We start from the raw sequence: 112,959 nt of genomic DNA, 5'->3' as shown, positions 1-112,959 counted from the left end.
AGTAGCTCCACGGGTGAGCCTTCTGAAGAAGGCTCACCTCTTCAGCCCATGACTTCGCTCAGCGGAATGAAGTTGAGCAAGTCACCCTCCGCCACCGTTGTGCCTTCCACAATCTCGATCAGCCCGTCGGCCCAGGCGGCGCTGCGCAGCACACCCGAACTCTGATTGCGGTAGGCAACCAGCCGGCCCTGTTCGAGGCGTCCGCGCAGGTACTCGCGCCGGTTGCCCGGTTTGGTCCAGGTGAATGCAGCCTGCACCTGAAACTGCAGCGGCTTGACGGCCTGCACGCCCAAGCGTCTGAGCAGGTAAGGACGGGCAAGCAGCGCGAAAGTCACCAGCGTCGAGGCGGGATTGCCCGGAAGGCCGATCACCGGCACCCCACGGAAGTGGCCGAAGGTCAGCGGCTTGCCGGGTTTGATGGCCAGTTTCCACAGGGCGATCTCGCCTTCTTCACGCAGCGCGTGGCCAAGGAAATCAGCTTCGCCGACGGACACGCCGCCCGTGGAGAGGATCAGGTCGACGTTGTTCAGGCTGCCCAGCGCCGCGCGGGTTTTCTCGAGGTTATCGGGAAGGATGCCCGCGTCGACCACCTCGCAGCCCAGCCGCGTCAGCCAGCTGCACAGCAGCACGCGATTGCTGTTGTAGATCTGCCCTGGTCCCAAAGGCTGCCCCGGCTCGATCAACTCATCGCCCGTGGACAGCACAGCGACCCGAGCGCGGCGTATGACCTGCACGTGGCCGAAACCCATGCTCGCGGCCAGGCCCAGTTCAATCGGGTTCATGACGGTGCCGGCATCCAGCACCATGTCGCCGACCGTGGTCTCCTGCCCTTTGGGGCGAATGTTCTGACCGGCGCTCAAGGGTTCGAGAAAGCGCACCGTCTCATCCGCCTGGACTTCGGCGTTCTCCTGCATCTCGACGCAATCAGCCCCTTCAGGAACCGGAGCGCCGGTGAAGATCCGCGCACAGGTCCCGGGTTGCAGTGGCTCGGGCGCGTGCCCGGCGAAGATCCGCTGGCTCACCGGCAACGGCTCGCCGGTCCAGTCCGCGACCCGCATGGCGTAACCGTCCATGGCGCTGTTGGGCCAGGGCGGCAAATCCAGCGTCGAGACCAGATCCTCGGCCAGCACGCGTCCCAGGGCATCGGCCAGTGCCACGCTTTCACGCTCGGTGATCGGCGCGGCGGCGGCGAGGTCCATCAATCGCTGCATGGCCTCTTCGACCGGCATCAGGCGACTCTTTTCAGGTGCGCTCATAAGGCTCACCCGCGGGTCGCGCAGGGTTCGGCCTTTTTCAGATGCGGCACGAAATTGCACGGGCGGAAGCTGTTGTTCAACTGGTCGGCGAGAATGCCGTCCCAGCCCGTGCGCACAGCATTGGTAGAGCCCGGCAGGCAGCAGACCAGCGTGCCGTTGGCCAGCCCGGCAAGGGCGCGGGACTGGATGGTCGAAGTGCCGATGTCGGGCAGGGAAATCTGGCGGAACAGCTCGCCGAAACCGTCCACTTGCTTGTCCAGCAGGCAGGCCACGGCTTCCGGGGTGCTGTCGCGGCCGGTGAACCCGGTGCCGCCGGTGATCAGCACGACTTGCACTTCATCATCGGCGATCCAGGTCGCCACCTGGGCGCGGATCTTGTACAGGTCATCCTTGAGCAGCACGCGCTCGATCAGGCCGTGACCAGCGGTGGTCAGGCGATCGACGAACATCTGGCCGGAGGTATCGGTTTCAAAAGTACGGGTGTCACTGACCGTCAGAACAGCAATGTTCAGGGGTACGAAAGGCGAGTCTGCCTTGGCTTTCATGGCGAGGTCCGGTTGTAGAGGAAACAGGGCGGTGTTATATCACAGCACCTGTTTTTTTCCGCGCCAACCGAGCTGAACATGACCCCTTCCGATGCCCTCCCGCCCTGCTCTATCCTGCTGCTCGCCGGCGGCCAGGGTCGCCGCATGGGCGGACGAGACAAAGGCCTGATCGCCTGGCGCGACAAGCCTTTTATCGAACATTTGCACGATCTGGTGCGCCCCCTCACGGACGATGTGATCGTGTCGTGCAACCGCAACCGCGAGCACTACGCGCGCTACGCCGACCAACTGGTGGAGGACGAGCAACAGGACTTTCCCGGCCCTTACGCGGGCATTCGCGCCGGCCTTGCCGTGGCAAAACATGACTACCTGTTGGTCATCCCCTGTGACATGCCGCTGCTGGATCGCGCGCTTCTCGAGGGCCTGCGCCAGACCGCAGCCGATAACCCCGGCGTGCCGGTGATGGTCCGCCAGGGCGAGCAGTGGGAGCCGCTGTTATGCTGCATCCCCTGCCAACACGCGAACGTGTTCGAGCAGCATTGGCGACAGGGCCAGCGCAGCCCACGCCGGACCCTGGCAGAGTTGCACGCCGTTGCCTTGCAGTGCGAAGCCGACGACCCGCGTCTGGCCAACCTCAACACGCCGGATCTATTGACCGAGATCACGCACTGAGCGCAGCGGGCAGGTTTCATGGAACTTTGCCGTTACACTCTGCGTCAGACACATCACTAAACAAAATACCCCGGAGACACAGCAATGAAACAACGGACTCTTCCTGCCGCCTTCCTGCTTGCACTGAGCCTCGCCTCCCTGGCCGGTTGCTCTTCGCCAACCGTGATCACGCTGAACGACGGCCGTGAAATCCAGGCAACCGACGAGCCGAAGTACGACGAAGATTCGGGCTTCTATGAGTTCAAGCAGCTGGACGGTAAAGAAACCCGCATCAACAAAGATCAGGTTCGTACCGTTAAAGAACTGTGATCCCGGCTTGATCGCGAGGGGTTAATAGCCCGCCGCTGAAAGCAAAAGACCCGCCAATCGAGCGGGTCTTTTTTTGTCTGGCGGATAGGGGTGGGACGGCGAAAAACCCGTGCCTCACCAGTCCAGGGTGATCCGGCTTTCGAACACCCGCTCCTGCCCGGTCACCGGGTCAACAAAGCGCAAGCCCTGGGCGAGGAGCTTCAGCGGGTGGGCGTAGTCGTCCACGGCATCCTTGAGCACGTCGGGATAGAACGGGTCGTTGCAGATGCCGGCACCCAGGGCCGCCATGTGCACGCGCAGTTGATGTTTTTTGCCGGTCACCGGATAAAGCGCGTACCGCCAGAGCCCGCCATTTTTCTCGCTGACTTCCACGCGCGTCTCGGTGTTGCTCGGCCCGTCGCCCTCTTGCATGCGAAAGAACGGTTCGCCATCGACCAGACGGCTTTTGTGCACGCGAGGAAATGCCATGTCCGGGAGCGCAGGGGCAATCGCCTCGTAGCGCTTTTCAATCTGCCGGGTTGGAAACAGCGCCTGATACGCCGAGCGCGTCTGCCTGTTGGCCGAGAACAGCACCAACCCCGCCGTGTGCCGGTCAATGCGATGCAAAGGCACCAGATCAGGATTGTCGAGGGTACGGATCAGTCGCCGCAGCAGGGTCTGCTCGACGTACTCGCCGGCGGGGGTGACGGGCAGGAAATGTGGCTTGTCGGCGACCACCAGATGCTCGTCGGCGTACAGAATCGACTCGTGCACCGGGATCGGCGTCTCGTTGGGCACCTCGCGAAAGTAATGGATGCGCAGGCCTTCGCGGTACGCAAGGTCCACGGCGATCGGCCGGCCGTCAGCGTCCAGCACCTTGCCCCGCGCGATCCGGTCGAGCCACTGCTCGCGGCTGATGGCACTGAAGCGCTCGCACAGGCAGTCGAGCACCGTCAACCAGGGTCCGGGCGGCAGATACAACGTGCTGGCTTGACGGTGGGCGGCGGTGAACACAGGTGCGGACATAAATGACTCAGGCTGAAATAACGAGGGCGACAGGGTCGGCATTATCAATGCCGGCGACGCTTTACGCGACAGGGCAAATGACGGTTTCGCGGGAGGGCTCTACTCCGAGCCCCACAGCGGCGCGCGACGTTATGTCGCACGGAAAACCGGCGCCAGTTGTCTGACAACCACAGTGCGGTGCTGGATGCGCAAATTGATTTGTCCTAAAATATTTCGAAATCGGCACGCAGGCGCGAATCCGAGCGGACACGAACACCCACGTGACTGAAATCGAAAACGCCTGCCAGACCTGAACCCATAAAAAGAAAGCCCGTCATCGACGGGCTTTTTTCGTTTTCAGCGTTTGTATCGCGCGTCGGGCGTCACTGCACGACGTGCTGCCACCACAGATTTCTTTTCGCAACTTTTGAGGTTACGCCCATGCTGGTTCAATTCTTCCAATGGATCAAACGTCTCTCCACCGGTACGTCATCGCAGAACGATGACAACTACTCCCAGTCCTTTTCCAACGAAGACCACGACGTGGGTCGCTGGACGTTCATGTCGGTGTTCATCGTGCTCACCCTGAGCCTGTACATCGTCGCCGGCCTTGGCTACTACGCCAAAGTCCACGTCTGGGACGGCATGACCGACGAGCAGAAAGCCGCTGTCGCTCAAGCCATGGTGGTCGACACGCAATACCTCTGATACGCGACATTTCTGAAGCCAGCGATAACGCGCGGTCCTGTGCCCTGATCGCGTGGGCGTCAGTCGCTCAGAAACAGCACGACCTGATCGGTGTCGAACGGCCAGTCCAGTTCGGCACCGGTGTCCGCCCGCCTCAGCACGGGAATTCGCAGGCTGTAGGTTTCGTGGTCCGCCTCGCTGTCGGCAATGTCGACCAGCTCCACCATCAAGCCGTGCTCAACCAGCGGCATCAGTTCCGCTTCGGCCACCTCGCACAGATGACACCCCAACGTTCCAAATAGCTGACATTCCGGTGGCATGGCTCGGCCCCTCTGTGGCTGCGATTGCAAGGGTTTGGATGAGTCAGTCTAGAACTCCCCGGAAACACCGTCGAGCCTGCCCATGCGCCCAGACCTCCCTCCACGCGCCTGCCCACACTGGCGCGCAACCCTCGGCGGGCGCACCGGAACGGCGCAGAAAACGCCTTGGCCGAAACGGCAGTGCTGTTCACGCGATTGGAATGAACCTTCAGGAATGCGCCATACTCGAAACCCCATATCGTCATCCCCTAAGGAGAAAACCATGGCTCGACCTACAGCAGAAAAAGCCCAGGACATATTGATGTCTGACTTCCAGACGCTGGTTGCCGATACGGAAAAACTGCTGGCGCACACGGCCTCCCTGGCCGGTGAACAGGCTGACGAACTGCGTGAGCAGATTCGCGAAAGCCTGCTCCGTGCACGCGAGACCCTCAAGCTGACCGAAGAAACCCTGCGCGCACGCGGCAAGGAAGCGGTCATCGTCACTGAGGACTATGTTCAGAACAATCCATGGCAATCGGTAGGCATCGCAGCTGGCGTCGGCTTTCTGCTGGGCCTGCTGGCCACCCGGCGCTAACGGCCATGACGCAGCCGACAGGTCCAACCGGGACCGATCAATCCTCTTCGCCACGACGGCTGGGTGCGGCCTTTCTAGGGCTGCTGCACACCCATGTCGAGCTCTTCGGCATCGAGCTTCAGGAACAGAAAGCCCGTACGGTCAGGCTGTTGCTGTTCGCAGGCCTGGCGCTGGTTTTCGCGTTGCTGCTGCTCATCGGCCTGTCCGCGCTGTTGCTGGTTCTCGTCTGGGACAGCTATCGCCTTTACGGGATCGTCGGCCTGTGCGGGCTGTACACCCTGGCGGCATTGTTCTGCGCCATGCGGCTTAAGGCGGCTGTGTTCGATGAGTCTTCACCCTTCCATTCGACCCTGGAAGAACTGGCCAACGACCGCGAGCGACTGATGCCATGAGTGCACCTCAATTGCCCCAGACCCATAACCGTCGCGAGCTGCGCAAGGCGCTGATCCGCCTGCGCATGGAAATGCACCGTCAGGAGATCCGTCAGGAATCCTCGCGATTGATGCACCCTTTGCAACGCATGCGCGGCATGGCCTCCGACCTCCCCGGCTCCCTCGGCATCAAGCATGGGCCGCTGTGGGGCGTCGGTGCCGTCACCCTGCTCGGGTTCCTCACCGGCAAGGGCACGCGCAGCAAAAAGACCGGCAGTGTCACCCGCCTGATCAAGTTCAGCGCAACCGTGTTGCCATTGATTAAGATGGCACTGCAGAACTCGTCCCGCCGTCGCTAAAAGCCTTCTGGCTGCATTCTTGCTAAGCAACCCCGCCTTGCCCGATACGCGTATCGGGTGAGGTGACGGTGCTTGTCAGACGAGAACACTCAGCCAATCCGTCGCCAACACCACTCCAATCAACCGCCGCTAAGGAGGCCCCGTGTTCGATGGGCAACCGCTCGCCTGTTTCCAGCCGTTCATCGACACCGCGACCGGGCGCATCGCCGGCGTAGAAGCCCTGGGCCGTCTGCGCCAGGCAGACGGCAGCCTGCAATCGGTCGGCGCGCTGTTCACGGACCCACGGCGCCCGGCGGTGCAATTGCGTCGGCTGGACCGTCAGGTTCGCGACAATGCCTTGAGCCGCTTTCACGATGCGCCGAGCGACTGGTTCCTGAGCCTGAACATCTCCCCGCGCTGGATCAGCCGCCTGCGCGCCGACGAATCGCCGCCCAGCCTGAAGCAGCTGCAGACCTACGGCATTCCCGCGGAACGGATCGTTTTCGAAATCACCGAATTGAGCGGCGATGGCCAGCGCCTGAACGAGGTGGTCGCCCGCTACCGCGACGCCGGCGCGCGCATTGCCATCGATGATTTCGGCGCCGGCTATTCGCAGCTGGACCGGGTACTGGCGTTGCAGCCCGACATCCTCAAGCTCGACATGCGCCTGTTTCAGGCCGCAGCGCGGGGCGGCCCGAGCAGCGATGTGGTCAAGGCCCTCGCGCAGATGGCGGAGAAAACCGGGTGCTGGATCATCGCCGAAGGGGTCGAGACCGAAGCCGAGCTGGACTTCGCCCTCGAATGCGGCTCGCGCTACGTCCAGGGCTATCTGTTCGCCCCGGCGCAGCTGGATTTCTTTAATGCCAATGCATTTGTCGACCGCTTCGCCGCCCTGCGTGATCGTTACGTGATGAAGAAAGTCGGTGAGCGCGAACGGCTGATGACCCTGCGCCGCCAACTCACGCAGTTGATGTCCCGCCTGCAGAGCTGGGCCGAGGGCAACGCGCCGCTGAGTGATTTGCCCCAGGTCACTGACTTTCCGTGGCTGCTGCGCTTTTACCAGTGCGACCGCCATGGCACGCAGCTCACGCCGAATCTGGAATGGCGCAACGGCGCGTGGGCCGCGGACGCCCGGTATCTGGGCCATAACTGGTCGTGGCGTCCCTATTTCTATCACCTGCTGGCCGAGGGCTGGCACGAGCGGCGCCTGACACTGTCGAGTACCTACCGGGACGCCACCAGCAATCAGTATTGCCTGACGGCCGGACAATTCTTCGACAACGGCGAGCGGCTGTTGCTGATCGATGTCGACGCAGCAGGGTTTTGATGACGCTTTTTGACCCCGCATCGGCGATCTTGTGCTTGCAGCGTGCGGGGCGAACCGGGAAGCTAGCGCGGTAATCACCCGACGGAGTACCGGCCTTGGATTGGCAAACCCTGCTCACCCGCGAGCGCCTTGGCAAAACCCTGCACAGCCCTGAGGAACTGGGCCGCAGTCCGTTCCACAAGGATCACGACCGCATCATTTTCTCCGGCGCCTTTCGCCGTCTTGGCCGCAAGACCCAGGTTCACCCGGTCACCAGCAACGACCACATTCACACGCGCCTGACCCATTCGCTGGAGGTCAGCTGCGTCGGCCGCTCGCTGGGCATGCGCGTCGGCGAAACCCTGCGCAGCGCCCTGCCCGACTGGTGTGACCCCAGCGATCTGGGCATGGTCGTGCAATCGGCCTGTCTGGCCCACGACATCGGTAACCCGCCGTTCGGCCACTCCGGTGAAGACGCCATTCGCAACTGGTTCAAACAGGCCGCCGGCCGCGGCTGGCTCGACGCGATGAGCGAAGTCGAGCGCAATGACTTTCTCAATTTCGAAGGCAATGCCCAAGGCTTCCGCGTGTTGACTCAGCTGGAGTACCACCAGTTCGAGGGCGGCACGCGGCTGACCTACGCGACCCTCGGCACCTACCTGAAATACCCGTGGACGGCGCGTCACGCCGACTCGCTGGGCTACAAGAAACACAAATTCGGCTGCTACCAGAGCGAGCTGCCGATCCTCGAGCAAATCGCCGGCAAGCTCGGTCTGCCGCAGATCGAGGATCAACGCTGGGCCCGGCATCCGCTGGTGTACCTGATGGAGGCCGCCGACGACATCTGCTACGCGCTGATCGATCTCGAAGACGGCCTGGAAATGGAGTTGCTCACCTACGACGAAGTGGAGTCGCTGTTGCTGGGCCTGGTGGGCGATGACCTGCCGGAAACCTACCGCCAGTTGGGCCCCAATGACTCCCGTCGTCGCAAGCTGGCGATTCTGCGCGGCAAGGCCATCGAGCACCTGACCAACGCCGCCGCCCGCGCGTTCGTCGAACAGCAGGACGCACTGCTGGCCGGCACGCTGCAGGGTGATCTGGTCGAACACATGCACGGGCCGGCCAAGCGCTGCGTGCTCAACGCCAAGGACATGGCGCGCAAGAAGATCTTCCAGGACAAGCGCAAGACGCTGCACGAAATCGGCGCCTACACCACGCTGGAAATCTTGCTGAACGCCTTCTGCGGCGCGGCGCTGGAACAGTTCGGCGGGCATGAGCCGTCGTTCAAGGGCCGGCGCATTCTCGATCTGCTGGGCAATAACGCGCCCGACCCGAGCTGGCCGTTGCACACGTCCTTTCTCAGGGTCATCGACTTCATTGCCGGCATGACCGACAGCTACGCCAGCGAAATGGCCCGTGAGATGACCGGCCACTCCAATCCCGCCTAGGGCTGCCCGCCAGCCGTGGCGCCCTTCCTAGGACGCTTGCCAAAGCCCGAATACGTACCGGTATTCGGGCTTTTCTCGTTGAGGCTTCAGGCAACCCAACAGCAACTTCGGACATTTCCTACGCAACCGTCGGAATGCCCTTATCGCTGGTCATACATCGCTGCCGAATAATCCGCGCCATTCCGAGCCTTGGGACAACCCGACCCATTACCTCCCGGAGACACCGCCCGCCCTGCGAGCGCGCCGCCGGCCCGCCTTCAAACGGCGGCGCTCATTTCCCCTACGTCTGGAACCGCCGATGTTCACGAAAGATTTCCGAATCCTGTTGGTTGAGGATCATCCGTTTCAGTTGATTGCCTTGCAGATTCTGCTGAACAACCACGGCCTGTACCGTGTCACGCCAGCGCTCAATGCCAGCGAAGCACTCGGCGCCATGGAGCGCAGCGCCGAGCCCTATGACCTGCTGCTCTGTGACCAGCGTCTGCCAGGCATGTGTGGCCTGGAGCTGATTCAGACGGCGAACCAGCGCGGGTTGGTCCAGCGCGCCGTGCTGCTCAGCGGCCTGGACGCGGATCCGCTGGCGAACCTTGAGTCCGAGGCCAGGGCGCTGGGCCTGCCACTGCTGGGGTGCCTGAGTAAGCCGCTTAACACCCTCGAGCTGATCAGCCTGCTGTCCGCACCCGCTTAAGGTTGCCTGCATGGCAGCCTTTTTTGGATATATCGGGCAAGAATACAGACCGCTGCCCAGCGCCTATTGCCAAAGCGCCGTTGATATCGTTGAACCGACATCTTTAAGCAGGTAGGCAAAGTTTCGGGATTATGTAGGGTTATTCCGATTCGCAATAAACGCGCGCACTTAAATGCATATCGATTGATGGTAAATGCTGTTACGTATTAAACATTCATGACCGCTGCGTGTATCCACGTACGCACATACGCTTATTTCTGTAGGAACATTCCTATATAGCGCTTCGGGCATGATCTCTTCGTGTGCGCCTCTGAACATCTGGGATAAGGTGCGCGCTTTCTTGCCACCCGTTATGGATTGATCATGAACTCCGTTGGTTTTGTGGACTGCAAGATTGACATCAAAATATTTTCCCCAATCTTATCAAGTAGTTAGTAAAAACCATTGGTTTATTTGACACCAGCGATTTGACACCGCTAAAGCTGCAGCTAGCATCCAAATACTGTTCAGGAGGATTACGACGTGTATACATTCGAAATTACCTCGACCCAGATACTGTTTCGTGCGACGTGGCTCAACAAGAAAGGCTTCAGGGAAACCTCCTGCCCTAGGCCTCCGTTCATGACGCTCGAACGGTTGATGCTGATTTGTGAACATACGATGGAGATGTGCCAGAGAGGTACACGTTTTACCGCCACTCATTTTTTTACGATTTTCAAGCATGTCGTGCGCTTTGCTACGCAAAACAAGTCTGACTTTCCGGCGCCAGGCCATTCAGATTGGAAGATATTTATTCACGAACATTTTATTTTTCATCTGTCCCACCCAGAAAAGCTCAGCGGAACTGGTGATAAAGAGAGGGTTAGCATGCAAGCTCAGTGGAGGCATGCGCATGACTTTTACGAACGGCTGAAGCAGAAGCAGATCGTTCCTTACAACATAGATATCCCTCGCATTCGCAAACTCAATCATCTAGACGAACTTGGCAGCGAAGACATCCTCGATTCAGTTCAGGAGACTTTTTCGACAATGGGAAGCGCCAACGAATTCTGGCCAAAGACTTTCCTAATTGACAAAGACCTAAACACACCCGCTGATGAATTCTTGTCCAATCTACAGAGCCAGCTAGTGCGGAGATCGGAGGGGATTATTTCCGCATGCCAAGGTTATTGGGACAAGGTTGTAGACTGCCAAGCAATCGGAGCGGGTCTAATCGAGTCTATATCAAAGGACAAGCTGTTAGATGTCTTGGGCTCGGGAGTCTTCCAGGAAAGCGGCGTACACCTTGCACACCCGGACAGTCCTGAGGGGCTAGCTTGGTTCCTAGCAGTCACTGATTACTGTTTCCAGGAATCGCACGAGCTTGAGTTCATCTCTTATGAACTGATGACTGAAATTCCATTCTTCAGACAGATTTGTAACAACCCGAATCTTCTGGCCCGAATGACTGATCGAATCAAAGCCGTTGCGGGTGAGAATGGCGCTCCATTGACCCGGGTAAACGAAACGCTGAATCGATTATTAGGCCATATCTCCGCTAGAGACTGCGCAGCTGCAGCGGCGATAATCATAGCGGACAATCCAAAATTTACACCCACTGCTCTGAGGGAAGCCGACTACTTGTCCGCTGACGACAAACCGTTCCATCACTTCAATAGCGAATTAGGGTGCATGATGTGGAGCGTTAGCAAACCACGGGCTCGTGGCCGGAAGGTTTCTGCGTTATCGCCGCGCAGCGCAAAAGTCTATGCCCAAGTGGTTCGAGCCACGCTGAAATCCCGATGGAAACTCATGTCAAAGGGCGATCCAAACTACAGAAAGCTCTTTCTTACTTCGACCTTTAAGTGGGTCGGCATGAGCACCGCCATCGGCTCAGCTTTTGCTGGGGAGTTGGGCATCAGTTTGTTCGACGCCCTCGAAGCCGAATTGGTAGCTGCCGGGGTCTCTAAAAAAAGCTTCGGGTTGAAGCGTATCCGGGGCGCCCAAGGAATGATCGCCTTTCTTAAAGAAGGCACATACCAATCAGTTGCAAACACGCTAGGCAATTCCATTGCCGTCGTGAAGTCACACTACGTGCCGTCATGGCTTAAACGCAGGTGGAATGTACGGATACTGAGGATCTTTCAAACCAAACTCGTTGTTCTGGCCACCCAAACCAAGCCCTGGGCGGTCGCAGCTTCTGATTTCCTCAACAAGGAAGATCTGTTTAAGTTTGTGATCAACGCTGCTCACGCCGCTGAGGGTAGAGATCCCATCTCGATCAGCCTGCGGCGTTATGCTACCCAGCTCACAGAGGATGCTGCTGAGTTCGTCATCGAACCACTTCTGCTTCACAAAATGATGCTGAAGCTAGATGCTAATGTTTTTGCAGCTATCTTTATGTTCGCAGAAATGCATTCGTCACCGTTATCAACTGAAGAGTGGTGCGACGACCTCATATCTGGTCTTTCGGCTGACTCCATAGTCACTCTATCCCGTCTTTTGCATGCAGCTTATGAAGCTAGTATTGAAGAGACGAAGCTTAGTCCTGCTTTACAAAGTATCACCGGTTTTTCCTTGCCTAAATTTCAAGTTACCTACTTGGAAGCGCTGCAGATCAAAGCAAAATTGTCTAGTAAAATATCTTCAGCCGAAGTGCTAGCAGCGTAGGAAGCTATCATGGCTATCAATCATTCAAAACAGGACGCTTCGCGGGCTCTTTACGCGTCCCTGATTGATCAAGCCCGTCAAAGTTTGACTGGCTCGCTAGATTTCAAGTCCAGCTGGCTGATCGATGGAGGAATTGGGTCGCACCAATGGAAGGTGCTATGCGATGATAAAAAAGTGGAAACTATCAACTTTGCACAACCGTTGGCAAATTTGACATCGCTTACAGACCCTGAAAACATATTTTTGCTTGAGTGCATACAGAAACAGTCTTTTAATCTGCGGCAGGGGTATTTGAACAAGCGCCTCAACTATGCCGTTTGGCTGAAGCATGTACATGCTTATTTCAACATCGCGAGCTGGTTGGTTCTGAACAATGACCAGTACAGACCTCAGACAATGGGGTTCAAGCTACTTGATGAAAATGCATGCAGAGTGCTTTGCGATGATTATAGCAATGGCGGCTGGGCATCAGTTCTGCAGTTTAAGGATCGATTATGCGATCACTGTTGCGCGTTAATTGGCGAGCCTTATGAAGGCGGCATGCTATCCGGCCGTCAAATCGGCAAGATTATTGTATACCTCAAGATGCACCGGCTATATATCAGCAACGACAGCAGTGAGCCCAATTCAGAAGGTCTGGTCTCCAGAGTCTACCTTGCCAACGCTTTAGGGACTCACCCGTCTGCATTTCTACATATGTCCATAAGGTCGTTCCTGCGACAGTTCGAGATATCGCTACAGGGGCCGATTTTGACCGAGGCGAAGACTCGCAAGGCCAAGTACAACTCACACAGAACGCCTACAGCATACGAACCTGACCATGAGAAGGTCGCTCAGAAAAGCTTGAAGCAATTTCTCATATGCCTCAAGTCGCTTTCAGCAGGCCACGATTTGCTGCCAGACAGCATGCCTAGCTTCGTACTGAACGTGAATGGGCAGCTGAACAAATCAGACTCCAAAGCGAACGGGCACACCCGCAAAATCCCCTACTCCATAGGCATGCATGCGCTCGATAAAAGCATAGAGTGGGTTATGGTCTATGGTAGTGCGATTGTTGATGCTACGGTAGAACTGGTCAGCGGGTTCAACAACGAGGAATTTATCCAGCGTGTGACTGAGCGCTACATGACTGAGGAAAAGCAGCGACTTTTCGAAAATGTTATACCCGAATACAATACCGCAGGTTTCGAAGACCTAACTTCGGCGGCACTCACAGAAGCGTTAGGGATCAAGAAACTTATAGGGAGGTCGTATAAAGATAGCTCTTTTGGAAATATGAGTTTCATGGTCGCATTGGAGTGCCTTATTGCTTCATGCGCCCTAGTGATTGGGTTTACGAAGCCTATACGTATAGAGGAGCTATCTCAAATCACACGAGATTCTCTGAGCTACCAGACAGATGGTGGCGGCGCGTTCCTCACTCATCCGGTTTTGAAAACGCACCTGCCGATTCCTCCCAATATCCGCCTCCCAATTCCCTACGTTGCTTCGAGAGCGATTCAACTGCTTGGCTCACTGGGCAGCCGGCTGAAGCTCATCTACGGCGACACGACTCCCCACTCGAACGATTTATTCTACTTTCCATCAGCGAAGGGCTTCAGGCGTCCGACGGGTAAGACCACGTCTGTTCGTATTGATGCTGCTATTCGACTATTCTGTGACATCATCGAAATACCTGTCGATAATCAAGGCCGCCGCTGGTATATCAAAGTGCATGAGATGCGAAAATTCTTCATTTTATCTATGCACAGTCACGAGCACATATCCTCAGACGATGCCTTGAGAATGCAAGCGGGGCATTCAAAAAAGGAATACTTGTTCGATTACCTTAGTGGTGACGTCCCTGAAGAAGAGGTCATGAAATACGGTATTGAATGCATTGAGGATAAGCTGATTAAATTTGAACTCGGGTTCGTTTCTGGACGCGAGGCCAAAGGCGTGGCGGCTCTTTATAAGCACACACTAACCTCATTACGCATCTCCTCACTGAAGTCAAAAAACAGTTACGAATTCCATCAATTTCTACGAACACTCCTTGTCAACAAGCAGTTGCTAATTTCAGTCTACACTATAAGACTGACTACATACTCGAACGAGATTATCGATACTGAATTTGCTTTGAAGTACGGAGAAGCACAGGATGAGAACTTCAACAATTGATAACATAAACAACCGGTTCGTGTGGCTTAAAGGCGTACTAGCTGGGGAAATCGCTATTTCAGAAAGCGACCAAAAAAAACTATCCGACATGAGAACATTCTGCGAGCTAGAAATCTCTGGAATGTTTGGGCGAGTCAGCTATAACACTCTGAAGACCAGCTGCTTACGCAATGCGATACCTGGCGTCTCATTTGATGAAAGCACTCAATGGGATCAAATTATATACCTACGCAAAATGATTCATGAGACCTATTCAAAGGCTAAACCCGCAGCTAAGAATGTTTTAAAACCAAGCGAGAAACTTCAGATCAATGCGGCGCTCAATCAAGCACAACTTACTTCAATTGCATATTTAGAGATGTTCAGATTCCTTAAAGGTATGCTTGAAGCCGAGACTGTCCTACCCGATGCAGTAAAGCAGCAAATCAGTAACTACCTGTACGAGTCCAGCCAGAAATTTGAGGACATTACTTCGTTCGACCCCGCGCCCCATAAGAAATGGAGCATAATTCAGGGAGGTAAAACAGATGACTAATTTTCAACTTTACAATTCTGGCATGACGTTTGAGATGCCTTGGAGCGTGCGCCGACCGAAATATAATGCTCCGGCAAAGTTATCCAAACGAACGCTCGCGAATCAGGTCTACATGTACTGGCCAAACGGGGTTCCTTGTACGCCAATAAACTTATGGCTGCAACTTATAACTTTTAAATCAACTGGAGAATCCGCAACAACCTTCGCCATACACATGACGCATTTGATACGCTACTGCTTCCAGCACTCCACGCAGTTGCTTGAGATAGATGACAAGTTTCTATGTGATTTTGCAAAAGATCTTGGGCAAGTGAAGAAACTGAAAAATGCGGCGCTTTCGGACAAACGAAATCCAAACCACATTGGGTATACCATTAGACGGGCGCTAGATTTTCTCATCTGGTATCAGATGAACCTTCGCCTAGCCTCTCAGCCAAAGTTGATAGGTGTCTTGGGCACCGGAGCCCAAGTCACGATCGAGTGGAGGACGGGAAGCCGAGGCCAGCCTGTCCTCCATCATCCCGCCATACCCACCAAACGCCCGCCTGTGGGCGACAAAAAACCGATGCCTGATGACTTTATCGGGAAGCTCCTCGACACGATCGACTCGTTGAGATATCACTCGACCACTGCCCCATCGTCTCAAGCCAACAAGGTAAAACAAGACGCTATTGCGAGATCTTTATATCTTTACAGCCGAAGGCTGATAACTGTGAAACTGACTAAGTTGACTGGGCTACGACCAGATGAGCTCAATACCATCCCACTGGATTTGAACCTAAATCCTATCGAAAAACGTCGTTTGTTTATCCCTACGTTGAAAACTCGGGAATCTTCTCCACCGATCCGAGAGTTCCCATTGAGCCTAGAAGACGCAATTGATGTGTCTACGTACCTTCAGGATAGAGAAGCATTCCTGCAGCATTTCAACCGGGAAGCGACGTCTAGCGGGGCATTTCTTCTTGGACAAAATGGGGAGTCCATTGAAACACGATCGTTAGCCCGCGACTTTCGCAGGGTTTGTGAGCATGCAGGCCTTCGGAACGTACAGGTCTGCCTATCGATGTTCAGACATAGGTTCATCACGACCCAGATAGCGTATGAGATAAGGCTAGAGCTAGGTAGGGCAGTGGCGCAAAAAGACTTGTGGCAAGAGGCTGTGCAGAGAAGAATTTTAGCCAAGGTCGCCAAGCTCACTGGGCACCGTGATCCCATGTCACTGAAACATTACTTCGATGAGGCATACGCTCAGGCCGTCTCAAGGTCACAGGACAGGACGCCCACTCAAAAATCTGAGCTTATCGCGAAGATGGAGGGATCAATAGAGCGTGTCTCCAGACATCCTGAGATCAATGATAATCCTGAGCTACTGCGGGAAGTCGCCATGATGGAGAAGTATCTTAGAGATCTCAAAGCCTCCGGAAGTGCTGGCGAGGACTAATTCTACTGCTGAGCCTGGTCATCCCGTAGTACAGGTCGGAGCTCGACGCCCGTTATGGCCTAGCTGTTTTGCTCAACCGTATGGAAAATCTCGATCCTAGGCTAGACGCGGAGGATCACAAACGCCGCAACTACTCTCTCCCACCACTCCTTCTTGCGCGTGCCCCTACGGGGATAGGCTGTCGTGAACCAAGCCTTGGCGAAACCTACGTCTTGGCCTCCGGGCTTCCATCCTGCACGTCCGCGCGCTCCGCTTGCCGATGGCTATCTCGACACACGAGCCTGTGTGCGCTTGGGGTAAAACCCTAAGAAATTCAGGGGTTTCGGAGTCCGCGATCAAGCCCCAGCTGTCTACACGGGGCCAGATTTACCTCTGCACGGGCTTTCTTCAAGTGCGTTTCACTCAAAAGAGTATGCTCATAAGATACTGTTTTTCCGTCGGAAACTTGCTCGCCAGCACCTTTGTCAGCTTGCCCCCCCTGCCCTCCTCGTCTTTATTTCCCCCTATACCTAGAGAGAAATCCAGATGACCAAATCATCATCACCTTCCCGCCAAGATTCCCAATGTACTGACCTCGCTCGCTTCAAGATGGTTAGGTGGCTCCCTTGCGACAAGCCGCCTGCAGCAGGGGCAAGCAAATGCATGGCAGTTATCTCTGACGACGATCTTGACCCGCGCTTGGACGACCTGCTTAAGCATGCTCTTGCGCTGGGTGCCCTCTCCTCCGTGAAGCTGATTGCCGTCGAGGATACACAGCTCTATGTGCTTCTTGAGAGCTCGGTATCAAGCAGCAGTTTTCCCGCTGTCGAGTCCCTCTGGCAACAGGTCACGAACAAGCATGACGATCAGATTTGGTCTTTGGCGTTTTCAAATGTCAGTGAAGTTCTGAGCGGCCATTCCGATTACGCCAACTGGGCGTACGCAAAGCAGATTATTGCAGGGTTGATCGATGCCGAACTCGCGATGTCCCAAGCACCCAGCCCTTGGGACGTGTCGACGCCTGCACCCGCCATTGGCGAAACCTTTCCGTACTTGCCTAAGCGAGTGCGCGACACTTTCTTACTCAGCGCAGTCAGCGACGTTCACTACATGGATAGTCGCGCCCGGAGAGCCTTCAACGACGAGAATGACATCGATGGCGAAGAGTCATTTGTTGTACCGGAAGCTAAATCAACGGAAGCCCTGCGCGAGCGCTGCATCCACGAGCTGTTGAACGCCGGCGTTAGGCCCCTAGAGCTTCGGCAGATGAAGGTTGGCCTTGGGTCTGAAATTAATGTCCCGATCTTCAAAGCACGCATTGGCGAAGGCCGTGACTCAAATCGAATCCTGAGCTTGAGTAGGGACGCCGAACAGACCCTGTCCAAGTATATTTCAGCCGCTCGACTTTCCGAGGGTCATTACCTGTTTCCATCTACAGGTAGCCCAAGCGATGAAATGAGCAATCGTGGATTCCGAAAGGTACTGGGCTCATGGCGTGTGGTTTCTGTTCGGAACGCCGATGACCAGTTGGCCAAGATCACGAAGTCTCAACGCTCACTTCTGGCTGACGCAGGCACAATCGAATGGCTGATAGGACATGTATATCAAGGCTTGCTGCAGCATTATCTTAAAGACGCGAAACCCGCACCATGATCTATTCCCGCCTGCTTTATACCGAGCATGAGCAACCTCACAACGACGATGGTGAGGGTGCGTATACGATTTTTCTACACAGCAATTGTTCGGCGCTGACTGCGTTCCACTTGGGGACATGAGTGTTCAGAAATTTGCTGTGCTTTGGGAAGGGCAACCCGATACGAGGGTGATCGACTTGATCGAGCAGTCGATTGTGTTGACCATCCTCTCTCCAGTGAAGCTATTAAATGCCTCCAAAGGTACGCTCGTCGTTGTGCACGACAGCAAATTGGTCGGAGAGAATAACAGACTGTTCTGTCTTGCCTGGGAGAAGCTTGCGGCTGGCGTGATGTATGACGAATGGACTGTCCTGTTTGTCAAAGACACCGGTGCAGCGCCCGGGCTTGCGGGGGGCAGGATCTTCGGACAATTCGCTCGCGGCATTTTGGACAGCAACGAGACCGGGATCGTTGAGTTTACGCCTGACATGTTTCTGTTCAAGGATGATTGGGCACCTGAAAACATCAATGGGCCACCGCCCAGTGAGGAACCCGAAGCGGAGCTGCAGCGAATAGAACATGCGCCGGGGCTCTTTGACGAGGACGCGGATTCGTGGCGAGAGTCCACCACCGGTTCGAAGCCTGTTCTATAGACGCTGGTGCTGCCCCAAGAGGTGGATGATGCAGCTTTTGCGTGCCCTACCGGGACGGCTGTCGTAAATCAGGCCCGGCGATGCTCGCCGTTGTCCTGACCCTGCCGGGCTTCCATCCTCACGTCTGCGCGCTCCGCTTGCTTCCAATGGGTGTCATCAAACATGCTCGCTTTAATGAGGGGTCACCTCAGCCGTAGAAATATCCCCGACCCAGCGGAAGTCCGTAGCGGGTGTATAGGCGCCGACGGTTCGTTCGGTGTCAGCTAGACCTGCAGTCGAGTGACCATCACTACAGACCTGGGCTGCTTCAAGGAGAAAGCGATATGGGCTCTAAACGCAAACCGTTTATTACATCCAAAGCTATCAGCGAGGCTGTGATCAGGTCTGGAGAAAGAAACAATTGGTCAGTCTCTGAAGTTACAGAAGTATGGAAATTGGCCGCTTACTATCTCACCGAGGAGCTGATTGACACGGCATTCCATAAAGTTATCCACGAAGAAAGCTCTGCAGCGCTCTTTCGCAGATGCCATTACAAGGTGAAGGGATCCGAAATACTCCACCTTGATCAACCCGCAAGCGCCAGCAACCCAGTGTGCATTCTCGGCAAAAAAGTTCGGACGCTTATCAAAGAAGGATGGCCTTTGGAGCCTTCAACAGCAAATGGCCCTCAATGGCACGACTTCACCGATGCAATACTGATGATGTTAATGAAAAGAAAAGTGCTTTCGAATCATTTGAAAGGCAAAAAAATCGAGCAGGATTTGGGTTTATGATTGAAGGCGATTGCCTCATGGCGCATTTCATACGCTATGATCCAGTTTGGGCTACCTGGGCAAGCCCTGCGGTCAGCTCGCATAGCCAGAGGCAGCCAGGCCAGAAGACCCTCCTCCGCCCATCTGTCCGGAATGCCTGTCGTGAAGCTGACCTCGACAATAGGCCCGATGGTAAAACAGCTGGGGGAGCAGGCCTACTCTATCGAGCTATGAGCAACCTCCCCTCGTGGATGCCCGCTCAACTCGACTCATCCAGCTAGTCATTCAGCCCACTTGGTTGCAGTGCCGATTGAGGCATGACGCCCTCGCCTGCAAAGAAGTTCGCATCACGCTCAAGGTTTTCCAAAACTAACCGTTTGTCATAGGTATGTAACCCTTCGAGCGAATCGCTTTGATCCCACCAACCGATGACTACGCACAGCGATTGAGTGCCGCCATTTTGTTTCCCGAGACGATCCTGGGCAACCGCCAGCGCTGTGCCTGGCAACGTCTGATCAGCGTCATCAAGTCTTCAAAAACCCTTTCTGCATTTGATAATGCAGCAGCCTATGTAGAGGGCTACGCACCTGCGCTGGTCGACAGCGACCAGATCGACATTTCCATCGAACGAGATGTGTCGATCATCGAGACTGTCGACGCCTGGCGATGCGCCCGTAGTAACCCCAGCACCTCCACCTATTTGTAGCCACCAGTGAGTACCATGACTGCTATTTTTCAACGCTATGCCGACGACGAAACATCAGACCCGCGCATCCAAATGCCGCAGCGGTTTCTTTCCACGACCGTCAGCCATTACCCCATCGATGTGTTGGCGCGCCACCTGGAAAAATACTTGGTGGATCCGTCCTCCACTCATGACCGTTACCTATGGGCTGCACGATTTGTCATGGGCATGCCCGTACCGACCTGGTCTCGCGGGCTGGAGTGGAACGTAGGCCAGCAGGCTCGTTTCATTACTGCTGTTTGGTCAGGGGCTGATCTTGGGAGCTACCTTACGAACGACTGGTGCGAGCCGGCTGACACTGGCAAGGCATTGGCGGAGAACAGCGAGATTCTGGTCGATGGCCAGCAACGGCTTCATAGCCTTGAGGAGTATTTCCTTGATCGTCTTGCGGTGCCAGATGCACAGGGTCAGCCGAGGGTCTGGTCTGAACTTGATAATGGCGAGCGGAAGCGTTTTTTGTCGACGATCTTTAGCCACGCGAAAGTGTCTTCTGGCGACGAAGTAGCATTGCGAAAAACGTATGATCTTTGCGCACAGGGCGTTGTGCCCCGGTCATTTGATCAACGAGCTGTCCGGTAACATTTGCGTTGCCAGTAGTCGGGCGGCCTCTTCGGGGGCGGCTGTCGTGAACCGAGCCCCGCCATGACGGGTCTCGGCCCTGCGGGCTGACATCCTTCCGCTCTCCGACCATCATGGTCTGCGCGCTCCGCTTGCATGATGATCAAAGTCACCACCTAGCTTGGACATTCCCTGCGGCTACCACATACTAGCTTCCATCCATCGTGGAGCGAGGCTAGGCGAAATGGCATGGTCATTTTGGAAGGACAAACGCCCTGCCTGGATACAGGCGGAGGAACGAGATTTCATCAAAGCAGCCAACAGCCTGAAGACACTGCAGGTGACACCACGAGGCGGCATGAGGATTGACCCCGAAGAACTCAGAGATCAGATCCTCGCCGCACGAGAACTGTACAAAGATTTGGTTGAGAAATAGTGATGCTGGATGTCCTGCCTAGGCTGTAGCTAAGCCCGGCCCGTGCCGCGAGATACGTGCTGACCTAACGAGGAAGGTTAGACAGGAACTGAAAAGGTGACTTCTACGATACCGGGCACCTGCGCTACCACTGAACTTCCGCTAGGCCCATGCAGGCGAATACTTAGGTTTCCATGCACCGTATCCTGCGTCGAGCAAGCGTACTCGGGGGTGCTGCTTTGAAGGCTGCTGGATTACCTCAAGGAGCTTCTCTTGCAACCAGAGTGCATCCTGCGCAGAAAACGAGTAGCCCATCTCTTCAAGTTCTAATTCGAAGCCACCCTCCTCTATGGTTCGTACTGCGACAAAGGTACCTGCGCCTTGTGTCCCCTCAAGAAGCTCAGTGCTAGCATTCTCAACAGGAAAAACACCTGTAGCACTGAACTGCCATGCGCCATGCGATAATCGATACTTTCTTTTGAGCATGCCCTCGTAACGTAGTGCTGCCGTCGCGCTTTCTACGTCCGTTTGCTCCGTCATGGCCAGAGCTTCGGAAAGGCAAAAGGCAATATCCGCCGCTACTTCCGAGCCGACATCGATTCCTTCGAATTCAAACTCAATACTCGCGCCCCCTCCCTCGATAGCTGCAACACGGCATTCATAGCGATCATCGAACTCCCGACCCCGCCAGCAGAGAAATTCCCGCTTGAAAGAGAGAGTGCTAGTCAAATCAGGTGCCTCAAGCATATGCATTTACCGCCTCGGCTAAATACAAACATAAACGGTTTGTCATTCAAAAAACTTTAGCGGACATGAAAATGAATTATGAAAAAGGTGCCGCGATAACAGCAGCGTTTGTAGAGTTGTCTGGGCGCGCCCTCCGGGACGGCTGTCGTGAACCGTGCCGCTCAACGCGGCTCGGCCCGGTGGGCTTCCATCCTCGCGCCTCGGCCTTCCGGCCTGCGCGCTCCGCTTGCCAGTTGCATCTGACTCGGGTGTTGGAAGGTTTCGACTTACAGGTATCAGTGTGGCCGCCAGCCGAATCCGCCTTCACCACGGAGCTGCTCTTCGACGAACTCGATCGACGTATCCAGCTCATACTGTATCTCTTCGAAGACTGAATCGAGTCCAGGATGACTGCCTGATGCTCGTAGCTCAGCCACTAAAAGAATGAGCTCTCGCCCCTTGGCTATAGGCATCTGAATGTTGCAGTAAACAGTGTCCTTGGTGTCACGAGTCATAAAGCCTCCAGTTTGCAATGGATGGTAGCTTACCTGGATGGTAAATCGTATTTGTGGTGATGGGAGCGCCCGAAGGGACGGCTGTCATGCACCAAGCCGCCTAGCGGCGGCTGGGCCCTTCGGGTTTCCATCCTCGCCTCTACGGCTACGCCTGCGCGCTCCGCTTGCCTGTTGGATCACACACATCGCCTGTACCATCAAGTTGAGTAAAAGTCGCCCGACGCAGTAGGCGCACAAACTGATCCGCATCTTGACCTGGTAGGTTTCCATACGCCCGGCTAAGACCTTGCTAGCCTATCCAATGCTCATAGAGAGGGAATTCATGACCTGTATTCTGGTTGCTCATCTAGGTGATGAGGTCATCATCGCGGTTGACAAACGCGTAACCCAAATCGCTGAGAACGGCGTAAGAGTCCCTTGCGGTGACAATGAAGAAAAGCTCGTCAGGACAGAGGCTGGCGTCATCACGGGCGCCGGCTCGCTGGCGATGCTGGATCCCGTCAAATCCCTCGTCAGGGATCGTGGTTTCAACAGCCCTGATGTCGTACTGAAATGGATCTTGAACACCCGCAAATCATTTTCAGAGGCGCATGCCAACAGCCCTCGCCTGGCAGCAGATCTGGCCGAGACATCATGGATGTTCACATACCCGACTGTGGTGAATGATCAGCCCGTTACACGGTTCGTCTACTTCCACCAGCATCACAGCACCGAATCGTTATGCGTCCTGACCGAGGGTAGAGCGATGTGCTTCCCGGGTGGCTTCTCCATGGAGCAAGCTCAGGCATTACAGGCCAAGCTGCAGGCTGTGGTTACTAAAGCCCTCGAGTCCCCGCCAGCCAACCAAGTCAGACAGACGGTGGTGTCTGGGATGCTCACGTTGATGAGTGAGACTGCAGAGATCAGCGAGACTGTTTCGAGCACCTGTGATATTGCGGTTATAAACGGTAGGCAGGTAGATATAGCTCTGTCCGTCACGGAAAGTAATGGTGTTCGGGAGTTTATTCCGATGGCCCACGTAGCAGCTTCGTGAGCTGTGCCAGGCTGCAGGCAAAAGCTGGGCGGCCTACGGGCCTCCTGAGCTAAGCAGCCAAGGTATCGGGCTGTATTACACCGTCGCCACCATTCCTGGCTGTGCGCTCCACTTGGCAGACATCCCAGACCATGTAAATGCATTCTGATCGCCCCTGCTCTCGAAGAATTCGGTAGCTGGGACGATGTTTACTTACTTCCGGAAATCGCGAAAGTAGGGTTGGCGCTCGTCAATCTTTTCTGACGCTTTCGGGAAGCTCTTCGCACCACCCTTCGACTCGTCTAGGAACCAGTAGCAGTGGAGCTTCGCCCTGGTGATAGCCACATACGCAAGCCTCATCACCTCTTCTCCTTGTGCCAGGTCATATGCCCTCGCCTCACCATTCATCTCGAGCTTGGCTAAGGCATACGCTTGATTGCGCCAATCGGACGAGGTCAACTGCTCACAGTCGCCTAACATGAACACGGCGTCGGCCTCCAATCCCTTGGAGCCATGATAGGTCATGAGGCGAATTTGGTCGGGGTGCTTGTCATCACTTGCTCGCTGCTTGAGATGGCTTATCAGCTGACCCGCTTCTTTCAGCGTCCTTCTGGATCGAGACAGCACCATAATCTCGTGGCCGCGCTCGTAATGTTGCTCGACCAGATTAACAAGCTGCTCGTCATCTCTGTCCCATAGCTGGACTGGGTCATTTGAATCCTTCACATCGGGATGCGCCGCTTCGCCATGCTTACCAGGGATACCTCGAGTGTGCTTCACGATGCTTTCAGCAGCGTCAATGACCATCTGCTGAGATCTGTAATTCTGCTGTAACTTAAGATCTAGAGTTTTAGGAGATGGAAAGTATTGCTTGAAGTGCTGGAAGAACTTGGGTGAGCTTCCTCTCCATCCGTAGATGCTCTGCCAATCATCCCCAACCGCCATGAGAGAAGGACAGATCAGGCCACTGGGGGAATGGAAATTTAGCTCACGCTTGCGAAGCTCTCCCAGGACACCGCGCAGCCAGCTAATGGTATTCGCGCCACAATCTTGGAATTCATCCACGAGGGTAACCATCTGAGCGCCCAACACAGAACTGGGGATTTTTTTGAAATTATCCTCCGCATGCTCGTTAAACATCGAAAACATTTTGTTAAAAGTGAAAACTGGCGGGTTCTGATTGGACAAGAAGTCTTCAAATGCCGGCCAGAAAATACCGAGCGCTTCAAAAAACTTTGCCTCAATGGCGTTTTTCTTGAAGTCCATACCCTTGGTGGCGACGGGAACAGCCAACCCGAGATTCTCTAAGAAAGAAGCACAGCTGTGAAACGCCTCCATGATCGGGGCTGGCTTGATATCCCCTCCGACCTGATAGCTAAACTTCGGGACACCTGAGACCTTACCTCGCAATGTCTCAAGAGAATGCAACGCATCGGCATAACTGGTGAAGTAGAGGACTCGCTTCGAGAAGAACAGCTGGAAGAAGATTCTCCGCATGTGCAATGCCAGAAAAAGCTTGACCTGTTTTTTTCCATCTTTAATTTTGATTGTATCTGGCTCATTTGCGTCAAGCCCGAGCACCACGTAGGCATTCAAGTCTTTAGCATAGCCATGGGCATGGAACGTCTTCCCGAAGAGGGTTACCGGCTCAAGCTCCGCGTTGATCCCTGGCAGAGGCCAATGACCAGCCTTCCGCCATAGCGCCTCTACCGCCTGGCAAACATCCTCATCCCGATCCGAGCAAGCTTTGATGGCAGAAATGCGTTTAGCGTTCTCTGGATCATCAGGATTTAGGCGATCCCCTACTCCGATACCGTGCTCGAACAATGCCAAGATGAGCTCTCGGAAGCGCTTGTCAGTTTCGAAGAGATTTTGATAGCACCGATCCATCAAATTCAGCTGCCGCACGTTGAGCCGGAGGTCTAAAACATTTTCTGGTTCTTCGTCCTCGCCGATTGGATCCTTGCTAAGGAATTCAAAAGCCTTAGCGCCCTGGAGCTGCGGCGACCACCTGAAAAAATCTAGGATACGAGAGTGGAATGTCCGTACGAAAGATTTCCCCTTCTCTTCGTCCATAGGAATTCCCCACTTGGTGAACACCTTGACCACCTTGGAGATAAAGTCGAAGCGAGAGTCACGCGTAAACGTTACGACGGTGATTTTTGATTCAGGTACTTTCAGATAGTACCGCAGCACGAGAAGGCGCAGAACCATCGTGGTGGACTTGCCACTACCGGCGCCAGCAACGACGCAGGTGGACGGGCTTTTCGAGAGAATCATTTCCCACTGAGGATCAGTGGGCTGTTGGTGTGCTGGCAGCTTCTCTCTGATGTCGTCGCGGATACGTTTCTCAAGCTCGTCCGAAATGGGGAATTCGAAGCGCTCAAACAGGTTGATGTCTACGCCCGGCGCAACATCCGTAGGCTTAACACCTGGGTTCAGCTCCAGTACGAGCTTCCCGACTTCATAACCCTCTTCGTACCCGAGACTGTGCCCCTCCTGACGACCTTCTTCATTACCTAGTTTCTTGCCATCCTTGTGGCCAGATTCATAGCCAGATGCATGACCCACCGTCCACGACGTAGTGTCATGAGCGTTAATTTTCTCTAGCAACCATTGCGCAAAAGCGTGCACCTTTTTTTGCCAAGTCCCACCTTGGGGGATCAGTTGTTCATTCGATGAGGCGCTTTCCATCTCGCCCTGAGAAGGTGCTTCGTTTCCTGACTCGTTTAGAGATCCCACTTGGTACCAACCTTTTACGATTTCCTATCAAACAAGCGGAAAGCCGCCTGCTGCACTGCGCACAGCATCCCCACCGGAGGCACACAAATCCCCAGTAGGTTGATCACTAAGTGGCCTATAGGCCGGTAGGCGCTGCGCCACGATATGGAAGAAGGTAGCACGATGCCATACCTGATCAGCAAGCTGAGATAGGTGAGAAACTCCCCCAAGGCTCAGGGATATGTATCCACAAAGCCACCTCGATATCGCAGTAATGACGTTTCACCAGCACAAAATCATGATCATCATCGGGCTCAAGTAGCTCGTGGGTGGTATTCCAGTCGCTACTCCCACTACGCCACAAATGGACACATCCGCTCCCTTGAGCTCTGGGACTTGGCACATCGGCTTCAGATTGACAGAACTCGCCAAATCCAAAATAGTGGCACGATGACAGCTCATGCTCGCACCCGCTTACCGGACGTTATGAGCACAGTGCGCCTCCCATCTGCCTACAAGGATGTGAATATGCAGACCGAACCAAAGCCTCTTTCCTCTGGATCTCGCTGGCTTCGTTGGGATCCCCACGTACACGCACCAGGCACGTTATTTAACGATCAGTTTAAAGGTGATTGGGAGGGCTATCTCAGAGCTTTGGAAGAAGCATCCCCCGTCATCAGCGCGATTGCGGTGACGGATTACTACCTGCTTGATACCTACAGACAGCTGGTTGAGCACAGGCAGGCGGGCAGGCTTGCGAGCTGCGAGCTTCTTTTTCCCAATGTAGAAATTCGCTTCGATGTAGGAACTGCAAAATCCTGGATCAACGCCCACCTATTGGTGTGTCCTGATGAAGAAAATCACCTAGAAGAGCTTGAGCGCTTTCTTGCCTCGCTTACTTTCAAGGCTTTCGACGACGAGTTCAGGTGCACCCCAAGCGATTTGAGAAGGCTTGGAAGGCGAGCGAACCCTGACATCCAAGATGACCAAGCGGCCTTGCGCCATGGTGCCGAGCGCTTCAAGGTTTCGTTTCAGGAGCTGAAGGACAAGCACAAAAACAGCCAGTGGGCCCAAGCCAACCTCATCATTGCAGTGGCGGCAAAAGAGAATGACGGTACGTCCGCACTGAAAGAAGGTGCAGATGAAGTGTTGCGGCAGGAAATTGAGCGGTTCGCGCATGTCATTTTTGCCTCCAACCCAAACCAAAGGGATTTCTGGCTAGGTAGAAAAGCTTTATCAGCGGAGAGTTTGGTTGAGCGGTACAACGGCCTGAAGCCGTGCTTGCATGGCAGCGATGCGCATCAAACTGCCAAGACTGGGGCGCCTGATGGGAAGAGATTCAGCTGGCTCAAGGGAAGCCCTACCTTCGATACGCTTCGTCAGGCTTGTATCGATCCGGCAGGCCGGGCTTTCATCGGTGAGGAACCACCACCTTACGGAAATGCTTCCGAGGTCATCTCCCAAATCGATATAACCAATGCACCATGGCTCAAGACACCATCCCTGGCTCTGAACCCAGGCCTGATTGCCGTGGTAGGCGCAAGAGGCTCAGGAAAGACCGCGCTTGCTGACATCTTGGCGGCAGGCTGTGACGCACGAGGCAACGCAATTACAGGGCACTCGTTCTTGGTGAGAGCCCAAGACTACCTACAAAATGCCGAAGTGAATATCACCTGGTGCAACGGTGACACGCAAGCCAGCCCGCTCAACCAGACGACTGACGATGAGTTCGTGTACCCAAGAGCTCGGTATCTGTCGCAGCAGTTCGTGGAGGAGCTTTGCTCGGCCGATGGCATGACGGACGGCCTCCTGGCAGAGGTCGAGCGGGTAATTTACGAGTCGCACTCCCCCACCGAGCGTGATGGAGCCATCAGCTTCAATGACCTGCGGGACATCCGTTCTGAGCGATATCGAGAGGCTAGGCGGCGGGAGGAGGAATCACTCGGCAGTCTGTCAGAGAGAATCAACACCGAACTCGAAAAACGCAGCCTCGTGCCCCAGTTGACTACGCAGGTGCAGGAAAAAGATTCGCTGGTCAAACGGCTAACCGACGACAGAAGCAAGCTTGTCGCGAAGGGCTCAGAGGTCAGGCTGTCCAGACTGCAGTTACTGACCGCCGCCTCAGAAAAGGTTGCCGGCTATGTGAGGTATTACAAAGCCCAAGAGCAGCAGATTCTCCTGATGCAGGATGAGGTCAACAATGTTCGCCAGGTCGTCGCGCCCAGCGATCTAAAAGACATCCAAGCACGCCATACCAAAAGTGGTCTGGGGAATGATGAGTGGAGTGCTTTTTTTAGGGACTACGAAGGCGACGTCGGAGCCATCCTATCGAAGATGCTGCTCAAGGCTCAAAAGAACAGAGACGCATGGATAGGAACCACACCGGCTCCGAACGAAGACGCTCAACAGGCGTTTATTGCTGAAGGCGCCAAGCTAGAAGAATGCAATCTCTCGTTGCTGCAGGCAGAAATTGATCGACTCCAGCAGTTGGTCAGCGTCGACCAAGACACCGCCAAGCGATTCAAAGAGCTATCAACAAAAATAACCACGGAAACCGAGCTATTGCGGGCCAGCAGGGAAAAGTTAACCGACCATGTGGGGGCCTCCCAACGTCTCGAAGTCTTGGTGAGTGAACGGTGCGATTCATACAAGCGCGTTTTCTCTGCCCTCATTGCTGAGGAGCAAGTTCTCCAAGAGCTTTACTCGCCCATCAAACAGCGCCTGGAAAGTGCCCAAGGGACTCTGAACAAGCTTTCTTTCTCGGTAGCCCGAACTGTCGACATTGAGGCATGGTCAGCCGAGGGTGAGTCCTTGCTCAACCTATCTAAAAAGGGCCCTTTCAGAGGCCGAGGTACCTTGCGCGAAAAAGTGCTCGAGTCGCTGAATACTCCCTGGCTCTGCGGGGATGACGAGACCGTGCTAGCTGCGCTGAGAGAGTTTATTAAGAACTACCATGAACAGCTCGTTGAGCATGCACCAGTCGCCACATCGGATCTGGCAGAGTATCGGCGGTGGACGAAACGCTTAGCCCAATGGCTCTATGGTACTGACCACATTTCTGTACGTTATGCCATAAATTACGACGGCGTCGAAATCCAAAAGCTCTCTCCTGGCACCAGAGGAATTGTGCTGTTGCTGCTTTACCTTTCGCTTGATGCGAAAGACAGCCGGCCACTGATCATTGATCAGCCAGAAGAAAATCTAGACCCCAAATCGATCTACAACGATCTCGTTCCATTGTTCATGGCCGCCAAGTCGTCTCGACAAGTCATTATGGTGACCCACAATGCCAACCTCGTCGTGAACACGGATGCCGACCAAATCATCATCGCCGAATGTGGCCCTCATGGTAACGGGCAGTTGCCTCCTATCACCTACTTGTCAGGAGGACTGGAGGACAGGTTGATCCGGGAGCGGGTATGCGAGATTCTCGAAGGTGGTGAGACCGCGTTTAAGGAGCGTGCTCGCCGACTGCGAGTCCGGCTTTCACGGTAATTTCCAAGATCGCTGCTCGGTATGGTGTTTTGTCATCGAGCGGCGGATTGGAAACATTATCAATGGTGAGCGGCCATCTTTTGGAGCTCATAAACAGGGATTTCGGTAAGGAGAAAGGGATGTCAATGCGGGATAACGCTGTAGCTTCCATCCGGCTTGGAGTGGAGGATTTCAGGGCTGCAGAACACGATGAGGCTCGAGCTCTCTCCTCTATTCGAAATCTGACATCGGGGCTTTTGTTGCTTTTCAAGGTCAAGTTACAAGCTATGAGCACACCTGGTTCAGGTGAGGCGTTGCTCAAAGAAAAAGTGACGCCCATCATGGGGCTAGATGGTCAGCCCATTTGGATGGGCAGTGGAAAAAAGACGGCCGATGTACAGACGATAATTTCTCGACTCAATGGGTTGGGAATCGCTGGAGTCGAGTGGAAGCTGCTTGAAGCACTCACCAGCACAAGAAATGATATCGAACACTATTACAGCACCCGTCCGACATCTGTGCTGCTGGAGACCGTGGCCAACTGCTTTCACCTGATACAACAGTTTGTTCCGACCCACCTAGGGATTAGTCCAGTAAGTCTGCTTGGGAAAGACATCTGGACGTTTCTAACTGAGCAGAAAGCTTTCTACGAGCGAGAGCGAAAAGCGTGTATGGAATCACTCAGTATCGTCTCTTGGCCCTCGCAAATTCTTGCAACGGCTACAGAGCATCTGAGTTGTCCTAAATGCAGGGCGAAGCTCATGAAAGCCTCAGGCGACGTCGATACACATTCTCTAACAACGTTTCACTGTACCCGATGCGATGCCACATCGCAGTTTGGTGATGTGGTCGACTCCATGCTCACAGGAAAATATTTCACAGATCTTTATATTGCGGCCACTCAAGGTGGGGAAGGCCCTCTAGACGTCTGCGATAACTGTGAACGTGATTCCTACGTTATCGAGGAAAACCAGTGCGCCATCTGCGGAGATGGCCCAAAAGCCCCCGCATGCAGGCAATGCGGGACAATACTTGATGACGATGCGGACATTGAAGAAATTCATTCGGATGCACTGTGCGACCATTGTCGCTACATACTCGAAATGGATTAGTGAAACGGCCTGAAGGTCAGTTGACACAACCAGATCACAGATGCACTGACTAGGCGATTCGCTGACAAGGCCGACCTACTTGATTGATGCGCCTCATTAGCCAATCAAATGCGGTTGAGATAATCCTTCGAAGCAGATGAAACTATTAGCTGACAGGGTGGCAAAGCGCTATCAAAATCGATACCATCCGTAGGATGCTATTTTGCTTAACAACTTAATGAGTTAGAAAGGACTCTTGCAATGCGGATTCGTGAAATACATACCTCCGTTGGATTCACAAATGGGCTCGGAAAACATGATTTCAACACTAACAGAATAGACGTTATTACAGGCGCAAATGGATCCGGGAAGACCATCCTTCTGAACTCGATTCTGGAATTTTTCACAGAGAAACGAAAACATTCAGTATCCACACCCTCTGTGATTTATACTATTGACAATGTTAATTACGGTGATCCCGCCAAAGCAAAACCTCTAAAACTTGTCGCTCAAACATTCAGCCCATTCAGTAGATTCCCGCCTCCCAAACCAACTCAAAAATCGTTACTTGAACATTACACTACTGAATCACGATCTATAATAGATGAATATATTTGTGCAGGAATTCATCGCAGCACTAGGTCAATTGGCCCCAACCTCTCCAAATCAGTTTTAGAAAATTCGATATTTAGGCTGAGTGAGTCATCTGAATATACTGGAGCCTTGGCCCACGCCTTATCAATTTTAAAGTTCAGCAGCAAACTCACCTTTATATATTCATCAAGAAAAATATTGACAGGTATTTTTTCTGCAAGAGACCGGAAAACGGCCATTCTAAACCTGATCACAGAAGCGATCAACGCTGTCCCCATTGGTGCAAAGCCGCGCTCACCACTGGCAGTTGAAGCATCACTATCCGACCACTCAGCCTTAGCCAGTCTAATTGAAAGTGCAATGGAGCAACTTGAACGAACAACATTAGACTACCGACATTTCGAACTCAGCTTTGACTTCAACAATCGGCACCTTCTTGACTTTGCGACACTTCAGTCCCTGGCTTTTTTAAGAAAACTCGGGTTTTTGAAAATCGTCAATTGCTTCGTCGGATCAGAACAACATCCGGGCTCGGATATTGCCTACTCAAGTTCTGGTCAGCAGCAAATACTTTGCTCACTACTCAGTTTAGTCTCCTCGCTATCCGATGGCGCGGTGGTATTGATTGACGAACCTGAGCTGAGTCTTCATCCCACTTGGCAGCAACTCTATTTCGACATCCTACTGGCTTCGATCGCCCCGTTCAAAAACTGCCACGTAATCATAGCAACGCATTCGCCACTCATTGTACAACGTGCTCAGAACGCTGGTGCAGGCGTGATACGCATGGGGACGAACGTCCGGGAGGTAGATTTAAAAGATGAAAGAGCTTCTGTGGAGGATGCGTTGCTAGACATTTTCGAAACTCCAATCACTGATAGTGTAGAGATGGCCAGTAAAATATTTGATGCTGTAACCGAAGCGGAAGGCGGCTCTAAAGCGGAGCGAGCGTTGGCCTTAGAAAAGCTCAAAAGGCTTCAGCACATTTATTCGGGCGGGCCTACGCGAAGCGATAAAGACCTGGCCATGATCAATGATGCTTACAGAATGCTTTCTGAAGATTAATTCGGGGTGAGTGATGAATAGAGCTAGGCCACCTATTTTCAAAACTCCAAAATCGTTCACAGATGATGAGCATCAACTGCTCAAGACGAAAGGAGCAGCTGACAAGAACTTTTGGGAAACGAAAGTACCTGCCGATAAAGCTGTGATTACTAGGTTCAAGAACGAGATAAAAGACCACTACTGGCACGGTCAACTTAGGCGTTGCTGTTACTGCAGTTCGGAGCTCCAAAGCCACAAGGCGACTTATGATGCCGAACACATTATAGATAAGTCTGGACATCCTCAATTCATGTTTGAATATACAAATCTGGCTGTTGCATGCAAGGTATGCAATCGAGGGAAGTGGGATGCTGAGATCACTGTGGGCCCGCCGACCACACCTGGCCCACCATCACTATCAAACGACTATACAATCGTGCACCCGCACTTGGATGAGTGGCATGATCACTTAGAGTTCGATCGATGGAACCGAATACACGCCAAAGCAAACAGTTCAAAAGGAACGCGCACTATTGATCTTTGCAAAATTCACAACTTGAACGCTGCTCGCTTGGCTGATCGCTTCGCCACCGACCGTAAAGAGGCAGAGACTTACCTTCGTCAAATTTACGCAGAGAAAAGCATCCAAAAAAAGGAAGCCGCACTAGCCTTGCTGCGTAAGCTCGCTGACCAATACAACTTGCCACAAGCCAAGGCGGTTGTAGGGGCTGTCGAAGAGGAAGTTCTAAGGATTCGTCAAGAAAGTGAACAGTCCGAACTTGAGCTGCACCTACTGCGCCAAGCTGAGTAGCAAGATTTCAATTGGGGCACAGAGGTGCGCATGGCGAACGGATAATTTTAGCCCCTTAAGAAAAGAAGGGCCTACTGGCCCTTCTTTACACTCGGCACACTTTAATTCGAGAGCCAGCTCTCAACTTGATCAGAGCCGTATTCAGCTTTCCATTCCTTCAAAACCTTGTGGTTACCGCCTTTGGTTTCAACGACCTCACCGGAGTGCGGGTTTTTGTACACCTTAACGGAGCGAGCCTTCCGGGTACCTTTGGTCTCTGCGGCTGCAGGGGTGCGGCGGGTTGCGGCCTGAGGATCAAGGATAGCGACAATATTGCGGAGGCTGTAACCATACTCGCCTAATAGAGTGCGGAGCTTCTGCTCGAACTCTATCTCGCGTTTGAGGCCATCATCATTTTTCAGGGATTCAAGCTCTGCCAGTTGAGCGGCAAGCTGTTGTTCAAGAGCACGGAATTCAGCAAGGCGGGACATGAAGCACCTCAGATATTAGTGATGGCAGTATAGTCAACGCGGTCTACTGTAGACAATCGATGGTTCGAGCGATGCTTAGCGCTGGAGCGTTTACCTCACAGCCCTGTGAGCATCCAGGTGCCGCATTTCAACCTGCCATTGGCTCAGGAATTTTTCCCAATCACGGGCGTAGGGGCCATCGAGCAGACGCGTCGATCCGATGCTCGCTTGCAGGAAGCGCTCACGCCAGGGCTGGGGAATACCTGCCTCGCGCACAATGCTGATCCCGGAGCTATGGCGCTCAATCTGAACGGCCTTGCGGACAGCATCCAAGTCGAGGCTTGGATGACTATGGTTGAGGTCGACGCGCTCCTGGCCTTCTATGTCGTCGAGAACATCCACAATCGCGGCAGCCTTGGGATCACCCGGTATCAGGTGCGACAGTGTCCAGATCGCTTTGCGCCTGACAGACTCGCGCGAACGAAGATCATCGACCATGTCCAATCTCTCGATTTGAACCAGTTGCCAGCCGACGATAAAGGTCGGCCAGGAGGCGAGCATCTAACAGCGCGTGGTGTGGAAGTTCTGGCAGCACCACGTTGCCGATATCGTCCCCTTCTAGATGCCTGAACAGCAGGATTAGGTTGGTTGCGCGATTGGCAACGTGAGCTGGCCAACGGTTGTTGACGTAGGCCAGCTCGCAGAAAAAATTCCAATCCCATTCTGGAGCATCGGAGCAAACCTCGAGGGGGCCTTCCAGACCACTCAGGAACGCGAGCAGTGAGGATTGGGCTTCGACCAAGGTTTGCCCGTGCGCAACCAGGTTGAGCTGAGGCAGGACGTTCTGAATCACGAAGTCGCTGCAGTCTCCCACTAGGTAGGTGTCTGTGAGTTCAACGTAATATTCGTGCCCGGCTTCGGACACGAGTGCCAGCGAAATCAACTTCGTGTCTCGGTTAAGCCGAGTGAACTCACAGTCTAAAAATAGCTTCATCCTCTCCTCCCTGTGTGTACCTGGTTCATGCATGCCGCTTTATCTTTGACGAAATGATCGACGCCGGCTGGTTTCTTTTATGACTTCAACCGATTGCCCTGACCAGTCTATGCCAGCACTCACGACAAGGGAGGTTTGTCAGGTACTGCGCGAAGTCGCGTTTGGACGGCGCATGATGGTTAGGGCATGCGCTCAGACTTGGAGCGAGGTCTACGCCGGGTTGTTTGTGGTCGACGTTGAGGGATGGAGCATCACGATCTTCAACGACTGTGGTGAACTCGACTATTGCGAAGACTGCCGGTGTCCGGATGGTAGACGCTGGTCATTTGATTCTGGTGACCGTTTCGGGACTGACCCAATCGCCATGCTGTCGACATGGGAGCACCAAACAATAGAAAGGATGCTGAACCAGCTTTAATTCGAAAGTTAGGTGCGCGCCCTGCCGGGGGCCGGCTGTCGTGAACCAAGCCGCTAACCGCCGCGTCTTGGCCCTCCGGGCTTCCATCCGCGCGCCTGCGCGCTACGCTTGCGATCAAAATCGGCAAGTGGACGACCGTGAGGACATCGATGACAGCCCGCCCCCAATCCATCACTTATGGAGTTTGCTGAAACGACTGGATAGCGTTGCAGGATCCATCGTCATCCAGGACTGAGGATCAGATGTGGCACTTAGCATCCGCCAAGCGGCGTGCAGGAAAAACGCCGCAGCCAAGCAGGCTTCTACGAAAGCCCAAGTCGTGATTTGTGTAAGTCCGCTACCCGGCTCTGCCAAGTTCAAGAACATTAGCAGGTAAAGTGAAATCGGCCATCCGACGACGAATACAACTGCGAAAGCGATGAATGCATAGACAAGAAGTAAAAATGGTACCTGCAAGCGATACTTGGTAGCGAAATTTTTAATACCGCTACCGTTCTCAAAGCCGTATAAAACGCCAAAATTCTTTTCTTTACTTTTAGAGTTTTTGACGATGGTGTACAGCGTGACGTTGTCACCCTCATTCAATTCCTCGAAGAACTCTGTCTCCATCTGGATGTTGGGTATTTTTTGACCATCAAGGCTCACAGTCGCCTTAAGCCCTTTGCTCATGCGATCAGTCACTTTGACGTAATCAAGCTTCCCAGAGACCTTAGCGCAGTCGAATTTAATCACTACATATCCTATGAATTTAGCCATTCGTAAAAAAGTGAAGCAGCCGCACCAGGTTGATCAGCCAAACTGTAAGTATCGTTCCAGACGTCCCGCGCACCGGCACATGCCCCACAGAGGGGACTATAGACCATCGAGTGGGGCATGGCAATCTGACTTCATGCTCCATTTCTTGGAGCTGTCTTATGCTGCCCCGCTCCGCACTCGCGGCTGTGATCCGCGCTCTCAGAACGCTGAAGGGTGTAAGCCAGGCGGAATTGCCCGCTGATCGAAAGCACCTCTACAAGCTCGAAGCTGGCTTTTCAAATATCAGTCTAGAGATGCTCGTCCAGTTGGCTAAAACGCTAAAGGTGGAACCGTCCACACTCATGGTTCTGCTGCAGTCTGCTGACCAAGAGGCGTCTACGGACTCCATCCTGGAAAGGATCAAATCTGATTTGAACGAGTTTGGTCGTCTGGGCGGGCCTGCAGAATTGGGTAGACAGCTTGAACTGGGAGGACAGCAAGCTAAGAACGCTGCTAGGGACGACCGGACTGCAGCCATTCAGGAATGTAAAGCCAGAGGTCTCACGCAGCGCCAAACTGCTACCGAGCTCTCCCTCTCAAAATCCACGGTCGCTAGGGCTTGGTGACGAGAGGCAATGGCACACTCTTGCCATGGAAAACATTCGTACTCCTCTGCCCCCTCTTGCGCCTGAGATTTGACTAAGCGCTTTCCTCCACAGCCTGGAAGACCTCAATGAGCTTCTGATTGTAGTCATCAAGACAGCTCTGAAGCCCATCACGGTCGATTAGTCGCACGCCCGCAGTGCTGGCCAACTCCTTCGCTGATTTCGTGTAGTAGGAGTTCGTGACGACCATCGCCTCGACACATCCGAACGGGCTGCCGCGATCATGACCCTGATCCAGTCGGCGCGCATGAACGGGCATGATCCGTATGCATATCTCAAGGATGTGCTGATGCAATTGCCTACACAGCGGGCCAGTGAGATCGGTCAACTGCTGCCGCATCAGTGGGTCGCGGCCTGACTTCGCCAGAAGAATGTATTTACATCACCAGCCACTGAATGGTCATTCGCATTCGGCTTGCCCATCTCGTCCAATAGGAATTGCCCAGCGCTCAGGACGTACTTGACCGGCAGAGGTCAACCGATTGCAGCCGTTGAACACTGCAATAATCCCGGCGCAGCCTAGTGCGTTTAGCATGCCTCTCTATGCTGAACACTTCGCTGCGCCGATTATCAGCGTCCCCCTGAGTCTGGGTCTGCGAGACATTACGTCGTTGCTACCGGCTCCCCTACAAATGGATAGTCGGTATAGCCAGCCGCGTCGCCGCCGTAAAACGTATCTCGGTCATAGGTGTTCAGAGAGAGGTCATCATGCAGGCGCCTCGCCGGTGGTTGTGGGAAAGATCTTCATTGTCGAAGACGGCGATCTGATGAGATTCTCAAGCTTACGGAGTTCGTCGTGGGTCATTCGCCCTCCGCCAAATTTTCATAACGCGGGAAATGTTTGTGGCGTGCCGCCTTCGGCAGATAGGCTGTCGTGAATCGAGCCACGGCAAGCCGTGTCTCGACCCGTTGGGCTGACATCCCGCACGCCTGCGCGCTCCGCTTGCTTGGCGCTTGCATACTAATTGTAAAGGAGTATCTACCCCATGCTTCACTCCATAACTGCCGCTCGCCATCAGGCTAAGTTTTCTCGTAATGCCTGTGCTTGGCTGATGGTCGATGGCGTCGGAGTAGAGCAATGGGTCGCGCACCATCTGAACTACGAGCTGGGAGCGATGCTAGGTCTCTCCCTAATTTGGTTACTCGATGAAGAGGAAGAGGCTCTGGCCAAACGCCGGTTCGCTCTTGGTGAGGATGACACATCAACACTGGTGCCACTTCTGGTCTGCGGGGATGACATGGATTTCGATTGCACCGTCCTCATGGTCGAGCAGGTCGTGGCAAATGGAGTCGTCACCTGGGCACGGTTTGGTCTGAGTGTTTCAGGCGGGCTTGAGGTCGGCGTACAGACGCGGTGGATGGCAGGCTGTAAGCCGGTATCATTTGCTGTTTTAGATTTTCAGCGAGCGCTCCATGACTTCGAAGCGATACTTGCAGGTCAGACGCCTGGCACTTGAGAGCACTTTTTACTCGCGCGGATCGCTAGACGACCGATCATGATTGATTAAGCCTATAGCTTGAAACCGCAAGGAGCATGAGGAGTCAGCGATGTATCAAGCTGTCGTATTGAACCACACCGTCATTGATGTCAGAGACATCGTTGATGAGCTTAACGATCACCACGTGGTGGTCTTAAATTCTGTCATGGATGATACGGCTAGCCAGCTCAGAAAACAGGCTGAGGCCGAGATGAAAAACTGGCGTGGCGAAGGCCCGTCCATCTACTTTTATCAGCCTCGCATCATGATTGACGGCGATCCCTGGTGGCTCTCAACATTCATGCATTCCACAAAACATCAGCTCAATTTCTTCGAAACCACAAGGCTCGTTCAACGGGCTATCGAGATCTGGATATCACGTGGTTCAGCTGAGCGCTTCCTGTATACCAACAGAGTCACTCGACGACCGGTGGGATATCAGGCTAATGAAGCGCGTTAGGCTTTTTCGTCACGGGGAAAGCGCCGCAAATGCGGGCGAAGCCAGTACTGATCACGCAACCATTCCTATCACGCCGACAGGGATCGAGCAGGCGAGCCTCGTAGCACGTTCCTACGCCCATACGGTTGATCTGATTATTGCATCGCCATTCTCCCGGGCTCAGCTGACTGCGATGGCCACCGCGACAACCTTTCCTGCCACGCCGATTGAAACCTGGCCCGTTCAGGAGTTCACCTACCTTGAACCTGCTAGATGCGCAAACACGACTGTCGACCAACGCCGGGCTTGGGTCGACGCTTATTGGTCGAGATCAGATCCGACGTACGTGGATGGTGCCGACGCCGAGTCGTTCCGGGACTTCATTCATCGAGCTAAGTCATTCCTGGATCAACTTGCAGAGCATCCTGCTCAGGATGTAGCTGTGTGTTCTCATGGGCAGATTATCAACGCCGTCGCATGGCTGATCGAGCGTGAACCGCAGATCATAGATGGCAAGGCCATGGCGGACTGGCGCAGGTATGAGATCGAGAACCAGGTACCTAACTGCTGTGGATACATCATATCGACGCATCCAGATGAGACGGCTTGGGGCCTGACCTCTTGAAGTCGAGAAGCAACGCATGCTTACGCGACCAGGCAGAGCCCATTAAGGCACTGGGGCTAAAGCGGCAACCACATGCTGTCTGTGCCGGATGGAGCGCCGAAACCCCGAATTGGCAGTAACCCTTTATAGCCGCCTGAGCATGATTCGACTTACGAAATCGCCATACCTTGAAAGCAACAATACCGTATAGGAGCATCCGAAAATCATCTAAAACCTCTTTACACGAAACTTTTCAGGCATATAATCTCGATAACCGAAACTCGAGAAACTCTACATGACCCCAAATCCAGATACCGTTGCCGCGTTGTTACTCGCGAACGTCCCGCGTGACCTTGTGATGGGTGTCGAAGACGCCTTCGCCGCCGGAGCGCTACAAGCCTTCGGGTTGACAGAGGAGGTCAGTAAAAAGCAACGGAAAACTGCGCTGGGGTACATGCGACACATCCAGATGAACGAGCGCTTCAGTGATTTGCTGGAAGCATCTAATGCTGAGCTGATTTCCTCCCAAGGCAATCGCGTGATCGTAGGCGTGGCTGGAATATTCAAATTTGCACGCTTGAATATGAGTACGACGAACTGGAATCGCCCTACTCGCAGCACCATCCGACGTGAGCTGGCTGAATCGAATGAAGCCATGAGCCAACTGGTGCAGCCATCACTTTTTGGGCCACGGGATGTGACCTCGGGCGCGTTCTTCTTCATCGCACGCTTCAGTGGTTCACTCCATCACCATCCCGAGAAGCCACTGCAGGTCTACATCGCAGTGCCCAATCCAAAAATGGACGGGTGGCTGTTCCGGGAACCTTTGAGCCAGTTCCTGGATCGCTATGATGCTGCTCCGAAACAGGTCGACAACGCGACAGTAAAACTCAAAACGGGCTTCATCGAACTCGGAGGACAGGAAGAAACATGAGCCGGGGCATTACTGATTTCCAACCAGGTCGATTGATTCAAGCGTTGGCTGCCCGCGCACTTTCCCAAGTACAGCTCGCTGCAATGGTCGGCGTATCACCGGCCACGATCAGCAAGTGGAAGTCTGGGCAGCAGGCACCGGAAGCCGAGGCGCTAGCCAGCCTCTCCAAGGTCATCAATGTCAGCCCTGAATGGTTCACCCGTCCGCTTCCTAAGAAAGGGTCGCTGCCTCTTTTTCGAAGCAATGCGTCTGCGCACGTGTCTGCAAGGGCGATGCTGGAAGCCCGGCTAGAATGGACGCAGGACATTGTCTTGGCGATGAACGAATTCGTGGACTTTCCGGATGTAAATCTTCCGCTCAGGTCATTCACTGATCCTCATCAAATCGCCAATTCCGACATCGAAGAAGCAGCCAGCGAGTGCAGAGAACTCTGGAGTCTCGGTCGTCGAGCAATTCCTGACTTGGCATTGGCCGTCGAAGGTGCCGGCATCATCGTGGTACGTGAAGAAACTGGTATCGCACCGATCGAGGGCCTTTCAGCGTGGAGTCATGAGCTTCAACGGCCACTGATCCTTTTATCAGCAGACAAGGCTAACGGCTTTCGTAGCCGATTCGACCTTGCTCATGAGCTCGGCCACCTTATTCTTCATAAAGGTATAGATCGCTCCACCGATCCTGAGCGCTATAAGTTGATGGAATCACAAGCTCACCGGTTTGCTGGAGCATTCCTGCTGCCGGCAGAAACGTTTGCAGCTGATGTGAGGACTCCGGTCACGCTTGACAGTTTATTGCTGCTTAAACAACGCTGGGGCGTATCCGTCGCGGCTATGATCATGCGCCTCGAAGCTCTCAAGATCATAGATGCGGACGCAAAGCTTGTTCTGTTCAAGCGCCGCTCAGCCCGATGGGGTGCGAAGTCTGAGCCCGGCGATGATGCCCGCGCCCCTGAGCAACCTCGTTTACTCAAGCGCACCATTGAATTGCTGTCTTCTTCTGGGGTAATGCCAATTGAGTCAGTAGCGGGCTACATCGGTTTGGCTGCCAACGATGTGGAGAAGCTGGCGGGCTTGCCAGAGCGCTACCTGTCAGGGAAAGCTTCCGTCTTCCATCTAGCGAAGTTGAAGTCAATGGTCAGCGACGACCCGTCCATCAAGCCTGGCGGCAATAGTGTGGTGCTCCCCTTCAATCGAGGTACCTGATCGTCTGCCCCTGTAAGGACTGGTCGCTAAATGGATAGGTAGTAGAGCGTGCAGCGAGGTGGGATGAGGGAGTGGCGGCCCCTAGTGGCATGGCGAACCGGTGCTGGTGGTTCACTGGTTTAGCAGGGGCTGCAAGCGTCATTGACAAGCTAAAAGGCAAAGTCAGAATCTCGACGGGGGATACAGGTGCGAGGGGTGAGGTGAGCTCTTTAGGTTTTAAAAAGCTGGCAGGCTATCGAGATTGTCTTCTTTACGAGCGTTTCGATCAGTTGCCAAAAACTCACCGTCCACGACGTGGACATGAGCACCGAAACGCCAACCGGCGTTCTCCCAGAAGATCGTCTGGAACGTGGTATTACCCAATGTAATGAGATCTGCAACAAATGCGCGGTCAGTGGTCATCTGCAGAGCCTTACCATTTTTGATGACTTTGACCTGCTCAATGTGGCCGCCCGTTTTGTCTCGGCGGACGGCGTAGATGTAAAAATCAGCCATGTTCATTTCCTTCTGTTGAATTTGGATCCCTCGCCGAGACAGCGTAACTGTGGTGCCACATTAATATCAACATCGTGGCTACCGTTGAGTGACGACAACCTTCAATATTTTTTAGCACTGCGTCTGCGCTTTGAGCTACGGGCGACAAAGTTGAGGTATTTGCGGAGCTCCTCTTCACCGGGCGTTTGGCCAATCACCTCTAAGCCCGATGCGATACTCCAATCAATCACCTTGTCCCAGATCCTCCAAGACTTAGTCTCAAGGGAATACGCACAACTGGTGAGCTTTTCAAAAAGCTGGTACGCCTGCTTAGCCGTAAGAAGGTGATCGGCATTGCCCTTCCCTAACAGGATCCCACCGTCATGCATTGTCCGAATGCACAGTGCGTTCGCGGGGTAATCTGGGTCTGCGCCCTCGCCTTTATACGTCCAACCAGTGCCGAAAAATCGAAAGGAGGCGCCTTCGCCATGAATCGTTCCGTCCGAAAACTGAAGAGGGAGTCGTTCCCGGTCACTTGAGGAAACCTTTGACAGACGTCCACCGTCCCATGGCATTTTCTGAATTTCCAGGGAAGTGCGCATCACCGCCATCAACAGCCCCTGTGCGATCGCATCAGCTTGCCTAGCGCTCAATTGGTATCGGAAGTCTCCAAGCGACATCTCGACGATGCACCCGTCTTGAGTCGTGGCACCTGCATGGCTGACAGCCTTGTGGGCAAATTCAAAGCTTTGCGGGATGTAAGTTGCTCAGGCTCTCTTGCTTGATTTAGCGCTCATCGCCAATTCTCCGTATAGGTTTCTGTACCTAACGGTTTTCATCGTGGCGAAACTTTAGCGAGGATAAAAAATTGTGCCTGAGTGCCTCAGTTTGGTCGCCGGCCGTATCTACCGACGCCACTGAGCTGCTCCTCTACGAACTCAATCGATGAGATTAGCTCGTGCTGCATCTCGTTGAGGACTGAATCGAGCGCAAAGTGCTTCCCTGACTCACGGAGCTCAGCGACGAGCTGCAGGAGCTCGCGTCCTTGGGACAAGGGCATCTGAATGTTGCAGTACACCGTGTCTTTGCCATCACGACTCATAAAACCTCCAGACTATTCATGCCAATCACTCTCCACGAATCTCTTGGCGGTACGTCGGAATCGTCATCACTCCGTGACCTTCCGCGAAATCTGAGTTTATGCTGAGCGCGCCCTGTCGGGGCAGACTGTCGTAAACCAAGCCGCCATGGCGTCTCTGCGCTTCGGGCTTCCATCTTCAGGCCTGCGCTCCGCTTGCCGGTTCATGTGATGAGACGCGATCCACGCCCTCTCTAGAAGCTCGGCGCAGCCTGGCTCCCTGAAGGATGCGATTCAAGTATTCTATCAACGCCACGATACATCCGGTGCCCGTTACGTAGTCATCAAGACGGTCGCTGGATCCACAAACGGCCCATGAACGATCAACTGTAAGCAGGAAAAGCCGTAGACATGCCACTTAACCGCCGTGAACTAGGGCTCCGTTTTTCTGGCCGTATTTATGGGCCACGGTCGCTCGGATGCTTATTGAGTAGTGTGTTTATCGGTTCGGTTCTACTCGATAAACCCGACGTCGCAAGCTGGGTGTGGTCGGCGATGGCACTCAACCTTCTTGTGTGGCCGACACTTGCCCATAGGTGCGCGCGCCGCGCCGCTGATCCTTTCAAAACCGAACTGCGCAGCATTGCGATTGATGGGTTATACGCCGGGTTTTGGGTCGGGCAAATGTCGGTAAATCTGCTTCCTGCGTAATTGCATGGATTTGACCACCCATTTGCACTCGACTTGACCAGTTGTTTGCATCCTATTTGACCAGCGCACCCGTACGCCTTGACCCGCAGAATTCGACCCATTGCTGACACCTGAATGATGAGAAACCCAGATGCATCAGCGTATCCAGGCCATGCCCCAGATACCTTTTTGTTTCCAGCCTTCCCGCTATTCCCGAACAGCAGTGATTCCCGCGAGCGTCGAGAAGGACGTGTCTTTCGCAGTCAGCAGAAAATCGCTCATATAAGGCGTAGCCAGCATGTCTGAGCGCACCGCCGCGAAAAGCGTGGGAAACAACCCCTTGTTACCCAGGCGCCGGGCAGTGACATATCCGCGAGAGGTGTATTCGTGAAGCGCCCAGTTGGGCAGGCAGCAAACGCCTCTGCCGGAAGCCACCAATTGCATCATCATCACCGTCATCTCGGAAGTTCGGACGTTGAGCGGTTCTATATCGGCGGGATCAAGAAAACGGGTGAAGATATCGAGCCTGTCTCGTTCGATTGGATAGGTGATCAGCGTGAGTGGCTGCAAGTCTTTTGGCTCGATGAGGCTCTTCTCCACCAAGGGATGGTGATTGTCCACAGCCAGCAATGCTTCATAGGTGAACAGCGGCACATAGGTGATCCCGTTCAGGTTGATCGGATCCGACGTCACGACCAAGTCCAGATCTCCACGGGCCAATGCAGGCAGCGGTGCGAACGAGAATCCTGATGCCAGATCCATCTCGACCTCCGGCCATGATGTCCTGAAAGCGTCAATGGCTGGCATCAGCCACTCGAAGCAACTGTGACACTCAATCGCGAGATGCAACCGCCCAGCCGAACCACCTGCTAACCGGCTGAAGTCACGCTCGGCTTCGCGTAGCAATGACAGCACTTCGTCGGCCAATCGCAGCAACCTCAGGCCCGCACTGGTAAAGCGCATCGGCTTCGATTTTCGCGTGAAAAGCGTCATCCCCATCCGTTCCTCCAACTCTTTTAGCTGGTGGGAAATGGCTGACTGGGTCAGGTTCAGACGCTCAGCCGTTTCCACCAGACTGCTGGTGCCCCGCATGGCTTGTATGGTTTTAAGATGACGAATATCGATCATGACTATGAATAAAATTTGAGTTGGTGAGTAATAAAATTAATTTGTCTCACCATAGATCAAACGCTGACAATAGGTCTACTAGATAAACAGACTGGAAACACGCTGATGGCCTTGGCCCAAACCTCCGAATTTCCCCACATTGGACGTACAGCTGGCGTGGAGATAAGTGAGGTACGTTCGCGATGACAGCAGTAAAGCGCCCCCTGCTCACACTGCCCAACGGCTCTGACAAACTGCTCCTTCACTCCTGTTGCGCGCCATGCTCGGGAGAGGTGATGGAGGCGATCACGGCGTCGGGGATCGACTACACGATCTTTTTCTACAACCCGAACATTCACCCTGAGCGCGAATACCTGCTGCGCAAGGATGAAAACATCCGTTTTGCCGACGACCATAACGTGCCGTTTGTCGATGCCGACTACGACACCGATAACTGGTCTGCGCGTGCCAAAGGCATGGAGCATGAACCGGAGCGAGGCGTGCGCTGCACCATCTGCTTCGATATGCGCTTTGAACGTACGGCGCTTTACGCTTTCGAGCACGGCTTCAGCACGATTAGCAGCTCGCTCGATATTTCCCGCTGGAAAGACATGAAGCAAATCACTGACAGCGGCATCCGCAGCGCACAGAAGTACCCCGGCGTCACATACTGGGATTACAACTGGCGTAAGGGCGGTGGCTCGGCGCGGATGATCGAGATCAGCAAGCGCGAGCGTTTCTATCAGCAAGAGTATTGCGGTTGCATCTACTCGTTGCGAGACACGAATCACCACCGCAAGGATCAGGGGCGAGATATCATCCGGATCGGCGTGAAGTATTACGGGGGTGAGGACGAAGACAGTTCAGCCCAGTCGTGATCTTCGAGAAACCGTACTCATAGGCATGAGGAAAATTCCTCACTTTATTTTGTGGTTGGAAGCGATGAGGATGCCCGGCTGAGTGTTCACATCCCGTCGATACGGATAAAAAATGAGTGTGTTGAAAAAGGCGCTGCTCGATGGCGTGTTTACGTGCGTCGTTGAGTATGTTCCCAAACCTTCGTCGGAGCGCTTTACCGCTTTTGAAGCGCTGATGGAGCAATCGCGCCTTTACGAATGGCCGCTCGTTCCTGCTGTCGCAGATCGCGTCGGTGGCAAATTCGATATTGCTCCCGTAGATGCATGCGCTGCCCTAAAGGGGCCAACTCCAGCACTCATCCACTTTTCTGGCAAAGACCGTGGGCGTTCCGACCTGTTGTCTGAGTTGGACAGAATGGATCGCCTGGGTGTAAATCAGCTCTTGCTCATCAGTGGCGACCGGTTGCCAGGTCATCAGCCCGGCCAGCACCCGGTGCGTTATCTGGAGTCGGTGCCTGCCTTGCAAATCGCACGCGCGGCTCGCCCGGACTGGCTGTTGGGTGCTGCACTCAATCCATTTAAATATCGAGAAGAGGAAGGCTGCGCCCAGTATCTCAAAGCGCATAAAAAGCTTGCTGCCGGTGCAGATTTTCTCACACTCCAGTTGGCTTTCGATGCCAAGAAGCATATCGAGGCGGTTGCCTGGATGACCAGTCAGAAAACGCCCAAGCCTCTGCTGGCTTGCGTGATGGGGCTAACCGAGAAGCGCGCATCCTTGCTGAAAAGTGTGCCAGGCATCGTGGTCAGCCCCTCAATGCTTGGTGTACTTGCGGCTGAAGCAGCTGTTTCCAAGGAGCATGCTCGGTCACGCTGCACGGATCGGCTGGCCCTCCAGATCGTTGGCTTGCGATTGATGGGGTATGCGGGAATTCATCTGTCTGGCATCCATACCGTGCAAGAGCTTGAGGCTCTGGAGCAGAGAATTTCCGTTTGGGTGAAGAACATCGGCTCGCTGGAACACTGGTCAGCAGCCTGGGCGGACAGCTGGCAGCCGCCAGGCCAGTTGGCAGTCACATTCAATCCGCCTGGAGCAAGCTGGTATCTGGGTGAGTCCAGCGTAAAGGCGACGCCGAAAGAAACGCTGCGCTATCACGTGTTGGCGGGCTTTCATTCGAGTCTGTTCAGCCACACCACATTGCTGGGCGGGGCTCTAGGGTGGGCCGTCCGGCGCCCGGTATGGTCGTCAGCCAGAGGGGCGTCTCTACTGCGCCAGTTGGAGCGGAGCCTAAAGCGCCCGTTGGTGGGTTGCGACACCTGTGGGCAGTGTCGACTTGAAGACACCCTGTATATCTGCCCTGAGACCTGCCCGAAAGGGTTGTCTAATGGCCCCTGCGGCGGTACTTACCTCAACAGATGCGAGTTCGGAGATCGCGAGTGCATCCATAGCGTGAAGTACCGTACTGCCAAATCGGTTCGCCAAATTCAGGTTCTCACGGATCGACTGATTCCTTGCGTTGAACAGGGCAGCCGCCACAGCAGCTCCTGGCCACGGTGGTTTGAAGCTGACGCTAGCCAGACCAGAGGGACATCCGATTGACGTCGAAGTCACGGCAGGCGATGAGCCCAGAAAGTAACGGCCCGACGCCGCAGAAGCAGTCGGTGGCACCTTTGGTCGTCGAAGCAGTCAAGCATTGCTACAAGGTTGCACGAAGGTATGGCCGGGTCACCATTGCCAAGCACGAATACTTTTACGTGCGAGCCCAGGACATTCTGGTACGCAGCGATATTTCTCACGCATATCGAGAAGAGGGATTTCAGCGATTTCTCAAAGCAAACGCAGCTGGAACCCTAGACTGAGATTCCACCATCGCCCTTGACACCACCCCATGGAGGGATCATGAGCGCGGCTAATATTTTATTGAAAACAATTCGTTTTTATTCATACAGGCTCCCCGCATAAAATGCGCCCAGCTCTTCACGACCGGCAATCTAAACGCTGTGGCGTGAGAAAACGGAACGATAGCCGCATCTGAAAGCAATCAGCAGATTCAGATCTGGCGCGACGAACAGGGTGCCAGGCACGATGAACAAAGAATTCACTTTTTCCATCAACAGCATCAGCTTTGATGAGCACTACACTCCTTCCGACAATACTCGGATCACGACCAACTTTGCCAATTTGGCTAGAGGAGAGAGCCGTGAGGAGAACTTGCGCAACACCTTGAAGATGATTGATAACCGCTTCAACGCCCTTGCGCATTGGGACAACCCTACGGGGGATCGTTACACGGTCAAGCTGGATATCATTTCCGCTGAAATGAATATCGATGCTGAAAGTCGTGACCATACCATCCCTTTGATTGAAGTGTTGAAAACGACGATTGTTGATCAAAAAACCGGCGAGCGTGTCAACGGCATCGTGGGCAACAACTTCTCGTCCTACGTGCGGGACTACGATTTCAGCGTGCGCTTGCTGGAGCACAACAAGAACCAGGCCGGTTTCAGCACGCCAGAAGATTTTGGCGACTTGCACGGCAAGCTGTTCAAGTCGTTCGTCAATTCGAGTGCCTACAATGAGCATTTTTCCAAGTCGCCTGTGATCTGCCTCAGTGTGTCGAGCACCAGAACCTACCATCGAACCGAGAGTCAGCATCCTGTGCTGGGCTTTGAGTACGAGCAGGACGCGTACTCGTTGACCGACGAGTATTTCAAGAAGATGGGCTTGCAGGTTCGTTACTTCATGCCGCCCAACAGCGCCGCACCATTGGCCTTTTACTTCTCGGGTGATCTGCTGGGTGACTACACCAATCTGGAACTGATTGGCACCATCAGCACCATGGACACCTTCCAGAAGATCTACCGGCCTGAGATCTACAACGCGAATTCGGCGGCTGGAAAATCCTATCAGCCTAGCCTGAAGAACCAGGACTACTCGCTGACTCGCATCGTGTATGACCGAGAGGAACGTGGGCGTCTGGCGGTCGAGCAAGGCAAGTTTGCCCAGGAACACTTCATTAAACCCTATCAGGCTGTGCTTGAGCAGTGGTCTGTTAGCTGCGCTTTCTGATTATCTAGAACCTTAAGGTTATCCCCCATGAAAAAACTGTTGCCCACATCGACAGCCGGCAGCCTGCCCAAACCTTCCTGGCTGGCTCAACCCGAGACACTTTGGTCACCCTGGAAACTACAGGGTGATGAACTGATCGAGGGCAAGCAAGACGCGTTGCGCCTGTCGCTGCATGAACAGCAGCTGGCCGGAATCGACATCGTCAGCGACGGCGAGCAGACTCGTCAGCATTTCGTGACGACCTTCATCGAACACCTCGACGGCGTTGACTTCGAAAACCGCGAGACGGTCAGGATTCGTGATCGTTACGACGCGAGCGTGCCGACCGTAGTGGGTGCCGTCGCTCGAAAAAAACCGGTCTTCGTTGAAGACGCCAAGTTCCTGCGTCGGCAGACCGGGCAGCCTATCAAGTGGGCCCTGCCAGGCCCGATGACGATGATCGATACTCTTTACGATGCTCATTACAAGAGCCGTGAAAAACTGGCGTGGGAATTTGCCAAGATCCTCAACCAGGAGGCCAAAGAGCTGGAGGCTGCTGGCGTCGATATCATTCAATTTGATGAACCAGCCTTCAACGTGTTCTTCGATGAAGTGAACGAGTGGGGCGTTGCCACGCTGGAAAGGGCTATCGAAGGGCTCAAGTGTGAAACCGCCGTGCATATCTGCTACGGCTACGGCATCAAGGCGAATACCGACTGGAAGAAGACGCTGGGCTCGGAATGGCGACAGTACGAAGAAGCCTTTCCGAAACTGCAAAAGTCCAGCATCGATATCGTCTCTCTGGAGTGTCACAACTCCCACGTTCCAATGGATCTGATCGAACTCATTCGCGGCAAGAAAGTGATGGTCGGCGCCATTGATGTGGCCAACCATGCCATTGAAACGCCTGAGGAAGTCGCCAATACCTTGCGCAAGGCACTGCAATTCGTCGATGCCGACAAGCTCTATCCTTGCACCAACTGCGGTATGGCGCCTCTGCCTCGTCGAGTCGCCAGCGGCAAGCTGAATGCGTTGAGTGCTGGCGCAGCGATCGTGCGCAGAGAACTTTCGAACGGGCGTTGAGTGATGTCACTTCCTGGTCAATCAATCGAGCCATTCAGCTTTCGCGAAGCGCTCGGGCACTACGCATCGGGTATTACGGTTATTTCATCGCACGTTGATGGCGAGCCGATTGGCTTTACCTGTCAGTCGTTTTACAGCGTGTCGATGAGCCCGCCACTGGTATCTTTCAGCGTCATGTCCAGCTCGGCGAGTTATCCCAAGATTCGCCGAGCAGGTCGATTCGCGGTCAATATCTTGTCAGGTGAGCAGGTCGATATTTCCAACCAATTCGCCCGGCGAGGCACGAACAAATGGCACGGTGTCGACTGGCAGGAATCGCCGTTGGGTAATCCGATCATTGCGGGCAGCCTGCACTGGCTGGATTGCGAGATTCACGCTGAGCACGCGGCGGGTGATCATGTGATAGTGATTGGCGAGGTGAAAGCGATGAACCTGCAACAGGCTACTGCGGGACAGCCATTGCTGTACTTCAAAGGGCAATATCGCAACCTTGCCACACATGGCACGGTTTGAGCCGTTACGTGCGCATGTTCAGGGACTTGGATGTTACAAAGGATCTGCCGCCACGTCGGTAACGGAATAATCAACGCTCCGCTACCGACGTGACCGCTGGCTTAAACGCGAGAAGCCTGTAGGGAGGGGTAAAGCGCATGCTCGGCCACTTTGCCGAAAATCAGACCCAGGCTCGTCCAGAGTACGACCTGAATGCCCAACGACGCTGTACGGAATTTCCACAACAGCACGGCAGAGAAGTTCTCCGGCACCTCATTGATGGTCGGAAACAGGTACGCGGCGACCGAGACGATCACCAGATAAAGCGCGACCCCACTGATGGCTCCAATCCAAGTGCCGTTTCGGGCCATCAGCTTGCTTCCGACATTGACCGAAATCACGGCAGCGATCACCGACACCAACATGATCAGGAAGAACAGCTGGGTGCGCAGCCCGATGGTGTCCGGGTTACCCACGGATGGCGGGTTCGGTGGATATTTCAGGCCCGGGATCAGGAACACCACCACGAACGCGGCCAGTGCCAGTAGCGCCGCGAGCCCACGAGGGCCAATGCGACCAATTCGGCCCAGCGCGTATGCGAATACAAGCGAGAAAATGCCGCCCAGCGATACGCTGTAAACGACGACGCCGGTCAGTAGCCCCACGCTGCCTTGCATGTCGCGGCTCACCAGTTCTTCCTCTTCGTCGGCGTCACCGTGCATGTGCGCCATGCTTTCTTCGAAGGCAATCGCCTTGTCCACTTGCGGCTCACCGAACACCTTGGCGAACCCGAATGCCAGCAGGCCCGCAATCAGACCGACGAGCATGCCCCTGACGAGTAAACGACCAGTCATGTGAAAGACCTCAAATAGTCAGTGGCAGGGGAAACCCAGAAGATGACGACCGTCGTGCACGAACTCATGAACGTAGGCACCGGAGAAAATCGCAGTAGCACCTTGTTCGGCACCGACAAAGTAGATTGCCAACATCAGCAACAGCCCACCGAAGATCGCCCACGGAAGCACTTCGCCAAGAGGGATCGTCGGGATGGAGATGTCTGTATCTGTAGTAGCGGTATAAGTCATGAGTACCTCTTGGGATTTCGCGTCCCGGTAATGGTGAGGAGGGTCGAAGAAAGGTCTGGCTTTCGGCGTGGAGCCGATCACAGTGGCGCGACCGCGTCGGATTTTGACCGACTTCTTGCTTCGTAACATAAAGATACAACTCGGTTAGTGTAGCCCTTCTGCGATGAGGCTTACATGAATTCTCACCAAGCTTTCGCGACGCTGATCGGGCGTAAATAAGGTTGCGCAGGATTTAAAGGAATGCTGTTAGCGACACTTCCCATGCAAGAGTGCCCGCTATTCGCCGATTTCTATCTGTGACCGCTGTCAACTTTGAGACGAGAACTGCCGACTCTTCATTCATGGGCGTGGATACCCCCCCAGCGCCCCATGGTCGAGATGAGCGGCTGCTTGAGCTATCGTATCGAGATCATCCCAGCTTGAAGGCCATCTGATGAGCATCGACAAGACAACTCAACTGATCAGCACCCGCAGTGAAGAAAATGCCAATCTGCTGCTCCGGGTCGGATGGACGCTGTTGCTCGTAGCTGACCGCCAAGAAGGTGCGTATCAGTGGCTGCATTATCAATTCGGGTGGCAGCGAACAGGCGAACCTCCTGAGATCACGTTTACCGGAGTCGAGGGTGGCCCCGATCCCTTCTGACAGCGTCGCTTCAGTGGCGTTGGCTCGTAAGTACCTCAAAATGATTTAGCCTTTACGGAGCACGCAAAAAGTGCTCTGAATTCAGAAGATTGCATTGCACTGACCACTCGTTTGCATTCGACGTGACCAATTGCATTCGACCTGACCAGCCCAGGCGCGAACAGTGTCCATCAAGCGCGTTGGCGGCTTTTTACCTTACGCATTGAGTCACCTTTCAACTCGATGACGTGGGATTTGTGGACGATTCTGTCGAGAATCGCGTCCGCGATTGTGGGGTCGGAAAACAAGTCATACCATTTTTCCTTCGGATACTGGCTAGTGATCAGCAATGAACCGTTTTGTGACTGCTGATCAATGACGTCTAGCAGAAACGGGCCGATCTGGGCATCGATGCCGCCGATACCCAAGTCGTCGATGACCAGCAGCTCTGCGCGGATCAATTGCCGTCGCAGTTTCGGCATGGTGTGATCCGCGTAAGACAGGGAGATTTCTTCAAAGAGTTTGGTTGCCGTGCGATACAGCGTTAGTCGTCCAAGGCGGCAGGCTTGGTTCGCCAGGGCACAAGCCAGCCAAGTCTTTCCGGTGCCAGTTGCCCCCGTGATGATTACGTTCTGCCGCCTTATCAACCAGTCGCACTCCCCGAGAGCCATTACGGTATTCCGGTCTAGGCCACGGGATGATTTGAATTCAATCGTGTCCATCGTGGCCTCGCTCTCACGAAGCCTTGCAGCTTTCAGCAGACGCGTAATCTTCCTGCTTTCTCGTTCGCTGTTTTCGGCGTCAACCATCAATCCGAGTCTTGTGTCGAACGCCTCTTTCAACAATGCCGGGGTTTCCAGTTGACGCTCGTAAGCCACGGCCATGCCGTGCAGCCCAAGGCTCACCAAATTCTGAACAGTGTTGAATACTGGTTTCATAGCGGCTCATCTCCTTGTGTGGCGTAATATTCGGCGCCACGAATGTTTGCGTGTTCGACCAAAGGGGCGGATCGTTGGGGGCTGGGGCGCAGATCGGACTCGTTACGAATGATTGCCCGCAGGCGCTCTGAACTGAGGATGTTCAGGTTATTGGCATACGCGCAGGCTGATTCCAGCCGGGAGGCGGAGATGTCCCCTTTGCGAACATCTCGCTTCAAGCCTATGACTGCCTTCATGCCAGTCGCAAAGTCTCGGCGCAGAGCGAGATTGTCTTTCACGTACCGCAACGTCTGCTGGCCTATAGTTTCAGCCCAGGCCATCAGTGCGTCTGGTTGCGAGTCTTGGTACTGACTATGGTTGGGTGCCAAGTGCTCGCTCAAGGTGCTGAATCCTCGTTGTCTGTTGACCTTGTGCGAGGCTATGACGCGGCGCTGGTACACGATGTCCAGCCAATCGTCGCGCACGCGCAAATCGACTAGCAGGTTCGCAAAGTGATAGGGGACTGAGTAGCTGTGATCTTCAAATGCGACGTGGTAGTCAGTGCCCACGCGAATCTGGTAGACCCACTGACTGTAGCTGTACCGCTGTTCTGGTAAAGAGCCGAGCGCGGGCTAGTCGAGTTCAAGATACCGAGCGGCCCTGCTCTTAGGGTACGTTCGAGTCACCCGGTTGTTGAGCTGATCGACCCAGTATCCAATCTGTTCGTTTAGCTCTTCCAGCGAGAAGAATGTCCTGGTTCTCAGCCTTGCCAGCACAAACCGCTGTACGATCTGCACAGCAATTTCACCTAGCGATTTGTCTTTCGGTTTGCGAGGCCTGGCAGGAAATATCTTGAATCCGTAGTGCTCGGAAAGCTCGGAGTATGCACGGTTCAGAACGACCTGATCCCGAGTGTTTTTCGTGATCGCCGACTTCAAGTTGTCGGGGACAATGAAGCGTGGAACCCCGTCGAAATACTCAAGCGCCAGAACATTGCACCTGAGCCAATTCGGCGTCGTCTGATTGTCCACTGCCGTGGCGAATATGTAGCCGGAAGCTCCTAGCGTAGCTACGAATACCTGAGCCTGGGCAATTTCTCCTGTGTCCGGGTTTGTCACAGACATAGTCCGTCCGCAGAAGTCCACGAAGCACTTGTCGCCGGGAAGGTGTATCTGCCTCATGCTTAGCTTTTGTTTATTCAGCCACTCACGATAAACCCTTGTAAATTGGGCGTATGAGGGGCCATCTGGCTCCGTTTCCCGAAACTCTTGCCAAAGCAATTCAAGGGTGATGTCAGGCAGTTTCAGTTGTTCGTGAATGGCCACCCAAGAGGGGTACACTTTTCTCTGCACTGTGGGCCTGCGCTGAGTATGTAGGCATTCCGCAAGCGCTTTATCGTCGAGGTGTCGCAGCTGTTCCCAGGTTTGTCCGCACAACTTCAACTGATCGCGAATAGTGCGAACTGTATTATGGGAAACCTTGGCCAAGCGACCGATTGATCTGTTTGACAAGGTGGCGTCGCATGCGAGACGCAGCACCTCGCGCTGCGATTGTATTGGCAGCCTCATGTGTCCTCCTCGCGATAGGCGTGTCGAAGCCTCACAAATCGCGCCGTGTGAATATTGCAGACAAACGGAAGGTGGCCGACTTGACGTCGAACGCGAGGGAACACAGAATGGTGGTGCGTAGGGCTCAAAACCTAACACCATCAAAAAAGCCTAGGGCTCCACCCCTGGGCTTTTTTGTGTCCCAATTCCACCGGCTAACTCCTAGCCTGGGCTCATTGTGAAACTCCTATCGGTTTGATTTACACGGCTTGCTGTCTAGCACAGCGTTGCGTGGCTATCCAGCAGGCGACTTCTTTGGACAGGGCGAAAAAGCCTCGACGATTGGGCACTTCAAAAAGTGGCACTTCGATAGTTCCACGCTGCTTGGCTTTTCGGAATGCGTCATACGAGGCATATCCCAGCTCTCTCCACAACGCACTGCCACCCACCATCAGGCCATATCGATCTTTGAGATCAAGCTCTAATTCGGATGCCAGGTTGTGGATTTCAAGAGGCTCGCGCATCGCACTTAATGTCCGGTTTGGTCACAGTTAATAGTAATAAACGACGTTCTTGCACTCCAGCCGTAAGGCTTCTACATTTTTTACGGTACAAACATCAGCTGGAAACTTGTAAGTGACTGACTTCAAACGAATTGCGAAAATTTATTCGGATTTCGCAGATAATATGCGCGAACAAATACCGGAAAATACCAACCCCCGCAGTAACACTGTGGAAATGCTCGCCGTGGGCTATTGGTTCGAGGGACTGAGGCAGCGGACAGGTCTCAAAACGGCCTACGCGCTTGAGCAGCATTTCGAAGAGGATTCGTTTCGAAGGAACAGCAATGGGACTATCCGGCATTACCGAAGCAAGTGGTCAAGGTACGAACAAAAAACGGTATCGCCCAAGGCCAAGACCTTGGCCAAGGTCGAGCTTCAGGCACCGGGATCGTCTCGCGATCTGAATCATCCGCTATGGACGCTTCTCAAGCTGAAGATCAAGGGAGAGGACGTCGACTTCGGCCAGTTTTTTGGAACATTAAATGCCGAAGTACAGGGGGTGCTGTTCCGAACCGCCAGCGACATGGCCTGGGGCAATTTACAGCGCGAATCGGTCACTCAAAATCTGCTCGAAAAGCTCGAGCGCAGGGCGAGTTTGGATAGCCTAGCGGCGTTGGTCGCCATAGTGATGGAAGCAGATCAGATGGGCCGTCGTCCCCTTGCTATCAAAGCAGCAGATTCGTTGCACAAAGTGCTCTTGATGCTCGCCATGGAGCTACAAGCACGCGGGGTCGCAGTGGTCTTGATCGACTGGCTAGTCTTCAATGTGTTGCCCCTTGGTGTACCTGCCCACTTAGAGGTTTGGATGAGTAGCACTGACTACATTCACGCGTCAGCCCATCTGAACACAATGGTCTTCCATCATCCGGAACGACGCGGAAAGAACCTTCCTTGGAAGCTGCGTACTAGATTGATGTGCAAGCTCCTAGCCGGCGATATGGGATTGGACGTCATGTACGCGATGCGTCCGCAGTTTGCCCTGCGAGTCGACATCGGTGAGATCGCGGGGGACTTAGTGAAAGAGTTCCACAAAACGTCAGCACTCAGAACCTGGGGATGGATGTGCATCGTTGACGGCGAGCCTCAAAAGGTGCCACCCATATCGCTTTTTTAGCTTTCCAACACTGCGTGCTTTGGGTGGTCAAATCCAATGCAAACGGCTGGTCAAATCCGATGCAAACAGGTGGTCAAGTGAAATGCAAACGCTTGGTCAAGTGAACTGCAATTTCCCACTTCCTTCAGCTCTTCTACTTTCGATGGTAACCATGAACGCGATGGCGGCCGGTGGATGGCGATTGGTGCGCACGAGCGTGGCGTTGCAGTGCATGGGGCTATTCATGACGCTAGCCCTAAACGCCTTCCACGTATCGCTCCCGAGCAGCACTATGCAATTGGTTGCTTGCTTGCCGATGCTGATCATCTACCCGCTTATGGTTGCGCGTGTGAGCTACGGTCTTTCTGTTCAGCTTGCCGCACATAAAACTGCGTTCAAGCTGATCAGCAAGCTCGATGGAATGACGAGGTTGCTGAACCATGCTGCATGGAAGGAAAAGTTAGATGAAGTCTTCCGGCGTTGCCGAAAAAGCGAGCTTGTGGCCAGTTTGGCGCTGATAGACATTGATGACTTCAAAAGCATCAATGACCATCACGGCCACCTGGTGGGGGATGCCATCATCAGCGGGCTAGCAGATCTATTGCGGTCAGGGTTCGGGGAAAAAGGCATAGCAGGACGCTATGGTGGCGACGAGTTCTGCGTTCTGTTGATTGATGTAAGCGTCGATGAAGCTACCGAACATTTGAACGACGTTCGTAAGCGATTCGCTAACTGGACTGACGGCGCTGTGCCCGTCTTGGCGGGGTTGAGTATTGGCTTGGTACCTTACTCAGACAATTATCCTAACCAGAGTGATTGGCTCAAGGCCACAGATGAAGCCATGTATCAGGCGAAGCGAGGCGGAAAGAACCGGCTCTGGGTACAAGAGTAACGCTGGAAAGCATCCGGCGCTGCACGCGGGCGGAGTCGCTATGTAGCGATCAAGAATCAAGGGGCGTCTGGTCTTAGCTTGGGCCCAAGACGAACTCTGCCATCTTGTTGGGGCCTTCACCTTGGAACCCTTCAAGCTGCATGGCACCGTAGCAGCTAACCAAGGCTTGCTTCATTCCCTGCAAGTCTTTGTTCCACACCGGCTTCATGTGCTCAACCCATAGCTCGACTTCGCGCTCTGTCATTAGCGACCGCTCGCTGAAGATTTTGGCAGAGGTCACCAAGGCCTTCGCTAGCTCTGCGGGGATGACATCTGCCGGGATTGACCAATGAGCCTTAGCGCCGAGGCAATCAGTGTAGAAGCCCAGCTGCTTTAATTGATCCAAGATTTTCGGATGATCAGAGGCCTCATCGTAGATTGGAAGTAGATCATTAAGGTGCTTCGCGCCCTTCGCGACTAGGTCAGCGAAGATCCAGTGGCAATTCTTGCTCGTGTGGGATCGGTACCTCTTCCACTCCGACTTCAATGCGTTCTCATCGTCCGATAAGACGATGGCCCTGAGAATAGAGACTTTTCCCGACTCCTCTATGGCCAGAGCGGCTAACGACGCGGCGGAAGCATGGCTTCCCACGTCCAGCAAGGTTTGGGCATCGGTCGCCAACCGGCGTGCATTGGCGTTTGCTGCGTTAATTCCCTCCGCCACCTGAGCGCAGTCCAAATATCCTTTGTAGGGTTCCAGCTTCGTTGGCTTCATAGGGATTCAATCGTCATGGTTTCGGAACCGTCCGGTACACACGTCTTGGCTAAATCATCTTAGGCCATCGCGCGAGCAAGACGCCCTTTTAATGGACGCAGTTTCGACGCCGATACGCATGTCCATGGGGGGTGGCGAGGCTAGTGGTGTAGAAGCTGATCATCGCAGCAGGTCATATAGAGCACTGAGCATGCCGAGCACATTCTGCAGGCGAACTCAGCACACTCCCCTTTTCCTCGTCTATGCCACAACGCAGGGCCATTGATGATCTGGGACACTTGCGATTGAGGCCATTTTGATACTGTCGTTTTGAGGAAGCGGTTTGAGCCCGGGAAGCCTCACCAAGCACTGGCCTCTATCCGCTGACAAGCTAGCATTGAATAATCGTACTGACGAAAGAAGACGAAGGCTAAGGGTTGCTAGCCGCAGTGGTGGCCTTGCTAAGCTTCGATCCGCTTTCGCGGTAGGCGGCCCGGTAATGGAGGACTTATGGCAAGCAAGGAAAGAGCATTCTCAATCCGAGACCTTATTGTCGCGCTCATGCGTGATCAAGGTATCCACTCAGGTTTTTGGGGGTTAACGGTTCATTTCGACGCTTCGGGCACGTCCATCGCAAAGCCAGGTCAGCCTGAGCTTAATTTTCCAGGCTTGGCAGTGGGCGTAACTGGTGTGACTTTGATACCCGCTACCGCTAATGCGCCTGGCAGCCTCGACGCATCGGTACATAACCCGGCGCCCAAGAAGCGAAAGTCGCCGAGGCCAAGAGCGTCGAACGACGGCCTTTGACGGGCTTATCTGATCATCAAATGGCCAGTGACTTACAAACAGTCGGGGCAAGCTTGCCTACATTTTCAAAAGACCCAATCAGTAGCCCTCAGGTGAGGACGCGAGCATCGGTTGTCACGTGGTGATACCCCACATCCAGTCTCGGACGAGAATGCTCTACCTCACCGTCAATGAACGCCAGTAACGCTACCTGGACTGACCACGACCAGGTAGGGGCGTCCCGGCCTTGATAAGCGACACCTCAGATCTGATTTGAGCAATGAAATCCGAAATCGCACGGCTGTTATCTAAAGTCTCAGCTGGCACGCCTCCCATTACTACGACAGAGCCGTACACGGGGTCGAACACTTCTATCGTGATTTCCCTCCGAGCATTGCTGCTGCACCTGCAATGGAGGGGCAAGAATGCAGTCTCGACAATGTGCCGTAATTCGAGCGGCGAGATCGCCATCTTCAAGCTCCGCGTGTTGCGATTAGTCGCCATTCTGAATCCCATATTTTGCCAGCGGAACGCCTACGAGCCACGCTCATCCGGTGCTCCTATGGCGCCTGCTTTCAAGGCGGCAGCGGCGTCCATGCGACGTGAGCAGACGATCTGCATCGCAGGTGCCTCTTACGTTTGAAATGACAAAACGCAGGATCGTTGCTTGTAAAGCCTGCTACTCGTCACCTAGGGTGGCGTTCCTCCATCGACTACGACTACTGTATATGCAAACAGCATTTGAGTCATCTTATGGACGTCTTACCGGAAGCCGAATGGCCCGATGAATTCACTCGGGAGGAGATGCTTGAGCAGCAGTCGCACCTGCTGATCGAGGAATGCCATCTGCTTCAGAAGGAGCTGAGCCGGTACCGAAAAAATATGGCTAGGCTGATCCAGATGCATGCCGAAGCCAACCGCGAGCGGGACAACCTGCGTATGCAACTGAGAACGGCCGAGATTCAGCTATCCGATTGCCGCCGTGAGAGCTCTGCGTTAGGCAACCGGGTTACCGGACTCGAGAGCTGCCGAGATCAGCTCGAAGCTATTCACAAAGCCCAGCGCATCTCGCTGGATTACAGCGGAACGACTTTCGACGAGCACCGTGGTACTGAGCGCCTATCATCCGCGATCCCTCCGGGCAGCAAGGCCTAGGCACTACTCCAAAGATCTGCCGGCATGACATAACAATTTTCTAGCCATGCAGCTCCGAAGCAAGCTAAGAGCCGGAGTTGGAACTATATTCCGGTTTTGCTGCATTCCTACATAATCGACAATCCATTACCACCTCACGGACATCACATGAGTTCAGAATTAACGGAAGAAGAGATGCGTCGCGCCTTATTTGGCGATACAGAGACCTCCAAACCGTCAGCTCCTTTTGTCCCGAAAGAATCCATTGCAGACACCGTAGTGATCCACCCTAAGGCTCCGGTGAAAAAGCGATTAGCTAAAGCTTTTACGCCTAGGCTCAGGGTGGTATTGCGAGTAGGGAATGAGTTTGAAGGGGAAACGTTCGAGATGACTCATGAGGCCGATACCATGAGCACTCTGCTGGCAGAGCAGGAAGCGACGAAAGCGGCCAGGAAAAAATTTCGATATGTGGAAGTAGTCTCGGTCAAGCCGATATGATCGCGCTTATCTGAGATTCGCCACACAGATCCAGGCTGTTCTTAACCGGCGTTACGCTGGTGCATGAAGTTTTATGAAGGCTGTTTCACAGCTTGATTCCAAAACGCTGAACCACAACGTCTGCCGCCTTGCCTGTTTTCTTGCCTCCGCTGCTGCGCACTTACATCCGGTTGCAGTCAAGAAATGGCGAGCACCGCCTTTCAAGCCAGCAGCAGCGAAGCTACGGCTCCGTCACACCAGAATTTTTCAAGATCAGTCGGAGATCCACCGGGCGGCCTGAACTAATCCAGCCATGCGGCTCTGACAGCGTTACTGGAGCCCCTAAATCCACCCAGGCGCCCTTTGTGGAGAAACCCATGCAACCCAACTCTCCTACCGCAGACCTCGTAAAAAGCATGACTGAGGTTGCAGATACGCTGCACGACTCTTTCACCTCTCTGTTGAGCGCAGCAGTGCGGCTGGCTGAGGTTGGCCAAGATGAAGAAGCGAAACGTCTCTTGGAGTTGGCCAAGGAGATTCAAAGCGCTGAAGACAAAATGCGTACTCACACGAAGGACGCGCGAGTGGGAAAGATCCTGAAGCTCAATCTGCATTGACGCCCAACCCGAGCGGGCGAAAGCTACAGCGTCAAATCCTCTCCCAATTAGGGGTTATCACTCGTTCGAGGGCACCTGTTTGAGCGTCGACAGCGCACGCAGCTTAGGTAAGCATGAAGCTAATCACTGGCCTAAGGAGCGCCGGATATGGATAGCAATCAACGCATGATCGCATGGTCATCCGCTTGGGCCATGGTTGGCGGGCAAGTCGTATGCACTGGGTGTATGAGGGGCCAATCCATCTCGCTCAATCAGGACGTATTCCCCCACGAGCCAAGCTGCAGAGCTCAGGGCGAAGTGGCCCAGATGCCGTGGGCCGAACTCCACCGGATCCTAGATGTTGAACGGGGCTAATCGCGTTGCATGCCCGGCCCACTACTTTTCTGTGCACGGGTTGAAAACTTCCGTCGCAATAACGGAGCTAATGACAAGGATTTTGGTACCTGGAATGTGGGTGACGAGTGAGTTTGTCTTACCATTCTCGCGGACGTAGTCTCTATCGGAATTTATGCGGCTTACCTGGCTCTTACCGGCCAGGTAATCCAAAAAACGGATCTTGGCGGAGGTGTCAAACTGACCGTTTGCAGTAAGTGGAATGATCTGCGTAGCTACTTCACGGGTAAAGACAAAAAAACTGGCTGGAGCGTCGCGGTCGCGAAAGACTTTGATGCACTGTACATCGCTTGCTTTCAGCGTCATGAACCGCTCGTAAATGCCCCCTGAATAAGTGCTTAGGATCAGGCCATCCCCGGAAAGAACACCCAGACCTTGAACCGCGTGACACTGCCCATCGCCTCCACTTCCCGAGCCGTATGGTAAATAGCACCAATTAGTCCGAGTCATGGCCTGAACTGATCCGTGCACTAGGTGCAGATCACGCTCAATCTGCTGTACAGCCTCAGGTGTCTGGTAAGGAATGCTGCATCCTGTAAGAGCCCAGGCGAGTAGTAGGAAAGATAAGCGTATTCGGAGCATCAGGTGTTCTTTTGATGAAGTATTTATCATTTAAGCATAACCGGTAATCGGGACAACGAATGCATCCATGTTCGAGCTGATGTCTTCAGCCGCCACGTTGCTGGCTTGTTCAGCAGGAGCAGGCGAGCTGACATATATCTACGCTGAGTCTTTAGCTCATCGAGGTACAGCAAATGTATAAGGTGGTCAGCTTCACTGCCCAAGAGATTTTTGACAAGGTATGGAACATACCTGTGTTGAAGCTAGCCCAAGAAATTGGCGTATCGGACGTTGGTTTGGCGAAAGCCTGCCGTAAGGCGGGTATCCCACTCCCCTCCCGTGGTTACTGGGCAAAGCAATCAGCGAAGCGCCCCGCCAAGCCGAAACTCAAGCTGGGCTCAGATCTCATCAGTTTCAAAGTATTGGATAAGACGTTACTCCCGCCTCGAGCATCATCGACGGTAGAGGTTCATCCCGCAGCGGCGAACCTCGTCGTCCCTGAAATACTCGAAGATCCCCACCCACTTGTCGCGAAGTGGCTGAGACACGTTGAATCCGCCAAAGCTCATGAGGGCTATTTAGTAGTTCTAAAGCAGCAGGTGCTGGATACCCGTATCTCAGCAGCTCAAGTCGATCGATCATCAATCCTTTTAGACGCACTAATCAAGGCGAGCGAGGCCCTGAAGCACCGCTGGATGATTGGCGCTAACAACCGCACCACGCTTCAGATCAACGGCGAGACAATGACAGTCCAGCTTAGGGAGCGATTAACCAAAGTCGTTCTCCCTCCTCCACCTCCAATCCCACGCAGACGAGGCACTCCGTGGACACCTGATTTTTCTTCTTGGCGCGCTCCTGAATATGAATGGATACCCACCGGTGAACTGAGCTTTCACGTCGAAGCTGACACCCTCCACGGCACGCGCAAGAAATGGGCAGACACAAAGACGAAAACTCTCGAGCAAAGACTAGGGGCAATCGTCGATGGGCTTGGCATTATCGCCGAGTCCGTGAGAGCAGAGCGGATCATGCGGGAGGGACACCAAAAGGCAAGGCAGCTCGAAGAAGAGCTGAGGCTTGAGCACGCTAGGTACGAAGAAAGCCAACGTCGGCTGCGCCATGCGCTCGTCACTAATTCCGAACAATGGCACCGAGCAGTCCAGCTTCGAGCATTTATCAATGCTACGTGCGAGGCAAACGCTGACAGTCCAGCGCACGTACAGGAGCAAACCGCACTTTGGGTAACGTGGGCCTCATCGCAAGCGGACAGACTTGATCCCCTTCACCGGGATAAGGCCCCTGTTACCTCGATGACTGTTTCTATCGAGCAATGGTTCACGGGGTACAGCGGGTACGGCGGGGCGCACTGGGAAAAGGACTGGTGGACAGACTAAGCACGAGGCATCTGTTTGGCCTGAGAGCCTGGCCTCGATCAAATCACTACGCTCTTACGTGCGGCATGACGGAGAACGTTGATGACTGGATCAGCTTGGGCCGTCAGGAAGGTGGTTCCATGCGTAGCAGGCTTTTGCCTGTTATCTCTTTTCTCTGTCCTCGCCCCCAAACAGACGTAGTTAGTAATCAACCGATTGCCGTTTAGGGCTCATAACCGTCACCTACCTAAGTGAAGCGTAAGCAGTGTACGGATTACCGGCAACCCAGGCATAGCTGCTAGATTTAATAGGAGCGAGTTGTTTGGATATCTGCGCAGGGTAGTATTTCGGGATGTCAGTAGCGCGTAGTTAACAATGTTGTCTCCACCGCAAATGGCTCATGCCTTTTTCAACAGAGGAATGACTCATGAAAGCGATTTACATAGCTGCCTTCGCGGCTCTCCTGATGGGTTGCGCCAGCGGTGGAAGCAGTCCAGCAAAGGACGCTCACTCCCCGCCGCCGCCAGACGCCGTAAAAATCAGCGGTAGCGAAATTACAAATCAATTTGTAGGACGTTCGCACCAAAGCGTGACTGCGAGCGGGCAGTCTTTCACCGAGATCCTCACAGCTGACGGCAAAGCCAAGATTCATATAACGGGAATGGCTGAAGCTGCTGGGAGCTGGAAAATCACCGGGGATATCATTTGTGTGGCCTACACGGCATATGGCGAAGAGTGCAACATCGTCAAAGCGAATGAGCAGTCGTTTTGGTTCATCGACAAAGTCAAAGGGACGACAAATAATCGCTTCACTCGCTGATGCCGGATGGGCTAGCCACCTGCGTGATGATCGCCGCCTGGCTTGGTGGAGCGGGTGCGTGAGCGGCCCACGTACGCAAGCACGTCATCGTTGTAATAGGCGCTGAAAGTATTCTAAACACGCGGCAAGGCCGTCACTGGGTTCAGCGCCAGAAGGCTGATGCCATCCATCACAGAAATGTCGGCATGACGTTGAATTCGCACATAAGGACAAAGTTGCTTGTACCTAGAAAGGTCACAGATCCCCATCGATACAAGCTCAGTCAAACCTGGAGGCGGCTGAGCATCTATTCCCTGGCATCGCCTCGCCCATCCGCAGTCATAGCATCCATCACACAGGCCAACTCTTTGACGAGATCCTCGTAGTTGAGTTGTAGAAACTCAGCAATAGCCTCATTTCGAAGCAGCCTTGAGACATAGCCCTTGGCTACAACCAGCACGAGCATAGTTTCGCCCATGGTGTCCTCAACCAGCCGGTAATCTTGGCTGACCTTTTCCATTTCTCGTTCGAGTCGATCGATGTCTTCGAACGTGGTGCGGGGCTTCCGAGGTCGAGCCGGGGTGGCCAACTGATCTGGTCGCGTAGCTGCGAGCATCATCTTGGCGTAGATATTCGTGAAACAATTAGCCGACAGCATCATCTCGGCGGTTTCGATTTGCCGCATTGGCTTCATCTTCTTGAATGCACCGAAGGCGTGCTGATTGACCTGCCTGTCCTTCAGCATCTCCACTACCTCAGGAGCGACGCCTTCGAGGAGTTGCTGACGTCTTCGGATATGCTCGACATTCACATTGAGGGCCTGAGCTATCCGAACTGCCGACGTACCCTTCTTGATCGCCAGAAGAATCATCTTGTGCTCTTGGATCGGCGTAAGGCGATTAACCTGACGGTTGTAGGTAAACCCTTCGTCGTCGCTGGCTACGAGGCACAATGCATGCGTCGCACCCAGCGATTGCAGCGCCCGTAGCCTCATCCGCCCGTCGAGCAATAGGTACCTCGGCCCGTTCTCATCCGCAGTTTCCCGATGTACCGCAATCGGCTCTATCACGCCTAGCTCTCTAACAGAGGCCAATATACTCAGATATTTTTTGGACGCCTCCGTCCTTGTACCCACGCCTCGATCGGAGAAAATCTGCTCGAGCGGAATGGCAAGGATGTCTGGTTCGAAAGCACTTTTGACTGAGCCCATGATCAGGCCTCCCCGTGGATCTTGTCGCTCAGAGGCGTAGGTACATCCTGGATGCCTTCCGCCCGCAGCAACGTACAGAAGTGGCTATCTTTGAATAAGTTGCGAAGCGCGCTGGTGATGAACAGCAACCGATGCTCACTGACATTGGCCCTCTTGATCATGTGCTGTTGTCGACGAACTTCATTTTGATAGGTGCTCAGGAGGCTATGAGCGGTTGTAGGCTGTTGGGCCCTGGCCACGCTGACCTTGAACGTTTTACCGAGAGAGCGGCGCTTGTCGATTAGCCTCCTGACACTAATCATCTGCTCACCTCGGAGCGTTCCAGCTTCGTATGCATCGGTAAGTGAAAGCTGGACGTCAGCATCGGAAGCCCTGCTGATTTCGATAGCGATAGTCATAGGCAGCCAGCCCTTTTCCACGCCCAAAATCAGTCTATCTTCACCTTGGCGAAGAAGCATCAACACGCCGCCTATGTAAGTCGGATCCAACGCCGTCTTGTCCGCGATCTGCTTGCAGTTGTATCCACGATCAGAGAGCACGCTAATGGCGTTCAGTAGCTCTCTATTGGAATGCCTTCTACGAGCCAGATTCTCAACCAAGCTGATCAAATAGCCATCTGCATCGGTGGTCTCAACGACAATGCACGGCACCTCGCTTTCTCCAAGTGCCATTAGGGCTTCAAATCGGCCCTGTCCGCAGACCAGACTATATTTGTGACCTTGTTCATCTGCACCGCTCATACATACGGTGATAGGCCTCTTTATGCCGACCCTGGCAATGTTCTCGACTAGCTCCTGGAAAATTTTCTGATTGCGCGTTCGCGGATTCAGTACCCGAATCCGTTTTGTTGAGATGTACTGAATTTCCGAGGCGCCCCCCACATGAAGTGATAGGTGATTGTCGGTAAAGTCCAACATCAGGCAATCCTCCGATATGGCGTGCGAGTAGAGAGGTGAGCAAGGATCTCTAGCGTCTCAAACCTATAGATCTCTAGATCGACGGGGTTGTGCTCAGCTATGCGAACCCTTGGAACAGTCATATCAAGAGCCGGGAGAAGGAAGTAGTCCAGAGCCGACTTGCCGCTCGGCGTCATCCTTACTGCGAGCGTCACATCCGGGCATAGGCCAAGGTCAAATTTTACAACCCAGCGGAGTGAGCCTGAGGCCAGCTCCTGACAGCGACTGAGGACGAGCGAGAGAGTGAATTCATCATTTATCCTCAACAAGTCAGTCAGCGGATTAATTTCGACCTTCGCCCCGACCTCCTTAATGAGCTCAACCGTTTGGCGCAACACATCAGGGTATGTCTGACGGATCTGACGATTCGCCTCGATGAATCGATAGTCACGCGCCGGCGTGAATCCTACGAGGCCATAGCTGCGGAGGAGACTGCCGAACCTCGAACGATACGCGGTGCTGGACGGTAAGCCTGGCGCTTCGTCAATGACAAGGCCGGATAGAAACCCCTCCTTTTGGAACAGGGCGCGTAACGATTCAAGCATCTGCTCGTCAGTCCATCGGAAGCTTCGAGCCGAGATAATGGCCTGAGCCGTCTGGAATATCAGCGGGCTTACGACTGGCTCGAATGCTCCGTCAGCTCTAACCCAGTCGTCTTGGGGATTTCTGACATGTTCATCTTTGAGCTTGAAGGAAGTACGGTTCCAAACGTTATGGCCGATGTATTTTTCGTTGACTAGGACTTGATGAACTGTGCCTCTAGTCCAGGCGGTGCCCATTCCTGTCCGGTGGCCAAGGAGGTTCAACGCGTCAGCGATCTCGCTTTCTGAGCTTCCGTCTTCCACAAATGCACCATATATGTCGTGAACTACTTTTAACTCAGCGCTCGGCCCTGGCACCAGGACGACGCGATCGGTCTGAATGCTTTTTTCCTGCCGGAGCTCAAGTACGCCCTTGGCAACTCCGTACTGGTCAACAAGCTGTCGGCGCAATCCAAATCCAGCCATGCCACCTTGCCGGTACCCAAGACGAATTAATCGAGCCTGGCCAGCAAAAACCTTTACCGAGAGCTCGCGGCTATACTCGCCGGCCATCATCCTCTTCAGGCTTTTGACGATGCCTGAGACCGGACTTCCGTCATTCTCAAACTGTTCTGCGCAGTATTGAACAGACACACCAGCCTGTCGGCAGCGTACTTCGTAGCTGGCGCTAAGATCGGGGTCTTGGAACCGTCCCCAGCGACTCACGTCATACACCAAGATCGTACTGAAGGTGCGGCTAGGAGATTCCGCTTCTAGGAACAGCTTCTGCAGCCGATCTCGGCCTTTGAGTCTAAGCCCGCTTTTGCCGGCATCAGTAAAAACGTCGACGATCTCTAAACCCTTGGCTATGGCGTAAGCGGTGATGGTCTCGAGCTGATTGTCAGTTGAATATTGCTGGTGCTCAGTGGACATACGAACGTACGCGACCGCGCGGGTAGAACGGAATGAATCGGCAGCGCGTTTCTCATCGGCAGCTTTCACGCGGCTCGTCCCATGGTGCTAGCTCAGAATACGGCCAGCAAGGTTATTAAGTCATAGGTCGAGCATAGGAAACAGCGCGGGAAAAGTATTTCCTAAAACGGGTAACAAATTTCTGGTGCGGCATATGAGCGATTCTACCTACGCAGCGGCTATAGCCACAGCTCTACGAATTGAAGTGGGATCGTCCCATCAGGCCGTCAAAACGCTGATACGATGGACTGCCGCTAACGAGCGAACAGCTAAGAATTGGCTAGCGGGAACACATGGCCCAAGCGGCCAGCATCTGATGGCGCTGATTCATCACTCAGACAGCGTGTTTGAAGCCGTGATGCTCCTGACCTCCAGACACGATGCTCTGGCCACTGATGACCTGCATGAGCTCCGACGACGGTTGCTAACAACAATGCGCTTGCTGGACAGATATCTCGGCCCACCAAGAGCAAGCTGAGCTGTCCAAACCCGTGCTGAGCTCTTGCACACTAAACCAACTAAGCAGGTCGTTCACCTCTCACTGTCTTTGCAACATCATCTTGGTACCAGTTCATGCCTTGTCGATTTTTTGCAAGCGGAGAGCGCAGGCTAGGACGGCCGCAGGCGGAGCATTAGAGCCCCTAGGGCCGAGATCCGAAGTGGCTTGGTTGACGCTAGCCGTATACAAGCAGTACGCCCACTTTGGAACGATTCAGCGTGTTACGAAAACTCAAGATGCAGTAGCTACGCTTGATACTCACTAAAGGTATTCACTCACCGCGCTCTCCAGCAATTCCACTAGCTCGGGATCCATGTACTGAAAATCGTCAGGGATCTCCAAAACGTGGACGAGCTTGTGCTCAAGGTGCTGAGCGTATGCCGCGCGAAGGCGCTGCAGATGTTTACGCTCCATGACGAAGATCACATCCGCCCAACAAATGTCTGCGGGCCCAACTGATTTTCGTGCACTGGGACTGGTACCTGCCGAACGCACATGGAAGCCAGGTCGACGGCGCCACATCGCTTCCGCTGTAGGGCTTCGCCACTGGTTCCGACTGCAAATGAACAGCAGGTTGGTCATCGATGATCCTGGACGTTGAGAATGATTCGAGCGGGTTGTAAATCATGCACCGAGCCAAAGTAGCGGCTCTTGTTGCTCACCTGCGCAGCTGCCAATCGACCTAGGCTGTGGATGAGGGTAACTACGTACCCTACAGCTTGCCCTAGGTATCAAAAAACTGTGCCAGATCGTTGGACGTCTCTCTACTCTTTGCAGTGGCCGCGCTTTTTTTGATGCTTGGTGCAGTATTTTTTGTCTTCCCCATGAAGCCATTTGTCTTGCTGCTCTTTTTCCCACGGCGACAGACAGGAGTTGAAACCGCGTCCCCACCCTTGCCAATAGCGCCCTTGAAGATGAGCCCGGGCGTCAGCATCCCGGGCCTCATATCCGGAACCCTGCTCACGAGCTCCGCACCCGCTCCGAAACCCTTCCCCATAGGCCCCGGTCAGAGGAACTGTCTGAAACCAAACACACCCAGTCAGACACAACATCACAGACATCACAATCCTGATACCGAGGAACCGTTTGGTCACAAAGCACTTCCCGGGGGAGCGAGAGACGCAGAAGTTGAGATCTACGAATGAGATCACAATGGCATCATTTTGTTCGCCGAGAGGTCTGTGCTACCAGGACATTTGGGGTCGGAAAATGAGAGGGTAAACATGAACAACACCCGAACTGCATTGGTGACAGGTGCCACCAAAGGAATAGGTCTTGCGCTGAGCTCTCGTTTGAAGGAGTCAGGGTGGGATGTGATTGGCATCGCCAGGCGACCAGTTGACAATTTTCCCGGCACGCTGCTCCTTTGTGATTTAGCCGACGTCCAGCAAACGGCTGAGATGCTTAGAAAGCTGTTAGAGCGCACTGCTATTGATGCCGTCGTCAATAATGCAGGTATCGCGGCTCCACAGAGTTTTGAAACACTTGACCTTGAGACACTCCACAGCGTCCTTGACCTGAATGTGAGGGCCTCGGTACAGGTCACGCAGGCTTGCCTGCCATCCCTTAAGGAGTCCACGGCAGGACGCATAGTAAATGTTTGCAGTCGAGCCATTTTCGGAGCACGAGATCGAACAGCATACTCTGCCGCCAAAAGCGCTTTGGTTGGCATCACACGTACTTGGGCGCTTGAATTGGCGCCCATCGGGATCACAGTGAACGCAGTCGCTCCTGGCCCTACAGAAACCGAGCTTTTCCGGGCGACCAGGCCGGTGGGAAGCGATGCTGAGCGTCAAATCCTATCCACCATTCCGATGCAAAGGCTGGGAACGCCGTCAGAAGTTGCCTCTTTGATCACCTTCCTGCTTAGTGAGGGTGCATCCTTTGTGACGGGCCAAGTGATCGGCGTCGATGGCGGAGGAAGTCTAGGAGGCAGGTAACGCCTTAAGCAGTCAGTGCTGAGGACATGGGCTAGATGACGTATACCAAGGCACTGCTGATTCGACATGAACGTGCTGCTGCTGCGGAGGCAGGAAAGGCGTATCGAGCGTGCCCAGTGCTACCGAGACCCAATCGGCAAACTCACCTTGTGTTCGTGACCAAAACAAGGTCGAACCACACTCCGCGCAGAACTGGCGTATTACCGTTTTTGAAGAAGCGTAGGTTTTGATGCTGGGGGAGCCGCGAAGAATTTTAAGCGCGGTACGGGGCACGCTGCCGTATGACGCGAATGCTGACCCGTGGCCTTTGCGACATTGGCTGCAATGACAATGGCTGACAGCCTTCGGCGCGGCGACTAGCTTGTAAACCACAGCTGCGCATAAGCAGCTGCCTTGATACACCTCTGTCATACGCTCTTCCGTGCAGGTGAAAAGGTCAGGATAACCGTTCAGCCCAATCATTTGATCGACCGTTTCTGGCCGATACCAGAAGACCACGCGAGCACCCTGCAAGTTAACTTCGCGACCTGGCTTGTTCACTCATGACCTACCTGAACCTGTTTCTGAATGGATCGGGGATTGCTAGGCGTCCTCGCTTGTGGTTACTTAGGCCAGATACGATTCGGGTATGGAAGAGTTGAGTCTGTGTACGTCTTGAGCCGTCTTTTCTGGCGCAGAGGCGTTAATCGCAAACTGCGGATCATCGATGACGCTGAAATGGCGAACGGATTGAACTGCAACCACCCCCCTGTTGCTTATAAAACGTTGTTCGAGGGTGCCTGCCAGCCCAAACGAGTGGTTGGTGCCGTCGCTGTAGCATGCTGCTCAGGTCGCTATAAACCAGAGAGCAACGATAACCGACGCTCTTTGAAGAAACTGATTCCCCTGCTATGCTTTTTACTAGCCATCGATGTCATGGGCAAAGGGACAAATTTTTGTTTTTCGCTGGAGGCGAACTTGAAAAAAATTCTAAGCGTCACTTTTTTTGCTCTCTTAGTGCAAGGCTGCAGTTATCAAAAAACAAACATAACCAACGAAGCTGAAAAAGAGAAATATAGTCCCGAGTTCAGCTCTCGCATAAGAGCATTTAACTCACCCGAAACCACAGGCAGTTACAAAACGCTCGCAAGCTGCGAGGATGTGAGCCAGCCCAAAACCGGAAAGGATGTAGACTCAAAAATCTTCAGAGATCGTACATCAACTAAAACATATATACTATGGAGACGCGTTGATTTACTGGGAATGAAGGAGGAGGATTACATAAATAGAGTAATTGGAATTCCAGCCACACTAACTACAGAGGCAGTGAAGTCGGAGCGATTAGGGTATGATGAATTTGTAATTCCTGCCGGAAAACCCACAGTCTTGAGGATGAGCTATGATGCATCATCTGATTCGGGTCATTCTTGGTGCTACCCAAAGCCTGCATATTTGACCCCCAAGGCAGGCAAGGACTACGAAGTTAAACTAGAATTCAAAAAAATCGATCTTCTTTCCTCGGGATGTAGGATCGTAATCAGCGAGATTACTGGCGCCGAGATGATCAAACAACCTCAAGAGATAAGCTCGAATACGTGTATTGCTAATCAAAAGTAGTCGATGCAAGAAAGTTTTGTTTTAACCCGAATGAGAGATATGGAATTATGATTATGGGGTCACTGAGGCGACCTCCTTTACTTTCACTCTGATACAGCGCTGTTGCAGGCAGCAAGAACACACTGCAATGCAGGTACTTGCGGAACCTATTTGAGCAGGCCCTTAAGGGGACTGTCACGAAGAGTAGCACTGGGTAACTCAGAGATGGGATGGCTACATAGCTTGGATGTATGGCGAACCCAAAGTTCCCCCGCCGCTATGGATTCGTTCCATTTAAACGCCGTAAATTACCGCAGTGGAGTCCACCTATATGCTGCAGCCAGACGTGAAACATAAGCGGCTATTGTTGCTTTTTATCGGGACAACTCTTTTAATGCTGCTCGGTTATGCACTACTTCTTGTTGGAAAATATTATTTTGCGGGACTGGATGGCATGACGAGTTGTAGCGAGGATGTGGTAGCCAGAACAGTATCTCCAAGCAAAAAGTATGTGGTGTCGCTTGGACGGAGGAGCTGCGGTGCCACCACTCCATTTGCGTCAAGAGTGTTTATTCAGTTCAATCCGGAAGTAAATTTGGACAGCCTCACAGAAGAGGTGACGCTTTGGCAGGATACTACTAGCGCCAATCCGAGCATAGAATGGCAGGGAGAGACCAGTCTCGCCATCTCAGGAGAGACAAATAAAAACTTCTCTTATTCTGTACGTGCCCTCAATGCCGTGTTTGAAGTTTCCATCATAGATCGAAATTAACTACCTAACTGTGTGCGCGAGGTTCGGACGGTTTCCATAAACGACCGGCTGCTATCGGCCAGAAGCAGCCATTAGCGGCGCACCCTAGGTCACCTCCTACACTAAGGTGTTGGTCGCGTGATGACTCAAAACACTCAAAGATGACCCTCAATTGATCACCGATTTCGTCGCTGTCTCCATCGCTTCGATCAATTGCGCTGACGCCCGGTAAATGGGTACATAGCCGCGCATCAGAATTTGGGTATTGCGTCGGTACGCAGCGGCGCGAATGTCTATGCCATCGGCCTGAGCCTTGACACTGACCGTGGTATCCAACTTGCCAGCCGGATTCTCGATACTCACCTCCACATCCGAGTACGTCGCTGATGCGCTTTCCAGACCCACGGCCACCGAATGGGCGGTACTTCCCGCGAGCAGGCATGCGGCGGCGAGACAGCACCCGCCGGAGACGGCCATCGAAGCATGTCCGGTCTGAGGCGTGAAATACCGGACTGCAATGTGCCCGCCGTGACGGGGTGCGCCGACGATGCACACTTTGGGAATGGTTTCACTTCGTTCGAGTTCGGCCAGGCTCATGAGCTCGCCGTCGCGACGCCGAAGCTGCATCTTCAAACCCGCCTCAATCCAGACTTCCCTCAGCTTCGCCATGAACACGTCGTCGGCTTCAAGCTCTGAAATGGCTTCGTGGCCTGTCTTGCCAAAGCTGGCGGCATCGGCAATTACCATAGGCACAGCCACATCCACACACGAAACATTGTGCCCGGCGACCCTGTCCAAAACGTTGCCTGTAGGTAAAAGAGCGCCGGTCTTGTTGCCTACTGGTGACTGCAAGAAAAGATCGACGCGTGGAAACGCGCCGGTGACCCCTGGGATTTCAGCATTCAAAAATCCGCCCCGGGAATCCTGGGACATCCGTGCGACGGTAAGAACGCCGGTGTTGGTGTTCTTGATTTCGACGTCAAAGCTGGCAGTCGCAGGCAATTCGATCAAGCCCGTGTCGATAGCCCAGAGGGGCAATGCGGAAGACATGTTGCCGCAGTTCACGCCCCAGTCTATGTCGCTATGATCACTGGCCAACTGGGCAAGCGTGCTCACGATCTGACGCCCCGAAGGTGTGTCCTCCACCCGTGCAAGGAACACTTTATTGCTGGTGGCAGGGCCCCGGCCAAGACCGGTTATCTGCCGATTGCCTTGGTGATTTCCAGCCAGAGGTACTCCCATGAGGTGGCGTAGTAGCTCTGCGCGCAGTCCCTCATCACGGGGTAGCAAGGGCTCCCAAATCACCACCCCCGTCGAAGTACCCCCTCTCATGTAATGCACTGGCAACTCCATCACGCCAGCATGCATCCGAGAGCTAAAGCCATTCTGGGAGACGGGAAACACAGGTGATTTGAACATCGACAACTCCACACATAATTGAGGCAGCCCTTATATAGGCTCCTGCACGGATTCAGAAGTATTGGTTGCAGCGTCAGTTCTGAGTCGCGACAGGCGTTTGGCCAGAACCAATGCTGCAACGACGCTTAATGCCAATGGCAAGGATGTAGCCACGATGCCCAGGGTAAAGGAACCAGTCTGGTCTTTGATAAGACCAATGACGTAAGGCCCTATGAATCCACCGAGATTGCCAAACGCATTAATGAACGCTATACCCGCCGCCGCCGCTGAGCCGGTGAGAAAGCTGCCCGGTAAAGTCCAGAATATCGGTCGCGCTGCAATCACACCCAAGGTGCTGATTGAAATGCCCACCATGGCTCCAAACAGTGTGGGCACAGCTGCAGCTATCAACAGGCCTATCGCACCCAGCAAGCAGCTGGCAGCCACATGGAGGGAACGGTTAGGGCTTTTATCGGATAATGCGCCCCAAGCGATCATTCCTATAATCGCGACACCGTAAGGAATCATCGACATCAGTCCGATGTGGAAACTGCTCAAGCCATGCCCTTTGAGGATTTGCGGCAGCCAAATCGCAATCCCATAGGAGCCGACGGCGAACCCCAAATGAATAACACCCATGAGCATCACGTTCAGGCTTTTGAAGGCGTCCTTGAAGCTGGAGAGATGACCGCCCGTTTTTTCCACGGAGAGCCTGGAAATCAGCCAATCTTTTTCCTCTGGAGTGAGCCACTTGGCTTCAGATGGCCTGTCGGTGAGATACACCAGCACCACTACGCCCAAAATGATCGCTGGAATGCCTTCGATGATGAACATCCACTTCCAGCTGGCGATACTCCAGAAACTGGCGGTTTCGAGCAAAAAACCTGACAACGGCGCGCCTATAAGAGCTGACAGGGGAATCGCGGTCATGAACAATGCTGTCAATCGCCCGCGATACTCCTGCGGAAACCAATAGCTTATGTAGAGCACCATTCCGGGAAAAAAGCCCGCTTCCGCGATTCCCAGCAAGAATCGCAACGCCATGAATGATATTGGCCCCTGAACAAAGGCAAAGCACGTAGAAACGATCCCCCAGGTAATCATGATTCTGGCAATCCAGCGACGTGCTCCTACCCGATGGAGGGCCATATTGCTGGGCACTTCGCAGAGAAAGTAACTGATGAAGAACAGTCCTGCCCCCCATCCGAATACGGTTGCAGTGATGCCAACATCTTCGTTCATGTGTAATGCAGCGAAACCCACGTTAATACGGTCTAGATAATTGACCAGGTAACAAACCAGCATCAGCGGAATCAGCCGCAGTCCAACTTTCTTGATGGTGCGTTTCTCAATCGACGTGTTCATAGGGCACCGCCTCTGCGCGTGGTCAGCTTGACTAGATCGGTAACCGGCAAGCGATAAAGACTGCGCCCGTTACTCCAAAGCGCCTTACGCGCCAACTCTTGCCCCAGGACAGATTTGACAAGTTCTATATCGGCAGCCTGGAATGGCCGCTTGGTGCGGGTGGACGGCATATCCGACCCGAACATCAAAGCGTCAGGGCTGCGCCGGGCAATACTTTCCAGTGCGCGAGGCACATCCAGATTGACCCTGCCAAATCCTGAAGCCTTGACCTTGGCACCGGCGTCAACCAGATCCAACAGCACAGGCAAGCCCGCTGCGGACATACCAAGATGATCAATAACCAGGCCATGCAGTCGACTTAGCTGCGGCACATGCGCTCTCATTTGAGAAGCATCCAGATAAACTTCTGGATGCCATCCTGCAAGATCAAATGCTCGCCGGGAGAGCGCCACCAGTTGATCCATCGAAATTTCATCACCGCGATAAATATTGAAGCGAATGCCGCGAACCCCAAACTTCGCAAGCCTGAGGATTTCCGCGTCCGAAACGTCCAAAGGCAATTGGGTGATTCCGACCCATTCAGTTCCCAGCTTGGTGAGTGCGTCGCATAACCAATCCTGCCGGTAGCCTTGGAACGAGCTGCCGACCAAAACGCCCGAGCGAATCCCTAATGGGGTTGCAAGCCGCTGGTAATCAGCCAGGGAAAACGTGGGTGGCGTGTACCCACCATTAGCGTCTATCGGGTAAGCAGGGTCGAACAAATGAAAGTGCGCATCGAATACAGGCTCGTCTGAAGTTTCCCCGGCTGCGAGCAGATCGCGCAGCGGAAGGCACGCAAGTGCGGCAGCCGCCCCCATCAAAAAACTTCTTCTTTTTATTGTCATTGTCGAATCCTCAGTACTACCGGCTTACAGCGATGCCAAAATAGAGTCGATGTTCGCAGCCACAGATCCCGGCGTTTCGATGGGCGTGTAGTGCCTCGCTTCAGGGATGACCTGCAGCACTGAATTGGGCAGCAGCCGCTGAATGTCCATCGCCATAGAAATCGGAGTGGCGTAGTCATCCTCTCCGACGACGATCCGCGCAGGCCCTCTATAGCGGGGCAGCAGCGTCCTTTCGTCGGCTTTGCCCAACATCAGGCACGCCTGGTGGTAAGCCATGGTGTCATTGGCCAGGAAGACTTCGAGCGCTTGACTGACCACCTGTGGATGAAGTTGGCGATATTGCGCACTGAACCAGCGCTCGCACTGAAATTCTGCAAGCGAGGCCATCCCGTCGCGCAACGCTTGCTCGCCTCGGTCTGACCATTTCGAGATAGTCCCTTCGCCGTAGCTGGCTGTGGTGTCGATGGCGACCAGGCCAGCCACTCGTTCCGGGTATCGACCAGCCATACCCAAGGCAATTGTGCCGCCCATGGAACAGCCCACCACAACGGCCCGGTCTACCTTCAGGTGGTCAAGGACGCTGCACATGTCCTCGCTGAAGCGAGCGATATCGTAAGGCCCCACTGGCTTGTCAGATTGACCATGACCACGACAGTCGACAGCGTAGACATTGGCCTGCGTTTGTAATGCTCGGACAGTGTCAGTCCACATCTGAGAGTCCATAGCCAACGCATGAATCAACAGGACTGTGGGGGCAGTATCAGCGGCATGTTTCAAACGTCTGACGGCCAACCGGCATTCATCTTGGGTGTGCACGAAGAACAGAGCGTTATCTATTTCGGCGTTTAAGTTCATATCTTTCCTTCGCACTTCCAGCTAACGCCAGAAGCGCTTTTATTGTTCTGTCAGTGCTTCTGCCGGGAGTTCGAGTGCGCGCTTGGAAACGATCAGGCCGTCGCTATCCACATAAACCCAGTCGCCCTGCGCGATGGTTATATTCAGGAAACTGACGGCGCCGCCGAGATGCCCCGCACCTGTCTTCAGTGGCCTGAGGGGCACAGTACCTAACGCGAACACCGCGAAAGGCAGTAGCGCCAGGAGCTCTCGATCCCTTACATAGCCATTGATCACCAGCCCAGCCCAGCCGTTGTTCATTGCCTTGGTCGTCTGGGCGTCGCCCAGCAAGGCACGGTTTGCAGATGCCCCTCCATCAATAACCAGCACTCGGCCATTGCCTGGTGAAGACACGAGCTCCCGGATCAGCACGTTGTCGTCGACGCATGTGACAGTCATGGCAGGGCCAGCGCAGGCGCGTTTGCCACCCAGGGAGATCAGGCCCGGAAAGGCTTGCTGGATGTCGGGCCCGATGGAATCCCAGTAGAGATCACAGAGATCCGCCGTTGAAACGCGGCTTGAGCAGGTCGTCATAAGTACCTCCTAGGTAGTTCTGTACAGAAGTATAGATTTATTGAGCAACCTGTCAACGTCTGGTAATGTGCTCTCCCTGCTTGCCGCGCCACGCTTGAACTCAAGGATTAGTGAAATGGTTTCTGATCACGCTTCTGGCCAAAAGCCGGATAGCCGCCTGCCCCGCTACGTGCAGATCCGTGACGACCTGGCGCAAAGAATCAATCAGAGGACTTGGGCGACCGGCATAGCGTTGCCTTCAGAAGACAAACTCGCCGCAGAGTATTCAGTTTCGGTAAGCACAATGCGCAAGGTGCTTGACGCGTTAGTGCAGGACGGTTTGGTAGAGCGAATCCGAGGGCTGGGAACTTTTGTGTCGCGTTCTTTCGAACGTTCCTCGATGCTGCGCTTCGTGCGATTCAGGGGGACAAAAGGAAACGAATTGCCCACCGCCCAAATTCTCGCGACAAAAATCCTACCTCCTCCAGAAAAAGCTGCGCAGCAATTACGGCTTGCGCCTGGGCAAACCGCGCTCTACCTGCATCGATGCAGATCTTTCGACGGGGAAATTGTGCTGGTGGAGCATATCTGGCTGCCGTTACCGAAATTTGAGAAGTTGGCTGCGTATCTTGAATCCAACTCTCCGGTCTTGCTGTATCCCGTGTACGAATCCGAATGCGGTGTACTGGTGGCCCGCGCGGTCGACGATCTCACCGCACAGCCACTGACCGACCAGGATGCCAAACTCTTCCAACTCCCTCAGGGGACGATGGCAATCCAGATCGAAAGGACGATGCACGATCATGTTGGCGCACCTGTCGAATGGAGATTGTCTTATATACCTGCCGACAGATTTCATTACACGGTGGAGATCAAGTAATTCAGGATCTTTAGCGGGGGACGGCAGACAGAACGCTCCACATGCAATGAATCCTTCAGCACCAATCTGTGAGCTGCATCGCCAGCACCTTCGTTGGCAATACGCAGTGCCTTCCCGCCCAGTCCGTTCGCGACTGAATGGCGGCTATGTGTCAAAAGCTGTCAGCCGCGACCGGCTGTTTTCGACTCATAGCACTCGTAGTTCAGCCTCCTACTCAGGGCTTGAATGGATCGATCCAGCCAAGCCGAAGTCCTGCTTCGTATTCTTTACGTACTAAGGCGAGCGACTCTGCGCATCCCATTTCCGCCTCGATAGCACCTATGCATCCCCAGCAATCTCCCCCGCAATTGCCTGATAGCGGATCTGCGGGGTTGTCGAGTAAAAGGCTGCAGATTGTGCAGTATTCCGGCTTTTTGGTGATCATCATAATCCCGCTCTCCAAACGTTCGGTCTCTGCCGGCAGGTGCCGTTTTTAGGTAACTGCCCATACGCGAGGCCATACAACCTGTCTGGCAGGCAGCCCTATCAAAGCAAGACTGGCACCTCACCCTCGCGTGCAGTCTAGAATGTCGTGCAGTTCAACCCACGGGAGTTCGGATTTAACCCTGCTAGCTTCGCATTTGCTGGCATGAGAAAACGGTCTCTCACAATCCTCCAGTGCTTGGCTTTCCAGGCAGTCACTGCAAACCGCTCGCCCCGCAACAATCATCCATTGAGCGCTCCATTTTTCAATCCTCCGCTCATTGTCCATATCTTAATTTCTTCCGTGTGGGCTCTGGAGAGCTGACGATACAGTCGGGACAGCCACGTTGATACGCTCGAAAACATAGCTTGTTTTGAAGGTAATCCCCCTACCCTGATCGCCCATAGCTCGCGTTCGTCAACACCTGCTACCGGCCCATTGCGGCCTGTCAGCAGCTAGGTGTTGAAATTCGCTGATAGGAAGCTAGCGTCCGTCATTGGGCTATTTTCAATATGCCTCGCCCTCATCGCCTTCAACCTTGGCTCCGAGTGCTCTCGCAATTTCCTTAGCCTTGCTGATTGCCGCATCACTGTAGACGAAGGAAATCATCCGCCTCCGATAATCAAAGAGATACTGTTGCTGTGTTAGTGGGTGCGTCCAAGCTGCTGTGTTCTTGCCGCAGGAGACAATGGTTTCACCTGTGAAGGTGTTTCTGCCAGCCAACTCGTTTACTAGCTTCAGGGATGGATCACTTGCGCAAAGTAATTGCCATTCTTGAAGGGCTATTCCACTCGATCTGACAATGTGGATTTCGTAGGCCATAGGAGTGCGTATCCTGACTTTGGCTGTATCTGAGACACCCGGATGTCGGTGAAGGCTGAGGCTAGCGACTGACGGCGGAGGTGTCCAGGCACTCCTTATCCTCGATAGCAGTGCCTTCCCGGTGATCTCTCCGACTCGTTGCGGCACGTCCGCTGGGGAAAGAAATAGTTTCAACACTCCACAGAGGCGTCTTGACTAGGCGCAGGTATTGGTTTGAAGTCATCATGGCCATGATGCAAGACGATGCACGATTCCGGTATTCGTCTTAATTGACCGCTTACGTTTAAACGCTAGGAATCAGACATGGAATATCGGATTCAGATTGCTTCGGACGTGATCCGTGATGGCCTGGGACTTGAGCTTATCAACGCCACCAATCAACTGTGCGCTGAGGTCTTCAGGTTTGATGCTGATAACACATTGCGAATTTCGCTATTCGCTGAGGATCTGCCATTCGTTCAGGTTGAACACTTAGTGCTGATCGCCCGAAAAGAATTGGCTCGCTATGAGGACGGCACACCCTTACCCCCTGCTGTTCCTCCTCAAAGTTCATAGACAAAAGCCTTGAGACAGTCTTCCCCGAGTATCCATCCCAAACATTGCTGGTCTCCAGGTGCCGAGGGGGGATCGTTTCCCTACACTTGGTGGGAAGGCGAGCTGAGCAGCGGCCGTTATCGACACCTTGCAGCCGGCCGGTAACGAAGGGCCACTGGCAACAATCACGCCTCGTGCCGCTCATGCGGAATTGACCCAATTAGTGATGCCAAGCTGGCATGTCCGTTCAAGGGCCATAAGCTCGGTCGACGAAAACTTTTGCGGCGGGCTATACCTCGCTACGACGGCGACAGGAATGGAGGTGTTTCTTAGAAGGGCTGCATAGAAACTAAGAGGCGATCATAAACTTGCTTACAAACTCTCGATGGACGCTGCGGTGGCCCATTGCTAGCCTCAGCACACCATCGCTGCGAGTGCTGCCATCTTGGGCCCAGCCAACGTCAAATTTCCCTATCTGCGTCTTAGCTACCTATTTTGCGGCATCGCCCTCACCTTACTTGGCATCGGCGGTCTGATCGTGCACTCGTGGTTGGTTGGCGGGGTCTTGGGGACTATCGGGTTGACTGCCCTGGGAATCGCCGCGTATCCCGAACGGGAGACCTTTAACCGGATTTGGAACGACGGCGCCTGGGCAGACGCCGCGAATCTTGTGGTGCAAGTGTTGGAGTTTTTGACGTCCTGAGCCGGCAGTTAGGTGGTGTTACTTTACCTGCAAGTTTTTTGTGTAAATGGACTGCTGACCTTCGAGGCACGAGACATCCAATCAGCACAAACATCATCGCGTCCTGCATAGGCAGGTTCAATCCTGCAGGCTCGGTAGTTCAGTTAGGGGCTGTGCTCGGATAACCCAAGCGACGGCACAAAGCGCCAGCCCAGCAATATTCAGGCTGACAGGGTTAAAAGCATCAACTAGGAGTGCGGGCTGCACCAGTGCGATATCCGCAAACACCCCACTAAAACGATAGCGGCGATCGCCAATGGCCCGTTGTTCCTTGGTGCGAAGAGCAGTAACGCTGCTAATGCCAGTTCCGCTATGCCCGCGCCACGAGACAGCCAGAGCGCGCCCTCCAGGCCATGGGCCCGCAGCAACAGTTGCTCCCCAGGACTAAGCGCAATCAGCTTCGGCACCAGGCCATGGTAAGCAAACATGAATGCGAGACCGCCACGTCCCAGCCAATGTGCTTAGCGCACAGGGGTCATGGCTGGCCCTTTAGAAAGCGGCGCTCATGATCTTGAGTCGGCATCAGGCAGACGTCGTATTGGCCGAACAATCGATACCGGTTGAGCGCGACACGGTCATAAACCCAGTCCCGCAGCCAGCGTGGAAATACTCTCAGGGCTTGAAGCAGGGGCCAAGGGCCCGGCAGCCGATTGATGACCTCAAAAAACGCATCCGACCTCACCCAGTAATGATGGTCGCGGATAACCGCCATCGTATCAAACGTATCGACGGGTAACCCCGCCCAAGCCAGCAGCGCCTGGCCTTCCTCGGATTGGACGGTGGCAAGCCGGACACGGTGATCGCGATCATACCGGATCAAAAACTTCGCCCAGCCATTGCAGAGCTTACAGACCCCGTCGAACAACACTACGGTTTCATCAGCCGCCAGATAGGGTGCGGGGGTGGGACGAGTCAACGACGCAGGCATAGGCAGGACTCCCGGGCGATACAGTGGCGTCATTCTAGGCGGCAGCAAATCTGCTACAGAACTGTTGATCCATACAGTATCTGGAGCTACTCTAGCTGGAGAACATACGTACTCCTAACGGCCACCTTATGACCCATCCCACTCAACCCATAGCTTACAACGCTCTAGACCGTGGTATGCCCACCGAGCTCGAAAGCTATCAGCATCAGTGCCTGATGCTCTTGGACGAGCTGCAGGAAGCCTGGTCTGACATCCGAAGGTTGAAAGCTGATACGCATACATTGATAGCCATGAACGACGGGCTCAAGGCCGAGCTCAAAGCTTTGAAGCTCGCGGCAACAGCGCAACCGATGGAGAGTGATGTAGCGTTGGTCGGCACATTGTCTCGACAGCAAGCGCGATGATTGGCGTCCGGTGAGAAAATGCAGATACTGCCACTAAGCCAGGCCATCATCATGGAAGCGCTTAATGGCAAGGAAGCAAAAAAGCAGCCGAGGCATGGCAACCGTCGCGACCTGGACATTCATATTGGTCGTGGTCATCGTAGCTGTCCCATCCGGTATGAGGCTCGTGGTTGCGCTTTTGGCGGGGATCGCTGGCTTCATCTGGCTTGTAAAAAAGTCCATTAGAGAGTCATCAAACGGCCCTCCTCGCCCGAAGGAGACGATCCTGCCCGACTCAAAAGGTCAAACCACACCCTTGTCGAATTACGAGTCCAAATCAGAAATCAATCTTGAATTGAGCAGCGCCGAAGGTGCTACTTCGGATTTCCATGTGGTCAGGGTGAGCTCGCCTGAGCATCAGTTTGCGATCCCCAAGCCCAAGGACGTTTTTCAGCAAGCTCGATGGATTTGCAAGGATGAAACCATCACTGTCAGCGGCCACGTTATTCAGGGTGGCATGGTCTATTTTGCTGAAAAAGCAGATCGCACTTTCAACCAGGAGCCCTCGCTGATTAACGGCCAGCTACCTGTACAAGCTGCGCATGTGGATCTGACCGAGAAAATCACCGGCTACTGGCCTAGCTACAGCGGCATCTCGCCTGCAGCACGGCGTGGCTACCTGCAATGGCTGTCCGAAGGGCGAAGTACGCCCAACGTGGATATTGGCTACGTCTTCATCTTCTTTTACGGACTTGAGCGGCGGGCTGTCGTTGATTCGATCACGGACGATGTAGCGCGCACTGAGCTCCCCAGCATCGTCAAAGAGATCAAGCTCCTAAGGATGATTTACGGTGAGAACGCGTCGTTTCGAAACTACGCGTCCAACCTGCTGAACCACATACAGCTCATCAATGTGGAACCTCAGACGTACTTGAACGCACCGTCTCGTGTCGAGTCGGGTGGCCTTGAAATGCCGATGTCGCTGCGGTTGGCATTGGGGCAGATGGCGTTGGACAAGCATCCCTTAAATGCGGCATGGGCGTTGGCGTGGGTGCAAACAGACCCGAACATCAGCCGACGCACCTCAGTAAGTAGATGTGCGGATCAGTTTGAACAGCTGTTCGTGGCGCAGTATTCCACCCGTTATCCAAATGGTCTTGTGCTCAACCAGAACAAGACCATACTCAAAACGAGCTATCGCTCCGCCTCTTCCCGCTTGACGGTTCCCGACATGGCGCTGGGTAACATACCGGATGTCTCCGTTACCTCGGCAACGCGGAACAAGCTCCAGGCCATAGTTGAAGAGTGCACGGTAATCCTAGCCCCTTACAGTAGGTACCTCGGTCGCAATCCTGAAGGGGCCTCAGATCTTGAAGGTATTTTGCAGCTTCCCGTTGCCCTTTGGCCGGCAGCAGCAAAGGATGTGATCGCTGACCTGCAACGGCAGGTCGGCGAGGAGCATCTGGTCATGACCTTCGAGGATCTTGCAGGACGCTTTGGATCTGCAGACGCTCTTCCGCGCGGAACAATCGTCGCATTGGCGAGAGCATTCGAGTCATTGAATATCGGCTTTGAGCCGGACGTACTGTCCGGCAGCCGAACACCCAAGAATCCGGACACGATCATATTGTTCGCGGCGGGTGACGATGACGCGAGTGTACGGACAACCTCCGACTACCACGCCGCTGTGGTGACGCTAGATTTGGCGAGTGCGGTGGCAGCAGCAGATCGGGAAACCTCCAGCAATGAGATGGCCCTGCTGGGACGGCATATCGACTCCTGGACTCATCTTGGCGTAACTCATCGCAAACGGCTCAAGGCGCGCTTGCAGATCCAGATTCTGCAGCCACCTACCCTGGCGAGCCTGAAGAAGAAGTTGAGCCCTCTGAACGCCGATGCCAAACGCGCCATGGCCAGCTTCCTCGCTCATCTCGCTCAAGCTGACGGAAACGTTTCGCCGACGGAAGTCCGGCTGCTGGAACGCGTATATAAAACCTTGGAGCTCGATCCACAGTTGCTTTACGGGGACTTACACGGCGCAGCCATAATCCCTTCTAAACTTGTCTCAACGGCGCCGAAATTCGATGCCGTGCCTAGTTCCCAACAGACCGGTGGTGTGCCACGCAGTTCTGCCGCGACGCAAAGCTTCAATCTGGATATGGATAAAATTGCGCAGCTCCAGCGCGAGACGGCAGTGGTGTCAGCGTTGCTGGCCGAGGTATTCAGCGATGAATTTCCAGAACCGCCTGCCATCGTGGACAGCATCAAGGATCAGCCCACTGACAATGCAGCGACCGTACATGGACTCGACACGGAGCACTCAGCGTTTCTGCGAATGATCGTGTCCCGCCGCGAATGGAGCCGTCAGGAGCTGGAAGATGTGGCCACAGATATGGAGCTCATGCTGGATGGCGCTCTTGAGCAAATCAACGAAATGGCGTTTGAGCGGTTCGACATGCCAGTCTCTGAGGGGGATGACCCCATCGAGATCAACCCGGATATCCTGGAAGAATTAGCCCTATGAGCACGATACGCCCAAAGGATCGCGATGCGGTCATCCAGTCATTGCGAGCGGGTGTAGTCCCTCGTGCGGGTCAGCATCTTATTCAGGTGGGTCGAGCGGGTGAACTGGACGCACTTCTGAAAGATATAGATCGACTCGCTGACGGCGGCTCCGCTTTCAGGATTGTTGTAGGCGAATATGGGGCCGGGAAGACCTTCTTCCTCAACCTTGTTCGGGGCATTGCGATGGAGCGCAAGTTGGTCACGATGCACGCCGATTTGAACCCAGATCGCCGGCTGCATGCCTCAGGCGGACAAGCACGCTCACTGTATGCAGAGCTTGCTAAAAACATGTCCACCCGGACGAAACCGGATGGTGGTGCGCTGCAGGGCATCGTTGAAAAATTCATCTCTCAGGCGAAATCGGAAGCGAAAACTCGGGGCGTCGAGAGCGAAGTCGTTATCAGAGAATTCTTTGCCGATCTCACTGAGATGGTGAACGGCTATGATTTTGCTGACGTCATCGCCAAGTATTGCCAAGGGTTCGAACAAGGCAACGAGCAGCTCAAGGCGGATGCCATACGGTGGCTTCGAGGCGAGTTCACTACCAAGACAGATGCACGTGCGGCGCTCGGTGTCCGAACCATCATTGATGACGCATCGGTCTACGATCAGTTGAAGTTGCTGTCGCGGTTCGTACGCCTGGCGGGGTTTAGCGGCCTCATGATTTGCCTGGACGAGCTCGTAAATTTATACAAGCTCGCGAACACTCAAGCACGCAACGCCAACTACGAGCAAATCTTGCGGATTCTGAATGACTCCCTACAAGGCTCGACCGAGGGCCTTGGCTTCGTCCTCGGCGGTACGCCTGAGTTTCTGATGGACACCCGGCGCGGACTTTACAGCTACCCTGCTTTGCAATCCCGGCTTGCCGAAAACACGTTTGCCAAATCTGGATTGATCGACCTGTCGGGGCCGGTCATCCGCCTGAGCAGCCTGACTCCAGAAGACTTCTACGTACTGCTTCAAAAGCTGCGTAACGTTTATGCCTACGGTGACCCGGGGAAATACCTGATGCCTGACGAGGCGATCCCTGCATTCATGGCGCACTGTAACCAAAGGTTGGGTGAGGCCTACTTCCGCACTCCACGCACAACTATCACGGCCTTCATCAATTTGCTCGCGGTGCTGGAGCAAAATCCTGGAGCGGACTGGCGTGCATTGGTAGGCGCCGTCCAAGTTGCCCAGGATGATGGTGGCAAGCAGGATTTAAGCATCGAGGCGGACGATGAGCTTACAAGTTTCAAACTCTGAATCCTCGTCTTTCGAGCGCCTGCACCCCGACGTTCAACAGTGGGTCTGGGCCCAGGGATGGACAGCGTTAAGGGACGCACAGGAATGGGCAATTTCCGCGCTGGTGGATGCTGATCGGGATGTGATTATCGCCGCCTCAACAGCTGCCGGGAAAACTGAGGCCGCATTCCTGCCCATCCTCACTAACCTGATGGAGCACCAAGACCCCGCTGGGGCCGTCCTCTATATCAGCCCACTGAAGGCACTCATCAACGATCAATGGGACAGGTTGAGTCGACTCTGTGAGCAGTTGGATCTTCCCGTCATCGCATGGCACGGCGATGTGTCTGCCAGCAAAAAACACAAGTTTCTCAAGTCTCCTAAGGGCGTCTTGCTGATCACCCCAGAATCGCTTGAGGCGCTGTTCGTCAACAAGGGTTCAAGCCTGATGGGGCTGTTCCAGAACCTGCGTTACATTGTGGTCGACGAGCTGCATGCTTTCATCGGCAGCGAGCGTGGTAAGCAGCTCCAGTCATTGATGCAGCGAGTCGAGCTTGTAGCCGGAAAAACCCTGCCGAGAGTCGGCTTGTCCGCCACGCTGGGAGACATGTCGTTGGCGAGCGAGTTTCTCAGGCCCGGGCATCCAGAGCGGGTGCAGGTGATTGAATCGAAATCATCTGGCCAGAATCTTCAGGTGCAAGTGCGCGGCTATATGATGCCGCCGATGCAAAAGTTGCGTGCTGTCGAAGTACCGAATGCCGACCCTGATCAGAACCCTGAGGAAGAGGAGGAAGAAGACGAGTCCGGCTCCAGGCATGCCATCGCCGCACACATGTACAAGGTGCTGCGCGGCAGTAACAATCTGGTTTTCCCGAACAGCCGGCAGGAGGTGGAATGGTACGCAGACCGCCTGCGTCGCCTGTGTGAAATCAGCGGTATGCCCAACGAATTCCTGCCTCATCACGGCAGCCTTTCGAAAGACCTTCGAGAAGACACGGAGCGTGCGCTCAAAGCAGGTACACCGCCGGCAACTGCCGTGTGCACCACTACCCTGGAACTTGGGATAGACATCGGCAACATCAAGACAGTTGTCCAGATAGGTTCGCCTCCATCGGTGGCCAGCTTACGCCAACGCCTAGGCAGGTCAGGGCGTCGCAACGACGAGCCTGCCACCCTCCGAGCCTACTGTCAGGAACGTGAGCTAACTGACCAATCGTTACTGTCAGACCTGCTCCGCCAGAACCTCGTACAGACTATTGCGATGATCAGGCTGCTGATAGGCAACTGGTTTGAGCCGCCCAGGGCTGAGGGCTTACACGCCTCGACTCTGGTGCAACAGATTCTGTCAGTCATCGCACAGCAAGGAGGCGCCAGCGCTGCCCACCTGTGGGGTGGTCTTGTTGGAAGCGGGACATTCAAGAGCATCTCCAAGACTGATTTCTTCTCCCTACTGAAGAGTCTTGGCGAGAAAAAATTGATTGTCCAGGACAGCTCGGGTCTGTTGCTTCCAGGAGAGATCGGCGAACGACTCATCAACCATTATGAGTTCTACAGTGCTTTCACCAGCGACGAAGAGTTCAGGCTGGTACGGGAAGGCAAACCGCTTGGCTCAGTACCTGTCAGCAGGCCTCTGATGAAAGGCCAGCGAATCATCTTTGGTGGTCGGCGCTGGCGGGTACTCGATGTCGATATTGAAAAAAAGGTGATCGTAGTCACTGCCGCACGAGGCGGTCAGCCTCCACAGTTCGACGGGCTTGGTGCAATGGTGCACGATCATGTTCGCGAGGAAATGCGCGCTGTACTGACCGAAACGATGCCCTGCCCCTTCATCGATAGCAAAGCGCAGGAGTTGCTCAGCGAAGCGAGAAAGTCATTTTCATCACTCGGATTGGCAAACAAATTCACCTACGGGTCTGACTCGAAAACTCATCTAGTGACTTGGCGTGGTGACCAAACTAACGACGCTCTGGTACTCATGTTCAACCACGTAGGAATGGCGTGCGAAAGCTCAGGCATTGCGTTGTCGGTTGGCGGTTCACAAAAGAATGTCGCTGACGCGCTCGCCAAGATCGCCGAGCTAGATCCGGACGATATCAAGTCACTGCTGGAAGGCGTCGAGAATCTCATCAAGGAAAAATGGGACTGGGCTTTGCCCCGCTCGCTACTCATGAAATCCTATGCATCGTCTCAGCTCAACTTCAAAGGCGCGGTCGAGTTCGCAAAGTTGTTCAGTACTCTGTGGCTTCACGGTGGAAGCACGTTTGAAAGCACCACCCTTCACTAGCGGCAGTGCTCGATTACTGACGGTGATGGCTGAGGATATATCGTGTGCGCTTGAGGTGAACGAGGGTGGGAAGTTTGGCGACTCGAACGACAGAAAGCGTTTCAAGCGTCGCGTTCTCACCGCCCTCACCTCGATCCTCCATGCCTTCGTGGTGCCGATCAGGCGGAGTCCCTACCGATGGCATGGCGACGTCATCGCTACGCTTGCGCATATGACGAACAACTGGTTAACGAAGGCCGAAACCCATTCGCAGCATCTGATCAACAAGTCGTTCGCGGCCATGAAGATTAGAGACGCTGCTTAACCGATTGACCACCTGCTCCGACCAGCCCGATGCCTTCATACCCTCGCGCCGATAGAAAGCCCCTAAACGCTGATCATACTCGGCGATCGCTTCAGGCTCTTGACCAGCTGAGTATGTTTCGTGATGAAGAACCGCGCTCTGAGGAAGCTGTGGCTTGACCTTGGCCGGCAATTCTTTGGAAGGATAACCTACACAAAGGCCGAATACGGGGTAGACGTGTGGAGGCAGTCAAAGCTCCTTCGCGACGCCCTCGATATCATTGCGGATGGCGCCGATGTACACACTTCCTAGCCCTAGGAATTGAGCGCCACGACCGCATTCTGAGCAGCCAGGGAAGCATCAATTGTTCCGAGTAACAGGCTTTCGAGGTAAGGAAGTGCTTCCAGTTCAGCATTATTCTGCTCGGCAACACGCGTAACTCTGGACAAGTCGGCAAGCCATACGAAGAACAGAGGTGCCTGTCGGATATAGGCCTGGTTTCCAGCGAGCGTGCTTAGTCGTGCCTTTCGATCAGCATCCTGCACAGCAATAACGCTTCAGACCTGCAGGTTTGACGAGGTTGACGCAGATTGCGCGGCGGCGATGAGCGTTTGGACTGTGCCTTCAGGCAGGGGCTCTGCAGTAAATGCGCGGACGCTGCGATGGTCGAGGAGTTGATCGATGATATCGTTACAAACGAGGAGCGCAGATGCATCCGGCTCACCATATCGAGCCGCCATCTTTGATTGGTTGTTGGTAGTCATGAACACTCTCCAAAAGGTGAACGGAGGCTATCAAATCGATGGCTGCGCCGCCTGCCCTAGCAAGAAAATCTTCATGTACCTATTCCTCAAAGTCAGAGCCACGAAGGTATATCCGTTTGTCTCCAACCCACTCGCCGCGCGCGGAACCTATCAAGTCCTGCGGGACATCGCCCTGGGTGTGCGCTGCTCGAACGGCAACTACCTAGGTCTGCATTCAGGCTCCTTTTTAGAGAGCAGGTATTTCCTGTGGACAGCCCTGAATTGCTGCGCAGCGTTGGGACATCGCAGAGCCCCGCAGAACTTTTGCATTTTCCGGTACTGACTCGGGCCGGTGCCGAGTTGGTACCAAAGTGGGACGTGTGGTTTCAAGCCTTCGGGCTAGCCTATTTGCCGCTCTAGAAAAGCGTCAGATTTGGCGATACCGATATGACGGCGGAGGCGACCTTGCTCGGCCAAGGTGTTGCATTGATGGGCAGCGGGCATGTCGAGAACGAAATCAGGGATGGCTGTTTGGTTCGGCGTTTTGATCTAGCGCTTCCATCGCCGCTCGCTTATTTCTTCGTATGCCCCAAGGGCATTGAATCGCAGCTGCACATCGCCAGTTTTCGCCAAACGTCAGTCAATGAAGCGCTAAAAGGACAGCGAGTAGAATAGTGATCCATGACCATCCGTTCATGCGGCGATGAGGAGACTTCGCTTTAGCCTTGGCGCCGATTTTCCTAAAGTGGTGCATGCCTATTCAGCTCATTTTCTTCGTACTTTTCGCCGCGTTCGTGCACGCCAGCTGGGACGCGCTGCTGCGTACGGAATGGCCATCTACGCCATGACGAAGCGCCCTTGGGCGTGGTATCCGCATTTCGCGAAACTAGCACGCTGTTGCGGCGTTGATTGGCTTCGTTTCTCTCGGCGAGACGCTCGCCGCACGCTGTTTACTGGCGTGCGTGGTGATCTCCAGCGGCACTCTCATCATCGGCTGATACAGCCAACGGCTCAGGAGCTATGTTCAATGGTCGACGTCTCGCAGGCACCGCTGATTTTAATCACGGGTGGAAGTCGTGGAGTGGGCGCAGCCACAGCCCGGCTGGCCGCCGCAAGAGGTTATGACGTCGCGATCAGCTACGTGGCCAATGAGGACGCAGCGCTGGCTGTGGCTGCGGATGTGGAAGCATTGGGGCGCAAAGCGTTGGCGATGAGGGCCGACAGCGCGGCCCCCCAGCAGGTGGCGGATTTGTTCGCGGCTATAGACCACTCGTTCGGACGCATTGACGTGCTGGTCAATAACGCCGGAATGCTGTCACCTCAGTCACGCCTGGAGGATCTCGGCTTCAAGCGGATGCAGCGCATTTTCGCGGTCAATGCCATTGGGCCAATACTCTGCGCCCAGCAGGCGGTAAAACGGATGTCTTACCGTCATAACGGCCCGGGCGGCGTGGTGATCAATGTCTCTTCGGCGTCGGCGCGCCTTGGTAGCCCCAATGAGTATGTCGACTATGCGGCGTCGAAGGGAGCCTTGGAAACTTTCACCATTGGCTTTGCAAAGGAAGTCGCACGGGAAGGCATACGCGTTAACTGTATTCGCCCCGGACATATCTATACCGAAATGCATGCTAGTGGCGGTGAGCCGGGGCGGGTCGATCGTGTCAAGGACTCGATCCCAATGGGGCGCGGCGGACAGCCTGAGGAAGTGGCACGCGCGATTCTATGGTTGGCGAGCGCGGAGGCATCCTTCGTTACCGGTACATTCCTAGACGTAACCGGCGGTAAATGAGTCAGAGGCATGGATCATCGACTACTTGCGCTAGATTTCAAGTAACAGCGGGCTGCTTCACCTTACGAATTAATCCAGGTGTTTTGCCCGTAACGCGCTTGAATGCACGACTGAAAGCGGCCTGCGATGTATAGCCCAAACGAAGCGCTACCTCTTCAATCGGTAGCCTTTCGAGGGTCAGCCACTGGCTTGCAAGGCGCATTCGCACTTCGGTGACATAGCGCAGCGGGGCCACGCCAATTGTCACCTGGAAGCGGTCTGCGAAGACCGAGCGTGAGGTATTGCATTGCTCAGCCAACTGCGCAACGCTCCAATCGCGGCCCGGTTGTTGGTGGAGCGCAAGCAGTGCACCGGCCAAGCGGGGATCGCGTAACGCGGCGACCAAGCCAGAGGCATTTCCGCAGGCGCACTCCACCCAGCCGCGAACGACCATGGCAGCCACGACATCGGCCAAACGCGCGAGGATACCGGCGTAGCCGACGCGTGCGGCGCTTACCTCGCGTTCCATGGTGGTCAGGATCGGTACCAGCCCGGGGTAACGCTGGCCACCGGCATCAATCAGCATCAGGCCCGGCATCAGCCTGCCAAGTCCATGGATACTGCCCAGCTCAAACTCCATACAACCACTGAACAAAATAGTGCTCGGCGTGGGACAGGCATCGGCTCCGGCGTCCACCGCTCTGACGGCGTCACCGAGAAGGGCGCCGTCTAGTCGGTCGATGTCTTGAACAGGCACGTCTGCATGGGAAAACAGTTGGTGAGCCGCGCCATGGGGGATGAAAACCGCATTACCGGCAGACAGCTCGTAGATAGTGCCGTCCTCCATTCGCAGCACGGCTTTGCCCACGGCCACGAAGTTGAACCAGGCATGCCCAGGTTTTTCCGTGAAGCCCAAACCGAAGATAGGGCCCGCCTGGATACGTCGGTATTCGACACCACGCAGGCGCATGCCGCGCAACAGCTCGTTGATGAAGTCCGAGGAAAGAGCAAACTGATCTACAGGCATTATTCAGGTTTTTTAGTCAAAAAGTAGAGACTGTTGATCATAGATCATCCAACTCTCGGCGCCTAGACTTCGGTTCGCAATGAAGATTGGGAGATCCGTGCAATGACTGACTGTGTATGTAACGCCGTATCCGACCTCTATCCCGGCGTCGGCGGGGACTTAGAGCCTGCGACGCCCGCGTGGATGGCCGTCTTCTCGTTGGCAATGGGTGTTTTCGGGTTACTGACCGCCGAGTACCTTCCGGCCAGTTTGCTGACGCTGATGGCTACTGACCTGAGAGTGTCCGAAGCCCTAGCTGGTCAGGCAGTCACGGTGACAGCCGTGGTAGCGCTGTTCGCCGGCCTGCTGGTGCCCGGCCTGACCCATAGCATCGACCGACGTTGGGTGTTGCTAGGGTTTTCCACGTTAATGGTCGCCTCTAATCTGTTGGTCGCTGCGTCCTCCAGCTTCGCGGTGCTGTTGTTGATGCGCATCTTGCTGGGTATCGCCCTTGGCGGGTTCTGGAGCATGGCGGCGGCGGTAGCGATGCGCTTGGTACCGAGTGCTCTATTGCCCCGGGCGCTATCAATCATTTTCAGCGGCATTGCCATCGGGACGGTCGTTGCAGTGCCATTGGGCAGCTATCTGGGCGGGCTTTATGGCTGGCGAAGCGCTTTCTATGCAGCGGCGGCGGTAGGCATGGTGACCCTGGCTTTTCAGTCGTTCACTCTGCCGAGCCTCGCGCCGCGTCGGCCGGCAAGACTGCGCACTGTTTTAGAAGTGTTGCAGCGCCCAGGCATAGCTATGGGGATGTTCGGTTGCGTGCTGGTGCACAGCGGGCACTTCGCGATGTTCACCTATGTTCGGCCATTCCTTGAAGGCACCACCGGCATTGGCTCGCAAGGGCTATCGCTGATGTTGCTGGGGTTCGGTGTGGCGAACTTCGTCGGCACGCTGTTGGCCGGGAAGCTGCTGGAGCGCCACCCGCTGGCAACGCTGGTGTTGATGCCCGCGCTGGTCGGCTTTGCAGCACTGGCGTTGGTGCTGTTGCCGGCCTCGTTGCCGGGGCAAGCGCTACTGCTGGCGATCTGGGGCTTGGCCTTTGGTGGTGTGCCGGTCGCGTGGTCGAACTGGGTTGCCAGCTCGGTACCTGATCAGGCGGAAAGCGCCGGAGGCATGGTGGTGGCATCTGTGCAGTCGGCCATCGCCACGGGCGCGGCCGCTGGCGGTGCAATGTTCAGCGTCGGTGGCAGCGAAGGCGTATTTGTGGCGGCGGCAGTACTGATGCTGCTGGCCGCGTTGCTGATTGGGATGCGTGTCCGCGTCCCGTCTGTTCAGGGCGTTCGCCACCCCAAGCCCGAGTTGCACCTTTGATTCGGTTTGCCAAACCGCCTCGATCTCGTCCGTCACCAGGAGTTACCTCATGAACAATACGACGTCTCACCAAGGACGCCTCAAATCGTTGCGCGCAGCAGGGATAGGCAATGCGCTTGAATGGTTTGACTGGACTCTGTACGCAACCTTTTCGGTGTACCTGGCCAGCAACCTGTTCGACAAGACAGATGCGCGCTCTGCGATGCTCGCGACCCTTGCCGTTTTCGCGGTTGGCTTTGTGGCTCGCCCTGTCGGTGGATGGTTGTTTGGTCGACTGAGCGACCGACTGGGGCGCCGTACCATCATGGTGATCACGATGCTGCTACTTGCTATCAGCAGCCTAGGCATCGCCTTTATCCCAGACTATCAAAGCATCGGCCTCTATGCCTCCGTCGCGCTGCTGTTTTTTCGCCTGATGCAGGGGCTCGCCCATGGTGGCGAGACCGGGGTCTCCTACACGTATGTCGCCGAGATCGCTCCCAGCAAACACCGTGGATTATGGTCGAGCTCAGTGTATGTAGGAGTAACGCTAGGGGTTATGGCGGCGACGGCTGTGGCGGCGACGCTGACGTGGCTGCTGGGTGCGCAAGCCATGGCTGACTACGGCTGGAGGGTCGGCTTCGCCATCGGTGGAGTACTGGGTATTTATGCGCTGTTTTTGCGCCGCAGTGCGCAGGAATCTCATGTGTTCGTAGCGCAGCAGGGGCAAGCGCGGCCGGCGCGCAAGCTGTCCACCGGGGAGATGCTACGCGTCGCGCGCAACATCGTCATGCTTGCAGCGGCTGCCAATGTCACTTACTACGCCTGGGTCACGTTCGGCGCCTCGACGGCGATTGCCCAGGGCATGAACGCCACGGGTGCCTATGTTGCGAGTCTTCTCGCGCAGATCCTCTGCGTGTGCTGGTTGCCGATCTGCGGAATGTTGTCCGATCGAATAGGCCGCCGGCCCATGGTCATCGCCTGGGGCCTGGGTGTCATCGTGCTGACCTACCCCATCTCGATAATGGTGACCACTGAGCCCTACACGCTGTTTCTCGCCCAGTTGCTAGGGCTCGGCGCTTGGTCGTTGATCGCGGCGATTTTCCCCGCCGTGCTGTCCGAGCAGGTACCTACCCAGGCAAGGGCTCAGGGCGTCGGCTTGGTCTCGTCGGTGTCGGTGGCGATTTTTGGCGGCACTGCACCCTATCTGCACAACTATCTTAGCGGCGCCGACCTTGGCTATCTGTACGTCAGCTATGTCATCGGGCTGGGCGTGGTCACCGTCCTGGCAGGGTTTCTGATCGACGAAACGGCGGGCATCGATCTTGCGCACATCCAGGCGCCTGGTGCTCGAGTCAGCGCAAATACCTTGGTGGGTCGATCCGCCGAATCAGCCAAATAAAGGAGTACGACGCAATGGATTCCACAGCCCCCAAAAACCCTGCTGCACGAGGTGAACGACCCGGAGGCAGCGTGACCGTCAGCCAGACTTCAGGGCCGCGTCAGGCCGCACGCGAGACCTGGGTTGAAGTCCCTTCAGAGTCCGGCCCGGCGGCCGCCTGGTGCTATTCGGATCGCCGCGCCTACAGCCCGGGTGATTCAGTTTGCCTGTATCTGTCGTCGAACTGCCCACAAGTAAGGCTCAGAATCTATCGCGATGGAGCCACTGCCCGCACGCTGCATACCACCGACAGCCTTGATGCTCGATTCCACCCGATACCTGAACGTGCCTATGAGCATGGCTGCCAATGGCCAGTCTTCATGCAATGGGCAATCCCGGCTGATGCTGAGCAGGGTGGCTATATAGTGGAAATACGGGACAGCGCTAGCAGCGTCCTCGGGCATCATTTGTTTATCGTCAAGGCGCTGCGCAAGCGTTCAGATGTTTTGGTACTCGTCGCGGCCACATCGACGTGGGCCGCTTATAACGACTGGGGCGGTGCCAATCATTACTTTGGCCTTCACGTCGGCACCCCGCGTGGCCGCTCGCCGTTGCTGTCGGCACAGCGACCCTGGGCGCGAGGGCAGGTGTGGCTGCCGAAGGATGCACCACGTTGCGTCAACGTGAGCCGGCCCCGCCAGCCCGGCCCGGCGCGCTATGAATTCATCGAATGGGCTGGCCTTAACGGGTACGCCAAGTACTACGCGCTGGCGGGGTGGGCTTCTTACGAGCGCCCCTTTGTGGTCTGGGCCGAGCAGCAAGGTTATACGGTGCATATCCTGACCCAAGACGATTTGCATCACGACCCGCACGCGCTAGAGGGCTACGCCTGCGCCGTCTTCGCCGGGCACGACGAATACTGGACGCGGGAAATGCGCGACCAGGTCGACGCCTTTGTCGAGGGCGGCGGCAAGGTCGCGCGTTTCGCCGGTAATTTTATGTGGCAGATTCGCCTGGAGGATGAGGGGCGGCGGCAGGTGGCCTACAAGTACGATGCCGGTGCGCTCGATCCTGTGGCGGCTATCGAGCCTTATCGGCTAACGGGGGCTTGGGAAGATCCGAGGGTAAATCATCCCGGGGCATCGACTTTCGGGGTGAATGCGCTGCGCGGGATATACGGTAGCTTTGGGGGAATGGCCCCGCGCAACCCGCGCGGGTACACGGTCTTCAGGCCTAAGCACTGGGCGTTTATGGGGACGGGCCTCGGCTACGCGGACATGTTCGGAGACGAAGCCAACATCTTTGGCTATGAGGTGGATGGCTTGGAATACACGTTCGTCGACGGCCTCCCAGAACCGCTCGGTACAGATGGGGCGCCCTGCGGATTGCAAATTCTCGCAATGGGCTGGGCGACCAATGCCGAGCATGGCCGATCCGAGGATGCCTATTCATTCATGCTCGGCGATGGCGATGCCCGATTTCGTGCTTCCATCCTGGCGCCCGACCTCAGCGACGCCAGCATCGGTCTGCATAGCCGTGGGGCCGGTATGGTGGTGCACTTCCACAAAGGTCGAGGTGAGGTCTTTACCGCCGCCACGTGCGAATGGGTTCATGGGCTCATGCAGGCCGACATTTACACCGTGATGATCACAAAAAATGTGCTTGAGCGTTTCTTGCGCAATGCACAGGAGGTCTGCTGATCTCCTTAAAAAGGAGATTGTGGCTTTGGCATAACTGCAAGTCGGCGTGTTGTTTCAAAGATGCGTAGATCATTGAAAATGGCTCCGGCAGAGAACGCCCGCCAGGTGTTCAAGCGGAACCGTCGGATCACCCAGGTATTGGGGATCCGATCGTATCGCGTGCCCCAGAGTCGCACCACCTCCACCTCCTGCGCAGTACCACTGAGTGCAGTATGGAGCCAGGATCAACGCAAAACACCAAGGCAAGAGAGCTACCTTCGAGGTAAAGAACTCCAGTGATAGCCCTTCAATGATAGTTGTCAAAGATTTTGCTGGTGTAATGGCGGGCTCTCAGTAATGCGAAGGGCGTCGAATGTGACGGTGTTATCCACCATCAGCGTCTTCGATAATATGGCTTTCAATCCAAGCCCGAACAGTTGCGTTTCCGAACGCAGAACGCCTATGTCGTCTGTGCGAAATCAGCGATATGCCCAACGAATCCCCGCCTCATCACGGCAGCCTTTCGAAAGACCTTCGAGAGGACACGAGCGCGCGCTCAAAGCAGGTGCGCCACCGGCAACCGCTGTATGCACTACCACCCTGGAGCTCGGCATAGACGTCGGCAATCTCAAGACAGCCGTCCAGATAGTTTCGCCTCCATCAGTTGCTTGCCTGCGCGAACGACTGGGCAGATTAGGCCGACGCAACGACGAACCTGCCACGCTCCGGGCGTACTGTCAGGAACGTGAGCTTACTGACCAGTCGCTGTCATCAGACCTGCTCCGCCAGAATCTCGTCCAAACCATCGGGATGATCAAACTGCTGATTAATAACTGGTTCGAGCCGCCTAGGGCTGAGGGCTTGCACGCCTCGATTCTGGTGCAGCAGATCCTGTCAATGATCGCACAGCAACGAGGCGCCAGCGCTGCCCAGCTATGGGGTTGTCTGGTTGAAAGCGGGACATTCAAGAGCATCTCCAAGATTCATTTCTTTTCTCTGCTGAAAGATCTCGGCGAGAAGAGACTGATCGTGCAAGACAGCTCGGGGCTAGTGTCGTCACTGCCGCCCGAGCCGGTCAGCCACCCCATTTCGACGGGCTAGGTGCAATGGTGCACGATCATCTCCGCGAGGAAATGCGCGCTGTGCTGACCGAAACGCCGCCCTGCCCCTTCATCAATAGCAAAGCAAAGGAGTTGCTGAGCGAAGCGCGTAAATCGTTCAGATCACTCGGGCTGGTAAATGAATTCACCTATGGTTCTGACTCGAAAACTCATTTACTCACTTGGCGCGGCGATCAAACCAACTACGCTCTGGTACTCATGTTCAACCATGTTGGGATGGCTTGCGAAACTTCAGGCCTTGCGCTGTCGGTCGGTGGTTCGCAAAAAGATGTCGGGGACGCCCTCGCCAGAATCGCTGAGCTAAACCCGTACGACATCGAGTCGCTGCTGGAAGGAGTGGAGAATCTCATCAGAGAAAATTGGGATTGGGCTCTTCCCCGCTCATTGCTGATGAAATCTTACGCGTCATCTCAGCTGAATTTCAAAGGAGCTGTTGAGTTTGCGGAGCTGTTCAGTAGCCGGTGGGTTCATCGGGGAAATGCCTTTGAAAGTATCACTGTCCACTAGCCTCGCAACACTGAGATATCCCTGCTTCCTGTTGGCACTACCCTACCCAGTGGAAAGCAGTGTTTAAACTCCATGCGCATGGAGCCACCTGTTTAGCTTGGCTCTTCACTGATAGGCCTCAACTCGTTCCGATAATAGTCGTACGATGGTAGATTGCCACTTTTACCTTTAGCAAAGGAATGTGTTGTGAAGAAAGGTTTGGTAGTTTCTTGTTTGGCCCTCTCATTGACAGGGTGTGGTGATGGCGGCGAGAGGTATAAGAAGGAGGCCGAAAGCCTTCGTGCGGAGGTGACCTCTCTTCAGACACAGGTTTGGGCGGCCAACAGCAGGATTAGCCAGCTTCAGCAGGAGAACACGACCCTTAAACAAACGCCGCCAATCTTCTTAGCGCAGGTGAGAAAGGCTGTGGACATCGGAGACGAAGCAGCCGCCAAAGCAGGCTTAGAGTCCTTGATCTCCCGCTACGCGGACTCAGCGGAAGCCGCCGTCGGGAATGGGCTTGTTCAGAAAATGATCAGAGATCGGGAAGCTAAAGATCAAGAGGCACGTAGGCTGGCGGCTTTAGGGATGAAAGCAGTTCCGATAAAAGGCTCATTCGCTGCGGACGAGAGCACCATCTCACTTCAGTCTGCTCAGATGGGCGCCCAGTGGACATTCAATAATCACGATGATGAATATGAGTACCGTTCGGCCGAACGTGGCTCGAAGTACATCACAGCGACCGCTACCTATTCATCCAAAAGCAAAGACCCTCTGTTGGCTCCTCTTATCGTTTACGGATCAAACGGCGGCGAGCTTAAGCGGCTAGGAATCATGAGCTTCGAATTCGTACGCTGGAGCAGTTATGCGACGTTTTTGGGTAATTACCATGATGATGCGAACGATTTTGCCAACACCGCTAGCATCAGATTTTCCATGGGGCTCCAAATTGCCAATGACGAGATCACCAAGCCGCTATACATCGTAGCGTCTTTCCTGGGCTGCGCAGATCGAAGGTCTGATCGATTTGGCAATCCACCGGTGAAGTACGCCACCTACAATTGTGATAAAGCTGCTCCCGACGTGCTCCATGCGAGTGACTTCAAAGACGGTCGATTTGGCATCGTAAAGCGCATAGATTAACTGCAGAGTAGGACTTTCATGCAATGAATAACGTATTAATCGCAGGGGGCATTGCCCTGATCACCTTGGCCATTTACACCCAAATTACGATATTCGCCGTGCCACCTATTGGCGCTGTTCCTGAGGGAAGGACAATTGTAATGCTGCGCCTTAATAAAACGAAGTTTATCGATAGCGCTGATGCTATGTGCGTCCGGATTCAAGGGTACGTGAACCTTATCTGCCGGGGAATGACCATGGGGGCTGTATTGAACGCCACCACCATCCTGGCACGCCTTCCCTACTCCGAAACCATTTATAAGATCAGTACGGGCGGCGATTCCTACACCCGATAGCCCCATACGCCCAAAGCACATATGAATGGGGGCACACTGCGGGAGGTCTTGTCCCGCCGTGTCCACATCGGTTAACAGCACATACGGCTAAACCATGAACGATATTGAGTTTGCGCACGGCGTGAGTCCCAACCTTGGTGATCTGTACGAAAGGGCCGCAAAATACGGCGTTTCCGCGCCTGGATACGCACTCACGCTGCTACGGAGTTTTGCAGAAACAGTGTGCGAAACGCTTGATCCGAATATGGATCGGGGGAAGAAGCTTGAGCGAAAGATCGCCAGAATGAGAGACACGGGCCTGGTAGACCACACAGTGCTAGCCCCCCTACGGATTCTGCAAAAACACGGAAACATCGCGGCTCACCCTAAGGCATTCAGTTTTACTACCCACGACTATGCACAGATGCTGAAAGAGGCATTGCCGGCTGCGTTAAAACTGCTTGAGCATCTGTACGGCCTTAATTCGGTTGATGGGGAAGCTCCTAGGTATACGGTCACCCTGCCAACTCGGGACAACTTACAACTGATCAGCTACCAGGCCGTTTTTGAGGAAGACGCTGACGCGCGGCACATGCTGGGGATTTATTTCAAAGAGAAAGCTGATGGCCTAAGGGCCACCGAGTCTATGTTTCGTGCTGATGATGGCTACGGCTTCGATTCACGCAAATTTATCGATCAAGCCAATCACTGGTTTAAGCTGGCCGCGCACGACTGGCATGTCGAGGCACTGTATGAGTACGGCGTTTACCTAGCACGGCTTCAAGGAGAGGACTTCCACGACCAGCGCAAAGAAGGGGAGCGATACGTGTGGCAAGCGAGCGAGAAAGGCCACGTAGATGCCTCGGCTTTCATCGGTGACTGCTATTTCTGGGGCTCAGCGTTATATGAGCAAGATCTGGACGCCGCCCGAGGCCTGTACCAACAGGCGGCATCCCAATCGCACCCGGAGGCAATCGCCCAACTAGGGGCAATGCATGAACAAGGCCTCGGTGGCCCCGTAGATTTCGATGCTGCTTTCCAATGCTCTCTGCAGGCTGCCGAAGCTGGTTTTCCGCGAGCACAATTTCACCTGTACTCACTTCATAACCAAGGGCATGCCTTTCCCGATGACAGCCCAAAAGCCATCGCGTGGCTGGCTGAAGCAGCAGATCAAAAACATCCCGAAGCGATGCTTGAACTAGCCGGGTTGATCATGCAAAAAATCATTCCGGGACGCACCAGCATTGACGCTCGAGCGCTTTACGAACAATGTGGTCACATCCAAGAAACTCAGATACGAGCTTGGTATCGATTGGCCCATCTTTTGGCAAAGCAAACGAATGACCTAGACGCACTCCAGAGGGCTCTGAGCTGCCTCACCAACTGCCAGGATGCGATTGTCAGCACTTCGCAGCATCGAGATCTGCTTCCGGGTTGCGACAGACTTACCCCCCTACTCTGGGAGCAAATCAATGTCACCATTAACCGTGCCCATCCTCAACTCGCGCGCGCAGCAGCCATTGTTTCTCGACGTCCCTACACAGGTACACCGGTAGGTCGAAACGAGCCTTGCCCATGCGGCTTGAACAAGAAGTACAAGCACTGCTGCCTGCAGTGACAGGTCGCGATAGGAATCACCGTCTGGGAATCGCCCGCCCGTTGCCACTCGACTCATGAAAAGGATGTCAGATGAACAAGCTGTCAATAATCGCCAGTGCGCTGCTACTCGCCACGCTGTCCGGTTGCTTCAACAAAGAGCTCACTCCCGAGGAAAAAACGCTAACCGAAGCGCTGCGCAGCGAACTCAACTCCACTAAACAAGAGATCGGTGTGGCAAACAGCACTGCCTCAACGTATGGCGGTGCCATCAAGCTGCTTGCCACGGCACGCTTGGAGATTCTGAAAGCCAATGAGGCCCTACTGGAGCAACGTATCCAAGCGATCGAATCGGGTGCCAAAATCAATATTCAAGTCCCGGCAGTGCAGCCTGATCAGGTGCTAGCGTCATCAATCGCTAATGAAATTACGACGGCGAAAGCAGGCATTGCGGCCGGGCAGGTTGAAGCTAACCAATATGGGGGACTCATCAAAGCATTGAAGCTCGCAACAGTGGCAACCCAGGAGCAAACGCTCGCGATGCTGGAGCAGCGGTATTTGTCAGCAAAGTATGGTTTGCCACAGTCCGCAATGGGTGCGCCCACAAGTGGCCAGCTCAGCGCCTCGACCTCGACCTCGACAGCCGTATCATCCCCAAAGCCTTCACCAGCACCTGCGCCACAACTGGAAGAGCGGCTGTCGATTCCTCCAGCAGACGGGCCATTGGGCTTTGCTGCTGGGTTAAGCAAGAACGAAATCGAAGCAATGACAGGCGTAACGCTTTCACTCATAGACGAGAAGCAAAGCCTTTACGGCCTAGAAAAATCACCCAAGCCAAACTCCTCCTTTGCTCAGTTCGCGCTGGTGGTGTCTCCAACCGCTGGGTTGTGCCAGATTCGCGCGATCAGCAAAGATATCCATACCAGTAGATTTGGATACGAGCTGAAGTCGTCGTTCGATGAAATGAAGGGTGCCTTAACTGAGGTGTACGGTAAGCCAGTGCTTATGGACACTCTGATCGCCGGCAGCATTTGGCGCGAGCCAAAAGAATGGATGATGAGCCTGCGCCAGAAAGAACGGTACCTATCCGTTGCATGGACAGCGACTTCAGCGAGCCCGCTGAAATACAACCTCTCCGAAATCGAAATGGACGCCAGAGCCACCTCCAGCGATGAGGGTTACTACATGCTCCAGTACACCTTCAATAACTGGAATGTGTGTCAGAGCGAGGCAAAGGCCAAAGCTCGCAGTTCCCTGTAACAGGCCATCGGCGCGCCCCTCCGCACATCGAAGAGGTCATCCGGTGAGTAGCTGCTATGAACGAGTATTGAATGTGAGCATTCCCAGCCAGATTTCGGTTACGCAGGGGGTAATGATCAGGGCATAGCGCCGTGGGCTTCAAAAACTCGCCAACACCAACCTGTTAACAAGCCTGCGGGTACGGTGGCCTGGCGACACGCAAGCGGAGCGCGCAGGCCTTGGCCGGAGATGGGAGGATGGAAGCCCGGCAGGGCCGAGACGAAGCGGTAACGCGTAGGCTCGGTTCACGACAGCCGTCCGCGAGAGCGGCCCACAAAGCGCTGTTGGCAATGCCGGGCTTTCCCTCCTCCCTCATCGCCAAGCGTCTCTGTGAGATTGGACACCTACGTCCCATCCTGACTGAATTCAGTCTGTAGCCTGCTCCACCGCAGTAATGGCAGCTGGAGCCTGGCCACCTCCCTTCAAATTCGCGCGCTGTCGCCGGTCTTGGCCGCGTTGCCGCGAAGCCTGCTGCTTCGCATACGTAGCCTGGGTGCCGGTCACAATACCGGCTGATTGACCACTTAAGTCCAAGCGTGGTGCGTTCTCCACCATGCTTGCCCAGTACCGAGCTCCACAGCACCAAGTAGAGATACCCAACTTCAACTGTTCACGGGTCAATCCGAGCAGCTCAAGGTGCTGCTCAGCATCCTTTAGAATGCCCTCTTTGAGCGGAACCTTGGGAGCCGGATTGACCGGGAACGCCAGTGGAAAGTGCTTCTGTAACGGCCAGATCGCTTCCACCGCTGGATCTTGGATACGAGCCTTCGCCTGCGGCGAGGACTTACGCTTGAGAGCCTTCGCGCTAGCAGCTTTTGGCGGCTCTTTTTCAGCCCTCAGGCGGTCACGTAATTCAGCTAGTTGTTCAAAACCCATCGTTCTATTCACTGCCCGAAGGTTGATTGCGGGTAGCAAGGATATTCCATGCAGCGCTTGAGGTCAGTCGAGACGGTATATCTCGGCAACATCGATTTGACGGAGACGACCTCTACGTATTTGTTGTGCCTCCTGGCAGCTTTAACAGCCTCCAGCTCAGCAACCAGAGGTGCTTCGATAGCCACGTCTGTCACTCGTTGAAAAACACCGCGACCTTGTTGCCGGTCGGATCTCTCAGGTAGGCCACGTAGAAATTGGGCGTGTACGCAGCCCGTGTCCCCGGAGCGCCCTCATCCACTCCTCCCTGCTCCAATGCGGCAACGTAAATTGCGTCGACCTCAGCCCGAGATTGAGTTCGGAACGCCGGCATCATCCAATTGCCATCAGTGGCTGGCCCACCGTCAAAAGGTCTGCCGACATGGAGTGTCCCTGGGCCATTCAATCTGTCTACCGTACCTGGAAGCGAGTAGCTGCAGACGCCTTCGGAGTAGCCTTTTTCATACCCCAGCGGCAGGAGAATTGAATCGTAGAAGGCCACGGATGCATCGACGTCGTTTGCACCGATCCACAGATAACTGAGCATGATCATCTCCAAAGGTTGATCTGGCTTACATCATGCGACCAGATCCAAGTGGCTAGATTCGCTATCGTCAGTCGCCAGGGGCAACGATGCCCACTCGCCTGGTATACCTACTCTCGCCGGAAGCTAGACAGACAGCGGATCGACCTGACCTCGTCCACTATCATCAAGGGCGCGGGTTATCAAGATTCAAATATCGAAGAGGTAGGACAGGCAGTAACTGGCTCAAAGGACTCATGCCATGAATCCCACAACCCCAGACGGTCGCTATTTTGTTGTCAAAGGACGGTTGTGACGTTGTTTGAATCCGGCGCTTGATGAAGACGAACGTCAGAAATTGGTGAATGACCTTATGGACGCCACGCGAGCTGTGAAGGCCGCCAAGGCTTCAGGTGATCCAAGGGAGATGAAGAATGCCAAGGATCGCGTTCTGGCTGCCGAAGCGGGGCTCGGGGGGCGTGGGCCGGTTTGGTGGAGTGACGGAGCTCCAGACCTGAATCAGCATAGGGTTGAGACCCCTCTATGCTAACTGGTATGTGACGCTCAGTAACCCAAAGCTCCTGAATACCCGATGACCGCGCCAAAGTGTTTGAAGCTGGATATACAGGGCGCTGACGGGTCAAGGTACTGGTTCATGCAAGGCTTCTCCGTCGGCAGCATCAATCGTACAAAGACGTACGATAGGCGATGATCCTCCTGCCTACGAGTATAGCCTTGATGCGTCAAAATCTAAGCCCGCCTCTTTCATTCCTCGCACCAGTCGCATCTGCCAACCGTCATGAGGGTCAGACCCAGGCTTTTTCAGGAGATATAAACCCCAATTAAATCCCTGAATACCACACTCCCCTTCGCGTCCTTCACGATCGCTTCCATAGAGTGAAGACCACGGTATTGCGTGCTCTCAGTCCGCTTGATTGTTCTACCAGGGAAAAAAACTTGTCGCAAAGCATCGCGCTCAACTACAACGGTGTCCTGAACAACAGAAAAGAGCCCTGCAGACTTATTCAACTGAGCCTCAAATCCATAATTTCGTTTATTAAAAACAACGCTGAGAGGAAAATCAAAACTTCGATAGACAGCTTTATCAAACCTCAGCCGAAACTCAAGCGATTTAAATTTCTCCAGAGACCTAGATAGTGAAGGATAATACTCTTTGGAATCCGCGCCTCCTTCAAAACATTTAAACTCAACGCCATCCGCGTGCACAACCTTCGAGCCGGGAAACTTAGATTTAAGACTCGTTGGAAACGGAAGAAGATCTCGATACCCGCCACTTTGCAACTCCCTCACCCGGTATCGTGTCACATTACCATTCTTATCGGTATACGTCTTATTTAAGGTATCCACCTGATAAGATTCACCGTCCCTCACTACCTTCTTCTTCTGAACAAACTCGCTTGGAAAGTCGATAACATCAATTATACTTTGCCCCATCATCACAGCATTCTTACTAGCCATACTTTGCAATTTTGCGGCAACATCTACGTAGAACGATGTAGCAGTAACTTCAAACACACTGGAGAACCCGTAAGAACCCCACAGCACTTGGTCATCACCGCCGTAATCCAGGCCTATCCGGAAACCTATATCTTTCGCATCGATTCCTTCCTCACCCAATACAGGGATAATCGTGCGTTCCATCATCGCTTGGAGAACCGAACTACAGTTAATCGCATTGATTACGCTATCGTCGCGCGATACTGTTTTCCCACCAAAAAAAGCTAACAAAGCGTCCCCCATGAAGCGGTGGACATGTCCATCCATGGCTCTGACCGTTTCTGAAGCGGCCCTCAATATCAGGTTTTTAATCCAAAACACGTCATCCAAATCATAAAGAAAAGAAAGCCTTGTCGAGTTTTTGATATCAAGAAATAGCGCGCATACATGATGGCGCTCAGTGTTTGTAGTATTTGCAAGATGAGCGAAGTCTGGATGAGCTCCGATCGGCGCGGAGTTAACATCTGCTTTACCAAAAGAAGGTCGCACTTGCTGTTGGATGGAATATTCTTCATGCGCTAGCCCAAGATCGCTCCGTTGAGTCGAGCCGATAGCGCTGTCCATAGCGTAGTGCTCTAGACCCTCCATAACAGACTTATAAATAGGCTTCTTAGACCGTGCATCTCGCACCAAAGAACGAAATGCATCCTTACTGATACCTTCCATGATCAAGACCTCGTAAGAATCACGTCAACAAGCGTTGCCAGTAAAAGCAAAGCCACTGGAATGAAATTGCTAAAAATCAAGACAAGCATTACGACTTTAATTGAGCGAAACTTATCACCAAGAATCTTCGAAACAGAAAAAATCTGCTGAGACAAATCCTTAATTAACTCGTCATAGCTTACCGAGCTTATCTTCCCATGATAGCCACCACTGCCACCCTTCGCAGCAGCTATGTCTCCATAAAAAACAAGAGAATCGTCAATCACCCTCTCCACGCTACTGCTATTTATTGGAAAAATAGTTTTAGCAGCAAAAAAAAGACATATACAGGAAGATAGAATTACAACAAACAGAAGGATCAACACCACCATATTTAGCCAAGTAGTTGACACAAGTGAAGATATCTTACTCACATTTAACGACAGCCAACCCAAAACAGCCGCACAATAGGAAACAATGATTGCGAGCTTTTGGTTGGTTGATACTAAATATGTATCTATCCTTTTCAAAACCTCAAACAGATTTTTCACTCTATCTTCTTCTTTCATCGAACCCACTCGCCCTTATGCATGTTAGCTATAATATTAACAGAAGTAGACTGCGCTATGACTCTCCGGTGTCCTCATAAACGCTACCGGCGCATTTGCCACAGGATAAAGTCCACCTTTTTTACGCTTGTCATTTTTTGGTGATACGGAATCCTTTGATTGAACAGACCTATCCACTCTGCTCCCTCATCGGAATCCAGAAAACCTTGATACCAACTATCTATCCACGCGTAGCAGGTCTTAGAATTTTGCAGCTTGGTGCGCGAGTAATAGGCTGGCGGCTCAACTCCGAGGTTTCTGAGGACGTGGATGTCCCACACAGGTTTGGTCGGGTCAAGTGTTGCTGCCAACTTGCTCGCAAAGGAGGGTTCATAGCGGCCTGTCACCTGATACAGGTAATCCAGGGTATCGGAGAAAGAGGGAGCAAGATATTTACCCTGCTGCATGAACTGGTAGTAGGTTGAACACCAATCCGGCGTACGCCGCTGAACGCGGTAAAACCCGTTGTACGCACGCTGGAAAGTACGATCAACTGCGACATCGACAGTGCCGAGCATGTCCATCACCACTAGGTATTTTTGAATGCCTGGCTGGGCCTTACCAATTGCATCGACCACTTCACGCGACATAATCCGACTCCATTCTGTGAATGGCACAAGGCTATCTCAGAAAGACCGTCATGTGGATCCCTTTTCGTAAGGCGGTCAAAGAAAACGGCGAGCAACCGTGAAACCGCACAAGGCAAATGATGCAACGTTTTTTGGCACCTGCTGTAGACCAGCTTTCGCATCGATCTGAGCTCGGCTCGAAGGCATGATTCTATGCAAGCAGAGCGCGCAGGCCATCGGCCGAAGGCGCGAGGATGGACGCCCGCCAGGGCCGAGACACGCAGTGGCTTGGTTCACGACAGCCGTCTGCTAGGCAGCACGCCCTTCTCTATCCACTCTGTTACAGAGCTTAAGCTCTGCCTATTCGATGCGATCAATGTCGAGTATAGCGCGACGAGTGGTTTTTTTCGAAATTAAAGTTCAATCCGCTTAAGTTCTTCCGAAATATACCGTCTAGTAAGTAAACAACTTGTTAAAGGGTGCATCAATGACTAAGAAGATACCTCCGAGCACATTCCTTTCAACTCGCAATGAGACTGCACAATGGGCCATTTCCTTTTTCACTAAGCCAAACCTGAAGGAAGGAAAATTCGTCAACATGAAACGACCTCAAGACTATAACAAGGTTTTGCTATGGGTCGATAAAGAAATGGCTTCAGTAATGGTCGGTGACGTGACTCTGGATCTCACCCGAAGCCAAGCAAGATCCTTGGCACTACAGATCATTGCGTTTGTGGACGGATAATCGAAGCCTTGGCCCAAGAAGAACTGCATTACCTGAGCTTATACTCGCCTGCAAATCAGTTCATGTACTGTATAAACCTACAGCGCTTGGTACAGTGAGAATAGATCGGCCATTAGGCTTAGAAACTCAGAACCCCCGATTACACTGGATAAGATCATGACTAGGTCATCCTTTTGCGGCCAGAAACATGTGGCGTTTTATAGCAACATATCTTGCTTGCCAAGTAATTTAAGTTTAGCGACGCTCCTTGATTTCCGACACCATTGTGCGAAAATCGCAGCGTCAACCTAACAGGCAAAAGCGCGGAGGCAAGCAATGGACTATCACGTGTACTATCTCAGCATCGATATCACCCTCGAAGAGAGTCGCCTTGATCACCCCGACAATCTTTGCGGAGTTTCAAGAATTACAGTAAGCACGAAAAGCAATCCCCTCTACTGGCATTGCAAAAATATCCGAGAGGTTGAGCAGGCATACGAGCGGCACCATAATTTCCCCACCAACGATGACGCGGTGCTCTGGCCGAAACAAAAGGTCAAAGTGCTCAAGGTTGAGCCCGCATCTGCTTAGTTGGTCTGGCAATACATGGCTCCCGGCTCTGAGCCGCTCACTACTCATGAAGATCCTTCCTCCGTGCATGACGCCGATCTTATACAAAAGAATATAAGTAGGCACTCATGAAATTCCTTATTAGCTTCGTCGTCTTTGATACCACCGTGGCTACAGTGTTACTGGGAAATCATTGCTCTATGAGCGCAGTTCAACATGAGATCATCCGTACAGACGCAGCTGAATATTCCGCTTGCGGGTCAATCAGAGATGTCGAAGCGGCGTTCGAGGGAATTTATAATTATGTACACAGCGACGACGACGTGACCCGTCCAGAAAGCAAGGTTAAGGTAATCAAGGTGGAGGCGCTTCCCAAGGGATAATAAAAAGCTTTGACCTTAGGCTGTGCTGGTTTATTGGGGAGCTAGGTGAGAGCGCACCTGGGTTTCAGGATAAAGGATCGCGTTCTTCGCCGACGTCAAATTCACCGAAAGCTCCGAGATAAACGGTTCGACAGGGCATGTTAACAAGCAGACCCTGTGCTATTAGCATGCTAGGAATTTCACGCATGAAGTCACCAGCCTCCCACGGAGTCATATTCGAGGATCTGATCGATTCGATGAAAACTGAAAGATCGAAGTCTCGCGCAGCCGCATAGGGGCCACTCCTGTCATAGCTCTCGAACAAACCAGAGGCTATGCAGACAACCTCGTCTTTTTTTATAAACATGCTGAGCCGCCCTTATAGATGACAAGCCTGCTATGCAGCCGCCAGCGATTGATCAGGATGTCTGCGACCATTATTGCAGCGAGCGAGGGGTGAGGTGATGCTGCCCTTTAGAGAGTCGTAGGAAATCTCGAAAACTCGAGCGCCCATTCCCGCGTTGAAAAGTGGCAAGCACATAGCGGGAGTTCTCTGTAGTCAGCACCCAGTAACGCCCTTCTCGTCCCGCTTTAACGATGTCAGAGGTGCGGATGAGGTGGCCATCCTCAAACCGTCCAAATTGGTCTCTTCGATTGTGGTCAAACACGACGCCGATGCATGCCCGAGCTCTGATCGACACGCCGCAGAGATAGGCGGTTACCGGCTCGTCAAAGCCTTGCTCCCGAGCTCTCATAATGCGACGGAGGTCAAAGTCGGTGTGGCGCTTTCCGTGAAAATTTACGTCTATCGTGTCGAGCATCACTGCGCTCCTGTTGCGTTCTGTATGGAGTTATCAGGAAGTGCACACGCAACCAGGCGTGCTGGTATCGTGGGGGATTCTTGGTAGTTCCTAGGCTGATCGAATCATGCTTTCTAGAAAAACTGGACGAAGGTTTTTTAGTGACTCGATTTGAAAGCCTTGACGGTGTGAGCTGTGGTAAACAATCCCCTTGTCTACCTCAATGAGGCACACATCGCAGCCAACCTTGTCGTGACCGACAGTCACTTTGACTACCCGATGCATTCCCCACGAATCACAACGGTTCATCCAAGGGGGCGTCACCACCTGCACATCGGTGACCGCAATTTCTTCGTCCTGAGCTATCAGGAGCTGCTGCAGTTGATGCTCGGTATCGACCATCAGTGCTGCTTCAGAAATCCGCCCCTCTTGCGTGGCTTGCAGGGTTACGTGATACCAGTGGGTGCGGAGGATTCGCGATACCTGGCGCCATTGGTACTGCCCTTCTCCGAACATGCCTGGAACGCCAACCATGTCAGCTTCGTGTGTTTTGAACATCGGATGTCCTTATGTCTCTCGCGAAGCTCTCGTTGGAGCGGAGGTTAGAAGATGGAAAAGATGGCCTTGAGACTCGCGGTTTGCTCATGACCAGGCCCAATTAGGACGTAGGCCGTATTTTTGGTCTCGAACAAAACGCCGCCTTCGAATGTGACGCACATACTGGAGCGAACCCAGTCGCCTGGCTGGAAGCGGCCTAGGCTGTCCTCTACCACCTTATGGGCGAACATGAAGAGCGGAAGCTGGTTGGTAGAGTGGACACGGACGATCTCATCGGGGGTGAGGTCAATTCGCAGAATCGTCCACTCCTCCACTATGCAGTAGGGCTTCCCTGGGAAGCTGCTGGCCACGGCCTCTCGGGCTTCGGCGGCGCTCAAGGGATTCCCCGCAAGCCAAGTGGCGCCGTCAAACAGGTGGTCGACGTGCTTGCTATCCAATTTCTACCCCCTACTAATTAGTTGTGAATTGCCACCTAACAGTCTCAGCGGCTGAGGAAGCACGATCGCACACCACATCAAGATGACTCACTTAGATCACTATATATATTTGAGTGATCCTAGGCAATCACGGCATACCGTCTGCTTTTCAGATGGAAGACGAAGATGTCGCTGCGACGCCCGTTTGCTGCTGTGCTGCAGTTTCTCCGCAGTAGGCAGGGCCTGACCCAGCATGAAATCGCTGGAGCGGTAGCCCAATCACACATCAGTAATCTGGAATCGCTCAAGACTACCCCGACGGTAGACACAATGACTGAGCTCGCCGCAGCTCTGAACGTCGGCGCGGCGGCATTTTTCACGATGGTGGTAGCAGCGGAGCAGCAGCGATCGCCAAGAGAAGTCCTGCTGTCTGCAGTCGCTGACTTGGAAAGGCTTGGGCTCGCGGATGAACTGATGCCTCAGGTGCCGGCCAAGTTGGAGGGGCCTCGCGTGATCACATCGAGAGACAAGAAACACCTTGTACAGAAGTTGAAGAAGGATGGAGCCAGTCGTAAGCAAGTGGCATCTCAACTGGGCTATTCGAAGGCTACGGTAGCGCGACTTTGGGCTGACGAAAAGACCGTATGATTCGCATATCGGGTCGTTGCATCATTGCGCTTGTCGATTTGCAATTGCGCCATTATTCCCAACCAACAGCGAAACTAGGTATCTATCTAAGCTAGCTCTACGACCAACCTATCAAAGTAAAGCCAAGCCTAGTTACGATACTTAGCAGCGGAAACCGCGATTATTTAAACCGATAATTAGTGACCTCGCAACGCCACTCTAGGCTCGACTTAATAATTAAAAAAAAGAACAGTCTTAGCAACCAAAACATTCTAAATTCTGACATTTCTAATATGCATTCACAGCACCCAAATAAAATATAGAACTATCTTTTTCGAAATAGCACTTAGCGATTACCATCTATTACATTACTTTAGATCTTAGATTCTTTAAAACCTTCTGACCTTAACACGAGAAGCCCTCTTCCGTGTTGGCATCGGCGGCAGGCCATTGAACGGGTTGTGTCAGGAAGATGGTGCCTTGACCACTCCCAGTCAAAATCACTGTGGAGATCTCACAGCCACAACCAGGAGCAGGAGCAGGAGCAGGAGCAGGAGCAGGAGCAGGAGCAGGAGCAGGAGCAGGAGCAGGAGCCCAAAGCCTTGTGGGCCTTGGGCTCAAAGGCCAGAGCCAATGCAGATCTTGAGCAAGATCTAGTGCAGTAAAAGCCTTTGGACTTTGACACTGAACCATAGGCTGTCCACAAAATATTTTTATTATCGACGACCACCCGGTCATACGAATGGCCATACGTATGCTTCTGGAAAACGAGAATTACGAGGTGGTCGGAGAGACCGACAACGGTGTCGACGCCATGCAGATGGTCCGTGAATGCATGCCCGATCTCATCATCCTGGACATCAGCATCCCCAAGCTGGACGGGCTCGAAGTCCTCGCCCGCTTCAACGCCATGAACCTGCCCTCGAAAATTCTCGTACTCACTGCTCAGGCGCCGAGCCTGTTCGCCATCCGGTGCATGCAGTCGGGCGCTTCGGGATATGTCTGCAAGCAGGAAGACCTCAGCGAACTTGTCAGTTCGGTCAAAGCGGTATTATCCGGCTACAATTACTTTCCCAGTCAGGCCCTTGCCGCATCAATCAAAAAAGAGGGTGACCCCAACGAGCTTGAGCGCTTCAAACTCGTCAATGACCGTGAACTGATGGTGTTGCAACTGTTTGCCCAAGGGCGGACAAACAAGGAAATCGCCAAAGGCATGTTCCTCAGCAACAAAACGGTCAGCACTTACAAAACCCGATTGATGCAAAAACTCAAGGCCAAGACTCTGGTAGAACTTATCGAGATGGCAAAACGTAATTCGCTAGTGTGAGAGACAGGATGCCAAAGGCGTTAAAGGACTATTGGATAGCAGCCGTGATTGTCTGCCTGAGCTTCGATAGCCAGGCAGATCCCCTGGCGCCGGAACGCTACACGCTGCTGAGCCGCTCCAACCCTGCGCACATGGACGTGACGCTGGAACGCGCCCAGTGGCAATGGGTGCGCAACAAGCGCGAGCTGGTGGTCGGCACCTCCGCGCCGGACTATCCGCCTTTCGACATGACCCTGACCGGGCACGACTACGAAGGCTTTACCGCCGACTACATCGGCATTCTCGGACGCGTGCTCGACCTGCCGGTCAAGGTCCTGCGTTTCGCCAGCCGCGACGAGGCGGTTCAGGCGCTGAGCAAGGGCGAAATCGATCTGCTGGGCAGCGCCAATGGCTACGAAGCGGCGTCGCGCGGGATCGTACTGTCTACGCCCTACGCCGTGGATCAGCCCGTCCTGGTGACCCGCGCCGGCGAGGCCCGGCCCCTGAGCGGCGACCTCAACGGTTTGCGCCTGAGCATGGTTTATCACTACCTGCCGCCCGACGAAATCGCCGCGCTGTATCCCAAGGCGCGCCTGCAGACCTTCCCCTCCTTCCAGAGCGCGATCAACGCCGTGGCCTTCAATCAGGCCGACGTGTTTCTGGGCGACACCATCTCCACCCATTACGTGATCAACAAGGGCTATCTGAACAACGTGCAGATGGCCAATTTCGGCAAGCACGAGGCAAACGGTTTCAGCTTCGCCGTGCAGGCTTCAAACCCGATACTGCTGGACATCGTCAATCGGATCATCAAAGGCATTCCGGTGGAAGAGCGCATCGCCATTTCCAAACGCTGGGGCGCCGGCAGCGATCTGATGCTCACCGACCAGAAGCTGCAGCTCAATCAACGGGAAGAACGCTGGATCGCTCAGCATCCGACCGTTCGCGTGGTGTTCAACGAGGCTTACGCGCCGCTGACGTTTTTTGATGCGGCCG

The 112,959-nt window shown here is 54.2% G+C and carries 116 protein-coding genes, 6 pseudogenes and 1 riboswitch (2 of these 123 cut by a window edge); of the genes and pseudogenes, 74 read left to right on the top strand and 48 right to left on the bottom strand.

Translation table 11 applies throughout. The features are described 5' to 3' along the window. Positions 1 to 5 carry the final stretch of a monovalent cation:proton antiporter-2 (CPA2) family protein gene (locus tag SLW75_RS09500; protein ID WP_410934299.1) on the top strand. Its footprint begins 1,831 nt before the window's first position, so 5 of the gene's 1,836 nt are visible here — the last part of the coding sequence; the start codon falls outside the window, past its left edge; the stop codon is at positions 3 to 5. Positions 6 to 41: 36 nt separating this feature from the next. Here the strand turns inward: SLW75_RS09500 and glp are convergent, their stop codons facing one another. Beyond that, positions 42 to 1,256: a gephyrin-like molybdotransferase Glp gene (gene glp, locus SLW75_RS09495; protein WP_410934298.1), complete on the bottom strand. Its 1,215-nt coding sequence runs from the start codon at positions 1,254 to 1,256 to the stop codon at positions 42 to 44. A 5-nt stretch (positions 1,257 to 1,261) separates the two neighbouring features. Then, positions 1,262 to 1,801, bottom strand: coding sequence for a molybdenum cofactor biosynthesis protein B (gene moaB / locus SLW75_RS09490; RefSeq protein ID WP_065991499.1), 540 nt, complete (start codon positions 1,799 to 1,801; stop codon positions 1,262 to 1,264). A 78-nt stretch (positions 1,802 to 1,879) separates the two neighbouring features. On the opposite strand from moaB, the gene mobA reads away from it, so the two are divergent. Further along, on the top strand, positions 1,880 to 2,473 hold the full coding sequence (mobA, locus tag SLW75_RS09485; protein ID WP_410934297.1) for a molybdenum cofactor guanylyltransferase MobA: 594 nt from the start codon (positions 1,880 to 1,882) through the stop codon (positions 2,471 to 2,473). 84 nt (positions 2,474 to 2,557) lie between these two features. Then, the gene (locus SLW75_RS09480) at positions 2,558 to 2,782 is read left to right on the top strand and encodes a YgdI/YgdR family lipoprotein (protein WP_065991497.1); all 225 of its coding nucleotides are present in this window, start codon (positions 2,558 to 2,560) and stop codon (positions 2,780 to 2,782) included. Between the two features lie 114 nt (positions 2,783 to 2,896). On the opposite strand, the gene SLW75_RS09475 is transcribed toward SLW75_RS09480, so the two are convergent. Then, complete coding sequence (locus SLW75_RS09475; RefSeq protein ID WP_410934296.1) at positions 2,897 to 3,787, bottom strand: RluA family pseudouridine synthase; 891 nt, start codon at positions 3,785 to 3,787, stop codon at positions 2,897 to 2,899. Between the two features lie 420 nt (positions 3,788 to 4,207). On the opposite strand from SLW75_RS09475, the gene SLW75_RS09470 reads away from it, so the two are divergent. Then, positions 4,208 to 4,474, top strand: coding sequence for a hypothetical protein (locus tag SLW75_RS09470; RefSeq protein ID WP_065991494.1), 267 nt, complete (start codon positions 4,208 to 4,210; stop codon positions 4,472 to 4,474). A gap of 59 nt (positions 4,475 to 4,533) precedes the next feature. On the opposite strand, the gene SLW75_RS09465 is transcribed toward SLW75_RS09470, so the two are convergent. Then, a complete protein-coding gene (locus SLW75_RS09465; protein WP_410934295.1) occupies positions 4,534 to 4,773 on the bottom strand; it encodes a glutaredoxin family protein in 240 nt (79 codons plus the stop codon). Positions 4,774 to 5,035: 262 nt separating this feature from the next. On the opposite strand from SLW75_RS09465, the gene SLW75_RS09460 reads away from it, so the two are divergent. From SLW75_RS09460 to SLW75_RS09385, 16 genes are all read left to right on the top strand, one after another. Next, the gene (locus SLW75_RS09460) at positions 5,036 to 5,350 is read left to right on the top strand and encodes a YqjD family protein (RefSeq protein ID WP_065991492.1); all 315 of its coding nucleotides are present in this window, start codon (positions 5,036 to 5,038) and stop codon (positions 5,348 to 5,350) included. Between the two features lie 5 nt (positions 5,351 to 5,355). After that, positions 5,356 to 5,742, top strand: a complete 387-nt coding sequence (locus SLW75_RS09455; RefSeq protein ID WP_065991491.1) for a phage holin family protein — start codon at positions 5,356 to 5,358, stop codon at positions 5,740 to 5,742. Beyond that, positions 5,739 to 6,080, top strand: coding sequence for a hypothetical protein (locus tag SLW75_RS09450; protein WP_065991490.1), 342 nt, complete (start codon positions 5,739 to 5,741; stop codon positions 6,078 to 6,080). The genes SLW75_RS09455 and SLW75_RS09450 overlap by 4 nt, the downstream gene beginning before the upstream one ends. Before the next feature lie 142 nt (positions 6,081 to 6,222). Continuing rightward, positions 6,223 to 7,386: an EAL domain-containing protein gene (locus SLW75_RS09445; RefSeq protein WP_410934294.1), complete on the top strand. Its 1,164-nt coding sequence runs from the start codon at positions 6,223 to 6,225 to the stop codon at positions 7,384 to 7,386. Between the two features lie 95 nt (positions 7,387 to 7,481). Beyond that, positions 7,482 to 8,813 carry a deoxyguanosinetriphosphate triphosphohydrolase gene (locus tag SLW75_RS09440; protein ID WP_410934293.1) on the top strand — a complete coding sequence of 444 codons (1,332 nt, stop codon included), beginning with the start codon at positions 7,482 to 7,484 and terminating at the stop codon, positions 8,811 to 8,813. Between the two features lie 298 nt (positions 8,814 to 9,111). Further along, positions 9,112 to 9,501: a response regulator gene (locus SLW75_RS09435; RefSeq protein ID WP_065991487.1), complete on the top strand. Its 390-nt coding sequence runs from the start codon at positions 9,112 to 9,114 to the stop codon at positions 9,499 to 9,501. Between the two features lie 522 nt (positions 9,502 to 10,023). Then, positions 10,024 to 12,150 carry a hypothetical protein gene (locus SLW75_RS09430; RefSeq protein ID WP_410934292.1) on the top strand — a complete coding sequence of 709 codons (2,127 nt, stop codon included), beginning with the start codon at positions 10,024 to 10,026 and terminating at the stop codon, positions 12,148 to 12,150. Positions 12,151 to 12,159: 9 nt separating this feature from the next. Further along, positions 12,160 to 14,310: a hypothetical protein gene (locus tag SLW75_RS09425; protein WP_410934291.1), complete on the top strand. Its 2,151-nt coding sequence runs from the start codon at positions 12,160 to 12,162 to the stop codon at positions 14,308 to 14,310. Next, positions 14,291 to 14,845 carry a hypothetical protein gene (locus SLW75_RS09420; protein ID WP_240886938.1) on the top strand — a complete coding sequence of 185 codons (555 nt, stop codon included), beginning with the start codon at positions 14,291 to 14,293 and terminating at the stop codon, positions 14,843 to 14,845. Before SLW75_RS09425 ends, SLW75_RS09420 begins: the two co-directional genes overlap by 20 nt. Then, positions 14,838 to 16,286 (top strand): hypothetical protein, encoded by a 1,449-nt coding sequence (locus SLW75_RS09415; protein ID WP_410934290.1) that lies wholly within the window; start codon positions 14,838 to 14,840, stop codon positions 16,284 to 16,286. Before SLW75_RS09420 ends, SLW75_RS09415 begins: the two co-directional genes overlap by 8 nt. Before the next feature lie 642 nt (positions 16,287 to 16,928). Then, complete coding sequence (locus SLW75_RS09410) at positions 16,929 to 17,918, top strand: hypothetical protein (RefSeq protein WP_410934289.1); 990 nt, start codon at positions 16,929 to 16,931, stop codon at positions 17,916 to 17,918. A 118-nt stretch (positions 17,919 to 18,036) separates the two neighbouring features. Beyond that, positions 18,037 to 18,552 (top strand): hypothetical protein, encoded by a 516-nt coding sequence (locus tag SLW75_RS09405; RefSeq protein ID WP_410934288.1) that lies wholly within the window; start codon positions 18,037 to 18,039, stop codon positions 18,550 to 18,552. Between the two features lie 323 nt (positions 18,553 to 18,875). Beyond that, positions 18,876 to 19,325, top strand: a complete 450-nt coding sequence (locus tag SLW75_RS09400; RefSeq protein ID WP_410934287.1) for a hypothetical protein — start codon at positions 18,876 to 18,878, stop codon at positions 19,323 to 19,325. A 424-nt stretch (positions 19,326 to 19,749) separates the two neighbouring features. Further along, a complete protein-coding gene (locus tag SLW75_RS09395; protein ID WP_410934286.1) occupies positions 19,750 to 20,010 on the top strand; it encodes a hypothetical protein in 261 nt (86 codons plus the stop codon). A 15-nt stretch (positions 20,011 to 20,025) separates the two neighbouring features. Next, positions 20,026 to 20,628 carry a hypothetical protein gene (locus SLW75_RS09390; RefSeq protein ID WP_410934285.1) on the top strand — a complete coding sequence of 201 codons (603 nt, stop codon included), beginning with the start codon at positions 20,026 to 20,028 and terminating at the stop codon, positions 20,626 to 20,628. A gap of 223 nt (positions 20,629 to 20,851) precedes the next feature. Continuing rightward, positions 20,852 to 21,043 (top strand): hypothetical protein, encoded by a 192-nt coding sequence (locus tag SLW75_RS09385; RefSeq protein ID WP_005764384.1) that lies wholly within the window; start codon positions 20,852 to 20,854, stop codon positions 21,041 to 21,043. Between the two features lie 141 nt (positions 21,044 to 21,184). On the opposite strand, the gene SLW75_RS09380 is transcribed toward SLW75_RS09385, so the two are convergent. After that, the gene (locus tag SLW75_RS09380) at positions 21,185 to 21,775 is read right to left on the bottom strand and encodes a hypothetical protein (RefSeq protein ID WP_410934284.1); all 591 of its coding nucleotides are present in this window, start codon (positions 21,773 to 21,775) and stop codon (positions 21,185 to 21,187) included. A gap of 269 nt (positions 21,776 to 22,044) precedes the next feature. Further along, entirely contained in the window at positions 22,045 to 22,263 is a 219-nt protein-coding gene (locus SLW75_RS09375; protein WP_410934283.1) for a hypothetical protein, read from the bottom strand. 322 nt (positions 22,264 to 22,585) lie between these two features. On the opposite strand from SLW75_RS09375, the gene SLW75_RS09370 reads away from it, so the two are divergent. Then, positions 22,586 to 23,296 carry a hypothetical protein gene (locus SLW75_RS09370; RefSeq protein WP_410934282.1) on the top strand — a complete coding sequence of 237 codons (711 nt, stop codon included), beginning with the start codon at positions 22,586 to 22,588 and terminating at the stop codon, positions 23,294 to 23,296. A 192-nt stretch (positions 23,297 to 23,488) separates the two neighbouring features. On the opposite strand, the gene SLW75_RS09365 is transcribed toward SLW75_RS09370, so the two are convergent. Next, complete coding sequence (locus SLW75_RS09365; RefSeq protein WP_410934281.1) at positions 23,489 to 26,017, bottom strand: UvrD-helicase domain-containing protein; 2,529 nt, start codon at positions 26,015 to 26,017, stop codon at positions 23,489 to 23,491. A 507-nt stretch (positions 26,018 to 26,524) separates the two neighbouring features. On the opposite strand from SLW75_RS09365, the gene SLW75_RS09360 reads away from it, so the two are divergent. From SLW75_RS09360 to SLW75_RS09345, 4 genes are all read left to right on the top strand, one after another. Continuing rightward, positions 26,525 to 29,491 carry a TrlF family AAA-like ATPase gene (locus tag SLW75_RS09360; protein ID WP_410934280.1) on the top strand — a complete coding sequence of 989 codons (2,967 nt, stop codon included), beginning with the start codon at positions 26,525 to 26,527 and terminating at the stop codon, positions 29,489 to 29,491. 119 nt (positions 29,492 to 29,610) lie between these two features. Beyond that, positions 29,611 to 30,582, top strand: a complete 972-nt coding sequence (locus tag SLW75_RS09355) for a hypothetical protein (protein ID WP_410934279.1) — start codon at positions 29,611 to 29,613, stop codon at positions 30,580 to 30,582. A gap of 240 nt (positions 30,583 to 30,822) precedes the next feature. After that, complete coding sequence (locus SLW75_RS09350; protein ID WP_410934278.1) at positions 30,823 to 32,220, top strand: AAA family ATPase; 1,398 nt, start codon at positions 30,823 to 30,825, stop codon at positions 32,218 to 32,220. 13 nt (positions 32,221 to 32,233) lie between these two features. Next, positions 32,234 to 33,010, top strand: a complete 777-nt coding sequence (locus SLW75_RS09345; RefSeq protein WP_122240965.1) for an HNH endonuclease — start codon at positions 32,234 to 32,236, stop codon at positions 33,008 to 33,010. A gap of 101 nt (positions 33,011 to 33,111) precedes the next feature. Here SLW75_RS09345 and SLW75_RS09340 read toward each other — a convergent pair whose 3' ends face one another. The 4 genes from SLW75_RS09340 to SLW75_RS09325 all read right to left on the bottom strand — a co-directional run bounded on the left by SLW75_RS09340 (position 33,112) and on the right by SLW75_RS09325 (position 35,603). Then, positions 33,112 to 33,480 (bottom strand): histone-like nucleoid-structuring protein, MvaT/MvaU family, encoded by a 369-nt coding sequence (locus SLW75_RS09340; RefSeq protein ID WP_122240964.1) that lies wholly within the window; start codon positions 33,478 to 33,480, stop codon positions 33,112 to 33,114. Between the two features lie 90 nt (positions 33,481 to 33,570). After that, positions 33,571 to 33,957, bottom strand: a complete 387-nt coding sequence (locus SLW75_RS09335; protein ID WP_410934277.1) for a hypothetical protein — start codon at positions 33,955 to 33,957, stop codon at positions 33,571 to 33,573. Further along, positions 33,947 to 34,486 carry a 3'-5' exoribonuclease gene (locus SLW75_RS09330; protein ID WP_122266129.1) on the bottom strand — a complete coding sequence of 180 codons (540 nt, stop codon included), beginning with the start codon at positions 34,484 to 34,486 and terminating at the stop codon, positions 33,947 to 33,949. Before SLW75_RS09330 ends, SLW75_RS09335 begins: the two co-directional genes overlap by 11 nt. Positions 34,487 to 35,042: 556 nt before the next feature. After that, positions 35,043 to 35,603: a hypothetical protein gene (locus SLW75_RS09325; RefSeq protein ID WP_410934276.1), complete on the bottom strand. Its 561-nt coding sequence runs from the start codon at positions 35,601 to 35,603 to the stop codon at positions 35,043 to 35,045. 182 nt (positions 35,604 to 35,785) lie between these two features. Here SLW75_RS09325 and SLW75_RS09320 point away from each other — a divergent pair, with 182 nt between their 5' ends. Further along, positions 35,786 to 36,232, top strand: coding sequence for a helix-turn-helix domain-containing protein (locus tag SLW75_RS09320; RefSeq protein WP_410934275.1), 447 nt, complete (start codon positions 35,786 to 35,788; stop codon positions 36,230 to 36,232). Between the two features lie 73 nt (positions 36,233 to 36,305). Here the strand turns inward: SLW75_RS09320 and SLW75_RS09315 are convergent. Further along, positions 36,306 to 36,479 (bottom strand): annotated as a pseudogene (locus SLW75_RS09315) (restriction endonuclease); the annotation flags it as partial. Here SLW75_RS09315 and SLW75_RS09310 point away from each other — a divergent pair. From SLW75_RS09310 to SLW75_RS09285, 6 genes and pseudogenes are all read left to right on the top strand, one after another. Next, a pseudogene (locus SLW75_RS09310) lies at positions 36,465 to 36,629 on the top strand (transposase domain-containing protein); the annotation flags it as partial. The pseudogenes SLW75_RS09315 and SLW75_RS09310 overlap by 15 nt on opposite strands. A 628-nt stretch (positions 36,630 to 37,257) precedes the next feature. Continuing rightward, positions 37,258 to 37,728 carry a hypothetical protein gene (locus tag SLW75_RS09305; RefSeq protein WP_410934274.1) on the top strand — a complete coding sequence of 157 codons (471 nt, stop codon included), beginning with the start codon at positions 37,258 to 37,260 and terminating at the stop codon, positions 37,726 to 37,728. Positions 37,729 to 37,819: 91 nt separating this feature from the next. After that, entirely contained in the window at positions 37,820 to 38,209 is a 390-nt protein-coding gene (locus tag SLW75_RS09300; protein ID WP_410934273.1) for a hypothetical protein, read from the top strand. Further along, complete coding sequence (locus SLW75_RS09295) at positions 38,196 to 38,813, top strand: histidine phosphatase family protein (protein WP_410934272.1); 618 nt, start codon at positions 38,196 to 38,198, stop codon at positions 38,811 to 38,813. Before SLW75_RS09300 ends, SLW75_RS09295 begins: the two co-directional genes overlap by 14 nt. 274 nt (positions 38,814 to 39,087) lie before the next feature. Further along, positions 39,088 to 39,726, top strand: a complete 639-nt coding sequence (locus SLW75_RS09290; RefSeq protein WP_410934271.1) for a hypothetical protein — start codon at positions 39,088 to 39,090, stop codon at positions 39,724 to 39,726. After that, positions 39,723 to 40,925, top strand: a complete 1,203-nt coding sequence (locus SLW75_RS09285) for an XRE family transcriptional regulator (protein WP_410934270.1) — start codon at positions 39,723 to 39,725, stop codon at positions 40,923 to 40,925. Before SLW75_RS09290 ends, SLW75_RS09285 begins: the two co-directional genes overlap by 4 nt. 216 nt (positions 40,926 to 41,141) lie before the next feature. Here SLW75_RS09285 and SLW75_RS09280 read toward each other — a convergent pair whose 3' ends face one another. From SLW75_RS09280 to SLW75_RS09270, 3 genes are all read right to left on the bottom strand, one after another. Beyond that, positions 41,142 to 41,420: a DUF3892 domain-containing protein gene (locus SLW75_RS09280; protein WP_410934269.1), complete on the bottom strand. Its 279-nt coding sequence runs from the start codon at positions 41,418 to 41,420 to the stop codon at positions 41,142 to 41,144. Positions 41,421 to 41,521: 101 nt separating this feature from the next. After that, entirely contained in the window at positions 41,522 to 42,079 is a 558-nt protein-coding gene (locus tag SLW75_RS09275; RefSeq protein ID WP_410934268.1) for a hypothetical protein, read from the bottom strand. 203 nt (positions 42,080 to 42,282) lie between these two features. Then, positions 42,283 to 42,501 (bottom strand): hypothetical protein, encoded by a 219-nt coding sequence (locus tag SLW75_RS09270; RefSeq protein WP_410934267.1) that lies wholly within the window; start codon positions 42,499 to 42,501, stop codon positions 42,283 to 42,285. Between the two features lie 387 nt (positions 42,502 to 42,888). Between SLW75_RS09270 and SLW75_RS09265 the strand changes: the two genes are divergently transcribed. Continuing rightward, a complete protein-coding gene (locus SLW75_RS09265) occupies positions 42,889 to 43,188 on the top strand; it encodes an MASE2 domain-containing protein (protein WP_410934266.1) in 300 nt (99 codons plus the stop codon). 186 nt (positions 43,189 to 43,374) lie between these two features. Here the strand turns inward: SLW75_RS09265 and SLW75_RS09260 are convergent, their stop codons facing one another. After that, the gene (locus tag SLW75_RS09260; RefSeq protein WP_410934265.1) at positions 43,375 to 44,295 is read right to left on the bottom strand and encodes a LysR substrate-binding domain-containing protein; all 921 of its coding nucleotides are present in this window, start codon (positions 44,293 to 44,295) and stop codon (positions 43,375 to 43,377) included. 182 nt (positions 44,296 to 44,477) lie between these two features. Between SLW75_RS09260 and SLW75_RS09255 the strand changes: the two genes are divergently transcribed. From SLW75_RS09255 to SLW75_RS09235, 5 genes are all read left to right on the top strand, one after another. After that, positions 44,478 to 45,152 carry an epoxyqueuosine reductase QueH gene (locus SLW75_RS09255; protein WP_410934264.1) on the top strand — a complete coding sequence of 225 codons (675 nt, stop codon included), beginning with the start codon at positions 44,478 to 44,480 and terminating at the stop codon, positions 45,150 to 45,152. A 112-nt stretch (positions 45,153 to 45,264) separates the two neighbouring features. Further along, entirely contained in the window at positions 45,265 to 46,728 is a 1,464-nt protein-coding gene (locus SLW75_RS09250) for a methylenetetrahydrofolate reductase C-terminal domain-containing protein (RefSeq protein WP_410934263.1), read from the top strand. A 486-nt stretch (positions 46,729 to 47,214) separates the two neighbouring features. Continuing rightward, complete coding sequence (locus SLW75_RS09245; RefSeq protein WP_410934262.1) at positions 47,215 to 48,198, top strand: DUF1852 domain-containing protein; 984 nt, start codon at positions 47,215 to 47,217, stop codon at positions 48,196 to 48,198. Positions 48,199 to 48,225: 27 nt separating this feature from the next. Next, positions 48,226 to 49,260 (top strand): methionine synthase, encoded by a 1,035-nt coding sequence (locus tag SLW75_RS09240; protein WP_410934261.1) that lies wholly within the window; start codon positions 48,226 to 48,228, stop codon positions 49,258 to 49,260. A 3-nt stretch (positions 49,261 to 49,263) separates the two neighbouring features. Continuing rightward, positions 49,264 to 49,773, top strand: a complete 510-nt coding sequence (locus SLW75_RS09235) for a flavin reductase family protein (RefSeq protein WP_410934260.1) — start codon at positions 49,264 to 49,266, stop codon at positions 49,771 to 49,773. A 101-nt stretch (positions 49,774 to 49,874) separates the two neighbouring features. On the opposite strand, the gene SLW75_RS09230 is transcribed toward SLW75_RS09235, so the two are convergent. Together SLW75_RS09230 and SLW75_RS09225 are read right to left on the bottom strand one after the other, a co-directional pair. Beyond that, positions 49,875 to 50,606 (bottom strand): CbtA family protein, encoded by a 732-nt coding sequence (locus SLW75_RS09230; RefSeq protein WP_410934259.1) that lies wholly within the window; start codon positions 50,604 to 50,606, stop codon positions 49,875 to 49,877. A gap of 18 nt (positions 50,607 to 50,624) precedes the next feature. Beyond that, positions 50,625 to 50,837: a CbtB domain-containing protein gene (locus SLW75_RS09225; RefSeq protein ID WP_410934258.1), complete on the bottom strand. Its 213-nt coding sequence runs from the start codon at positions 50,835 to 50,837 to the stop codon at positions 50,625 to 50,627. A gap of 1 nt (position 50,838) precedes the next feature. After that, a riboswitch (adenosylcobalamin (AdoCbl) riboswitch) is annotated at positions 50,839 to 50,978 on the bottom strand. Between the two features lie 292 nt (positions 50,979 to 51,270). On the opposite strand from SLW75_RS09225, the gene SLW75_RS09220 reads away from it, so the two are divergent. Beyond that, complete coding sequence (locus SLW75_RS09220; RefSeq protein ID WP_410934257.1) at positions 51,271 to 51,480, top strand: hypothetical protein; 210 nt, start codon at positions 51,271 to 51,273, stop codon at positions 51,478 to 51,480. 170 nt (positions 51,481 to 51,650) lie between these two features. Here the strand turns inward: SLW75_RS09220 and istB are convergent, their stop codons facing one another. From istB to SLW75_RS09200, 4 genes and pseudogenes are all read right to left on the bottom strand, one after another. Then, on the bottom strand, positions 51,651 to 52,397 hold the full coding sequence (gene istB, locus SLW75_RS09215) for an IS21-like element helper ATPase IstB (RefSeq protein WP_410934256.1): 747 nt from the start codon (positions 52,395 to 52,397) through the stop codon (positions 51,651 to 51,653). Continuing rightward, positions 52,394 to 52,981, bottom strand: a pseudogene (locus tag SLW75_RS09210) (Mu transposase domain-containing protein); the annotation flags it as partial. The pseudogene SLW75_RS09210 and the gene istB, both read right to left, overlap by 4 nt. A gap of 27 nt (positions 52,982 to 53,008) precedes the next feature. Beyond that, positions 53,009 to 53,944, bottom strand: a complete 936-nt coding sequence (istA, locus tag SLW75_RS09205; protein WP_410934255.1) for an IS21 family transposase — start codon at positions 53,942 to 53,944, stop codon at positions 53,009 to 53,011. 239 nt (positions 53,945 to 54,183) lie between these two features. Further along, a complete protein-coding gene (locus tag SLW75_RS09200) occupies positions 54,184 to 54,447 on the bottom strand; it encodes a hypothetical protein (RefSeq protein ID WP_317658797.1) in 264 nt (87 codons plus the stop codon). Positions 54,448 to 54,559: 112 nt separating this feature from the next. Here SLW75_RS09200 and SLW75_RS09195 point away from each other — a divergent pair, with 112 nt between their 5' ends. Together SLW75_RS09195 and SLW75_RS09190 are read left to right on the top strand one after the other, a co-directional pair. Continuing rightward, positions 54,560 to 55,600 (top strand): hypothetical protein, encoded by a 1,041-nt coding sequence (locus tag SLW75_RS09195; RefSeq protein WP_410934254.1) that lies wholly within the window; start codon positions 54,560 to 54,562, stop codon positions 55,598 to 55,600. Positions 55,601 to 55,682: 82 nt separating this feature from the next. Then, a complete protein-coding gene (locus tag SLW75_RS09190; protein WP_410934253.1) occupies positions 55,683 to 56,471 on the top strand; it encodes a diguanylate cyclase in 789 nt (262 codons plus the stop codon). A gap of 73 nt (positions 56,472 to 56,544) precedes the next feature. Here the strand turns inward: SLW75_RS09190 and SLW75_RS09185 are convergent, their stop codons facing one another. Both SLW75_RS09185 and SLW75_RS09180 read right to left on the bottom strand, forming a co-directional pair. After that, on the bottom strand, positions 56,545 to 57,225 hold the full coding sequence (locus tag SLW75_RS09185; protein WP_410934252.1) for an AbiV family abortive infection protein: 681 nt from the start codon (positions 57,223 to 57,225) through the stop codon (positions 56,545 to 56,547). Positions 57,226 to 58,197: 972 nt separating this feature from the next. Further along, on the bottom strand, positions 58,198 to 58,461 hold the full coding sequence (locus tag SLW75_RS09180; RefSeq protein WP_410934251.1) for a DUF1652 domain-containing protein: 264 nt from the start codon (positions 58,459 to 58,461) through the stop codon (positions 58,198 to 58,200). A gap of 282 nt (positions 58,462 to 58,743) precedes the next feature. Here SLW75_RS09180 and SLW75_RS09175 point away from each other — a divergent pair, with 282 nt between their 5' ends. From SLW75_RS09175 to SLW75_RS09165, 3 genes are all read left to right on the top strand, one after another. Next, positions 58,744 to 59,145 carry a hypothetical protein gene (locus tag SLW75_RS09175; protein WP_410934250.1) on the top strand — a complete coding sequence of 134 codons (402 nt, stop codon included), beginning with the start codon at positions 58,744 to 58,746 and terminating at the stop codon, positions 59,143 to 59,145. A gap of 147 nt (positions 59,146 to 59,292) precedes the next feature. Continuing rightward, a complete protein-coding gene (locus SLW75_RS09170; RefSeq protein WP_410934249.1) occupies positions 59,293 to 59,622 on the top strand; it encodes a hypothetical protein in 330 nt (109 codons plus the stop codon). 356 nt (positions 59,623 to 59,978) lie between these two features. Beyond that, entirely contained in the window at positions 59,979 to 60,218 is a 240-nt protein-coding gene (locus SLW75_RS09165) for a hypothetical protein (protein WP_410934248.1), read from the top strand. Between the two features lie 375 nt (positions 60,219 to 60,593). Here the strand turns inward: SLW75_RS09165 and SLW75_RS09160 are convergent, their stop codons facing one another. Next, complete coding sequence (locus tag SLW75_RS09160; RefSeq protein WP_410934247.1) at positions 60,594 to 60,917, bottom strand: hypothetical protein; 324 nt, start codon at positions 60,915 to 60,917, stop codon at positions 60,594 to 60,596. A gap of 449 nt (positions 60,918 to 61,366) precedes the next feature. On the opposite strand from SLW75_RS09160, the gene SLW75_RS09155 reads away from it, so the two are divergent. Together SLW75_RS09155 and SLW75_RS09150 are read left to right on the top strand one after the other, a co-directional pair. Then, entirely contained in the window at positions 61,367 to 62,566 is a 1,200-nt protein-coding gene (locus SLW75_RS09155) for a hypothetical protein (protein ID WP_410934246.1), read from the top strand. Between the two features lie 406 nt (positions 62,567 to 62,972). Beyond that, entirely contained in the window at positions 62,973 to 63,365 is a 393-nt protein-coding gene (locus SLW75_RS09150; protein WP_410934245.1) for a hypothetical protein, read from the top strand. Positions 63,366 to 63,651: 286 nt separating this feature from the next. Here the strand turns inward: SLW75_RS09150 and SLW75_RS09145 are convergent, their stop codons facing one another. The 4 genes from SLW75_RS09145 to SLW75_RS09130 all read right to left on the bottom strand — a co-directional run bounded on the left by SLW75_RS09145 (position 63,652) and on the right by SLW75_RS09130 (position 68,084). Further along, a complete protein-coding gene (locus tag SLW75_RS09145) occupies positions 63,652 to 64,554 on the bottom strand; it encodes a plasmid partitioning protein RepB C-terminal domain-containing protein (protein WP_410934244.1) in 903 nt (300 codons plus the stop codon). Positions 64,555 to 64,556: 2 nt separating this feature from the next. Next, complete coding sequence (locus SLW75_RS09140; protein WP_410934384.1) at positions 64,557 to 65,468, bottom strand: ParB/RepB/Spo0J family partition protein; 912 nt, start codon at positions 65,466 to 65,468, stop codon at positions 64,557 to 64,559. A 2-nt stretch (positions 65,469 to 65,470) separates the two neighbouring features. Beyond that, entirely contained in the window at positions 65,471 to 67,033 is a 1,563-nt protein-coding gene (locus tag SLW75_RS09135; RefSeq protein WP_410934243.1) for a recombinase family protein, read from the bottom strand. Between the two features lie 730 nt (positions 67,034 to 67,763). Further along, complete coding sequence (locus SLW75_RS09130) at positions 67,764 to 68,084, bottom strand: low molecular weight protein tyrosine phosphatase family protein (RefSeq protein ID WP_410934242.1); 321 nt, start codon at positions 68,082 to 68,084, stop codon at positions 67,764 to 67,766. Between the two features lie 641 nt (positions 68,085 to 68,725). On the opposite strand from SLW75_RS09130, the gene SLW75_RS09125 reads away from it, so the two are divergent. Next, entirely contained in the window at positions 68,726 to 69,442 is a 717-nt protein-coding gene (locus SLW75_RS09125; protein ID WP_410934241.1) for an SDR family oxidoreductase, read from the top strand. Positions 69,443 to 69,454: 12 nt separating this feature from the next. Here the strand turns inward: SLW75_RS09125 and SLW75_RS09120 are convergent, their stop codons facing one another. Beyond that, positions 69,455 to 69,853, bottom strand: coding sequence for a GFA family protein (locus tag SLW75_RS09120; RefSeq protein WP_410934383.1), 399 nt, complete (start codon positions 69,851 to 69,853; stop codon positions 69,455 to 69,457). Between the two features lie 234 nt (positions 69,854 to 70,087). Between SLW75_RS09120 and SLW75_RS09115 the strand changes: the two genes are divergently transcribed. Then, a complete protein-coding gene (locus tag SLW75_RS09115; protein WP_410934240.1) occupies positions 70,088 to 71,038 on the top strand; it encodes a hypothetical protein in 951 nt (316 codons plus the stop codon). A 310-nt stretch (positions 71,039 to 71,348) separates the two neighbouring features. Next, positions 71,349 to 71,789 (top strand): DUF5412 family protein, encoded by a 441-nt coding sequence (locus tag SLW75_RS09110; RefSeq protein ID WP_410934239.1) that lies wholly within the window; start codon positions 71,349 to 71,351, stop codon positions 71,787 to 71,789. Positions 71,790 to 71,936: 147 nt separating this feature from the next. Here SLW75_RS09110 and SLW75_RS09105 read toward each other — a convergent pair whose 3' ends face one another. Genes SLW75_RS09105 through rraA form a run of 5 tightly spaced genes read right to left on the bottom strand, consistent with a single transcriptional unit; the run spans position 71,937 to position 76,843 of the window. Continuing rightward, positions 71,937 to 73,187, bottom strand: a complete 1,251-nt coding sequence (locus SLW75_RS09105) for a PrpF domain-containing protein (RefSeq protein ID WP_410934238.1) — start codon at positions 73,185 to 73,187, stop codon at positions 71,937 to 71,939. A gap of 30 nt (positions 73,188 to 73,217) precedes the next feature. Continuing rightward, positions 73,218 to 74,531, bottom strand: a complete 1,314-nt coding sequence (locus tag SLW75_RS09100) for an MFS transporter (protein WP_410934237.1) — start codon at positions 74,529 to 74,531, stop codon at positions 73,218 to 73,220. Then, entirely contained in the window at positions 74,528 to 75,415 is an 888-nt protein-coding gene (locus SLW75_RS09095; RefSeq protein ID WP_410934236.1) for an amidohydrolase family protein, read from the bottom strand. The genes SLW75_RS09100 and SLW75_RS09095 overlap by 4 nt, the downstream gene beginning before the upstream one ends. 24 nt (positions 75,416 to 75,439) lie before the next feature. After that, positions 75,440 to 76,270 (bottom strand): alpha/beta fold hydrolase, encoded by an 831-nt coding sequence (locus SLW75_RS09090; RefSeq protein WP_410934235.1) that lies wholly within the window; start codon positions 76,268 to 76,270, stop codon positions 75,440 to 75,442. Positions 76,271 to 76,309: 39 nt separating this feature from the next. Further along, positions 76,310 to 76,843, bottom strand: a complete 534-nt coding sequence (gene rraA / locus SLW75_RS09085) for a ribonuclease E activity regulator RraA (RefSeq protein ID WP_410934234.1) — start codon at positions 76,841 to 76,843, stop codon at positions 76,310 to 76,312. A gap of 115 nt (positions 76,844 to 76,958) precedes the next feature. On the opposite strand from rraA, the gene SLW75_RS09080 reads away from it, so the two are divergent. Continuing rightward, a complete protein-coding gene (locus tag SLW75_RS09080) occupies positions 76,959 to 77,702 on the top strand; it encodes a GntR family transcriptional regulator (protein WP_410934233.1) in 744 nt (247 codons plus the stop codon). 970 nt (positions 77,703 to 78,672) lie between these two features. Here SLW75_RS09080 and SLW75_RS09075 read toward each other — a convergent pair. Further along, complete coding sequence (locus tag SLW75_RS09075; protein ID WP_410934232.1) at positions 78,673 to 78,987, bottom strand: hypothetical protein; 315 nt, start codon at positions 78,985 to 78,987, stop codon at positions 78,673 to 78,675. Positions 78,988 to 79,290: 303 nt separating this feature from the next. Here SLW75_RS09075 and SLW75_RS09070 point away from each other — a divergent pair, with 303 nt between their 5' ends. After that, the gene (locus SLW75_RS09070) at positions 79,291 to 79,542 is read left to right on the top strand and encodes a hypothetical protein (protein WP_410934231.1); all 252 of its coding nucleotides are present in this window, start codon (positions 79,291 to 79,293) and stop codon (positions 79,540 to 79,542) included. 909 nt (positions 79,543 to 80,451) lie between these two features. Here the strand turns inward: SLW75_RS09070 and SLW75_RS09065 are convergent. Then, positions 80,452 to 80,691, bottom strand: a complete 240-nt coding sequence (locus tag SLW75_RS09065) for a DoxX-like family protein (protein ID WP_410934230.1) — start codon at positions 80,689 to 80,691, stop codon at positions 80,452 to 80,454. Positions 80,692 to 80,738: 47 nt separating this feature from the next. Continuing rightward, entirely contained in the window at positions 80,739 to 81,191 is a 453-nt protein-coding gene (locus SLW75_RS09060) for a thiol-disulfide oxidoreductase DCC family protein (protein WP_410934229.1), read from the bottom strand. Positions 81,192 to 81,367: 176 nt separating this feature from the next. On the opposite strand from SLW75_RS09060, the gene SLW75_RS09055 reads away from it, so the two are divergent. The 5 genes from SLW75_RS09055 (at position 81,368) to SLW75_RS09035 (ending at position 87,957) form a co-directional block, all read left to right on the top strand. Beyond that, positions 81,368 to 81,595, top strand: coding sequence for a hypothetical protein (locus tag SLW75_RS09055; protein WP_410934228.1), 228 nt, complete (start codon positions 81,368 to 81,370; stop codon positions 81,593 to 81,595). A gap of 64 nt (positions 81,596 to 81,659) precedes the next feature. After that, a complete protein-coding gene (locus SLW75_RS09050) occupies positions 81,660 to 84,098 on the top strand; it encodes a TerB N-terminal domain-containing protein (protein ID WP_410934227.1) in 2,439 nt (812 codons plus the stop codon). Further along, positions 84,095 to 85,390, top strand: coding sequence for an ATP-binding protein (locus tag SLW75_RS09045; protein WP_410934226.1), 1,296 nt, complete (start codon positions 84,095 to 84,097; stop codon positions 85,388 to 85,390). The genes SLW75_RS09050 and SLW75_RS09045 overlap by 4 nt, the downstream gene beginning before the upstream one ends. Continuing rightward, positions 85,365 to 87,653, top strand: a complete 2,289-nt coding sequence (locus tag SLW75_RS09040; RefSeq protein ID WP_410934225.1) for a DEAD/DEAH box helicase — start codon at positions 85,365 to 85,367, stop codon at positions 87,651 to 87,653. Before SLW75_RS09045 ends, SLW75_RS09040 begins: the two co-directional genes overlap by 26 nt. After that, positions 87,631 to 87,957 (top strand): hypothetical protein, encoded by a 327-nt coding sequence (locus tag SLW75_RS09035; RefSeq protein WP_410934224.1) that lies wholly within the window; start codon positions 87,631 to 87,633, stop codon positions 87,955 to 87,957. Before SLW75_RS09040 ends, SLW75_RS09035 begins: the two co-directional genes overlap by 23 nt. Before the next feature lie 536 nt (positions 87,958 to 88,493). Here SLW75_RS09035 and SLW75_RS09030 read toward each other — a convergent pair. Next, positions 88,494 to 88,700 carry a nitroreductase family protein gene (locus SLW75_RS09030; RefSeq protein WP_410934223.1) on the bottom strand — a complete coding sequence of 69 codons (207 nt, stop codon included), beginning with the start codon at positions 88,698 to 88,700 and terminating at the stop codon, positions 88,494 to 88,496. 444 nt (positions 88,701 to 89,144) lie between these two features. Here SLW75_RS09030 and SLW75_RS09025 point away from each other — a divergent pair, with 444 nt between their 5' ends. From SLW75_RS09025 to SLW75_RS09015, 3 genes and pseudogenes are all read left to right on the top strand, one after another. After that, a complete protein-coding gene (locus SLW75_RS09025) occupies positions 89,145 to 89,354 on the top strand; it encodes a hypothetical protein (protein WP_410934222.1) in 210 nt (69 codons plus the stop codon). A gap of 145 nt (positions 89,355 to 89,499) precedes the next feature. Continuing rightward, positions 89,500 to 89,677, top strand: a pseudogene (locus tag SLW75_RS09020) (EamA family transporter); the annotation flags it as partial. Positions 89,678 to 89,706: 29 nt separating this feature from the next. After that, positions 89,707 to 90,468, top strand: coding sequence for an SDR family oxidoreductase (locus SLW75_RS09015; protein ID WP_410934221.1), 762 nt, complete (start codon positions 89,707 to 89,709; stop codon positions 90,466 to 90,468). Between the two features lie 37 nt (positions 90,469 to 90,505). Here SLW75_RS09015 and SLW75_RS09010 read toward each other — a convergent pair whose 3' ends face one another. After that, positions 90,506 to 91,474 (bottom strand): AraC family transcriptional regulator, encoded by a 969-nt coding sequence (locus SLW75_RS09010; protein WP_410934220.1) that lies wholly within the window; start codon positions 91,472 to 91,474, stop codon positions 90,506 to 90,508. A 102-nt stretch (positions 91,475 to 91,576) separates the two neighbouring features. Here SLW75_RS09010 and SLW75_RS09005 point away from each other — a divergent pair, with 102 nt between their 5' ends. From SLW75_RS09005 to SLW75_RS08970, 8 genes and pseudogenes are all read left to right on the top strand, one after another. Next, entirely contained in the window at positions 91,577 to 92,827 is a 1,251-nt protein-coding gene (locus tag SLW75_RS09005) for an MFS transporter (RefSeq protein WP_410934219.1), read from the top strand. 49 nt (positions 92,828 to 92,876) lie between these two features. Next, complete coding sequence (locus tag SLW75_RS09000; RefSeq protein WP_410934218.1) at positions 92,877 to 94,208, top strand: MFS transporter; 1,332 nt, start codon at positions 92,877 to 92,879, stop codon at positions 94,206 to 94,208. Between the two features lie 14 nt (positions 94,209 to 94,222). Continuing rightward, positions 94,223 to 95,887 (top strand): N,N-dimethylformamidase beta subunit family domain-containing protein, encoded by a 1,665-nt coding sequence (locus tag SLW75_RS08995; protein WP_410934217.1) that lies wholly within the window; start codon positions 94,223 to 94,225, stop codon positions 95,885 to 95,887. A gap of 406 nt (positions 95,888 to 96,293) precedes the next feature. Beyond that, positions 96,294 to 97,494, top strand: a pseudogene (locus tag SLW75_RS08990) (helicase-related protein); the annotation flags it as partial. 186 nt (positions 97,495 to 97,680) lie between these two features. Then, on the top strand, positions 97,681 to 98,616 hold the full coding sequence (locus SLW75_RS08985; RefSeq protein WP_410934216.1) for a hypothetical protein: 936 nt from the start codon (positions 97,681 to 97,683) through the stop codon (positions 98,614 to 98,616). A 23-nt stretch (positions 98,617 to 98,639) separates the two neighbouring features. Beyond that, on the top strand, positions 98,640 to 98,951 hold the full coding sequence (locus tag SLW75_RS08980; RefSeq protein ID WP_410934215.1) for a hypothetical protein: 312 nt from the start codon (positions 98,640 to 98,642) through the stop codon (positions 98,949 to 98,951). A gap of 94 nt (positions 98,952 to 99,045) precedes the next feature. Next, complete coding sequence (locus SLW75_RS08975; protein ID WP_410934214.1) at positions 99,046 to 100,548, top strand: SEC-C metal-binding domain-containing protein; 1,503 nt, start codon at positions 99,046 to 99,048, stop codon at positions 100,546 to 100,548. Between the two features lie 71 nt (positions 100,549 to 100,619). Next, positions 100,620 to 101,786: a hypothetical protein gene (locus SLW75_RS08970; RefSeq protein WP_410934213.1), complete on the top strand. Its 1,167-nt coding sequence runs from the start codon at positions 100,620 to 100,622 to the stop codon at positions 101,784 to 101,786. A gap of 405 nt (positions 101,787 to 102,191) precedes the next feature. Here the strand turns inward: SLW75_RS08970 and SLW75_RS08965 are convergent, their stop codons facing one another. Beyond that, entirely contained in the window at positions 102,192 to 102,701 is a 510-nt protein-coding gene (locus tag SLW75_RS08965; RefSeq protein ID WP_410934212.1) for a ProQ/FinO family protein, read from the bottom strand. A 190-nt stretch (positions 102,702 to 102,891) separates the two neighbouring features. Beyond that, entirely contained in the window at positions 102,892 to 103,284 is a 393-nt protein-coding gene (locus SLW75_RS08960) for a VOC family protein (protein WP_410934211.1), read from the bottom strand. A 298-nt stretch (positions 103,285 to 103,582) separates the two neighbouring features. On the opposite strand from SLW75_RS08960, the pseudogene SLW75_RS08955 reads away from it, so the two are divergent. Next, a pseudogene (locus tag SLW75_RS08955) lies at positions 103,583 to 103,856 on the top strand (hypothetical protein). Between the two features lie 226 nt (positions 103,857 to 104,082). Here SLW75_RS08955 and SLW75_RS08950 read toward each other — a convergent pair. The 3 genes from SLW75_RS08950 to SLW75_RS08940 form a co-directional block, all read right to left on the bottom strand. Beyond that, a complete protein-coding gene (locus SLW75_RS08950) occupies positions 104,083 to 105,444 on the bottom strand; it encodes a nucleotide-binding domain-containing protein (protein ID WP_410934210.1) in 1,362 nt (453 codons plus the stop codon). A gap of 2 nt (positions 105,445 to 105,446) precedes the next feature. Then, the gene (locus tag SLW75_RS08945) at positions 105,447 to 105,992 is read right to left on the bottom strand and encodes a Pycsar system effector family protein (RefSeq protein ID WP_410934209.1); all 546 of its coding nucleotides are present in this window, start codon (positions 105,990 to 105,992) and stop codon (positions 105,447 to 105,449) included. A gap of 83 nt (positions 105,993 to 106,075) precedes the next feature. Further along, complete coding sequence (locus SLW75_RS08940; protein ID WP_410934208.1) at positions 106,076 to 106,621, bottom strand: hypothetical protein; 546 nt, start codon at positions 106,619 to 106,621, stop codon at positions 106,076 to 106,078. 466 nt (positions 106,622 to 107,087) lie between these two features. On the opposite strand from SLW75_RS08940, the gene SLW75_RS08935 reads away from it, so the two are divergent. The 3 genes from SLW75_RS08935 (at position 107,088) to SLW75_RS08925 (ending at position 108,277) form a co-directional block, all read left to right on the top strand. Continuing rightward, a complete protein-coding gene (locus SLW75_RS08935; RefSeq protein WP_410934207.1) occupies positions 107,088 to 107,345 on the top strand; it encodes a hypothetical protein in 258 nt (85 codons plus the stop codon). Positions 107,346 to 107,660: 315 nt separating this feature from the next. Continuing rightward, positions 107,661 to 107,915: a hypothetical protein gene (locus SLW75_RS08930; protein ID WP_240887404.1), complete on the top strand. Its 255-nt coding sequence runs from the start codon at positions 107,661 to 107,663 to the stop codon at positions 107,913 to 107,915. 107 nt (positions 107,916 to 108,022) lie between these two features. Then, positions 108,023 to 108,277, top strand: coding sequence for a hypothetical protein (locus SLW75_RS08925; protein WP_410934206.1), 255 nt, complete (start codon positions 108,023 to 108,025; stop codon positions 108,275 to 108,277). A 416-nt stretch (positions 108,278 to 108,693) separates the two neighbouring features. Here the strand turns inward: SLW75_RS08925 and SLW75_RS08920 are convergent, their stop codons facing one another. The 3 genes from SLW75_RS08920 to SLW75_RS08910 form a co-directional block, all read right to left on the bottom strand. Then, positions 108,694 to 109,077, bottom strand: a complete 384-nt coding sequence (locus SLW75_RS08920) for a hypothetical protein (protein WP_410934205.1) — start codon at positions 109,075 to 109,077, stop codon at positions 108,694 to 108,696. Positions 109,078 to 109,167: 90 nt separating this feature from the next. Further along, on the bottom strand, positions 109,168 to 109,614 hold the full coding sequence (locus SLW75_RS08915; protein WP_410934204.1) for a hypothetical protein: 447 nt from the start codon (positions 109,612 to 109,614) through the stop codon (positions 109,168 to 109,170). A gap of 44 nt (positions 109,615 to 109,658) precedes the next feature. Then, a complete protein-coding gene (locus SLW75_RS08910; protein WP_410934203.1) occupies positions 109,659 to 110,051 on the bottom strand; it encodes a DUF6957 family protein in 393 nt (130 codons plus the stop codon). A 165-nt stretch (positions 110,052 to 110,216) separates the two neighbouring features. Here SLW75_RS08910 and SLW75_RS08905 point away from each other — a divergent pair, with 165 nt between their 5' ends. The 3 genes from SLW75_RS08905 to SLW75_RS08895 form a co-directional block, all read left to right on the top strand. Beyond that, on the top strand, positions 110,217 to 110,678 hold the full coding sequence (locus SLW75_RS08905) for a helix-turn-helix domain-containing protein (protein WP_410934202.1): 462 nt from the start codon (positions 110,217 to 110,219) through the stop codon (positions 110,676 to 110,678). 670 nt (positions 110,679 to 111,348) lie between these two features. Further along, the gene (locus tag SLW75_RS08900) at positions 111,349 to 111,984 is read left to right on the top strand and encodes a response regulator (protein WP_410934382.1); all 636 of its coding nucleotides are present in this window, start codon (positions 111,349 to 111,351) and stop codon (positions 111,982 to 111,984) included. Positions 111,985 to 111,992: 8 nt separating this feature from the next. Continuing rightward, a protein-coding gene (locus SLW75_RS08895) for a transporter substrate-binding domain-containing protein (protein WP_410934201.1) crosses the window boundary here: on the top strand, positions 111,993 to 112,959 show its 5' portion. The gene runs 2,711 nt beyond the window's last position; only the first 967 of its 3,678 coding nucleotides appear in the window; its start codon is at positions 111,993 to 111,995; its stop codon lies off the right edge, out of view.

The organism is Pseudomonas sp. W5-01, from assembly GCF_046540435.1.
In the GTDB taxonomy this organism is placed as follows: Bacteria; Pseudomonadota; Gammaproteobacteria; order Pseudomonadales; family Pseudomonadaceae; genus Aquipseudomonas; species Aquipseudomonas graminis_B.
The sequence above is the reverse complement of the archived record's forward strand: the minus strand, read 5'-3'. Positions and strand labels throughout refer to the sequence as shown.

Coding starts and splice junctions, on each gene's coding strand:
- glp (WP_410934298.1), bottom strand. CDS start 1,256: ATGAGCGCACCTGAAAAGAGTCGCCTGATGCCGGTCGAAGAGGCCATG.
- moaB (WP_065991499.1), bottom strand. CDS start 1,801: ATGAAAGCCAAGGCAGACTCGCCTTTCGTACCCCTGAACATTGCTGTT.
- mobA (WP_410934297.1), top strand. CDS start 1,880: ATGACCCCTTCCGATGCCCTCCCGCCCTGCTCTATCCTGCTGCTCGCC.
- SLW75_RS09480 (WP_065991497.1), top strand. CDS start 2,558: ATGAAACAACGGACTCTTCCTGCCGCCTTCCTGCTTGCACTGAGCCTC.
- SLW75_RS09475 (WP_410934296.1), bottom strand. CDS start 3,787: ATGTCCGCACCTGTGTTCACCGCCGCCCACCGTCAAGCCAGCACGTTG.
- SLW75_RS09470 (WP_065991494.1), top strand. CDS start 4,208: ATGCTGGTTCAATTCTTCCAATGGATCAAACGTCTCTCCACCGGTACG.
- SLW75_RS09465 (WP_410934295.1), bottom strand. CDS start 4,773: ATGCCACCGGAATGTCAGCTATTTGGAACGTTGGGGTGTCATCTGTGC.
- SLW75_RS09460 (WP_065991492.1), top strand. CDS start 5,036: ATGGCTCGACCTACAGCAGAAAAAGCCCAGGACATATTGATGTCTGAC.
- SLW75_RS09455 (WP_065991491.1), top strand. CDS start 5,356: ATGACGCAGCCGACAGGTCCAACCGGGACCGATCAATCCTCTTCGCCA.
- SLW75_RS09450 (WP_065991490.1), top strand. CDS start 5,739: ATGAGTGCACCTCAATTGCCCCAGACCCATAACCGTCGCGAGCTGCGC.
- SLW75_RS09435 (WP_065991487.1), top strand. CDS start 9,112: ATGTTCACGAAAGATTTCCGAATCCTGTTGGTTGAGGATCATCCGTTT.
- SLW75_RS09425 (WP_410934291.1), top strand. CDS start 12,160: ATGGCTATCAATCATTCAAAACAGGACGCTTCGCGGGCTCTTTACGCG.
- SLW75_RS09420 (WP_240886938.1), top strand. CDS start 14,291: ATGAGAACTTCAACAATTGATAACATAAACAACCGGTTCGTGTGGCTT.
- SLW75_RS09415 (WP_410934290.1), top strand. CDS start 14,838: ATGACTAATTTTCAACTTTACAATTCTGGCATGACGTTTGAGATGCCT.
- SLW75_RS09410 (WP_410934289.1), top strand. CDS start 16,929: ATGGCAGTTATCTCTGACGACGATCTTGACCCGCGCTTGGACGACCTG.
- SLW75_RS09405 (WP_410934288.1), top strand. CDS start 18,037: ATGAGTGTTCAGAAATTTGCTGTGCTTTGGGAAGGGCAACCCGATACG.
- SLW75_RS09400 (WP_410934287.1), top strand. CDS start 18,876: ATGGGCTCTAAACGCAAACCGTTTATTACATCCAAAGCTATCAGCGAG.
- SLW75_RS09390 (WP_410934285.1), top strand. CDS start 20,026: ATGACTGCTATTTTTCAACGCTATGCCGACGACGAAACATCAGACCCG.
- SLW75_RS09385 (WP_005764384.1), top strand. CDS start 20,852: ATGGCATGGTCATTTTGGAAGGACAAACGCCCTGCCTGGATACAGGCG.
- SLW75_RS09380 (WP_410934284.1), bottom strand. CDS start 21,775: ATGCATATGCTTGAGGCACCTGATTTGACTAGCACTCTCTCTTTCAAG.
- SLW75_RS09375 (WP_410934283.1), bottom strand. CDS start 22,263: ATGACTCGTGACACCAAGGACACTGTTTACTGCAACATTCAGATGCCT.
- SLW75_RS09370 (WP_410934282.1), top strand. CDS start 22,586: ATGACCTGTATTCTGGTTGCTCATCTAGGTGATGAGGTCATCATCGCG.
- SLW75_RS09360 (WP_410934280.1), top strand. CDS start 26,525: ATGCAGACCGAACCAAAGCCTCTTTCCTCTGGATCTCGCTGGCTTCGT.
- SLW75_RS09355 (WP_410934279.1), top strand. CDS start 29,611: ATGTCAATGCGGGATAACGCTGTAGCTTCCATCCGGCTTGGAGTGGAG.
- SLW75_RS09350 (WP_410934278.1), top strand. CDS start 30,823: ATGCGGATTCGTGAAATACATACCTCCGTTGGATTCACAAATGGGCTC.
- SLW75_RS09345 (WP_122240965.1), top strand. CDS start 32,234: ATGAATAGAGCTAGGCCACCTATTTTCAAAACTCCAAAATCGTTCACA.
- SLW75_RS09340 (WP_122240964.1), bottom strand. CDS start 33,480: ATGTCCCGCCTTGCTGAATTCCGTGCTCTTGAACAACAGCTTGCCGCT.
- SLW75_RS09335 (WP_410934277.1), bottom strand. CDS start 33,957: ATGGTCGATGATCTTCGTTCGCGCGAGTCTGTCAGGCGCAAAGCGATC.
- SLW75_RS09330 (WP_122266129.1), bottom strand. CDS start 34,486: ATGCATGAACCAGGTACACACAGGGAGGAGAGGATGAAGCTATTTTTA.
- SLW75_RS09320 (WP_410934275.1), top strand. CDS start 35,786: ATGCTGCCCCGCTCCGCACTCGCGGCTGTGATCCGCGCTCTCAGAACG.
- SLW75_RS09305 (WP_410934274.1), top strand. CDS start 37,258: ATGCTTCACTCCATAACTGCCGCTCGCCATCAGGCTAAGTTTTCTCGT.
- SLW75_RS09300 (WP_410934273.1), top strand. CDS start 37,820: ATGTATCAAGCTGTCGTATTGAACCACACCGTCATTGATGTCAGAGAC.
- SLW75_RS09295 (WP_410934272.1), top strand. CDS start 38,196: ATGAAGCGCGTTAGGCTTTTTCGTCACGGGGAAAGCGCCGCAAATGCG.
- SLW75_RS09290 (WP_410934271.1), top strand. CDS start 39,088: ATGACCCCAAATCCAGATACCGTTGCCGCGTTGTTACTCGCGAACGTC.
- SLW75_RS09285 (WP_410934270.1), top strand. CDS start 39,723: ATGAGCCGGGGCATTACTGATTTCCAACCAGGTCGATTGATTCAAGCG.
- SLW75_RS09280 (WP_410934269.1), bottom strand. CDS start 41,420: ATGGCTGATTTTTACATCTACGCCGTCCGCCGAGACAAAACGGGCGGC.
- SLW75_RS09275 (WP_410934268.1), bottom strand. CDS start 42,079: ATGTCGCTTGGAGACTTCCGATACCAATTGAGCGCTAGGCAAGCTGAT.
- SLW75_RS09270 (WP_410934267.1), bottom strand. CDS start 42,501: ATGAGTCGTGATGGCAAAGACACGGTGTACTGCAACATTCAGATGCCC.
- SLW75_RS09265 (WP_410934266.1), top strand. CDS start 42,889: ATGCCACTTAACCGCCGTGAACTAGGGCTCCGTTTTTCTGGCCGTATT.
- SLW75_RS09260 (WP_410934265.1), bottom strand. CDS start 44,295: ATGATCGATATTCGTCATCTTAAAACCATACAAGCCATGCGGGGCACC.
- SLW75_RS09255 (WP_410934264.1), top strand. CDS start 44,478: ATGACAGCAGTAAAGCGCCCCCTGCTCACACTGCCCAACGGCTCTGAC.
- SLW75_RS09250 (WP_410934263.1), top strand. CDS start 45,265: ATGAGTGTGTTGAAAAAGGCGCTGCTCGATGGCGTGTTTACGTGCGTC.
- SLW75_RS09245 (WP_410934262.1), top strand. CDS start 47,215: ATGAACAAAGAATTCACTTTTTCCATCAACAGCATCAGCTTTGATGAG.
- SLW75_RS09240 (WP_410934261.1), top strand. CDS start 48,226: ATGAAAAAACTGTTGCCCACATCGACAGCCGGCAGCCTGCCCAAACCT.
- SLW75_RS09235 (WP_410934260.1), top strand. CDS start 49,264: ATGTCACTTCCTGGTCAATCAATCGAGCCATTCAGCTTTCGCGAAGCG.
- SLW75_RS09230 (WP_410934259.1), bottom strand. CDS start 50,606: ATGACTGGTCGTTTACTCGTCAGGGGCATGCTCGTCGGTCTGATTGCG.
- SLW75_RS09225 (WP_410934258.1), bottom strand. CDS start 50,837: ATGACTTATACCGCTACTACAGATACAGACATCTCCATCCCGACGATC.
- SLW75_RS09220 (WP_410934257.1), top strand. CDS start 51,271: ATGAGCATCGACAAGACAACTCAACTGATCAGCACCCGCAGTGAAGAA.
- istB (WP_410934256.1), bottom strand. CDS start 52,397: ATGAAACCAGTATTCAACACTGTTCAGAATTTGGTGAGCCTTGGGCTG.
- istA (WP_410934255.1), bottom strand. CDS start 53,944: ATGAGGCTGCCAATACAATCGCAGCGCGAGGTGCTGCGTCTCGCATGC.
- SLW75_RS09200 (WP_317658797.1), bottom strand. CDS start 54,447: ATGCGCGAGCCTCTTGAAATCCACAACCTGGCATCCGAATTAGAGCTT.
- SLW75_RS09190 (WP_410934253.1), top strand. CDS start 55,683: ATGCAAACGCTTGGTCAAGTGAACTGCAATTTCCCACTTCCTTCAGCT.
- SLW75_RS09185 (WP_410934252.1), bottom strand. CDS start 57,225: ATGAAGCCAACGAAGCTGGAACCCTACAAAGGATATTTGGACTGCGCT.
- SLW75_RS09180 (WP_410934251.1), bottom strand. CDS start 58,461: ATGGCGATCTCGCCGCTCGAATTACGGCACATTGTCGAGACTGCATTC.
- SLW75_RS09175 (WP_410934250.1), top strand. CDS start 58,744: ATGGACGTCTTACCGGAAGCCGAATGGCCCGATGAATTCACTCGGGAG.
- SLW75_RS09170 (WP_410934249.1), top strand. CDS start 59,293: ATGAGTTCAGAATTAACGGAAGAAGAGATGCGTCGCGCCTTATTTGGC.
- SLW75_RS09165 (WP_410934248.1), top strand. CDS start 59,979: ATGCAACCCAACTCTCCTACCGCAGACCTCGTAAAAAGCATGACTGAG.
- SLW75_RS09160 (WP_410934247.1), bottom strand. CDS start 60,917: ATGACGCTGAAAGCAAGCGATGTACAGTGCATCAAAGTCTTTCGCGAC.
- SLW75_RS09155 (WP_410934246.1), top strand. CDS start 61,367: ATGTATAAGGTGGTCAGCTTCACTGCCCAAGAGATTTTTGACAAGGTA.
- SLW75_RS09150 (WP_410934245.1), top strand. CDS start 62,973: ATGAAAGCGATTTACATAGCTGCCTTCGCGGCTCTCCTGATGGGTTGC.
- SLW75_RS09145 (WP_410934244.1), bottom strand. CDS start 64,554: ATGGGCTCAGTCAAAAGTGCTTTCGAACCAGACATCCTTGCCATTCCG.
- SLW75_RS09130 (WP_410934242.1), bottom strand. CDS start 68,084: ATGACCAACCTGCTGTTCATTTGCAGTCGGAACCAGTGGCGAAGCCCT.
- SLW75_RS09125 (WP_410934241.1), top strand. CDS start 68,726: ATGAACAACACCCGAACTGCATTGGTGACAGGTGCCACCAAAGGAATA.
- SLW75_RS09120 (WP_410934383.1), bottom strand. CDS start 69,853: ATGACAGAGGTGTATCAAGGCAGCTGCTTATGCGCAGCTGTGGTTTAC.
- SLW75_RS09110 (WP_410934239.1), top strand. CDS start 71,349: ATGCTGCAGCCAGACGTGAAACATAAGCGGCTATTGTTGCTTTTTATC.
- SLW75_RS09105 (WP_410934238.1), bottom strand. CDS start 73,187: ATGTTCAAATCACCTGTGTTTCCCGTCTCCCAGAATGGCTTTAGCTCT.
- SLW75_RS09100 (WP_410934237.1), bottom strand. CDS start 74,531: ATGAACACGTCGATTGAGAAACGCACCATCAAGAAAGTTGGACTGCGG.
- SLW75_RS09095 (WP_410934236.1), bottom strand. CDS start 75,415: ATGACAATAAAAAGAAGAAGTTTTTTGATGGGGGCGGCTGCCGCACTT.
- SLW75_RS09090 (WP_410934235.1), bottom strand. CDS start 76,270: ATGAACTTAAACGCCGAAATAGATAACGCTCTGTTCTTCGTGCACACC.
- rraA (WP_410934234.1), bottom strand. CDS start 76,843: ATGACGACCTGCTCAAGCCGCGTTTCAACGGCGGATCTCTGTGATCTC.
- SLW75_RS09080 (WP_410934233.1), top strand. CDS start 76,959: ATGGTTTCTGATCACGCTTCTGGCCAAAAGCCGGATAGCCGCCTGCCC.
- SLW75_RS09075 (WP_410934232.1), bottom strand. CDS start 78,987: ATGGCCTACGAAATCCACATTGTCAGATCGAGTGGAATAGCCCTTCAA.
- SLW75_RS09070 (WP_410934231.1), top strand. CDS start 79,291: ATGGAATATCGGATTCAGATTGCTTCGGACGTGATCCGTGATGGCCTG.
- SLW75_RS09065 (WP_410934230.1), bottom strand. CDS start 80,691: ATGTTTGCTTACCATGGCCTGGTGCCGAAGCTGATTGCGCTTAGTCCT.
- SLW75_RS09060 (WP_410934229.1), bottom strand. CDS start 81,191: ATGCCTGCGTCGTTGACTCGTCCCACCCCCGCACCCTATCTGGCGGCT.
- SLW75_RS09055 (WP_410934228.1), top strand. CDS start 81,368: ATGCCCACCGAGCTCGAAAGCTATCAGCATCAGTGCCTGATGCTCTTG.
- SLW75_RS09050 (WP_410934227.1), top strand. CDS start 81,660: ATGGCAAGGAAGCAAAAAAGCAGCCGAGGCATGGCAACCGTCGCGACC.
- SLW75_RS09045 (WP_410934226.1), top strand. CDS start 84,095: ATGAGCACGATACGCCCAAAGGATCGCGATGCGGTCATCCAGTCATTG.
- SLW75_RS09040 (WP_410934225.1), top strand. CDS start 85,365: ATGAGCTTACAAGTTTCAAACTCTGAATCCTCGTCTTTCGAGCGCCTG.
- SLW75_RS09030 (WP_410934223.1), bottom strand. CDS start 88,700: ATGACTACCAACAACCAATCAAAGATGGCGGCTCGATATGGTGAGCCG.
- SLW75_RS09015 (WP_410934221.1), top strand. CDS start 89,707: ATGGTCGACGTCTCGCAGGCACCGCTGATTTTAATCACGGGTGGAAGT.
- SLW75_RS09010 (WP_410934220.1), bottom strand. CDS start 91,474: ATGCCTGTAGATCAGTTTGCTCTTTCCTCGGACTTCATCAACGAGCTG.
- SLW75_RS09005 (WP_410934219.1), top strand. CDS start 91,577: ATGACTGACTGTGTATGTAACGCCGTATCCGACCTCTATCCCGGCGTC.
- SLW75_RS09000 (WP_410934218.1), top strand. CDS start 92,877: ATGAACAATACGACGTCTCACCAAGGACGCCTCAAATCGTTGCGCGCA.
- SLW75_RS08995 (WP_410934217.1), top strand. CDS start 94,223: ATGGATTCCACAGCCCCCAAAAACCCTGCTGCACGAGGTGAACGACCC.
- SLW75_RS08980 (WP_410934215.1), top strand. CDS start 98,640: ATGAATAACGTATTAATCGCAGGGGGCATTGCCCTGATCACCTTGGCC.
- SLW75_RS08975 (WP_410934214.1), top strand. CDS start 99,046: ATGAACGATATTGAGTTTGCGCACGGCGTGAGTCCCAACCTTGGTGAT.
- SLW75_RS08970 (WP_410934213.1), top strand. CDS start 100,620: ATGAACAAGCTGTCAATAATCGCCAGTGCGCTGCTACTCGCCACGCTG.
- SLW75_RS08965 (WP_410934212.1), bottom strand. CDS start 102,701: ATGGGTTTTGAACAACTAGCTGAATTACGTGACCGCCTGAGGGCTGAA.
- SLW75_RS08960 (WP_410934211.1), bottom strand. CDS start 103,284: ATGCTCAGTTATCTGTGGATCGGTGCAAACGACGTCGATGCATCCGTG.
- SLW75_RS08950 (WP_410934210.1), bottom strand. CDS start 105,444: ATGGAAGGTATCAGTAAGGATGCATTTCGTTCTTTGGTGCGAGATGCA.
- SLW75_RS08945 (WP_410934209.1), bottom strand. CDS start 105,992: ATGAAAGAAGAAGATAGAGTGAAAAATCTGTTTGAGGTTTTGAAAAGG.
- SLW75_RS08940 (WP_410934208.1), bottom strand. CDS start 106,621: ATGTCGCGTGAAGTGGTCGATGCAATTGGTAAGGCCCAGCCAGGCATT.
- SLW75_RS08935 (WP_410934207.1), top strand. CDS start 107,088: ATGACTAAGAAGATACCTCCGAGCACATTCCTTTCAACTCGCAATGAG.
- SLW75_RS08930 (WP_240887404.1), top strand. CDS start 107,661: ATGGACTATCACGTGTACTATCTCAGCATCGATATCACCCTCGAAGAG.
- SLW75_RS08925 (WP_410934206.1), top strand. CDS start 108,023: ATGAAATTCCTTATTAGCTTCGTCGTCTTTGATACCACCGTGGCTACA.
- SLW75_RS08920 (WP_410934205.1), bottom strand. CDS start 109,077: ATGCTCGACACGATAGACGTAAATTTTCACGGAAAGCGCCACACCGAC.
- SLW75_RS08915 (WP_410934204.1), bottom strand. CDS start 109,614: ATGTTCAAAACACACGAAGCTGACATGGTTGGCGTTCCAGGCATGTTC.
- SLW75_RS08905 (WP_410934202.1), top strand. CDS start 110,217: ATGTCGCTGCGACGCCCGTTTGCTGCTGTGCTGCAGTTTCTCCGCAGT.